General features: G+C 53.9%; 125 protein-coding genes, 1 tRNA gene, 3 rRNA genes and 1 pseudogene (2 of these 130 only partly in view). 96 read left to right on the top strand and 34 right to left on the bottom strand.

What is annotated here, in order from left to right:
- The 5 genes from pckA to BH714_RS13730 all read right to left on the bottom strand — a co-directional run.
- Positions 1–1,551: the 5' portion of a phosphoenolpyruvate carboxykinase (ATP) gene (gene pckA, locus BH714_RS13750; protein WP_014171961.1), read on the bottom strand. It extends 69 nt beyond the left edge of the window; the window shows 1,551 of its 1,620 coding nt (coding positions 1–1,551); it begins with the start codon at positions 1,549–1,551; its stop codon lies off the left edge, out of view.
- A gap of 353 nt (positions 1,552–1,904) precedes the next feature.
- Complete coding sequence (gene hslO / locus BH714_RS13745; protein ID WP_014171960.1) at positions 1,905–2,783, bottom strand: Hsp33 family molecular chaperone HslO; 879 nt, start codon at positions 2,781–2,783, stop codon at positions 1,905–1,907.
- Positions 2,784–2,807: 24 nt separating this feature from the next.
- Positions 2,808–3,209, bottom strand: coding sequence for a ribosome-associated heat shock protein Hsp15 (gene hslR, locus BH714_RS13740; RefSeq protein ID WP_040018205.1), 402 nt, complete (start codon positions 3,207–3,209; stop codon positions 2,808–2,810).
- Entirely contained in the window at positions 3,206–3,889 is a 684-nt protein-coding gene (gene yrfG, locus BH714_RS13735; RefSeq protein ID WP_025202858.1) for a GMP/IMP nucleotidase, read from the bottom strand. The genes hslR and yrfG overlap by 4 nt, the downstream gene beginning before the upstream one ends.
- Before the next feature lie 67 nt (positions 3,890–3,956).
- Positions 3,957–6,092 carry an intracellular growth attenuator family protein gene (locus BH714_RS13730; RefSeq protein WP_032679110.1) on the bottom strand — a complete coding sequence of 712 codons (2,136 nt, stop codon included), beginning with the start codon at positions 6,090–6,092 and terminating at the stop codon, positions 3,957–3,959.
- A gap of 326 nt (positions 6,093–6,418) precedes the next feature.
- Here BH714_RS13730 and nudE point away from each other — a divergent pair, with 326 nt between their 5' ends.
- Positions 6,419–6,979: an ADP compounds hydrolase NudE gene (gene nudE / locus BH714_RS13725; protein WP_014171956.1), complete on the top strand. Its 561-nt coding sequence runs from the start codon at positions 6,419–6,421 to the stop codon at positions 6,977–6,979.
- A gap of 72 nt (positions 6,980–7,051) precedes the next feature.
- On the opposite strand, the gene mrcA is transcribed toward nudE, so the two are convergent.
- Positions 7,052–9,604 carry a peptidoglycan glycosyltransferase/peptidoglycan DD-transpeptidase MrcA gene (gene mrcA / locus BH714_RS13720; RefSeq protein ID WP_040018204.1) on the bottom strand — a complete coding sequence of 851 codons (2,553 nt, stop codon included), beginning with the start codon at positions 9,602–9,604 and terminating at the stop codon, positions 7,052–7,054.
- Between the two features lie 119 nt (positions 9,605–9,723).
- Between mrcA and BH714_RS13715 the strand changes: the two genes are divergently transcribed.
- The 12 genes from BH714_RS13715 to trpS all read left to right on the top strand — a co-directional run bounded on the left by BH714_RS13715 (position 9,724) and on the right by trpS (position 19,707).
- A complete protein-coding gene (locus BH714_RS13715) occupies positions 9,724–10,500 on the top strand; it encodes a type IV pilus biogenesis protein PilM (protein ID WP_040018203.1) in 777 nt (258 codons plus the stop codon).
- Positions 10,497–10,991 (top strand): PilN domain-containing protein, encoded by a 495-nt coding sequence (locus tag BH714_RS13710; protein ID WP_040018202.1) that lies wholly within the window; start codon positions 10,497–10,499, stop codon positions 10,989–10,991. Before BH714_RS13715 ends, BH714_RS13710 begins: the two co-directional genes overlap by 4 nt.
- Before the next feature lie 3 nt (positions 10,992–10,994).
- Positions 10,995–11,456 (top strand): HofO family protein, encoded by a 462-nt coding sequence (locus tag BH714_RS13705; RefSeq protein ID WP_040018201.1) that lies wholly within the window; start codon positions 10,995–10,997, stop codon positions 11,454–11,456.
- Positions 11,446–11,850, top strand: coding sequence for a HofP DNA utilization family protein (locus tag BH714_RS13700; RefSeq protein WP_052445457.1), 405 nt, complete (start codon positions 11,446–11,448; stop codon positions 11,848–11,850). Before BH714_RS13705 ends, BH714_RS13700 begins: the two co-directional genes overlap by 11 nt.
- Complete coding sequence (gene hofQ / locus BH714_RS13695) at positions 11,762–13,000, top strand: DNA uptake porin HofQ (RefSeq protein ID WP_040018200.1); 1,239 nt, start codon at positions 11,762–11,764, stop codon at positions 12,998–13,000. Before BH714_RS13700 ends, hofQ begins: the two co-directional genes overlap by 89 nt.
- Before the next feature lie 286 nt (positions 13,001–13,286).
- A complete protein-coding gene (aroK, locus tag BH714_RS13690; RefSeq protein ID WP_003861630.1) occupies positions 13,287–13,808 on the top strand; it encodes a shikimate kinase AroK in 522 nt (173 codons plus the stop codon).
- A gap of 57 nt (positions 13,809–13,865) precedes the next feature.
- Positions 13,866–14,954 (top strand): 3-dehydroquinate synthase, encoded by a 1,089-nt coding sequence (aroB, locus tag BH714_RS13685; RefSeq protein WP_040018199.1) that lies wholly within the window; start codon positions 13,866–13,868, stop codon positions 14,952–14,954.
- A 92-nt stretch (positions 14,955–15,046) separates the two neighbouring features.
- Positions 15,047–16,357, top strand: coding sequence for a cell division protein DamX (gene damX, locus BH714_RS13680; RefSeq protein ID WP_040018198.1), 1,311 nt, complete (start codon positions 15,047–15,049; stop codon positions 16,355–16,357).
- A 67-nt stretch (positions 16,358–16,424) separates the two neighbouring features.
- The gene (gene dam / locus BH714_RS13675) at positions 16,425–17,237 is read left to right on the top strand and encodes an adenine-specific DNA-methyltransferase (protein WP_014171946.1); all 813 of its coding nucleotides are present in this window, start codon (positions 16,425–16,427) and stop codon (positions 17,235–17,237) included.
- 41 nt (positions 17,238–17,278) lie between these two features.
- A complete protein-coding gene (gene rpe, locus BH714_RS13670) occupies positions 17,279–17,956 on the top strand; it encodes a ribulose-phosphate 3-epimerase (RefSeq protein ID WP_014885523.1) in 678 nt (225 codons plus the stop codon).
- Positions 17,949–18,710, top strand: a complete 762-nt coding sequence (gph, locus tag BH714_RS13665) for a phosphoglycolate phosphatase (RefSeq protein ID WP_014171944.1) — start codon at positions 17,949–17,951, stop codon at positions 18,708–18,710. The genes rpe and gph overlap by 8 nt, the downstream gene beginning before the upstream one ends.
- Entirely contained in the window at positions 18,703–19,707 is a 1,005-nt protein-coding gene (gene trpS / locus BH714_RS13660; protein ID WP_014171943.1) for a tryptophan--tRNA ligase, read from the top strand. Before gph ends, trpS begins: the two co-directional genes overlap by 8 nt.
- Before the next feature lie 101 nt (positions 19,708–19,808).
- Here the strand turns inward: trpS and BH714_RS13655 are convergent, their stop codons facing one another.
- The 4 genes from BH714_RS13655 to nirB form a co-directional block, all read right to left on the bottom strand.
- Positions 19,809–19,979 carry a YhfL family protein gene (locus BH714_RS13655; protein WP_020884583.1) on the bottom strand — a complete coding sequence of 57 codons (171 nt, stop codon included), beginning with the start codon at positions 19,977–19,979 and terminating at the stop codon, positions 19,809–19,811.
- 145 nt (positions 19,980–20,124) lie between these two features.
- A complete protein-coding gene (gene cysG / locus BH714_RS13650; RefSeq protein WP_040018195.1) occupies positions 20,125–21,498 on the bottom strand; it encodes a siroheme synthase CysG in 1,374 nt (457 codons plus the stop codon).
- A 136-nt stretch (positions 21,499–21,634) separates the two neighbouring features.
- A complete protein-coding gene (nirD, locus tag BH714_RS13645) occupies positions 21,635–21,961 on the bottom strand; it encodes a nitrite reductase small subunit NirD (protein WP_020884585.1) in 327 nt (108 codons plus the stop codon).
- Positions 21,958–24,501, bottom strand: coding sequence for a nitrite reductase large subunit NirB (nirB, locus tag BH714_RS13640; protein WP_014171939.1), 2,544 nt, complete (start codon positions 24,499–24,501; stop codon positions 21,958–21,960). Before nirB ends, nirD begins: the two co-directional genes overlap by 4 nt.
- Positions 24,502–24,741: 240 nt before the next feature.
- Between nirB and BH714_RS13635 the strand changes: the two genes are divergently transcribed.
- Positions 24,742–26,058 carry a cytosine deaminase gene (locus tag BH714_RS13635; RefSeq protein WP_040018194.1) on the top strand — a complete coding sequence of 439 codons (1,317 nt, stop codon included), beginning with the start codon at positions 24,742–24,744 and terminating at the stop codon, positions 26,056–26,058.
- A 4-nt stretch (positions 26,059–26,062) separates the two neighbouring features.
- Here BH714_RS13635 and tsgA read toward each other — a convergent pair whose 3' ends face one another.
- Positions 26,063–27,247 carry an MFS transporter TsgA gene (gene tsgA / locus BH714_RS13630; protein WP_040018193.1) on the bottom strand — a complete coding sequence of 395 codons (1,185 nt, stop codon included), beginning with the start codon at positions 27,245–27,247 and terminating at the stop codon, positions 26,063–26,065.
- Positions 27,248–27,525: 278 nt separating this feature from the next.
- Here tsgA and ppiA point away from each other — a divergent pair, with 278 nt between their 5' ends.
- From ppiA to argD, 5 genes are all read left to right on the top strand, one after another.
- Complete coding sequence (gene ppiA, locus BH714_RS13625) at positions 27,526–28,098, top strand: peptidylprolyl isomerase A (RefSeq protein ID WP_014171936.1); 573 nt, start codon at positions 27,526–27,528, stop codon at positions 28,096–28,098.
- Positions 28,099–28,205: 107 nt separating this feature from the next.
- Positions 28,206–28,373, top strand: coding sequence for a YhfG family protein (locus BH714_RS13620; protein ID WP_014171935.1), 168 nt, complete (start codon positions 28,206–28,208; stop codon positions 28,371–28,373).
- Positions 28,363–28,965: a putative adenosine monophosphate-protein transferase Fic gene (locus BH714_RS13615; protein WP_025202869.1), complete on the top strand. Its 603-nt coding sequence runs from the start codon at positions 28,363–28,365 to the stop codon at positions 28,963–28,965. Before BH714_RS13620 ends, BH714_RS13615 begins: the two co-directional genes overlap by 11 nt.
- A 30-nt stretch (positions 28,966–28,995) precedes the next feature.
- Entirely contained in the window at positions 28,996–29,559 is a 564-nt protein-coding gene (gene pabA, locus BH714_RS13610) for an aminodeoxychorismate synthase component 2 (RefSeq protein WP_014171933.1), read from the top strand.
- An 86-nt stretch (positions 29,560–29,645) separates the two neighbouring features.
- Positions 29,646–30,866: a bifunctional acetylornithine/succinyldiaminopimelate transaminase gene (gene argD / locus BH714_RS13605; protein ID WP_176399553.1), complete on the top strand. Its 1,221-nt coding sequence runs from the start codon at positions 29,646–29,648 to the stop codon at positions 30,864–30,866.
- Here argD and BH714_RS13600 read toward each other — a convergent pair.
- Both BH714_RS13600 and crp read right to left on the bottom strand, forming a co-directional pair.
- A complete protein-coding gene (locus BH714_RS13600; protein ID WP_020884592.1) occupies positions 30,863–32,950 on the bottom strand; it encodes a YccS/YhfK family putative transporter in 2,088 nt (695 codons plus the stop codon). The two genes, argD and BH714_RS13600, sit on opposite strands and share 4 nt — an antisense overlap.
- Before the next feature lie 57 nt (positions 32,951–33,007).
- Positions 33,008–33,640 carry a cAMP-activated global transcriptional regulator CRP gene (gene crp / locus BH714_RS13595; protein ID WP_000242758.1) on the bottom strand — a complete coding sequence of 211 codons (633 nt, stop codon included), beginning with the start codon at positions 33,638–33,640 and terminating at the stop codon, positions 33,008–33,010.
- A 311-nt stretch (positions 33,641–33,951) separates the two neighbouring features.
- On the opposite strand from crp, the gene BH714_RS13590 reads away from it, so the two are divergent.
- Positions 33,952–34,356 (top strand): OsmC family protein, encoded by a 405-nt coding sequence (locus tag BH714_RS13590; protein WP_025202873.1) that lies wholly within the window; start codon positions 33,952–33,954, stop codon positions 34,354–34,356.
- Between the two features lie 66 nt (positions 34,357–34,422).
- Here BH714_RS13590 and BH714_RS13585 read toward each other — a convergent pair whose 3' ends face one another.
- From BH714_RS13585 to BH714_RS13575, 3 genes are read right to left on the bottom strand one after another with little or no spacing between them, the layout of a single operon-like run.
- Entirely contained in the window at positions 34,423–35,292 is an 870-nt protein-coding gene (locus tag BH714_RS13585) for a phosphoribulokinase (RefSeq protein ID WP_014171927.1), read from the bottom strand.
- A gap of 30 nt (positions 35,293–35,322) precedes the next feature.
- Positions 35,323–35,541, bottom strand: coding sequence for a YheU family protein (locus BH714_RS13580; RefSeq protein WP_003861664.1), 219 nt, complete (start codon positions 35,539–35,541; stop codon positions 35,323–35,325).
- Entirely contained in the window at positions 35,538–36,560 is a 1,023-nt protein-coding gene (locus tag BH714_RS13575) for a hydrolase (protein WP_014171925.1), read from the bottom strand. Before BH714_RS13575 ends, BH714_RS13580 begins: the two co-directional genes overlap by 4 nt.
- Before the next feature lie 228 nt (positions 36,561–36,788).
- On the opposite strand from BH714_RS13575, the gene mdcA reads away from it, so the two are divergent.
- The 8 genes from mdcA to mdcH all read left to right on the top strand — a co-directional run bounded on the left by mdcA (position 36,789) and on the right by mdcH (position 43,834).
- Positions 36,789–38,444: a malonate decarboxylase subunit alpha gene (gene mdcA, locus BH714_RS13565; RefSeq protein ID WP_014171924.1), complete on the top strand. Its 1,656-nt coding sequence runs from the start codon at positions 36,789–36,791 to the stop codon at positions 38,442–38,444.
- The gene (locus BH714_RS13560; RefSeq protein ID WP_020884594.1) at positions 38,444–39,301 is read left to right on the top strand and encodes a triphosphoribosyl-dephospho-CoA synthase; all 858 of its coding nucleotides are present in this window, start codon (positions 38,444–38,446) and stop codon (positions 39,299–39,301) included. The genes mdcA and BH714_RS13560 overlap by 1 nt, the downstream gene beginning before the upstream one ends.
- A 9-nt stretch (positions 39,302–39,310) precedes the next feature.
- Entirely contained in the window at positions 39,311–39,610 is a 300-nt protein-coding gene (gene mdcC / locus BH714_RS13555; protein WP_020884595.1) for a malonate decarboxylase acyl carrier protein, read from the top strand.
- Positions 39,603–40,436, top strand: a complete 834-nt coding sequence (locus tag BH714_RS13550; RefSeq protein WP_014171921.1) for a biotin-independent malonate decarboxylase subunit beta — start codon at positions 39,603–39,605, stop codon at positions 40,434–40,436. Before mdcC ends, BH714_RS13550 begins: the two co-directional genes overlap by 8 nt.
- Positions 40,436–41,236 (top strand): biotin-independent malonate decarboxylase subunit gamma, encoded by an 801-nt coding sequence (mdcE, locus tag BH714_RS13545; RefSeq protein WP_040019062.1) that lies wholly within the window; start codon positions 40,436–40,438, stop codon positions 41,234–41,236. The genes BH714_RS13550 and mdcE overlap by 1 nt, the downstream gene beginning before the upstream one ends.
- A 122-nt stretch (positions 41,237–41,358) precedes the next feature.
- Positions 41,359–42,318, top strand: a complete 960-nt coding sequence (locus BH714_RS13540; RefSeq protein WP_014171919.1) for an AEC family transporter — start codon at positions 41,359–41,361, stop codon at positions 42,316–42,318.
- A gap of 2 nt (positions 42,319–42,320) precedes the next feature.
- Positions 42,321–42,938 carry a malonate decarboxylase holo-ACP synthase gene (locus tag BH714_RS13535; protein WP_040018189.1) on the top strand — a complete coding sequence of 206 codons (618 nt, stop codon included), beginning with the start codon at positions 42,321–42,323 and terminating at the stop codon, positions 42,936–42,938.
- Positions 42,938–43,834 (top strand): malonate decarboxylase subunit epsilon, encoded by an 897-nt coding sequence (mdcH, locus tag BH714_RS13530; protein WP_040018188.1) that lies wholly within the window; start codon positions 42,938–42,940, stop codon positions 43,832–43,834. Before BH714_RS13535 ends, mdcH begins: the two co-directional genes overlap by 1 nt.
- Here the strand turns inward: mdcH and BH714_RS13525 are convergent.
- Positions 43,823–44,773 carry a LysR family transcriptional regulator gene (locus BH714_RS13525; RefSeq protein WP_032679092.1) on the bottom strand — a complete coding sequence of 317 codons (951 nt, stop codon included), beginning with the start codon at positions 44,771–44,773 and terminating at the stop codon, positions 43,823–43,825. The two genes, mdcH and BH714_RS13525, sit on opposite strands and share 12 nt — an antisense overlap.
- A gap of 15 nt (positions 44,774–44,788) precedes the next feature.
- Positions 44,789–46,693, bottom strand: a complete 1,905-nt coding sequence (locus BH714_RS13520; RefSeq protein ID WP_020884600.1) for an ABC transporter ATP-binding protein — start codon at positions 46,691–46,693, stop codon at positions 44,789–44,791.
- 138 nt (positions 46,694–46,831) lie between these two features.
- Between BH714_RS13520 and kefG the strand changes: the two genes are divergently transcribed.
- The 4 genes from kefG (at position 46,832) to slyD (ending at position 50,087) form a co-directional block, all read left to right on the top strand.
- A complete protein-coding gene (gene kefG / locus BH714_RS13515; RefSeq protein WP_020884601.1) occupies positions 46,832–47,383 on the top strand; it encodes a glutathione-regulated potassium-efflux system ancillary protein KefG in 552 nt (183 codons plus the stop codon).
- Complete coding sequence (kefB, locus tag BH714_RS13510; RefSeq protein ID WP_020884602.1) at positions 47,383–49,188, top strand: glutathione-regulated potassium-efflux system protein KefB; 1,806 nt, start codon at positions 47,383–47,385, stop codon at positions 49,186–49,188. Before kefG ends, kefB begins: the two co-directional genes overlap by 1 nt.
- 13 nt (positions 49,189–49,201) lie before the next feature.
- Positions 49,202–49,402, top strand: coding sequence for a YheV family putative zinc ribbon protein (locus BH714_RS13505; RefSeq protein WP_013099038.1), 201 nt, complete (start codon positions 49,202–49,204; stop codon positions 49,400–49,402).
- A gap of 94 nt (positions 49,403–49,496) precedes the next feature.
- Positions 49,497–50,087 carry a peptidylprolyl isomerase gene (gene slyD / locus BH714_RS13500; protein WP_014171912.1) on the top strand — a complete coding sequence of 197 codons (591 nt, stop codon included), beginning with the start codon at positions 49,497–49,499 and terminating at the stop codon, positions 50,085–50,087.
- Between the two features lie 54 nt (positions 50,088–50,141).
- Here slyD and BH714_RS13495 read toward each other — a convergent pair whose 3' ends face one another.
- Positions 50,142–50,360, bottom strand: a complete 219-nt coding sequence (locus BH714_RS13495; protein WP_020884603.1) for a protein SlyX — start codon at positions 50,358–50,360, stop codon at positions 50,142–50,144.
- 237 nt (positions 50,361–50,597) lie between these two features.
- Between BH714_RS13495 and fkpA the strand changes: the two genes are divergently transcribed.
- From fkpA to bfr, 11 genes are all read left to right on the top strand, one after another.
- Positions 50,598–51,419 (top strand): FKBP-type peptidyl-prolyl cis-trans isomerase, encoded by an 822-nt coding sequence (gene fkpA, locus BH714_RS13490; RefSeq protein WP_014171910.1) that lies wholly within the window; start codon positions 50,598–50,600, stop codon positions 51,417–51,419.
- Positions 51,420–51,585: 166 nt separating this feature from the next.
- Positions 51,586–52,308 carry a helix-turn-helix transcriptional regulator gene (locus BH714_RS13485; RefSeq protein ID WP_014171909.1) on the top strand — a complete coding sequence of 241 codons (723 nt, stop codon included), beginning with the start codon at positions 51,586–51,588 and terminating at the stop codon, positions 52,306–52,308.
- Positions 52,308–52,694 (top strand): sulfurtransferase complex subunit TusD, encoded by a 387-nt coding sequence (tusD, locus tag BH714_RS13480; RefSeq protein ID WP_014171908.1) that lies wholly within the window; start codon positions 52,308–52,310, stop codon positions 52,692–52,694. Before BH714_RS13485 ends, tusD begins: the two co-directional genes overlap by 1 nt.
- Complete coding sequence (tusC, locus tag BH714_RS13475; RefSeq protein WP_014171907.1) at positions 52,694–53,053, top strand: sulfurtransferase complex subunit TusC; 360 nt, start codon at positions 52,694–52,696, stop codon at positions 53,051–53,053. The genes tusD and tusC overlap by 1 nt, the downstream gene beginning before the upstream one ends.
- Positions 53,054–53,060: 7 nt before the next feature.
- A complete protein-coding gene (gene tusB, locus BH714_RS13470; protein ID WP_014171906.1) occupies positions 53,061–53,348 on the top strand; it encodes a sulfurtransferase complex subunit TusB in 288 nt (95 codons plus the stop codon).
- A 124-nt stretch (positions 53,349–53,472) separates the two neighbouring features.
- Positions 53,473–53,847 carry a 30S ribosomal protein S12 gene (gene rpsL, locus BH714_RS13465; protein WP_000246815.1) on the top strand — a complete coding sequence of 125 codons (375 nt, stop codon included), beginning with the start codon at positions 53,473–53,475 and terminating at the stop codon, positions 53,845–53,847.
- Positions 53,848–53,943: 96 nt separating this feature from the next.
- Positions 53,944–54,414, top strand: coding sequence for a 30S ribosomal protein S7 (gene rpsG, locus BH714_RS13460; protein ID WP_003861706.1), 471 nt, complete (start codon positions 53,944–53,946; stop codon positions 54,412–54,414).
- A gap of 96 nt (positions 54,415–54,510) precedes the next feature.
- A complete protein-coding gene (gene fusA / locus BH714_RS13455) occupies positions 54,511–56,625 on the top strand; it encodes an elongation factor G (RefSeq protein WP_014171904.1) in 2,115 nt (704 codons plus the stop codon).
- A gap of 69 nt (positions 56,626–56,694) precedes the next feature.
- Positions 56,695–57,879 (top strand): elongation factor Tu, encoded by a 1,185-nt coding sequence (gene tuf, locus BH714_RS13450; RefSeq protein ID WP_014171903.1) that lies wholly within the window; start codon positions 56,695–56,697, stop codon positions 57,877–57,879.
- 179 nt (positions 57,880–58,058) lie between these two features.
- Complete coding sequence (gene bfd, locus BH714_RS13445; RefSeq protein ID WP_008503493.1) at positions 58,059–58,253, top strand: bacterioferritin-associated ferredoxin; 195 nt, start codon at positions 58,059–58,061, stop codon at positions 58,251–58,253.
- 72 nt (positions 58,254–58,325) lie between these two features.
- Positions 58,326–58,802, top strand: a complete 477-nt coding sequence (bfr, locus tag BH714_RS13440; protein ID WP_014171902.1) for a bacterioferritin — start codon at positions 58,326–58,328, stop codon at positions 58,800–58,802.
- Here the strand turns inward: bfr and BH714_RS13435 are convergent.
- Positions 58,786–59,259, bottom strand: a complete 474-nt coding sequence (locus tag BH714_RS13435; RefSeq protein WP_025202881.1) for a prepilin peptidase — start codon at positions 59,257–59,259, stop codon at positions 58,786–58,788. The two genes, bfr and BH714_RS13435, sit on opposite strands and share 17 nt — an antisense overlap.
- A 379-nt stretch (positions 59,260–59,638) precedes the next feature.
- Between BH714_RS13435 and rpsJ the strand changes: the two genes are divergently transcribed.
- From rpsJ to BH714_RS13280, 31 genes and pseudogenes are all read left to right on the top strand, one after another.
- Positions 59,639–59,950, top strand: a complete 312-nt coding sequence (rpsJ, locus tag BH714_RS13430) for a 30S ribosomal protein S10 (RefSeq protein WP_001181005.1) — start codon at positions 59,639–59,641, stop codon at positions 59,948–59,950.
- 32 nt (positions 59,951–59,982) lie between these two features.
- Positions 59,983–60,612: a 50S ribosomal protein L3 gene (gene rplC, locus BH714_RS13425; RefSeq protein ID WP_006178923.1), complete on the top strand. Its 630-nt coding sequence runs from the start codon at positions 59,983–59,985 to the stop codon at positions 60,610–60,612.
- Between the two features lie 10 nt (positions 60,613–60,622).
- Positions 60,623–61,228: a 50S ribosomal protein L4 gene (gene rplD, locus BH714_RS13420; protein ID WP_000424395.1), complete on the top strand. Its 606-nt coding sequence runs from the start codon at positions 60,623–60,625 to the stop codon at positions 61,226–61,228.
- The gene (rplW, locus tag BH714_RS13415; RefSeq protein WP_000617546.1) at positions 61,225–61,527 is read left to right on the top strand and encodes a 50S ribosomal protein L23; all 303 of its coding nucleotides are present in this window, start codon (positions 61,225–61,227) and stop codon (positions 61,525–61,527) included. Before rplD ends, rplW begins: the two co-directional genes overlap by 4 nt.
- 17 nt (positions 61,528–61,544) lie before the next feature.
- Complete coding sequence (gene rplB / locus BH714_RS13410) at positions 61,545–62,366, top strand: 50S ribosomal protein L2 (protein ID WP_000301859.1); 822 nt, start codon at positions 61,545–61,547, stop codon at positions 62,364–62,366.
- A 16-nt stretch (positions 62,367–62,382) separates the two neighbouring features.
- On the top strand, positions 62,383–62,661 hold the full coding sequence (gene rpsS, locus BH714_RS13405; protein ID WP_001138117.1) for a 30S ribosomal protein S19: 279 nt from the start codon (positions 62,383–62,385) through the stop codon (positions 62,659–62,661).
- A gap of 14 nt (positions 62,662–62,675) precedes the next feature.
- Entirely contained in the window at positions 62,676–63,008 is a 333-nt protein-coding gene (gene rplV, locus BH714_RS13400; protein WP_002919773.1) for a 50S ribosomal protein L22, read from the top strand.
- A gap of 17 nt (positions 63,009–63,025) precedes the next feature.
- The gene (gene rpsC, locus BH714_RS13395) at positions 63,026–63,727 is read left to right on the top strand and encodes a 30S ribosomal protein S3 (RefSeq protein WP_000529945.1); all 702 of its coding nucleotides are present in this window, start codon (positions 63,026–63,028) and stop codon (positions 63,725–63,727) included.
- A 12-nt stretch (positions 63,728–63,739) separates the two neighbouring features.
- Complete coding sequence (rplP, locus tag BH714_RS13390) at positions 63,740–64,150, top strand: 50S ribosomal protein L16 (RefSeq protein ID WP_002919759.1); 411 nt, start codon at positions 63,740–63,742, stop codon at positions 64,148–64,150.
- Complete coding sequence (rpmC, locus tag BH714_RS13385) at positions 64,150–64,341, top strand: 50S ribosomal protein L29 (protein WP_003863282.1); 192 nt, start codon at positions 64,150–64,152, stop codon at positions 64,339–64,341. Before rplP ends, rpmC begins: the two co-directional genes overlap by 1 nt.
- A complete protein-coding gene (gene rpsQ / locus BH714_RS13380; RefSeq protein ID WP_008503489.1) occupies positions 64,341–64,595 on the top strand; it encodes a 30S ribosomal protein S17 in 255 nt (84 codons plus the stop codon). The genes rpmC and rpsQ overlap by 1 nt, the downstream gene beginning before the upstream one ends.
- 166 nt (positions 64,596–64,761) lie before the next feature.
- On the top strand, positions 64,762–65,133 hold the full coding sequence (gene rplN, locus BH714_RS13375) for a 50S ribosomal protein L14 (protein ID WP_002919748.1): 372 nt from the start codon (positions 64,762–64,764) through the stop codon (positions 65,131–65,133).
- Positions 65,134–65,143: 10 nt separating this feature from the next.
- Positions 65,144–65,458 (top strand): 50S ribosomal protein L24, encoded by a 315-nt coding sequence (gene rplX, locus BH714_RS13370; RefSeq protein WP_000729185.1) that lies wholly within the window; start codon positions 65,144–65,146, stop codon positions 65,456–65,458.
- Between the two features lie 14 nt (positions 65,459–65,472).
- Positions 65,473–66,012 carry a 50S ribosomal protein L5 gene (rplE, locus tag BH714_RS13365; protein ID WP_001096206.1) on the top strand — a complete coding sequence of 180 codons (540 nt, stop codon included), beginning with the start codon at positions 65,473–65,475 and terminating at the stop codon, positions 66,010–66,012.
- Positions 66,013–66,026: 14 nt separating this feature from the next.
- Positions 66,027–66,332 (top strand): 30S ribosomal protein S14, encoded by a 306-nt coding sequence (gene rpsN, locus BH714_RS13360; protein WP_003863291.1) that lies wholly within the window; start codon positions 66,027–66,029, stop codon positions 66,330–66,332.
- A 30-nt stretch (positions 66,333–66,362) separates the two neighbouring features.
- Positions 66,363–66,755, top strand: coding sequence for a 30S ribosomal protein S8 (rpsH, locus tag BH714_RS13355; protein WP_006178918.1), 393 nt, complete (start codon positions 66,363–66,365; stop codon positions 66,753–66,755).
- Between the two features lie 12 nt (positions 66,756–66,767).
- The gene (gene rplF / locus BH714_RS13350; RefSeq protein WP_003863296.1) at positions 66,768–67,301 is read left to right on the top strand and encodes a 50S ribosomal protein L6; all 534 of its coding nucleotides are present in this window, start codon (positions 66,768–66,770) and stop codon (positions 67,299–67,301) included.
- 9 nt (positions 67,302–67,310) lie between these two features.
- Entirely contained in the window at positions 67,311–67,664 is a 354-nt protein-coding gene (gene rplR, locus BH714_RS13345; RefSeq protein ID WP_013099023.1) for a 50S ribosomal protein L18, read from the top strand.
- A 14-nt stretch (positions 67,665–67,678) separates the two neighbouring features.
- Positions 67,679–68,179, top strand: a complete 501-nt coding sequence (gene rpsE, locus BH714_RS13340; RefSeq protein WP_003863299.1) for a 30S ribosomal protein S5 — start codon at positions 67,679–67,681, stop codon at positions 68,177–68,179.
- A gap of 6 nt (positions 68,180–68,185) precedes the next feature.
- A complete protein-coding gene (gene rpmD, locus BH714_RS13335; RefSeq protein ID WP_003863301.1) occupies positions 68,186–68,365 on the top strand; it encodes a 50S ribosomal protein L30 in 180 nt (59 codons plus the stop codon).
- Positions 68,366–68,368: 3 nt separating this feature from the next.
- Positions 68,369–68,803, top strand: coding sequence for a 50S ribosomal protein L15 (gene rplO / locus BH714_RS13330; RefSeq protein WP_003863304.1), 435 nt, complete (start codon positions 68,369–68,371; stop codon positions 68,801–68,803).
- Positions 68,804–68,810: 7 nt separating this feature from the next.
- A complete protein-coding gene (gene secY / locus BH714_RS13325) occupies positions 68,811–70,142 on the top strand; it encodes a preprotein translocase subunit SecY (RefSeq protein WP_014171896.1) in 1,332 nt (443 codons plus the stop codon).
- A 31-nt stretch (positions 70,143–70,173) separates the two neighbouring features.
- Positions 70,174–70,290 carry a 50S ribosomal protein L36 gene (rpmJ, locus tag BH714_RS13320; protein WP_000868187.1) on the top strand — a complete coding sequence of 39 codons (117 nt, stop codon included), beginning with the start codon at positions 70,174–70,176 and terminating at the stop codon, positions 70,288–70,290.
- Positions 70,291–70,436: 146 nt separating this feature from the next.
- A complete protein-coding gene (gene rpsM, locus BH714_RS13315; protein ID WP_003863308.1) occupies positions 70,437–70,793 on the top strand; it encodes a 30S ribosomal protein S13 in 357 nt (118 codons plus the stop codon).
- Between the two features lie 16 nt (positions 70,794–70,809).
- Positions 70,810–71,199, top strand: a complete 390-nt coding sequence (gene rpsK / locus BH714_RS13310; RefSeq protein ID WP_003863312.1) for a 30S ribosomal protein S11 — start codon at positions 70,810–70,812, stop codon at positions 71,197–71,199.
- A 32-nt stretch (positions 71,200–71,231) separates the two neighbouring features.
- The gene (rpsD, locus tag BH714_RS13305; protein WP_004868345.1) at positions 71,232–71,852 is read left to right on the top strand and encodes a 30S ribosomal protein S4; all 621 of its coding nucleotides are present in this window, start codon (positions 71,232–71,234) and stop codon (positions 71,850–71,852) included.
- 25 nt (positions 71,853–71,877) lie between these two features.
- Positions 71,878–72,867, top strand: coding sequence for a DNA-directed RNA polymerase subunit alpha (locus BH714_RS13300; protein WP_002919219.1), 990 nt, complete (start codon positions 71,878–71,880; stop codon positions 72,865–72,867).
- A 40-nt stretch (positions 72,868–72,907) separates the two neighbouring features.
- Positions 72,908–73,294 (top strand): 50S ribosomal protein L17, encoded by a 387-nt coding sequence (rplQ, locus tag BH714_RS13295; RefSeq protein WP_001216372.1) that lies wholly within the window; start codon positions 72,908–72,910, stop codon positions 73,292–73,294.
- A gap of 107 nt (positions 73,295–73,401) precedes the next feature.
- Positions 73,402–73,770: a DnaJ family domain-containing protein gene (locus BH714_RS13290; RefSeq protein ID WP_040018175.1), complete on the top strand. Its 369-nt coding sequence runs from the start codon at positions 73,402–73,404 to the stop codon at positions 73,768–73,770.
- 2 nt (positions 73,771–73,772) lie between these two features.
- Positions 73,773–74,195 carry a Zn(2+)-responsive transcriptional regulator gene (gene zntR / locus BH714_RS13285; RefSeq protein WP_014171894.1) on the top strand — a complete coding sequence of 141 codons (423 nt, stop codon included), beginning with the start codon at positions 73,773–73,775 and terminating at the stop codon, positions 74,193–74,195.
- Between the two features lie 57 nt (positions 74,196–74,252).
- Positions 74,253–74,578 (top strand): annotated as a pseudogene (locus BH714_RS13280) (alternative ribosome-rescue factor A).
- Here the strand turns inward: BH714_RS13280 and mscL are convergent.
- The 5 genes from mscL to def all read right to left on the bottom strand — a co-directional run bounded on the left by mscL (position 74,469) and on the right by def (position 79,249).
- Entirely contained in the window at positions 74,469–74,882 is a 414-nt protein-coding gene (mscL, locus tag BH714_RS13275) for a large-conductance mechanosensitive channel protein MscL (protein ID WP_014171892.1), read from the bottom strand. The pseudogene BH714_RS13280 and the gene mscL overlap by 110 nt on opposite strands.
- 146 nt (positions 74,883–75,028) lie before the next feature.
- Complete coding sequence (gene trkA, locus BH714_RS13270; protein WP_014171891.1) at positions 75,029–76,405, bottom strand: Trk system potassium transporter TrkA; 1,377 nt, start codon at positions 76,403–76,405, stop codon at positions 75,029–75,031.
- 22 nt (positions 76,406–76,427) lie between these two features.
- Complete coding sequence (gene rsmB, locus BH714_RS13265) at positions 76,428–77,714, bottom strand: 16S rRNA (cytosine(967)-C(5))-methyltransferase RsmB (protein ID WP_040018172.1); 1,287 nt, start codon at positions 77,712–77,714, stop codon at positions 76,428–76,430.
- A gap of 52 nt (positions 77,715–77,766) precedes the next feature.
- Positions 77,767–78,714 carry a methionyl-tRNA formyltransferase gene (gene fmt / locus BH714_RS13260; RefSeq protein ID WP_014171889.1) on the bottom strand — a complete coding sequence of 316 codons (948 nt, stop codon included), beginning with the start codon at positions 78,712–78,714 and terminating at the stop codon, positions 77,767–77,769.
- Between the two features lie 25 nt (positions 78,715–78,739).
- Positions 78,740–79,249 carry a peptide deformylase gene (gene def, locus BH714_RS13255; RefSeq protein WP_008503479.1) on the bottom strand — a complete coding sequence of 170 codons (510 nt, stop codon included), beginning with the start codon at positions 79,247–79,249 and terminating at the stop codon, positions 78,740–78,742.
- Between the two features lie 128 nt (positions 79,250–79,377).
- Between def and dprA the strand changes: the two genes are divergently transcribed.
- The 6 genes from dprA to BH714_RS13225 are packed head-to-tail and all read left to right on the top strand — an operon-like array spanning position 79,378 to position 83,161.
- The gene (gene dprA, locus BH714_RS13250) at positions 79,378–80,502 is read left to right on the top strand and encodes a DNA-protecting protein DprA (protein WP_040018168.1); all 1,125 of its coding nucleotides are present in this window, start codon (positions 79,378–79,380) and stop codon (positions 80,500–80,502) included.
- On the top strand, positions 80,474–80,947 hold the full coding sequence (gene smg, locus BH714_RS13245; RefSeq protein WP_014171887.1) for a DUF494 family protein Smg: 474 nt from the start codon (positions 80,474–80,476) through the stop codon (positions 80,945–80,947). Before dprA ends, smg begins: the two co-directional genes overlap by 29 nt.
- Positions 80,948–80,973: 26 nt before the next feature.
- Positions 80,974–81,531 (top strand): DNA topoisomerase family protein, encoded by a 558-nt coding sequence (locus tag BH714_RS13240; RefSeq protein WP_040018167.1) that lies wholly within the window; start codon positions 80,974–80,976, stop codon positions 81,529–81,531.
- A complete protein-coding gene (gene tsaC / locus BH714_RS13235; protein ID WP_020882978.1) occupies positions 81,521–82,093 on the top strand; it encodes an L-threonylcarbamoyladenylate synthase type 1 TsaC in 573 nt (190 codons plus the stop codon). The genes BH714_RS13240 and tsaC overlap by 11 nt, the downstream gene beginning before the upstream one ends.
- 4 nt (positions 82,094–82,097) lie before the next feature.
- Positions 82,098–82,916: a shikimate dehydrogenase gene (gene aroE / locus BH714_RS13230; RefSeq protein ID WP_025202893.1), complete on the top strand. Its 819-nt coding sequence runs from the start codon at positions 82,098–82,100 to the stop codon at positions 82,914–82,916.
- Positions 82,913–83,161, top strand: a complete 249-nt coding sequence (locus BH714_RS13225) for a DUF1488 family protein (protein ID WP_014171883.1) — start codon at positions 82,913–82,915, stop codon at positions 83,159–83,161. The genes aroE and BH714_RS13225 overlap by 4 nt, the downstream gene beginning before the upstream one ends.
- On the opposite strand, the gene BH714_RS13220 is transcribed toward BH714_RS13225, so the two are convergent.
- The gene (locus BH714_RS13220; protein ID WP_040018166.1) at positions 83,137–83,691 is read right to left on the bottom strand and encodes a gamma carbonic anhydrase family protein; all 555 of its coding nucleotides are present in this window, start codon (positions 83,689–83,691) and stop codon (positions 83,137–83,139) included. The two genes, BH714_RS13225 and BH714_RS13220, sit on opposite strands and share 25 nt — an antisense overlap.
- A gap of 472 nt (positions 83,692–84,163) precedes the next feature.
- Here BH714_RS13220 and BH714_RS13215 point away from each other — a divergent pair.
- The 5 genes from BH714_RS13215 to BH714_RS13195 all read left to right on the top strand — a co-directional run bounded on the left by BH714_RS13215 (position 84,164) and on the right by BH714_RS13195 (position 90,695).
- Positions 84,164–85,704 (top strand): 16S ribosomal RNA (locus BH714_RS13215).
- A gap of 85 nt (positions 85,705–85,789) precedes the next feature.
- Positions 85,790–85,865, top strand: a tRNA-Glu gene (locus BH714_RS13210).
- 192 nt (positions 85,866–86,057) lie between these two features.
- Positions 86,058–88,964: ribosomal RNA gene (locus BH714_RS13205) — 23S ribosomal RNA — on the top strand.
- 64 nt (positions 88,965–89,028) lie between these two features.
- Positions 89,029–89,144: ribosomal RNA gene (rrf, locus tag BH714_RS13200) — 5S ribosomal RNA — on the top strand.
- Together the 16S, 23S and 5S rRNA genes with 1 tRNA gene alongside form the textbook arrangement of a ribosomal RNA operon.
- A 255-nt stretch (positions 89,145–89,399) precedes the next feature.
- Complete coding sequence (locus tag BH714_RS13195; RefSeq protein ID WP_025203439.1) at positions 89,400–90,695, top strand: MFS transporter; 1,296 nt, start codon at positions 89,400–89,402, stop codon at positions 90,693–90,695.
- On the opposite strand, the gene BH714_RS13190 is transcribed toward BH714_RS13195, so the two are convergent.
- From BH714_RS13190 to trxC, 5 genes are all read right to left on the bottom strand, one after another.
- Positions 90,692–91,015: a YfiM family lipoprotein gene (locus BH714_RS13190; protein ID WP_014171230.1), complete on the bottom strand. Its 324-nt coding sequence runs from the start codon at positions 91,013–91,015 to the stop codon at positions 90,692–90,694. The genes BH714_RS13195 and BH714_RS13190 overlap by 4 nt on opposite strands.
- Positions 91,016–91,060: 45 nt before the next feature.
- Entirely contained in the window at positions 91,061–92,416 is a 1,356-nt protein-coding gene (gene pssA, locus BH714_RS13185) for a CDP-diacylglycerol--serine O-phosphatidyltransferase (protein ID WP_020882993.1), read from the bottom strand.
- A gap of 110 nt (positions 92,417–92,526) precedes the next feature.
- The gene (locus BH714_RS13180) at positions 92,527–95,190 is read right to left on the bottom strand and encodes a bifunctional acetate--CoA ligase family protein/GNAT family N-acetyltransferase (RefSeq protein WP_025203442.1); all 2,664 of its coding nucleotides are present in this window, start codon (positions 95,188–95,190) and stop codon (positions 92,527–92,529) included.
- 35 nt (positions 95,191–95,225) lie between these two features.
- Positions 95,226–95,924: a tRNA-uridine aminocarboxypropyltransferase gene (locus tag BH714_RS13175; RefSeq protein WP_040018165.1), complete on the bottom strand. Its 699-nt coding sequence runs from the start codon at positions 95,922–95,924 to the stop codon at positions 95,226–95,228.
- A 69-nt stretch (positions 95,925–95,993) separates the two neighbouring features.
- Positions 95,994–96,413 (bottom strand): thioredoxin TrxC, encoded by a 420-nt coding sequence (trxC, locus tag BH714_RS13170; RefSeq protein ID WP_014171226.1) that lies wholly within the window; start codon positions 96,411–96,413, stop codon positions 95,994–95,996.
- A gap of 204 nt (positions 96,414–96,617) precedes the next feature.
- Here trxC and BH714_RS13165 point away from each other — a divergent pair, with 204 nt between their 5' ends.
- Positions 96,618–97,703 (top strand): tRNA/rRNA methyltransferase, encoded by a 1,086-nt coding sequence (locus tag BH714_RS13165; RefSeq protein WP_032678704.1) that lies wholly within the window; start codon positions 96,618–96,620, stop codon positions 97,701–97,703.
- Between the two features lie 45 nt (positions 97,704–97,748).
- Here BH714_RS13165 and ung read toward each other — a convergent pair whose 3' ends face one another.
- Positions 97,749–98,438 (bottom strand): uracil-DNA glycosylase, encoded by a 690-nt coding sequence (gene ung / locus BH714_RS13160; RefSeq protein WP_025203444.1) that lies wholly within the window; start codon positions 98,436–98,438, stop codon positions 97,749–97,751.
- A gap of 314 nt (positions 98,439–98,752) precedes the next feature.
- Here ung and grcA point away from each other — a divergent pair, with 314 nt between their 5' ends.
- Complete coding sequence (gene grcA, locus BH714_RS13155; protein ID WP_013098327.1) at positions 98,753–99,136, top strand: autonomous glycyl radical cofactor GrcA; 384 nt, start codon at positions 98,753–98,755, stop codon at positions 99,134–99,136.
- Between the two features lie 53 nt (positions 99,137–99,189).
- Here grcA and srmB read toward each other — a convergent pair whose 3' ends face one another.
- On the bottom strand, positions 99,190–100,518 hold the full coding sequence (gene srmB / locus BH714_RS13150) for an ATP-dependent RNA helicase SrmB (RefSeq protein WP_020882998.1): 1,329 nt from the start codon (positions 100,516–100,518) through the stop codon (positions 99,190–99,192).
- Positions 100,519–100,650: 132 nt separating this feature from the next.
- On the opposite strand from srmB, the gene trmN reads away from it, so the two are divergent.
- A complete protein-coding gene (gene trmN / locus BH714_RS13145) occupies positions 100,651–101,388 on the top strand; it encodes a tRNA(1)(Val) (adenine(37)-N(6))-methyltransferase TrmN (protein WP_040018164.1) in 738 nt (245 codons plus the stop codon).
- Here the strand turns inward: trmN and nadB are convergent.
- Positions 101,373–102,992, bottom strand: a complete 1,620-nt coding sequence (gene nadB / locus BH714_RS13140; RefSeq protein ID WP_040018162.1) for an L-aspartate oxidase — start codon at positions 102,990–102,992, stop codon at positions 101,373–101,375. The genes trmN and nadB overlap by 16 nt on opposite strands.
- Before the next feature lie 424 nt (positions 102,993–103,416).
- Here nadB and rpoE point away from each other — a divergent pair, with 424 nt between their 5' ends.
- The 8 genes from rpoE to era all read left to right on the top strand — a co-directional run.
- Positions 103,417–103,992, top strand: a complete 576-nt coding sequence (rpoE, locus tag BH714_RS13135) for an RNA polymerase sigma factor RpoE (protein ID WP_006176728.1) — start codon at positions 103,417–103,419, stop codon at positions 103,990–103,992.
- A 31-nt stretch (positions 103,993–104,023) separates the two neighbouring features.
- Positions 104,024–104,674: an anti-sigma-E factor RseA gene (gene rseA, locus BH714_RS13130; protein ID WP_025203448.1), complete on the top strand. Its 651-nt coding sequence runs from the start codon at positions 104,024–104,026 to the stop codon at positions 104,672–104,674.
- The gene (gene rseB / locus BH714_RS13125; protein ID WP_014171218.1) at positions 104,674–105,627 is read left to right on the top strand and encodes a sigma-E factor regulatory protein RseB; all 954 of its coding nucleotides are present in this window, start codon (positions 104,674–104,676) and stop codon (positions 105,625–105,627) included. The genes rseA and rseB overlap by 1 nt, the downstream gene beginning before the upstream one ends.
- Complete coding sequence (rseC, locus tag BH714_RS13120) at positions 105,624–106,100, top strand: SoxR-reducing system protein RseC (RefSeq protein ID WP_014171217.1); 477 nt, start codon at positions 105,624–105,626, stop codon at positions 106,098–106,100. The genes rseB and rseC overlap by 4 nt, the downstream gene beginning before the upstream one ends.
- 185 nt (positions 106,101–106,285) lie before the next feature.
- Positions 106,286–108,085, top strand: coding sequence for a translation elongation factor 4 (gene lepA, locus BH714_RS13115; protein ID WP_014171216.1), 1,800 nt, complete (start codon positions 106,286–106,288; stop codon positions 108,083–108,085).
- Positions 108,086–108,100: 15 nt separating this feature from the next.
- The gene (lepB, locus tag BH714_RS13110; RefSeq protein ID WP_014171215.1) at positions 108,101–109,075 is read left to right on the top strand and encodes a signal peptidase I; all 975 of its coding nucleotides are present in this window, start codon (positions 108,101–108,103) and stop codon (positions 109,073–109,075) included.
- A 222-nt stretch (positions 109,076–109,297) separates the two neighbouring features.
- Positions 109,298–109,978, top strand: coding sequence for a ribonuclease III (gene rnc / locus BH714_RS13105; protein WP_003860711.1), 681 nt, complete (start codon positions 109,298–109,300; stop codon positions 109,976–109,978).
- Positions 109,975–110,103 carry the 5' end (the start) of a GTPase Era gene (gene era, locus BH714_RS13100; RefSeq protein WP_014171212.1) on the top strand. 777 nt of this gene lie beyond the right edge of the window, so only the first 129 of its 906 coding nucleotides appear in the window; its start codon is at positions 109,975–109,977; its stop codon lies off the right edge, out of view. The genes rnc and era overlap by 4 nt, the downstream gene beginning before the upstream one ends.

Below are 110,103 nucleotides of genomic sequence, written 5' to 3'. Positions count from 1 at the left end.
AATAAACAGTTTCGCCAGCGATTCTGCTTTCTCACGCCACTGCTCCGGTGAACCGTAGGTATTGCGTGGGTCGAGAATACGGGTCTCTACGCCCGGCAGCGCCGTCGGGATTGCCAGATCAAACATCGGCAGCGTGAAGGTTTCGGCGTTATCGAGTGAACCATCCAGAATGGCGTCGATAATGGCGCGGGTATCTTTGATGGAGATACGTTTGCCGGTGCCGTTCCAGCCGGTATTCACCAGGTACGCCTGTGCACCGGACGCCTGCATGCGTTTGACCAGCACTTCCGCGTACTGCGTCGGGTGCAGCGACAGGAACGCTGCGCCGAAGCAGGCGGAGAAGGTTGGCGTTGGCTCCGTCACGCCGCGCTCGGTACCGGCCAGTTTGGCGGTAAAACCAGACAGGAAGTGGTACTGCGTCTGGCTGGCGGTCAGGCGGGACACCGGAGGCAACACGCCGAACGCATCTGCCGTCAGGAAAATCACCTTCGTCGCGTGGCCCGCTTTTGACACCGGCTTCACGATGTTGTCGATGTGGTAGATAGGGTAAGACACGCGGGTGTTTTCGGTTTTCGAAGCATCGTCGAAGTCGATCGTTCCATCGGCACGTACGGTGACGTTTTCCAGCAGCGCATCGCGGCGGATGGCATGGAAGATATCTGGCTCCGCTTCTTCAGACAGGCGAATGGTCTTCGCGTAGCAGCCCCCTTCGAAGTTAAACACGCCGTCATCATCCCAGCCGTGCTCGTCATCGCCAATCAGACGACGTTTCGGATCGGTAGAAAGGGTGGTTTTACCGGTGCCGGACAGGCCGAAGAACACCGCCACATCCCCTTTTTCACCGACGTTTGCCGAACAGTGCATGGAGGCGATACCGCGCAGCGGCAGCAGGTAGTTCATCACCGAGAACATCCCTTTCTTCATTTCGCCGCCGTACCAGGTACCGCCGATCAGCTGAATACGCTCGGTCAGGTTGAAGGCGATGAAGTTCTCGGAGTTAAGACCCTGCTCTTTCCACTGTGGGTTCGTGCATTTCGCCCCGTTCATCACGATGAAGTCAGGGGTGAAATCCTGCAGCTCTTTGTCGTCAGGACGAATAAACATGTTTTTCACGAAATGCGCCTGCCAGGCCACTTCAGTGATAAACCGCACGGAAAGGCGGGTATCGGCGTTAGCGCCGCAGAAAGCATCAACGATAAACAGACGCTTGCCGGAAAGTTGATGGGTAACGAGCCCTTTCAGATGCTGCCAGGTTTCCGGAGAGAGCGGTTTGTTATCGTTCTTCCCTTTGCCTTTATCAGCCCACCACAGCGTGTCGCGGGTGGTCTCGTCTCGGACGATGTATTTATCTTTCGGCGAACGACCGGTAAAGATACCGGTATCGACGGCGATAGCACCAAGGTTAGTCAACACACCTCGCTCGTATCCTTCCAGTGCTGGATTGAGCTCTTCCTGATACAGCGTATCGTAATCGGGGTTGTAGACGATTTCCTGGACGTCGTGAATACCATAAGCCTTGAGATCTTGCGGGGTTAAACCAGTAACACGCATATCACTGCTCCTTAGCCAATATGTACTGTCTGAAATTGTAGGGTTTTTGTGAGGTTGTTAACCGCGACGGGGCTCATAGATTTACGCATCTGGACAAAACCCTTACTAACGGAAAACGCTGCGACTCCAGTCACAGGGCAGGCGGATTATCGCAGGAATCGCTTTTTGGTTGGGGAAAATGTTCCGAAAAGGTTAATGGCTGGTGATTTTATCGGAAGGAATGTGAATGTAATCGCATACACGTAAGAAAATTACGTAAGAGTTACAGTGTTAAAAACGATTCAGCCAGAGAGGGCTTTTTTGCACCTTACCCTCTCGCAAAAGGGAGAGGGCAAGGTGAGGGCAGGCTTTGCTTAGTGGACCTGAGGATCCGCCGGGGAGGCGTTGTTGCGGATCTCAGCAATATCCATCGAATTGAACACGTAGTGCGTACCGCAGTAGTCACAGTGCATATCGATTTCGCCGTCTTCCGCCATGATGCTGTCGATCTCTTCATCCGGCAGGGTCTTCAGCGCGCCAGCGCAGCGTTCACGTGAACAGGTGCACTTAAATTCCACCGACTGTGGGTCGTAAACCGTCACTTCTTCTTCGTGATAAAGACGCCACAGGACATCGGTCGCCGACAGGGTGAACAGCTCTTCTGCTTTGACGGTTTCCGTCAGAGTCGCGAGGTGCTCGAAGTCGTTGGTCTGCGCGTCCTGCGCAGGCAGAACCTGCAGCAGCATACCGCCAGCAGCAGGCTGACCGTCTACTTCACCGGTGCGGATGAACAGACGTGTCGGCAGCTGTTCAGAACGCATGAAGTAATCTTCCAGGCAGGCCGCCAGCGTATCGCCTTCGAGGCCAACCACGCCCTGATAGCGCTCACCTTCCTCCGGGGAGATGGTGATGACCAGATAGCCATTACCCACCAGCGTTTTCAGGTCCGCGTTTTCAGGAACATCGCCCTGTACGCGCGCCACGCCGCGCATCTGCTGCTGGTTATTTCCGTTAATGACCGCCAGGGTCATAGGGCCATCACCCTGCAACTGCACGGTGATATCCCCGGCAAATTTCAGGGTGGCAGTCAGCAGGCTGGTGGCAACCAGCAGTTCGCCCAACAGGGTTTTCACCGGCAGCGGGTAGTTGTGGTTTTCCAGAATCTGTTTCCAGGTTTCGGATACGGTGACCAGCTCGCCGCGCACGGCGAATTGTTCAAACAGGTAGCGGTGTAATTGGTCGTGTTGGGCCATAATAGTCTCTCGTGCAGGTGAGGGTTACTCGGTCTCACCGTGTTTAAATTTCATCAGATCGCGGCGCTCTTTTTTATCCGGACGCCGGTCCGGGTGGGGCATTGTCAGCGCATTCATTTTGCGCGCCAGCGCGGTCTTCTCGCGTTTTTCAATGCTCTCAGCCGTCTCTTCATACAGCAGTACGGCTTCGGTTGCGGGCCGTCGTTGTTCAGTAATGGCTTTAATCACAACGGTACGTTCATCGTTGCCCTGACGCAGCGTTAAGGTGGCATTCAGTTCGACCAGCTTGCTCGGTTTGCTGCGCTGGCCGTTGTAATGCACTTTACCGCCGTCGATCATGTCGCGGGCAAGGGCGCGCGTTTTATAAAAACGGGCTGCCCACAGCCATTTATCCAGTCTTACCCCTTCAGCGGGTTTTTCTTTCATGGCCTCTCCTTCACGGTCAGTGAGGGGATCATCTGGCGATAGTCGTTCAGCCCCGGATGGCGCAGATAGCTTTTTTCAGCCAGGCCAGAGTCAGGGTTGGTAACGCCCAGACAATAGCGAATGCCAAACCTGGCCGCGGAATCCAGAATAGGCTCGCTGTCATCAATAAACAGCGTGCGTTCCGGCTGCAAACCGGTCTCTTCCGCCACCGCATGCCACAACCGCTGATCCTCTTTCGGATAACCAAATGTGTGGGTGGAAAGTAATAAATCAAGGTGCGAAGCAAGACCCGTATGCTCCAGCTTCACGGCCAGATTGTGAGGATGGGCGTTGGTCAGCAAGATACGGCGCTTGCCGCTCGCTTTCAGCGCATCCAGAAAAGGCACGGTATCCTCACGCAGTACGGCGCGCGGGCCCTGGGCGGTGGTCATGGCACAAATATCCAAACCGAGGCGCTCGCTCCAGTAGTCAAGACAGTACCAGTTTAGCGTATGCTGCACCGCGCTATATTGCGAACGAATGAATTCCTGCGCTTCTGCCGGGGAGATCCCCTGCTGTTCACCATAGGTTTCCGGAACCAGCTTTTGCCAGAAATAGTTATCAAAGGCGAGATCGAGCAGCGTGCCGTCCATATCCAGCAGAACGGTATCAACCTCCTGCCAGGCGATATCAAGATGCATAAGGGGGAACTCCAGCCTGAAGAAACGTGCGCGACAGGGTAGCACATCTTGTCGCGCATCGACGTTATCAGATCAGGCTCTCAGACGAGGGGATCAGCTTAGGGTTAAGGCAATTTTCGTAATACTGCTGGATGTCGGCAAGCCTGGTGCGTGAGCGCTGATAGCGACGCAGCGCCATAAAACCGTTCCAGCAAATGCATACCAGCATCGCAATCATCAGCAGCGAGGTGCCGATGTAGCGCCACAGGCCTGCGCTGTCCGGCATGCGGTGCAGGCCGATGTGGCGCGTGCCGTTGGCATCGGTAAAGATACTCGTCACAATCCCTTCAGCGCTAAACGGCGTCTGCATCAGCATCTGCGCCAGGCGCTGGAACTGGCCCCACTGTTCCTGAGCCGGGTAGTCATAAAGTGCGACCTGCGGGTATGGCTGATCGACCAGGTCGCTCCCTTCATCACTGACGATCACAAAGCCGCCCGGTGCCGGGCTGTTCAGCGCCTGCGCCGCGCGGGTGGTTTCGCGCATCACGAAGGGTGCGGTTGACGTGGCGACCAGATTATCCAGCGACTCGGCGCTGACCGGACGCAGCAGCACGTTAACGCCATCCAGCCGGCCCGCTTCCGCGCGTTTCACCAGCGAATCCCAGTCTTTACTGTTACCCAGGTTCACAAGGGCGTTTTTGAGACGTACGCATTCGTCCTGAGCGGAACACAAATCCTGTGTTTTCAGAACGATGTCACCAAAGTCGTCCAGAAGCACCATCCCCGATTTCTGAATGGCCGAGCGCAGGGCAGGGCTCACGCGCGAGTCGTCATCGGGTTTCGGGTGCAGCTGGCGGTTGACCGTCTGGGTAAGCGACGTGGCTTTATTGACAACCTCAGATTCAGGCAGCGGCAGCGGCGGCGCATCATTCCAGATAATTTGTGAGCAATCGAACGGCATGAACGGCGAGCTCTGACGCGTATTCCATGCGCCAGGCGTATGAATGTTACACATGCCGGTGCCCTTCAGGCGCAGCGTATCACCGACCCGCACGCCAGCCTCGTCCAGTTGGTTGACGCTGGTTGCCTCAATGGTTTGCGCCCCTTTTATCCATGACAGGGTAAATTTAATGGGCATATCCAGCGGGACAAACAGCAGAAGCATGATAAAGACCAGCGCTGCCCCCCCGGCAATGACCGCACTGCGTAACCAGTGCTGAAGCGGGAAATTTTTTACTTCATCATGCAGGGATAAAAAGCGCCCCTGGCGCACCACATGGCGGTCAAGATAGATATCGATATCGGTTTTCTGCCCTAAATCCTGGGCAATCCACGGCTGCCAGTGGCGCGGGTAGATAAGATCGATAATACCGAGCGAGATATTATTGAGGTGCTCCTGGTCACTCTCACCGAACAGACCCCAGCGCTTAGGAGTACCGCGCAGGCAGTGGATCTCACGTAGCGAGGTTTTTGCCGGCGGGGCAAAGAGCCCCCACAGTCCGGCTGCCAGCAACAGCACCGCACCGCCAGCCAGCCAGGGGACAAACACATCCGGCGTCAGCAGGCAGATGAAAAAGAGCAGGAACGCGGCCACGATCAGAATCGCTTCGCGAATGCCGTCAGGGCGGCTCAGGGCGTACTCTTCATGCGTCTCCTGGCGAATGTTCAACAGCTCGATCTGCTCTGTCTCTTCGCCACGAATGGAGGCCTGCGTTGAGCTTGCGCGTTCCAGCGCAAAACGCGGGGCTTCCTGAAGATATTCATTCAACGTATGGCCGTTGAGCGAGATAACCAGCGGCAACGAATCGGTATGGATCAGCTCTACGCTGTTTTCGTCATTAATGTACTGCTCCCAGGACGGGGGCAGATGCACTTCAACCGAATCCAGGTAATAGCGCCATTTATTGGGATCGTCTGTGGTGATGCCATAGCGGGTGATGGAGCGCGTCACACTGAGCACTGTGTCACTTTGCGCATTTAACTTGAGCGCCACCGGCGCAGCAGTTGCCCCCGTCGGCCCAGGTGTTAACTGAGAACGGTTCAGTGTTTCGAGATAGTTTTCTACTGCATCGCGCTCTTCTTGCGTCAGTTTACGCGTCGTCGCACCGGCAAAGGCGTTTAAAAAGGGCAGCCGGTAACGACGCCTTACGCGACGCCTGTATACCCACCCTGCAACCAATGCGCCGGCCAGCATAGCAGCGAGAACAATCAAAATGGTGCTCATGCTTTCCCCATCTTACTTATCTTCTTACAGGTGTAGTCAGTAGCACCTTTAACATTGAATGAGAGTCTGTGGTTGGCTATCGGCAAGTATGGAGTCGAACTTGAGCATTCTGAAGCGCATCCCAGTGACCGATGATGATAGCAAAGCCTGTTATGGCGCGATATCAGCAAATTCCTGGAAACATTTCAACCTCTTGACATTTGTTTTGAATTGAGGATTGATTCCTGTTACGTTGCATAAATGTAAATACAGAACAATTGACATTGCCGAAACCGTGCGGCGTATCGCACAATAAAGCCAGTTCCCACTGCTAAGACCCCATCACGATGAGCAAACCACTACAAAAACCCACCATTCTGAATGTTGAAACAGTCGCAAAATCGCGCCTGTTTAATGTCGAAAGTGTGGATCTGGAGTTCAGCAACGGTGTGCGTCGCGTTTACGAACGTATGCGCCCTTCTTCGCGCGAAGCGGTGATGATTGTTCCTGTCGTCGACGACCATCTGATCTTAATCCGCGAGTATGCCGTGGGAACAGAATCTTACGAACTTGGGTTCTCGAAAGGGCTCATCGATCCGGGTGAAACGGTCTTTGAGGCGGCCAATCGCGAGCTGAAAGAAGAGGTCGGTTTTGGCGCGAACGAACTGACGTTCCTGAAAAAACTGAGCATGGCACCCTCCTATTTTTCCAGCAAAATGAACATTGTGGTTGCTGAGGATCTTTATCCAGAATCGCTGGAAGGGGACGAGCCGGAGCCACTGCCACAGGTTCGCTGGCCGCTGGCCCATATGATGGACCTGCTCGAAGACCCTGACTTTAACGAGGCCCGCAACGTGAGCGCGCTGTTCCTGGTACGCGAATGGCTGAAGGGGCAGGGGCGGTTATAGCGGCCTGATGTCCGCAACGTGTGAGAGAACAAAAAAAACGGCAACCTGAGGTTGCCGTTTTTACGTTGTCCGTTAGAACAACTCGTGCGTTTCGCCGTTATCAATGATTTCTGTACCCACCTCATGCACCGCCTGTGTGGTCGGCTGCGTGCCCTCGATGAAATACTCTGCACGGCTATTGCCGCCATTGGCGAGCTGCCCGGTGCTGCGGTCGATATTGACGGTAACCACGCCCGGTGGTGGCGTCAGCGGTTGCTCCGGAACGCCTTCCAGCACGGATTTCATATAGGCATCCCAGGCCGGTTGCGCACTCTTCGCGCCGCCTTCGTAGCCAGAAATCTGATCTTTAATCGCGCCTGAGGCCGTGGTGCGGCCTAAATCACGGCGATGATCGTCAAAACCGATCCAGACTGACGTCACCACGCCCGGGCCGTAACCGGAGAACCATGCATCTTTCGAGCTGTTTGTTGTCCCCGTTTTACCGCCGATATCATGGCGCTGTAAATCACGTCCTGCCCGCCAGCCGGTCCCTTGCCAGCCAGGTTCGCCGAAGATGTTGGTGTTCAGCGCGCTCTTTATCAGGAACGACAGCGGCGTGTTGATGACATGCGGTGCATACTCCTGCGCCCCGCTCTGCGCCACCAGCGACTGGTTAGCCTGTTCCAGCTGCGGCTGCGGCAACACAGGGTTCGTCTGCTCCTGAGACACGGCAACGTCTTCCATGTCCTTGTTTTCAATCACTTCAGATTTTGGCGTATTGCCGTAAATGACCGGAATATCGCAGTCAGGGCAGGCAATTTTCGGCTTCGCTTCAAACAGCACACCACCCTGGTCGTTCTCGATTTTACTGATGAAGTACGGGTCAATCAGGAAGCCGCCGTTAGCCATCACCGAGTACCCCCGCGCCACCTGAAGCGGCGTAAAGGACGCAGAGCCTAACGCCAGCGATTCGGTGCGCACGATGTTCTGAGCCGGGAAACCGAAGCGTTGCAGATATTCCGCGGCATAGTCGACACCCATCGCACGCATTGCGCGCACCATCACCACGTTTTTCGACTGCCCAAGACCCTGACGAAGACGAATAGGGCCTGAATATTCCGCCGGTGAGTTCTTCGGCTGCCAGTCAGAACCGGCACCAGCATCCCAGCGGGAGATAGGCACGTCGTTCAGGATACTGGCGAGGGTCAGACCCTTATCCATTGCTGCGGTGTAGAGGAACGGCTTGATGTTGGAGCCAACCTGACGCAACGCCTGGGTGGCGCGGTTAAATTTGCTCTGGTTGAAATCGAACCCACCGACCAGGGCCAGCACGGCACCGTTCTGCGGATTGATAGACACCAGGGCCGAGTTAACGTCTGGCACCTGCGCCAGCCACCAGCTGTCGCTCACCTTGCGTACCCAGATTTGCTGTCCGGTCTGGACGACATCCGTCACTTTACGCGGCGTCGGGCCTTGCAGGGTGTCTGAGCGGTACGGGCGAGCCCAACGGATCCCGTCCATACGCAGGGAGACAGACGTTCCATCCGCCAGCGTTGCCACCGCTTCCTGCGGATCGGCCTGAGTCACCACGGCGGGAAGGAGCGGGCCATAGGTGGGCAGCGCTTTCAGCGTACTGGTGATTTTTTTGCTGTCCCAGGCGCTTTCGCCGACTTTCCACAGCACATTCGACGGGCCGCGATAACCGTGGCGCATGTCGTAATCCATCACGTTGTTACGCACCGCTTCCTGAGCCGCCTGCTGAACGTTGCGGGTCACGGTGGTGTAAACGCGGTAGCCATCTTCGTAGGCTTTATCGCCGTAGCGGCTCACCATCTCCTGACGCACCATTTCGGTGAGATAAGGGGCAGAGAAGGCAATTTCCGGCGCATGGTAGTTGGCATCGATGACATCGTTGCGCGCCTGTTCGTACTCGCTCTGGCTGATATAGCCTTCGCTCAGCATACGTGACAGGACGACGTTACGACGCGCCGTAGCGCGTTCAAGCGAGTAGAGCGGGTTGAAGGTCGATGGTGCTTTAGGCAGACCGGCAATGGTCGCCATTTCGCTTAACGTCAGCTGCTCGACAGGTTTACCAAAGTACACCTGCGCGGCCGCACCAACACCGTAGGCGCGGTAGCCGAGGTAGATTTTATTGAGGTACAGCTCAAGGATCTCGTCTTTGCTCAACAACTGCTCAATACGGATCGCAAGGAACACCTCTTTGAGCTTACGGGTCAGGGTCTTTTCTGGGCTAAGGAAGAAGTTACGCGCCAGCTGCTGTGTAATGGTGCTTGCCCCCTGAGAGGCATGACCGGAGAACAGCGCAATACTTGCAGCACGGAAAATCCCCACCGGATCGACACCGTGGTGCTCGTAAAAACGGCTGTCCTCGGTAGCGATAAAGGCTTTGACCATCACGGGCGGAATTTGATTTAAGGTCAGCGGGATACGACGCTTTTCGCCGTACTGCGCCATTAACTCGCCATCGGCGCTGTAGACCTGCATCGGGATCTGGAGTCGCACATCGCGAAGCGTAGCGACATCAGGCAGCTGCGGCTCAATATATTTGTACAAACCATAAATCGAGCCTGCTCCCAGCAGAATGCAACAGACTGCAAGGATTAATAAATACTTTACGAACTTCACCGGAGATTTCCCATTTGGTTTCACTTGGGCAGTTTCTAAACAATCGCGCGGTAGTATAAAGGCAAGCCTGATTCATTGATATAGCCGTCACCTGACGGGCGATAAGGAGATCGTGAAGCATGGCTTTCAAAATATGGCAAACAGGCGTTCATATTCAACAGGATAGGGTGCAGATAGTGGCGCTGGCCCGGGAGCGGTCGGGCTGGCGTTTGTGCCGCTGGTGGGCTATCACTCTGGCCGACGGGATTATCCGGGATGGCAAAATTTGCCAGCCTGAACAACTGGTTGACGCCCTGCGCGACTGGCGGAAAACGTTGCCACACTCCCATCGGGTGTTTCTCTCATTTCCGGCGGCACGCACGCTGCAACGATCGCTCCCCCGTCCGGGCGTGGCGCTGCGCGACAGCGAACAGCTCTCCTGGCTGGGGGCGACGCTCGCGCGTGAACTGGAGATGGCTGCTGACACGCTCTGTTTTGATTATGCGCAGGATACGTTCAGCAATACATTCCATGTCACCGCTGCACAAAACAACGAGATTCACCCCCTGCTGACGCTGGCAAAGATGTTGCGTTTACGGCTCGTGACGATCACCCCGGATGCCAGTGCGCTGGCGAACCTTCTCCCTGCGGTAGCGCCGGCGCAGTGTGTCGCCTGGCGGGATGGGCATCAGTGGCTGTGGGCGATGCGCCATCAGTGGGGACGGCGTTTTACCACGGAAGCGGAAAACGTGGCCGATCTCGCGGCACTGCTGGCCCTCACGCCGCAGGACATTGCCCTCTTTGATAGCCAGCGAGACCCCTGGGACGCCCTGGTTCGTTGCCATGCTCCTCTGCCGGTATGCGGCGCTGATTATACCGTCGCGCTGGCGCTGGCCATGAGTGAGGTGCCGGAATGAGCATGACGAACTTTCTGCCGTGGCGGCGGCAGCGGCGCGTGCGCTGCCTGCGATTCTGGGGCGTACTGTTTGTCGCTACGTGGCTGCTGATACTGATGGGGGTTTTCAGCCTGCGGATGAATCCTCTCGTGATGACACGTGCGTTGCATATTCAACTGGCGGGCATGCAGTCCGTGCAGCAGGCGCTGGTGTCTCGTACAAGGTCAGGCACGGAGACGCCAACATCCGTGCCAGCGCCTCAACGACGCGACTGGCAGCCGGTGCTGGAGTCCTTTGCCGGGATGATGCCATCCCAGGTCTGGCTGACCGAACTGCGCTATCAGCCCCCTTCACTGATGTTAACCGGATATGCCGCAACACTCCCCGCGCTCTCTGCTCTGCGGGATGGGCTCGGAAAAATGGCGGGGTTTACCCCGGGGCCGACGGGGGAATTACAGCAGGACGACCAGGGGCGTTGGATGTTCACCTTTCATCTGCGAAGCGAGGGCTAATGCGTGGAAACCTTGTTCGAACGCTGGTGCGAAAGCAGCCCCCGATGGCGGGTGCTGTGCTGGTGTCTGAGCGTTCTCTTTCTGGGGAGTACGACGTGGGGCATGGTGCTTCGACCGGTAACAAAGCAGGTGGCTGAACTTCAGCGGCAGGTCAGCGAGGCCGCACAGGCTAATGTCTCGCTATGGCCCGCCGCCAGTCAGGTGCCGCGGCGTCACGCACCCCGTGAAGCCACGGTAATGACGCCTTTTTCGCCACTCGAGTTTCAGGGGGCGGGCACAAGACTGGTTCACTGGAAGCCGTTGCAAAACGGAGGGGAACTGACGCTGGATGCTGAATGGCAGGCCATCCCGACTGTTTTCAGCCGGCTGGCGCAGCGGGATGTTCAGGTTGCCGCCTTTGCTCTCTCTGCACAGGGTTCGGCATTACGCCTGCGGTTGGAGCTGGAGGAGCCGCATGCGAACTAGCGCGCGTTGCCTGCTGGTGTGTTGCGCCCTGTTAGTGACCGGGATGCGGGATCCTTTTCGCCCGCCGGATGACCCTTGTGCGGTAGGGCAACTGGCGCAGTGGCATTACCACGGGATGGTGGGCAGCACTCAGGACACTGGCATTTTACAGGACGGGCAAAAGCGCTGGCATCGCCTGACACCGCAACAGCGCCTCCCGGTGGGCTGGCGGGTAACGGCCCTCAATGAAAGGGAACTGGTCGTCGATGTGGGGGATGCATGTGAACCCAGACAATGGACATGGCAACGAGAAGGAACGAAAAAGAATGAACATAAGGATAACGCTGTGGCTGCTGGCGTTCAGTCATCCGCTGTGGGCCGCCGCACCAAAGCCGGTCACGCTGGTGGTGGATGAGGTACCGGTGGTGCAGGTGTTACAGGCGCTGGTCGCACAGGAGAACCGTAATCTGGTGGTATCGCCAGATATCAGCGGCACGCTGTCGCTCAATCTGACACGCGTCCCCTGGCGACAGGCGCTACAGACGGTCGTCAGCTGCGCCGGGCTTGTTCTGTATGAAGAAGGGGGCATTTTTTATGTTCACACCGCAGCCTGGCAGCGTGAACAGCTGGAACGCAAAGAGCAGGAGCGGACACGCCGACAGCTTGATGCGCCGTTGGTCTCGCACAGCATACCTTTTTCTTACGCTGACGCCGGGGAGCTGCAAAAAGCGGCGGAAAAATTGCTCAGCCCAAAGGGGAGTTTGTCTGTCGACAAGCGCACCAACCGTCTGCTGATACGGGATAACCAGGCGGTGCTTGATACGCTGCAGCACTGGGCGACGCAGATGGATATCCCTGTCGAGCAGGTGGAACTGGCGGCGCATATCGTGACCATCAATGAAAAAAGCCTGCGTGAGCTGGGGGTGAAGTGGAATCTCGCCGACGCAACGGAGGCGGGCAAGGTCGGGCAACTCACAACGCTTGGCAGCGATCTGTCCGTGGCAAACGCCACCACCCATGTGGGTTTTAATATCGGGCGGATTAACGGCAGGCTGCTGGATCTGGAGTTGTCGGCGCTGGAGCAAAAGCAGCAGGTCGATATCATCGCCAGCCCACGACTGCTGGCCTCGCATATGCAACCGGCCAGTATTAAGCAGGGCAGTGAGATCCCATATCAGGTATCCAGCGGTGACAGCGGGGCGACCTCCGTGGAATTCAAAGAGGCGGTGTTAGGCATGGAGGTGACGCCGGTGGTGCTGCCCGGCGGTCGCGTACGCCTGAAGCTGCACATCAGTGAAAATATGCCAGGACAGGTGCTACAGCAGGCCGATGGTGAAACGCTCGCCATCGATAAACAAGAAATTGAAACCCAGGTGGAAGTAAAAAGTGGAGAAACGCTGGCGCTGGGCGGAATTTTTTCGCAAAAGAATAAAACCGGAAGCGATCGCGTGCCTGGGCTGGGCAACATCCCGTGGCTTGGACAGCTTTTTCGCCATGACGGAAAGGACAATGAACGACGGGAGTTAGTGGTGTTTATTACACCACGACTGGTCGGTATTCGCTGAAGAGTCACGATCCTCCCAATGATTTTGCATTCAGATTGTTGCAGATGTTTGACGTGGGGCATGAATTAGCATACAAGGAGTACCGATTTGAGTTGGACTTACGTCTTATTGCCTTATGCGTCTGGTGCGGTGATTTAATCAGTTGCCAAACAAGCCGGAGTATTGAGATAATTTTTAGTCTGACTCTCGCTCTATTGCATATGAGGTTTCAGTTCATGTCCTGCTACGCCGGGTGTCTGCGAAGCGGGGATTACCATTAACGAATAGTCTTAGTAGTACCGATAAAATGGCAGAGAAACGCAATATCTTTCTGGTTGGGCCTATGGGTGCCGGCAAAAGCACTATTGGGCGTCAGTTAGCTCAACAACTCAATATGGAATTTTACGATTCTGATCAAGAGATTGAGAAACGAACCGGAGCTGATGTGGGCTGGGTTTTCGACGTAGAAGGCGAAGAAGGTTTCCGTGACCGAGAAGAAAAAGTGATCAACGAACTCACGGAAAAGCAGGGCATTGTTCTGGCAACAGGCGGTGGCTCTGTCAAATCTCGCGAAACCCGCAACCGTCTCTCCGCCCGTGGCGTAGTGGTCTATCTCGAGACGACCATCGAAAAACAGCTGGCACGTACGCAGCGCGATAAAAAGCGCCCGCTGCTGCAGGTTGAAACGCCACCACGCGAAGTTCTGGAAGCGTTGGCCGATGAACGCAATCCGCTGTACGAAGAGATTGCTGATGTGACCATTCGTACTGACGATCAGAGCGCTAAAGTGGTTGCAAACCAGATTATTCATATGCTGGAAAGCAACTGATTCTGGCTTTATATACAATCGCCTGCGGGTAAAAGCATTAAAGGTGGATGTCGCGTCATGGAGAGGATTACAGTTACTCTCGGGGAACGTAGTTACCCAATCACCATCGCGGCTGGTTTGTTTAACGACCCAGCTTCCTTTTTACCACTGAAAGCGGGTGATCAGGCGATGCTGGTCACCAATGAGACGCTGGCTCCGCTTTATCTCGACCGCGTTCGCCACCTGCTTGAACAGGCGGGCGTTAAAGTCGACAGTGTGATTCTGCCCGATGGCGAGCAGTATAAAAGCCTGGCGGTACTGGATACCGTCTTTACCGCATTGCTGCAAAAACCGCATGGTCGCGATACAACACTGCTTGCCCTGGGCGGCGGTGTTGTGGGCGATCTGACGGGCTTTGTGGCTGCAAGTTATCAACGTGGTGTGCGTTTTATTCAAATCCCTACCACGTTACTGTCTCAGGTCGACTCTTCTGTCGGCGGCAAAACGGCCGTTAACCATCCGCTCGGTAAAAATATGATTGGCGCGTTCTACCAGCCGGCATCGGTGGTGGTGGATCTCGACTGTCTGAAAACCCTACCGAAACGCGAGCTGGCTTCCGGTCTGGCTGAAGTGATCAAATACGGCATCATTCTGGATGGCGAGTTCTTTGACTGGCTGGAAGAGAATATGGACGCGTTGCTGCGCCTGGATGAGGCGACACTGGCTTACTGCATTCGTCGTTGTTGTGAGCTGAAAGCGGAAGTTGTCGCTGCAGACGAGCGTGAAACGGGCTTACGTGCTTTACTGAATCTTGGGCATACGTTTGGTCACGCGATTGAAGCCGAAATGGGTTACGGTAACTGGCTTCACGGTGAAGCAGTCGCTGCCGGAATGGTAATGGCTGCCCGCACTTCTGAACGTCTGGGGCAGTTTAAACCGGAAGAGACGGCACGCATCATCACGCTGCTTGGGCGTGCGGGCTTGCCGGTAACCGGGCCGAAAGAGATGTCGGCACAAGCGTATTTACCCCACATGATGCGCGATAAAAAAGTATTGGCAGGTGAGATGCGTCTTGTACTCCCGCTTGCAATAGGGAAGAGTGAAGTACGCGGCGGAGTGCCGCATGATGTGGTTCTTGGCGCTATTGCTGACTGTCAGCAGGCGTAACAACTAGAAAGGTCAGGCCACTGTTACAGGTGGTCGTTTAGCTTCAGGCGAAATGCAAAGTCGTTGGCATAAGCCTTTGAGTGGGGTGTTAAATGGATGAATTCAAACCAGAAGACGAGCTGAAACCCGATCCCAGCGATCGTCGTACTGGTCGTTCTCGTCAATCTTCAGAACGTGATAACGAGCCGCAGATCAACTTTGACGATGTTGATCTGGATGCAGACGATCGTCGCCCTTCGCGTAGCCGCAACGCGCGTGATGAGCGAGAAGAAGAGGGTTATGAGTCCGAAGAAGATTCAATGGACGAAGAGCCTGTAGAGCGTCGCCCACGTAAACGTAAAAAAGCCGCTGCGCAGAAACCCGCCTCCCGCCAGTACATCATGATGGGACTCGGCGTTCTGGTGCTCGTGCTGCTGATTGTCGGTATTGGTTCTGCGCTAAAAGCGCCTTCGACCCCTTCCGGTGAGCAAGCGGCATCCACTGAGAAGAGTATCAGCCTCTCTGGTAACGATGCGACCGATCAGGCGAATGGTGCGCAGCCAGCGCCGGGTACCACCTCCGCCGAGCAGACTGCCGGAAATACAACACAGCCGCAGGATGTTTCTCTGCCGCCAGTTTCTTCTACCCCCGCACAGGGTCAGGCACCTGCCACGCCGGAAGGCCGGCAGCGTGTAGAAGTTCAGGGCGACCTGAACAATGCCCTGACGCAGCCGCAAAATCAGGCGCAGGTGGACAATGCCGTGGTTAACTCTACGCTGCCAACTGAACCTGCGACCGTTGCACCGATCCGCGGTGGTAACGCTCAGCCGCAAACGGCTGCAACCGAAACCAAACCGCGCCAGACGCAACCTGCGACCCGTCCTGAACGTAAGCAGGCTGTGATTGAACCTAAGCGTGAAACCAAACCTCAGGCAGTCGTCAAAGCGCCTGAAGTGAAAGCGCCGGCTCAGACAAAACGTACTGAAACGGCCACGGTGAGCGAACCGGCAAAAGCACCGGTTACGCAGACTGCACCGAAAGCAACGGCGACCACCACGGCACCGGCTGCCACTTCGGCACCAGCTGCAACTGCACCTGCAGCGACGGCAACAACCAGCGCCGCAGCAGGCAAGACTGCAGGTAACGTCGGTTCGCTGAAGTCAGCCCCGTCCAGCAATTACACGCTGCAGCTGAGCAGTTCGTCTAACTATGACAACCTCAACGGTTGGGCGAAGAAAACAAATCTGAAAAACTATGTGGTTTATCAGACGACCCGTAATGGTCAGCCGTGGTACGTGCTGGTAAGTGGCGTTTATGCTTCAAAAGATGAAGCAAAACGTGCTGTTGCAACGCTGCCCGCCGACGTTCAGGCGAAAAACCCATGGGCTAAGCCAATTCATCAGGTTCAGGCTGATCTGAAGTAATGTTTAAAGCGCAGGATGCTGTCGGAGCTTTCTCCACAGCCGGAGAAGGTGTAATCAGTTAGTCAGCATGAAAAAAAATCGCGCTTTTCTGAAATGGGCAGGGGGGAAATACCCCCTGCTCGATGATATTAAAAAGCACCTGCCGAAAGGCGAGTGTCTTATCGAGCCCTTTGTGGGCGCTGGATCGGTATTCCTGAATACCGATTTTTCTCGTTATATCCTGGCGGATATCAACAGCGACCTCATCAGCCTCTACAACATCGTCAAGCTGCGGACCGACGAGTACGTGGAAGAGGCTCGGAAGCTGTTTACACCCGAGCACAATAATCCGGACGTTTACTACCAGTTCCGTACTGAATTTAATCAGAGTCAGGATCCGTTCCGTCGGGCGCTGTTGTTCCTCTATCTCAATCGACACGGCTACAACGGTCTGTGCCGGTATAATCTTCGTGGTGAGTTTAACGTGCCGTTTGGCCGTTATAAGCGTCCGTATTTCCCACAGGATGAGTTGTATCACTTTGCTAAAAAAGCGCAGAATGCCGAATTCCACTGCCTCTCCTATGAAGAGTGCATGGAGCTGGCAGGCGTAAACTCGGTGGTCTATTGCGACCCGCCTTACGCACCGCTGTCTGCGACGGCAAATTTCACCGCTTATCACACCAACAGCTTCAGTCCGGCCGAGCAGGCCCGTCTGGCGGAGATGGCGGAAAAGCTGGTCAGCAAAAGAATTCCGGTGTTAATTTCGAATCACGATACCCCTGATACGCGCGAATGGTACAAAGCCGCGAAGCATTTTCAGGTCAAAGTGCGGCGTAGCATAAGCAGCAACGGCGGCACACGTAAAAAGGTGGACGAACTCCTGGCTCTTTATCGCCCCTGAGCCGTTTTGCCCGCCGGTAAACACATTTCAAGGAGATGCGGATGAAACAGTTTTTGATTGCTCCCTCAATTCTGTCGGCCGATTTTGCCCGCCTGGGTGAAGACACTGCAAAAGCACTCGCGGCGGGCGCGGATGTCGTCCATTTCGACGTTATGGATAACCACTACGTTCCTAATCTGACCATTGGCCCGATGGTGCTTAAAGCGCTGCGTAACTACGGTATTACCGCGCCGATTGATGTCCATCTGATGGTGAAGCCTGTTGACCGTATCGTGCCTGATTTTGCCGCTGCGGGAGCCAGTATCATCACCTTCCACCCTGAAGCGTCTGAACATGTGGATCGCACGCTGCAACTCATCAAAGAGAATGGCTGTAAAGCAGGTCTGGTTTTCAACCCGGCTACGCCGCTGAGCTATCTCGACCATGTGATGGATAAGCTGGATGTCATTTTGCTGATGTCCGTTAACCCGGGCTTTGGCGGTCAGTCGTTTATCCCTCATACGCTGGATAAACTGCGTGAAGTGCGCCGTCGTATTGATGAGTCAGGTTACGACATTCGTCTGGAAGTCGACGGTGGTGTAAAAGTGAATAACATTGGTGAAATTGCGGCAGCGGGCGCGGATATGTTCGTTGCAGGTTCAGCGATTTTCGACCAACCGGATTACAAAAAAGTCATTGATGAAATGCGCCGTGAACTGGCGAAGGTAAGTCATGGATAAATTGCAGGCAACCCGGGGTATCGCATTTGACCTCGACGGCACGCTGGTCGACAGCGCGCCGGGCTTAACAAGCGCCGTAGACCAGGCGCTGTATGCTCTTGAACTGCCCGTTGCGGGCGAAGAGCGTGTCATCACGTGGATTGGCAATGGCGCCGATGTCCTGATGGAGCGCGCGTTGACATGGGCCCGCCAGGAGCGTGTGTCCCAGCGTTCTGCACAGGGTAAACCGAGCGTGGATCATGCGGATATCCCGCAGGAAGAACAGCTGCGTATCCTGCGTAAATTGTTCAATCGTTTCTATGAAGAGACGGTCGAAGAGGGCAGTTTCCTGTTCCCGGATGTCGCAGAAACGCTGAGTGCGCTTCATACCAACGGTATTCCGCTGGGGCTGGTGACAAACAAACCGACACCTTTTGTCGCCCCTCTGCTGGAAGCGCTGGATATCGCGAAGTATTTTTCCGTCATTGTTGGCGGTGATGATGTGCAGAACAAAAAGCCGCATCCGGAACCGCTACTGCTGGTGGCGGGAAAATTATCCTTAACGCCGGCGGAGCTGCTCTTTGTCGGTGATTCCCGCAATGATATTCTGGCTGCCAGAGCGGCGGGTTGTCCTTCAGTGGGATTAACCTATGGCTACAACTACGGTGAGGCCATCACGCTGAGTGAGCCGGACGTCGTGTTCGACCACTTCAAAGATTTGTTGCCCGCACTCGGGCTTTCGCACAGAGATAATCAGGAATTGAATAATGACTAAGCCCATCGTTTTTAGTGGCGCACAGCCGTCAGGTGAATTGACCATTGGTAACTACATGGGTGCGTTACGTCAGTGGGTCAGCATGCAGGACGATTACCATTGCATTTACTGCATTGTGGATCTGCATGCTATCACGGCACGTCAGGATCCTGAGAAGCTGCGTAAAGCCACCCTGGACACCCTGGCGCTGTATCTGGCCTGCGGAATTGATCCTGAGAAGAGCACCATTTTCGTTCAGTCTCACGTTCCAGAGCATGCGCAGCTGGGCTGGGCGCTGAACTGCTACACCTACTTCGGCGAACTGAGCCGCATGACGCAGTTCAAGGATAAATCCGCGCGCTACTCAGAAAACATCAATGCCGGTCTGTTTGATTACCCGGTACTGATGGCAGCAGACATTCTGCTGTACCAGACCAACCAGGTGCCGGTTGGCGAAGATCAGAAACAGCATCTGGAGCTGAGCCGCGATATCGCCCAGCGCTTTAACGCGCTGTACGGCGACGTGTTCAAAGTGCCTGAGCCGTTCATTCCAAAATCCGGCGCACGCGTAATGTCGCTGCTGGAGCCAACCAAGAAGATGTCCAAGTCTGACGATAACCGCAACAACGTTATCGGCCTGCTGGAAGACCCGAAATCGGTGGTTAAAAAGCTCAAGCGTGCGGTGACCGACTCCGATGAGCCACCTGTTGTGCGTTACGACGTGCAGAACAAAGCGGGCGTCTCCAACCTGCTGGATATCCTCTCCGGTGTGACGGGCCAGAGCATTCCTGAGCTGGAACAACACTTCGAAGGCAAGATGTATGGTCACCTGAAAGGGGAAGTGGCGGATGCCGTTTCCGGCATGCTGACCGAGCTGCAGGAGCGTTATCACCGCTACCGTAACGACGAAGCGTTCCTGCAGAAAGTGATGAAAGAGGGCGCGGAAAAAGCCAGTGCCCGCGCGTCTGAAACCCTTAAAGCGGTGTACCAGGCGATTGGGTTTGTGGGTAAACCGTAACCCTGTTTTGTCGGGTAAGCATGAGCGCTTCCCGACAAAAAACGCGCTGAGCCAGACAAAAAACCGGGACATTCCCGGTTTTTTTTACGCCTGAAAAACGCTTACTGCTGTGCGGCCGGGCCGCAGCCACCGATGATCTTCGAAATGGAAATTGCCGGGTGCAGCAGGTAATCATAGCTGCAATTATTTTTGGTATTTTGAACGTGACCGGTGCAGGCGGTCAGAGTCGATAACATGCCTACCAGAACGGCGGCTTTTGCCAGTTTAAACATACGCATTCCTTGTCTGAAAAAACGAAAATTGGATCTAACGTGAGGGAATAAATGGAAAAATTCCATTTCGCGGGCGGTATGTTATCGGGAGCGGTAAGAGGGGAGTAGTCCGCATAAGGACTACTCCGGGAAGGGGGAATATGCGTTAGTGATTCGAGAACCAGTTCAGTTTATCGCGCAGCTCCACTACGCGTCCGACAATAATCAGCGCCGGGCTTTCAACCTGCTGTGCCAGCTCACCTAACTGCGTCAGCACGCCGTTCACCACGCGCTGCTTAATGGACGTGCCGTTTTCTACCAGCGCGACGGACATATCCTCTTCCATGCCGTGCTCAAGCAGTTTGGCCTGAATGGTCGCGGCCTGGTTTAACCCCATATAGAACACCAGCGTCTGTTTTTCGGCGGCCAGGTTATGCCAGTCCAGCTCACTGCCGGTTTTCAGGTGTCCCGTCACCAGGCGTACGCTCTGGGCATAGTCACGGTGGGTCAGCGGAATGCCCGAGTAAGCTGAGCAGCCGGAAGCTGCCGTGATGCCCGGTACCACGGAAAACGGAATGCCCGCGTTGCACAACGTTTCCAGCTCTTCACCGCCGCGACCAAAGATAAACGGATCGCCACCCTTGAGGCGCACCACGCGTTTTCCTTTTTGCGCTTCGCGCAGCAGGATCTGGTTAATCTCCTCCTGCGGCACACAGTGGTACCCGGCACGTTTACCGACAAATACGCGGTCAGCATCGCGGCGGACCAGGTTCATTATCTCATCGGAGACCAGACGGTCATAAACCACAATATCCGCCTGCTGGATCTGCTGCAGCCCTTTCAGCGTCAGCAAACCGGCATCGCCCGGGCCGGCACCCACCAGCACCACTTCACCACGATGATCCAGCGGCTCGCAGAGCAACTGCGCCGTCGTCTCTTCCACCGCTTTATGATCCTGATTCGCCAGCGACTGGGCCAGCCTGTCATTCACAAAGAATTTTTCCCAGAAGCGACGGCGTTCGCCCACGGTCGCGAAGGTTTGCTTAACCCGGGAACGCAGCTGCCCGGCATAGTGGGCAATCTGACCAAGATGCTGCGGCAGGATGGCTTCCAGTTTTTCCCGCAGCAGGCGGGCCAGAACGGGAGAGCGGCCGCCGGACGATACCGCAATCATCAGCGGCGAACGGTCAATGATCGACGGCATGATAAAGCTGGCCTCCTTCGGGGCATCCACCACGTTACAGAAGATGCGGCGCGCTTCACAGGCGTCGCTGACGCGCTGATTCACTTCATCGTCATCCGTGGCGGCAATGGTCAGCCAGCAGGTATCAAGCAGGGATTCATTAAACCCCTCCTGCACCAGCGTGAGCATCCCTTCTTTTTCCCAGGCCTCAAACTGCGGGGCAAAAGCCAGGGCGTTAACGGTGAGTCGGGCTCCTGCTTCTAACAGCAAGCGCGCTTTGCGTTCAGCCACATCGCCGCCGCCTACAAGCAGACAGTCGCGATGGCGTAATTGACAGAAAATCGGCAGGTGGTCCACGACATTACCTCACAGCATTCAAGGAGGGGGTAAGAAATTGAGGTCAGGATAACAGCAGGAATCGTACAGAACATACGGTTTTTCCTGCCGTTACCCATAAGGGGTCATAAGCTTTTCATATTGAAAAGGCGAGAGATTAGCCTTTCAGCTGCACCTTACCGTCCTTCACGCGGACATCGTAGGGCTTCACGGAATAATGCTCATCTTCCATACAATACCCGTCGCGTAAACGAAAACGCTGTTTCTTCAACGGGCTGGCAACCCAGAGTTCACCCTGATGCTCTGCGATTAATCCCCGGGACAGGACGCTGGCCTCAAAGAACGGGTCGATATTGCTGATGGCAAAAACCTGTTCATCATGGCGAGGGCGGAATATCGCGACCTGCTCGTTACCCAGCAGGGCACAGACCCCGGTGGCAGGCAGAATGTCGTTAATGTTGCAGATGTTTACCCACTGGCTCATGCGTTTTCCTCCACCAGAGTCACCGGAATACGTTCATAAGGTGTCGCCGGACGATGTTGCTCGCGTTCTGCCACAACCTGCACATTCGGGTCGCGCTGGGTGCTGTTGATAAAGTGTCTGAAGCGAGTCTGCGCCGCCGGGGTGTTGACGGTTTCAGTCCACTCGCAGATCACCGCCTCGCGCAGGCGCGCCATTTCCGCTTCCAGATGGTCGTTCAGGCCCAGTTTGTCGTCAATGATGACCGATTTCAGGTACTCGATGCCGCCTTCCAGGTTATCGAGCCAGGACGCGGTACGGGTCAGCTTATCGGCGGTACGGATGTAGAACATCATAAAGCGGTCGAGATACTGAATCAGCGTATCGCGGTCGAGGTCTGCCGCCAGCAGGTCTGCATGGCGTGGTTTCATGCCGCCGTTACCACAGACGTACAGGTTCCAGCCTTTCTCGGTGGCGATGATACCCACATCTTTACCCTGCGCTTCCGCACATTCGCGGGTACAGCCGGAGACGCCAAACTTCATTTTGTGCGGTGTACGGATGCCTTTGTAGCGGTTCTCCAGCTCCACACCGAAGCCGACGCTGTCGCCTACGCCGTAGCGGCACCAGGTGCTGCCCACACAGGTTTTCGCCATACGCAGCGCTTTCGCGTAGGCGTGGCCGGTTTCGAATCCCGCGTCAATCAGCTGACGCCAGATTTCAGGCAGGTCATCTTTCTGCGCACCAAACAGGCCAATACGCTGAGAGCCGGTGATTTTGGTATACAGGTTAAATTCACGCGCGATACGGCCAACGGCGACCAGCCCTTCCGGGGTGATTTCGCCACCGGCGGAGCGTGGGATGACGGAGTAAGTCCCGTCTTTCTGAATGTTCGCCAGGAAGTTATCGTTGGTATCCTGCAGCGGCGTATGCTCTGGTTTGAGAACGTACTCGTTCCAGCAGGAGGCCAGCAGGGAACCCACGGTAGGTTTACACACTTCACAGCCATAACCCTGGCCGTGTTTCGCCAGCAGTTCGTCGAAGGATTTGATGCCTTCCACGCGGATCAGGTGGTACAGCTCCTGGCGAGAGTAAGCGAAATGCTCGCACAGGTTATTGTTGACTTCGATACCCTGTTTCGCCAGTTCTGCGTTCAGAACCTGTGTGACTAGCGGGATACACCCACCGCAGCCGGTACCGGCTTTGGTTTCTGCCTTCAGGGCCGCGACGGTATGGCAGCCTTTATTGATGGCCGAAATCAGCATGCCTTTGGTCACATCGAAGCAGGAGCAAATCTGCGCGCTGTCGGGCAGTTTATCCACGCCGATGGACGGCTTACCGCTGGACGCATGCGCCGGAAGGATCAGCGCGTCCGGGTTTTCCGGCAGTTCGATGGCGTTCAAGACCAACTGAAGCAGGTTACCGTAGTCGCTGGTATCGCCCACCAGCACCGCGCCGAGCAGGGTTTTGTTGTCCTGACTGACGATAAGACGTTTGTACACCTCTTTGCTTTCATCGAGGTAAACATAGCTGCGTGCGCCCGGCGTGCGGCCATGCGCATCGCCAATACCGCCTACGTCTACGCCCAGCAGTTTCAGCTTGGCGCTCAGGTCAGCCCCTTCGAAGGCGTTCTGGTTGCCGAGAATATGGTCAACGGCAACCTGCGCCATTTTGTAGCCAGGCGCGACCAGACCGTACACGCGGTTGTTCCAGCTGGCGCATTCGCCGATGGCGTAGATATCCGGGTCGGAGGTCTGGCAGGTGTCGTTAATCATGATCCCGCCGCGCTGAGCGACGGCCAGACCGCACTGGGTGGCCAGCTTGTCGCGTGGGCGAATACCGGTAGAGAAGACGATAAAGTCCACTTCCAGTTCGCTGCCATCGGCAAAGCGCATGGTTTTCCGCGCTTCGGTGCCTTCCTGCACAATCTCTTTGGTATTTTTGCTGGTGTGAACCTTCACGCCCATGCTTTCGATTTTACGGCGCAACTGGTCACCACCCATGTGGTCAAGCTGCTCTGCCATCAGCATGGGGGCAAATTCGATGACGTGGGTTTCAACACCGAGGTTTTTCAGCGCACCGGCGGCTTCCAGACCCAGCAGCCCCCCCCCGACCACGGCGCCACGTTTACTGCGGCGGGCACATGATTCGATCGCATTGAGATCTTCGATGGTACGATAAACGAAGCAATCCTGCGTTTCCGAGCCTTTGATCGGCGGGATCCACGGGTACGAGCCAGTCGCCATGATCAGCTTGTCGTAAAAAACCGTTCGTCCGGCGCTGGAGTGAATCACTTTTTCCTGACGGTTGATGGTGATAGCGCGTTCGCCCACCAGCACTTTCACGCCATGCTTCTCGTAGAAACCATCGCGCACCAGAGAGAGCTCTTCAGCGGTATGATGGGAGAAGTAGGAAGACAAGTGCACACGGTCGTACGCCTTGCGGGGTTCTTCACAGAACACGGTAATATCGAACTGGTTAGCATCGGCTTTATCGAGAAGATCCTCAATAAAGCGGTGGCCGACCATGCCGTTACCGATGATAGCGAGTCTGACTTTGCTCATTTTTGCCTCGATTTCTTTTCTATTACTGCCTACCTTAACGATTCAGCAGGGGCACTTATTGATGCAAATCAAATACGCCTTCGCCTACTCCTTAGGTGGTATATGACTGATTTGTCAGGATTTTTATAAGTTGTGGAAATCGCTGGCTTTTCGAGGTCGCCGATTTTGTGTACAAATTAAGGGGCGCGTTGTCAAAAATGCGTACTCCCAAATTTCAGCCGCGTTTTTCAGGGGAAAGGCATGTCTACAACACCGCTTGGGCTTATCCAGAATGTTCGCTTACCGGGTCGCGAAGGGCTGTGGCAAATCGCCATTGAGCAAGGCCGTTTTGGTGGCATTACGCCGATGGGCGATACCGAAGACGAAAACGTAAGAATCTTAAACGCGCGTGGCGGCCTTGCCATCCCCCCGTTTATTGAACCGCATATCCACCTTGATACCACCCAGACGGCAGGTGAGCCGAGCTGGAACCAGTCCGGTACGCTGTTTGAAGGCATTGAGCGCTGGGCGGAGCGTAAGGCACTGCTTAGCCATGAGGATGTAAAAGCGCGCGCCTGGAAGACGCTGAAAGGGCAAATTGCCAACGGTATTCAGTTTGTGCGCACCCACGTGGACGTCTCTGACCCGACGCTCACCGCCCTGAAGGCCATGCTGGAGGTGAAGCAGGAAGTTGCGCCGTGGATCACGCTGCAAATCGTGGCGTTCCCGCAGGAAGGCATCCTTTCTTACCCGGACGGCGCGGCGCTGCTTGAGGAGGCGTTGAAGCTGGGCGCCGATGTGGTCGGGGCAATCCCGCATTTTGAATTCACCCGCGAGTATGGCGTGCAATCGCTGCACATTGCCTTTGAACTGGCGAAGAAATATGACCGTCCGCTGGATATCCACTGCGATGAAATTGACGATGAGCAGTCCCGGTTTCTGGAAACGGTGGCCACTCTGGCTTATGAATCCGGGATGGGCCCGCGGGTCACGGCCAGCCATACCACGGCGATGCACTCCTATAACGGGGCATACACCTCGCGGCTTTTCCGCCTGCTGAAGATGTCAGGCATCAACTTTGTCGCCAATCCACTGGTGAATATCCATTTACAGGGACGCTTTGACGATTATCCCAAACGACGCGGGATTACCCGAGTGAAGGAGCTGCTGGAGGCGGGGATCAACGTCTGTTTCGGGCATGATGATGTCTTCGACCCGTGGTACCCGCTTGGCACCGGCAATATGCTGCAGGTACTGCATATGGGGCTGCATGTGTGTCAGATGATGGGGTATTCGCAAATCGACAACGGTTTGAACCTGATAACCCACAACAGCGCCCGAACCTTCGGCCTGACGGATTACGGAATCGAAACGGGAAATCTGGCTAACCTGATCGTGCTGCCTGCGGAGAGCGGGTTTGAAGCGGTGCGCTGCCAGGTGCCGGCGCGCTGGTCGATTCGGGAGGGGCGAGTGATTGCCACGACGCAGCTTGCGCAGACGTGGATCAAAATGGACGAGGTTGCGGAAGAGCACATCTTCACGAAAAACAGCCCCTTCGCTGAGCGCAAAGGGGCGTAGGGGATCAGTGCGACGCCGCTGCCGTATTATGCTGGCGGTGGCGGGTCACAAAGCCCAGAACCAGACACATCACAAATACCACCGCGTACAAACCGTTAGCGGTATGCAGCGCGGCCAGCGGGCCGCTGTGGGCGACGATCGGGCCGGTGACCACGAAGGTCAGCATGGTGCCGATGGTGCCGCAGGTCAGCACGAAGTTCACCAGTTTCGGTGACGCCACTTTGGTCTGCAGAGAGCCCAGCGTAATGATAGAGGTGTAAATCGCGCTGGAGAAGAAGCCTATGGTCAGGATGAACCACGGCATATGCTCCGGTGAACCGTTAATGAACAGGTACATCAGCACGGTTGCCATGCCTGCCAGCACTGTCAGAATGCGCTGCAGGTCGAAGAAGCGCAGGATGAAGCTAAACGCCCACATGCCGAACATGTAAGACATCCAGAAATCGCTCACCAGTTTACCCGCGTCGTTCAGACTCATGCCCAGGCCTTTGGCGTATTCCGGTACCCAGGAGATAAAGCCCAGCTGACCGAGGATGTAGCACAGTGCGGCAACGGAGAGGAACAGTACGCCGATACCCCATTTCTCTTTCGCGACCGGCTCGTCCGTGGATTGCGCTTTTTTGCCCAGAACCGGGAATTCACAGCCGAAGGTCAGAATAAAGATTGCCACGTAGACCAGACCGATACAGGCATAAACCCAGTACCACTCAATGCTGCGTGCCAGCAGAACGGCCGCTACCATCGGGAAAATCATCCCCGCCATGCTGAAGAAGGAGTCGGTAAACAGCAGACGTGCGCCACGCTGACGACCTTCATACATGTGGGTAATCAGGAACGTACCGATGGACATCGTGATACCGCTCACCAGACCCAGCACAAACATGGCGGCAGAGAACAGGGCGATGCTGTGGCTCACCATTAAACCCGCGACCGCGGCGACCATCAGCACGAAACCAAAACGCAGCTGCGTTTTCAGTGGAACAATTTCCATCAGCCAGGCATTCAGGAAAATGGAGATCAGGATCCCGGCGTTGAGGAAGGTAAAGGTGTTACTCATGCTGGAAACGGGCAGCTGGAAGTAGTCTGCGATATTACCCATCACCATCCCGGTGACGATCACCAACGCGCCGGTCAGGGCGTAGGAGAAGAAGCTGATCCATGTGAGCTTGATACGATTGCTGTTAGTCATGTCTGGCCTGTTCAGGAAAAGAAAAGCGCCCGAGGGGCGCTGAGAGCGGGCAGATTTTAGACATTAAAGTGATCCATTCATATCTTTTAAGAGAAATTCGATCGCTATTGCAGGTTTTTATGTGATTCAGATCACATTAATGGGCGTCATAACCAATCGTTTGCGTGGTTACAACTGTTTCAATTTCGTAAAATTAGGTAAAAGGCTGGTCTCCGTTCATACTGCTCTTTAGAATCAAGCCATTCGCTTTTTATACTGCGCTTTGTTAAGGAATTCTCATGCTCAAATCAACGCTGGCGGCTGTCGCAGCTGTGTTTGCTCTTTCTGCCGTTTCCCCTGCTGCGCTGGCAGCCAAAGGAGACCCTCACGTTCTGCTGACCACCTCCGCCGGGAATATTGAGCTGGAACTGAATAGCCAGAAAGCTCCGGTTTCTGTGAAAAACTTCCTCGACTACGTGAATAACGGTTTCTATAACGGCACCACTTTCCATCGTGTGATCCCGGGCTTTATGGTGCAGGGCGGTGGTTTTAACGAGCAAATGCAGCAAAAGCAGCCTAACGCACCGATTAAAAACGAAGCGGATAACGGCCTGCGCAACACCCGCGGTACCATCTCTATGGCGCGTACGGCAGATAAAGACAGCGCCACCAGCCAGTTCTTTATCAACGTGGCGGATAACGCCTTCCTCGACCACGGCCAGCGCGACTTCGGTTACGCGGTCTTCGGTAAAGTGGTGAAAGGGATGGATGTGGCTGACAAGATTTCTCAGGTGCAGTCCCATGACGTTGGCCCGTACCAGAATGTGCCGACAAAACCGGTTGTGATCCTCTCTGCAAAAGTTCTGCCGTAACCTTCTTTGACACGGGCGTTTCTCGCCCGTGTTTCGCTCCTCTCCCTGCGAAAGCGCGTTTTGCTGCTTATACTTGTGGCACACGGACATCTTCAGGGAGGCGTTAAGTGAAAAAACTCACCGATAAGCAAAAATCCCGTCTCTGGGAGCAGCAGCGAAACAGTAATTTCCAGGCCAGCCGCCGCCTTGAGGGGGTTGATAGCCCGCTCGTTACGCTAAACGCCCAGGATGCGCAAAGCCGTCTTGAAGAACTCAGGAGGCACTATGAGCGATAAAATCGGTGACGATCGTGACCCGTATCTCTACCCGGGTCTGAATGTGATGCGTAACCGTCTGAATATTCGCCAGGCTGACCGTCTTGCAAAGGCATCCTATGAGATCACCGCGCTGCGGGTGGCGACGCTAGGCTTAGGCCCGTCGGCGCCGGGGTTGCCGCATCTCTGTGCAATCCACCGCCACCTTTATCAGGATATTTTTGACTGGGCGGGCGATATCCGCGAAATCGATATTTATCAGGGCGACACCCGCTTCTGCCACTTCGCCTACATCGAGAAAGAGGGCAATGTCCTGATGCAGGATCTCGAGGAAGAGGGGTATCTCAACGGTCTGCAGAAAGAGGAGTTTGTGGCCCGCCTGAGTCACTACTACTGTGAGATTAACGTGCTCCATCCCTTCCGGATTGGCAACGGTATCGCTCAGCGGATCTTCTTCGAACAGCTCGCCATCCATGCAGGCTATCAGCTGAGCTGGAAAGATATCGACCCGGGCAAATGGGCGGCGGCCAACCAGAGCGGCGCAATGGGCGATTTAACGGCCCTGAACGCCATCTTTGCCAAAGTAGTGAGCGAAGCGCGGGAAACTGAGTAGAATAGGGCGGCACGTTTTTTTGGAGCCGCCATGATTCTGCTGATTGATAACTACGATTCCTTCACCTGGAACCTTTACCAGTATTTTTGTGAACTGGGTGCAGAGGTGGTGGTTCGCCGCAACGACGACATCAGCCTGGCCGAAATCGACGCGCTTGCCCCGCAGAAAATCGTTATCTCGCCGGGGCCCTGCACGCCGTCGGAATCGGGCATTTCGCTGGATGTCATTCATCATTACGCCGGTAAGCTGCCCATTCTTGGCGTCTGCCTGGGCCACCAGGCCATTGGGCAGGTGTTTGGTGCCACCATTGTGCGCGCCGCCAAAGTGATGCATGGCAAAACCGCGCCGGTGACCCATACCGGCACGGGCGTGTTTACGGGACTTAATAATCCGCTTACCGTGACGCGCTACCATTCGCTGGTCATTGACCCGTCAACGCTGCCGGAATGCTTTGAGGTTACCGCCTGGAGCGATACCCGGGAGATCATGGGGATCCGACATCGTGAATGGGACCTCGAAGGGGTGCAATTCCACCCGGAGAGTATCCTCAGCGAGCAGGGACACCAGCTGCTGGCAAATTTCCTCAATCGTTGAATAGTGGTTGCCTTGCTGTGATTTTTTATGCATATTTTGTGATTATATTTTCACAATCACTGTGACATAAAATGGATGGTCATGACATGGCAACTGAACAATCTGCAATTACCCGCGCGACATTCGATGAAGTCATTCTGCCGATTTATGCACCGGCTGAGTTTATCCCGGTAAAAGGGAAAGGCAGCCGAGTCTGGGATCAGCAGGGGAAAGAGTATGTTGATTTCGCCGGCGGGATTGCGGTGACGGCGCTGGGTCATTGCCATCCTGCGCTGGTGGAGGCGCTGAAAACCCAGGGGGAAACCCTGTGGCATACCAGCAACGTCTTTACCAACGAACCGGCGCTGCGTCTGGGCCGCAAGTTAATCAGCGCGACCTTCGCCGAACGCGTGCTGTTTATGAACTCCGGTACCGAAGCGAACGAAACCGCCTTCAAACTGGCGCGCTACTATGCCTCCACGCGCCACAGCCCGTACAAAACCAAAATCATTGCTTTCCACAACGCCTTCCACGGTCGCTCGCTGTTTACCGTTTCCGTCGGCGGACAGCCAAAGTATTCCGACGGTTTTGGACCAAAACCGGCCGATATTATCCATGTGCCGTTTAACGATCTGCATGCGGTAAAAGCGGTAATGGATGACCACACCTGCGCGGTGGTGGTGGAGCCGATCCAGGGAGAGGGCGGCGTAACGGCTGCCACGCCTGCGTTCCTGAAAGGGCTGCGCGACCTGTGCGATGAGCATCAGGCGCTGCTGGTATTTGATGAAGTGCAGTGCGGGATGGGCCGTACCGGCTCCCTGTTTGCCTACATGCATTACGGCGTGACGCCGGATATTCTGACCAGCGCCAAAGCGCTCGGCGGCGGCTTCCCGGTCAGTGCGGTATTAACGACGCAGGAGATTGCCTCCGCGTTCCACGTGGGTTCCCACGGTTCCACATACGGCGGTAACCCGCTGGCGAGTGCCGTCGCGGGTGCCGCGTTCGACATTATCAATACCCCTGAGGTTCTGAGCGGCGTCAACGCGAAGCGTGAGCTTTTCGTGACGCATTTGCAGCAGATTGATGACCAGTATGACGTCTTCAGCGAGATCCGCGGGATGGGGTTACTGATCGGCGCGGAGCTGAAGCCACAGTACAAAGGCCGCGCGCGCGATTTCCTGCACGCCGCCGCCCATGAAGGGGTGATGGTGCTCAATGCCGGACCGGACGTGATGCGCTTTGCGCCGTCGCTGGTGGTCGAAAATCAGGACATTGAAGACGGGTTAAACCGTTTTGCCGCGGCGGTCGCGAAGATCGTAAACGCTTAAGACTCCGTTCGCGTTAAGCGACGGGTTAACCATATCCCGTGGTGAGGGCGCTGACGCCATGCTACCGACGAAATGGTGTGCATGGTGTTCAGATGCCCGAGAACGCGCTGCAGATGCTGCTCCAGGGTGCTCATTGGCCCGTGGGTGAGCGTCTCTGGCGCCTCCAGAATGTTCGAATCCCCTGACTCGCCAGGCGCGTCATACTCGAGTCGCTGCTGACACCGCTGAAGGGCAATCTCACACGACTGCAGGTAGCGCTGCGCCAGATCGGGCGTCAGCATCGTATGTTCCCGCGCCAGCGTGGTCATGGCGTTGATATGCTCAACGATAAACTGGCTGTGCGTCACCCAGAGCTTCATGTCCGCCAGATAGTGCGAGTTAAAGCCGGGCTCCTGCATGGCCTGATTCAGCGAGTTAAACAGGGCGTTATGCGCCTGGTTGACCTTCATCCGCTGATACGCCAGCGGAGAGGGCTGCGGGTCGTCACTCAGGATCAGGCGAATGGCCTGCTGGTCGGCCTCCAGCGCATCATGGGCGTTCTGTCTGAGCAGCCCGCTTTGCCACTGAGGCCACAGCCAGACCATGCCGCCAAAGGCAATCAGGCAGCCGATCAGGGTATCGACCAGCCTGGCGATAATAAACTGCTCGCCGTTGAGCGTGAGCAACTGCAGGGTATACACCGCCGTTACCGTAAAGCCCACCATCGCCCAGCCGTAGTTTTTGCGGATGATCAGGTAGCTCACCATCGTGATCACCAGCATCCCTGCCAGCGTATAGCCTTCCGGCACGTGAAAGTGCAGCGTAACGCCCGCAATGATCAGCCCCGCCATCGTTCCGCCTGCCCGGTGCAGAATGCGCACCCGCGTCGCGCCATAGCCGTTCTGGGTGACAAACAGGATGGTCATTAAAATCCAGTACGGTTTGGGCAGATGTAGCGCCATGCCCATCAGGCTGGCAATGCTCAGCATCACGCTAATTCGCGCGGCGTTGCGCAGGGCAGATGATTTAAGGGAGAGGTAGCTTCTGAGCGCCGGCAGCAGCGGCAGGCGTTTTTGTTTGTCGGCCATCAGGTCGCGCGGATAAAGCGGACGCTGGGTTCGTAACACGCGGGCGATACGGCTGAAGTGCCAGGCAGCAAACTGACCCACCGGGTTGTCTTCATGCTGACGGGCAATCTTCTCCAGCGCGCCGAGCTGTTTGTCCATGTTAAAGCGCGTGGGGTAGCGGTGATACAGAATATCGTCAGCCAGCACCCGAAGGCGCGCGGAGACGGTTTGCGCGTTCCAGCGGATCACCGCTTCGGCATGGCTGCGCTCGACCAGTTTTTGCACCTCCTGCGGCTGGTGCAGGCTCACGGAGATATGCTCCTGTAAGTCCAGCCCCACCTGGAAGACGCGCAGCAGCCGCTTATATTCGTGGTTCTTATTGGCGGCGAGCATATGTAGCTGCTGATAACACTGGCTTATCAGGTCCACCACCTTTTGCTGACGCGTCAGCAGCGGCGGCAGTGATTTTTCTGGATCGGTATGCTGGGTGAGCAAGGTGTATTTGGCTTCACAGTAATCCGCCAGCTGCACGTAGAGCAGGCTCAGGGATTCCCGCAGGGGCTGTTCCCGCCACAGCCAGAACCAAAACCAGTTAAACAGCCCGTACCACAGCGTACCGAGGGCGTAGATCAGCAGCGGCTCCCACACCGGCATGTTACCCGCAAGGCTCAGCGTGAAGATGGCGGCAATCAGCGACGCGGGAAGCAAACGCGCGTGCAGTGAGCTGATTTCAGCGGTTACGCCCAGGGTCATCGCCAGGACGGTGAGGATCAGCGGCAGCGGGATATCGCGGGCCAGCAAAAGCTGCACGGCGAGGCTACAGCCCGCAAACAGCGAGCCGCCCACGATCAGCCGTTTGAAAAAGCGCTTATGCGGTGTATCCAGACCGGCAATGTTGCAGCAGGCGGGAACGAGAGAGAAGAGCAGACCTTGCTGAAGATGGCCCAGAATCAGGCCCACGGCCACAGGAAGGCACAACACCAGCGTTTGTCGCAGTGCGTAGTTAACTTCCGGGTGATAAATCAGCCTGCGCCACATGGGGAATAGAGACAAAAACGGCGTGACACCTTGCGATGGCACGCCGTTTGAGCGGAATTAACGCGTTCCGTAAACCACGATGGTTTTACCGTGTGCGGAGATCAGGTTCTGATCTTCCAGCATTTTCAGAATACGGCCCACTGTTTCACGGGAGCAACCGACAATCTGACCGATTTCCTGACGGGTAATTTTAATTTGCATGCCATCAGGGTGAGTCATCGCATCGGGTTGTTTCGCCAGATTCAGCAGGGTCTGAGCGATACGGCCGGTCACGTCCAGGAAGGCGAGGTTACCCACTTTCTCAGATGTCACCTGCAGACGGCGCGCCATCTGCGAAGAAAGACGCATCAGGATGTCAGGGTTAACCTGAATCAACTGACGGAATTTCTTGTAGGAAATTTCAGCCACTTCACATGCTGTCTTTGCACGAACCCAGGCGCTACGTTCCTGGCCTTCTTCAAACAGGCCCAGTTCACCGATGAAATCGCCCTGGTTCAGATAAGAAAGGATCATCTCTTTCCCTTCTTCATCTTTGATCAGCACTGCCACCGAGCCTTTGACGATGTAATACAACGTTTCCGCTTTTTCACCCTGGTGAATCAGCGTGCTCTTCGATGGGTACTTATGAATGTGGCAATGAGACAAGAACCATTCGAGAGTCGGGTCTGTTTGCGGTTTGCCAAGCACCATGCGCTGTTATCCTCTGTTATAAGCTGTCACCAGAGTCATAAGATGCATCCGGACTCTGGGGTTGCAATCGAATTCTTACCCATACCCTGGGAAGTCGGCTATCGTAACGTTTCGCAGCCAGTAAAGTTTGATGTCCTCTGCATACATGTGTAACGTCAATGTATTACTGTAGCATCCTGAGTGTTTTAGCATAGCTTTCGCCGCGTGTCTCCTGGTGTCTCGCTTCAGCATGACGCAGGTCGCCTTCCATTGCGAGAAATGTAACGCACGCGTAATCTGTCACCAAAAATGCAACGTTGGAGTGAGTGAATATGCAAGCGCGTGTGAAATGGGTTGAAGGTTTAACGTTCCTGGGCGAGTCCGCTTCAGGACACCAGATTTTGATGGATGGTAACTCCGGTGATAAAGCACCAAGCCCAATGGAAATGGTGCTGATGGCAGCAGGTGGATGCAGCGCAATTGATGTGGTGTCGATCCTGCAAAAAGGCCGTCACGATGTGACCGACTGCGAAGTAAAACTCACCTCAGAACGCCGCGAAGAGGCACCACGCCTGTTCACCCACATTAACCTGCATTTCATCGTCAGCGGGAAAGAACTGAAAGACGCGGCGGTCTCACGCGCGGTCGATCTTTCAGCGGAGAAATACTGCTCGGTCGCGTTAATGCTCGAGAAAGCGGTAAAAATTACGCATTCGTATGAAGTGATCGACGCCTGATATTGGGGGGCATCGTTCACCCCGATGCCCTCACCGAAGCCCTCTCCCACGCGGAGAGGGAAATCATCAGGCGATTTTCTTCCCTTCTATCAACCGCTGCACCAGCGGCATCATAATTAATTCCATTGCCAGCCCCATTTTTCCGCCCGGAACCACTAACGTATTCATGTGCGAAATAAATGAGCCCTGCAGCATCGCCAGCAGCCAGGGGTAATCAATGCCGTCGAGATTGCGGAAATGGATAACCACAAAGCTCTCATCCAGCGACGGGATACTTTTGGCGGCGAACGGGTTAGAGGTGTCCACTGTCGGTACGCGCTGGAAGTTGATATGCGTGCGGGAGAACTGCGGCGTCAGGTAAGTAATGTAGTCTTCCATGGAGCGCACGACGGAATCCATCACCGCCTCGCGTGAATGGCCGCGCTCGCTGATGTCACGCGTCAGCTTCTGGATCCACTCAAGGTTCACGATGGGCACCACGCCAACCAGCAGATCCACGTGACGCGCCACGTCATGCTGCGGCGTCACCACGCCACCGTGCAACCCTTCGTAAAACAGGACGTCGGTCGGTTCCGGCAGCGGTTGCCAGGGGGTAAAGGTGCCGGGCACCTGGTTCCAGGGAACGGCTTCATCGTAGGTGTGCAGATATTTGCGTGACTGCCCCTTGCCGCTCTGGCCGTACTCCTGAAAGGTTTGCTCCAGCAGGCCGAAGTCATTGGCCTCCGGGCCGAAGTAGCTGATGTGTTTACCCAGATCGCGCGCCTTGCGGATAGCCATATCCATCTCCGGGCGCGTGTAGCGGTGAAAGCTATCGCCTTCGACCTCCGCCGCGCGGAGATTCAGTTGGGCGAAAATCTTACGAAAAGCGAGGCTGGTCGTGGTGGTTCCCGCACCACTCGAACCCGTAACGGCAATAACCGGATGTCTGGCAGACATAGCAACTCCCTGACTGGAAAGGTTTAAAGATCAGCCATGAAACGCGTTGCGGGGCATGATATTGACCGTCTCATGCAGTTCAGACCATACCAGCACCACGTCGCCGCTTTTGAGTTGGCGCTTCACATCGTTGACCTTTTGCTCAAGCGAACGTTCATGTTCACCATAATCGGTACCTTCGCGCAAGACAAAGCTTTCAATCAGATTATCGAGCGTTTCGGGGGAGAGATCCTGCCACGGAATAATCATTTTGCACCGTCCAGATAAGGGGTAAGCCAGTCAGGAATACGCGACTCCAGCCACATTTTCGGGCGGCGCAACGTTCCACCGATGAACCCCACGTGACCACCATGCTCTGTCAGCTGATAGTGAACGTTGGCAGGCAGAAATTCCTGCGCGGGGATTGAGTGATGATCCATAAACGGGTCATCTTTGGCATGAATGATAAGCGTCGGTTGCGTGATCTTGCTGAGCAGCGGCATGGCGCTGCACTGACGGTAGTAGTCAATCGCATCGGCAAAACCGTGAATTTTGGCGGTGATCAGATCGTCGAATTCGCGGATGCGACGGACCTTTTTCAACTGACGCAGGCTCACCGGCAGCGTATCCGGATAGGCCTTCAACTTGCGCGCCGCGTTGGCTTTCAGCAGGTTGAGCAGGTAACGCTGATAGACCCGGGAAAAGCCTTTCTCCATATGGTAGCTGCACTGCTCCAGCATAAAGGGCGCGGAGACAATGACGGCCGCATCCAGCGGCACGGTGTCGCCCTCTTTTGCCAGCAGGCAGGCCAGCATATTGCCGCCCAGCGAGTAGCCCACGGCCGCTGTCGGGACGGTACCAAAGTTTTCCCGTAACCAGTGTAAAAACCAGGTGCCGTCTTCGGTTTCACCCGAGTGATAAATGCGCTTCTGGCGATTCGGTTCGCCGCTACAGCCGCGAAAGTGCATCACCACGCCGAGCCAGCCCCGCGCTTTGGCTGCCTGGATGAGCCCGTGTGCATAGGGGCTGTGCAGACTGCCTTCCAGACCGTGAAAGACCACCAGACGCGGCTTGTGGCGCGCCTGTTCTGGCTCTTCGCTCCATGCCAGGTCCAGAAAGTCACCGTCCGGTAAGTCCAGCCGTTGCCAGTGCGGCGTGAACTGAACCTTACGGCGGATGAGTCGCGGCAGCATGGTCTGCAGATGACAATTGGCCACGCCGCGCATGGGCACGAACTCGGTGCTGTCTTCGGCGATGATATCGAAGTCTGATGGGATGATTTGGCTCATAACGGCGATGCTAATTCTTGTCAGTTATTTTCTGTTCTTTCCGAATTGTACCCCGTTTAGCCTGGTTTTCCGAAACATGAACTGATCTCGATCACAAATATTTACCTTGATTATTACTCTCAGGCTAATGATTCCGCCCTGCGCTTAATTGATGACTTCCTCGCCACAGCGCACACTTTACTCAACGTTAAGCAAATCAGAATGATGTGCTGAATCAGGAGGTTAATAATGTTATCTGGGCAAACACCCACCCGGCAATGGAACACACGACGCACCGAGAAAGCGCGTCGTCTGGCCTCCGTACCGGTGCAGGGCAAGGTACTGCCAACCGGCGATCTTGTCGCCATGCTGGAAAAACTGATCGCGCCTGGCGACAAAGTCGTTCTGGAAGGTAATAACCAGAAGCAGGCCGATTTCCTTTCACGCTCGCTGGCTGAAGTGAACCCGCAAATCGTGCATGACCTGCACATGATTATGCCAAGCGTGGGCCGTAGCGAGCATCTGGATATCTTTGAGAAAGGTATCGCCCGCAAGCTGGACTTCTCCTTCTCCGGTACCCAGAGCCTGCGCATCTCGCAGCTGCTGGAAGATGGTCAGCTCGAAATTGGCGCTATCCATACCTACATAGAACTCTATTCACGTCTGTACGTGGATCTCTCGCCAAACGTGGCGCTGATTGCCGGCTTTAAAGCGGACCGAAAAGGTAATCTTTATACCGGCGCAAGCACCGAAGATACCCCCGCGCTGGTGGAAGCGGCCGCGTTCCATGACGGCATTGTCATCGCACAGGTGAATGAGCTGGTGGACGACGAATGCGACCTGCCGCGCGTTGATATTCCCGGCTCCTGGATTGACTTCGTGGTGGTGGCCGACAAACCGTTCTTTATCGAACCGCTGTTTACCCGCGACCCGCGTCTCATCAAACAGGAACATATCCTGATGGCGATGATGGCCATTAAGGGCATTTATGCGGAACATCAGGTGCAATCCCTGAACCACGGGATTGGTTTCAATACCGCGGCGATTGAACTGCTGCTGCCGACCTACGGTGAACAGCTCGGCCTGAAAGGCAAAATCTGTAAACACTGGACCCTTAACCCGCACCCAACCCTGATCCCGGCGATTGAAAGCGGCTGGGTGGAAAGCGTGCACTGCTTCGGCGGTGAGCTGGGGATGGAAGAGTACATTCGTGCACGTCCGGATATCTTCTTTACCGGTGCCGACGGCTCTATGCGTTCCAACCGCGCCTTCTGTCAGCTGGCAGGCCAGTACGCCGTTGATATGTTCATCGGCTCAACCCTGCAGGTTGACGGGTATGCCAACTCCTCAACCGTCACCCGTGGTCGTCTCTCTGGTTTCGGCGGTGCGCCAAACATGGGCCATGACCCGCATGGTCGTCGTCATGCCACCCCGGCCTGGCTGAACATGATCACCGAACCTGATCCGATGCAGCGCGGTAAAAAACTCGTCGTCCAGATGGTGGAAACCTTCCAGGCAGGCGTGAAACCGACCTTTGTGGAAAAACTCGATGCTGTTGACGTTGCGAAAGCGTCCGGGATGCCTCTGGCTCCGGTCATGATCTACGGCGACGACGTGACACATGTGCTGACGGAAGAGGGGATTGCTTACCTCTATCGCGCAGAAAGTCTTGAAGAGCGCCGGGCGATGGTTGCGGCCGTCGCGGGGATCACCGATATCGGTCTGGGCGTCGATGCCAAACGTGTGGCGCAGTTGCGCCAGAGCGGCAAAGTGGTTTACCCGGAAGATATGGGGATTCGCCGCACCGATGCCACCCGTTCTCTGCTGGCAGCAGGCAGCGTGTCAGACCTGGTTGAATGGTCTGGCGGTCTTTACAACCCACCTGCGAAATTCCGGAGCTGGTAATGAAACTTCTGCCCCAGATTCAGGTTGAAGGCGGTGCCGAATGGCTGGCGCGAACCGCCACGCAGTGTCTGATTGACGAAGCACAGTTAAGCCCGAAACCCGGTCTGGTGGACAGTCGGGGGAACGGCGCGCACCACGATCTGTCGCTCGCGTTGATGGAGCGTTCCGCGCGCAGCCTGACCCCCACGTTTCAGGCGCTGGCGCAACACAGCTGGCAGCGTCCGGCGGATATTGCGCTCAGGCAAACCATAGGGCGACTCGGCCGTGAAGGTGAGCAGCAGATGATGGCGGCTACCGACGGTGTAAATACCCACCGCGGCGCGATTTGGGCGCTGGGGCTGCTGGTCAGTGCCGTGGCGATGCTCGGTGGTGATGCCAGCGCGCAGGCGGTAGCGAATACCGCGGCACAGCTGGCGAAACTGCCCGATGACGCGGCGCCGAAAGTGTTCAGCAAAGGGCTACGCGCCACGCGCCGCTACCGGGTTCCGGGCGCACGTGAAGAGGCTCAGCAGGCATTTCCACACGTGATGCAGCGTGCTCTGCCGCAGCTTCGTCTGAGCCGTCTTAACGGCAGCAGCGAAACGTATGCAAGGCTCGATGCGCTGATGGCCATCATGACGTCGCTTACCGACACCTGCGTGCTGTCGCGCGCCGGGATGGCGGGGCTGGAGGCCATGCAGAACGGTGCGCGTGCGGTGCTGAGCGCCGGAGGATGCGCGACATCCGCAGGCCAGATGGCGCTGGCGAGGTTAGACCGCCACATGCTGGCACTCAATGCCTCACCGGGCGGAGCAGCCGACCTGCTTGCCGCCACGCTGTTTCTCGATCGCATCGAAACGCCTTATTCAAAGCATTAAGAGGATGTTATGGAAAAAATCACATTAACCATGCCAGCGAGCCGCGCGTTAAGCGGCAAAGCGCTCGCAGGGGTTGTTGGTTCCGGGGATATGGAGGTGCTGTTTGCCGCCGAACCGGGCCAGACGTTAACCATTGATATCACCACGTCCGTCGACAACAGCCGCGGTCGCTGGGAGGCGTTGTTCAACCGCCTGCACACCGTCAGCAGCCTGCCTGCAGGAAAACTGACGATCCACGACTTTGGCGCGACGCCGGGGGTGGCACGCATTCGTATCGAACAGGTTTTTGAAGGGGTGAGCCATGCGTGATGATCGGAGTTTTATTGAATTAAAAGCTCGCCAGCGTGCGCAGGCATTGCTGGACGACGGGAGCTATCGCGAACTGCTGGATCCTTTTGAAGGCATTATCTCCCCGTGGCTGGGGCCGCAGGGCATCGTTCCTCAGGCCGATGACGGCATGGTGGTCGCCAAAGGCACCCTCAACGGTCAGCCTGCGGTAGTGGTGGCGATCGAAGGTGCGTTCCAGGGCGGCAGTATGGGCGAAGTGTCCGGCGCCAAAATGGCGGCGGCGCTGGAGCTGGCGGCTGAAGATAACCGCAACGGGATCCCGACGCAGGCGGTACTGTGTCTCGAAACCGGCGGCGTGCGTCTGCAGGAAGCCAACCTGGGCCTGGCGGCCATTGCCGATATTCATGCGGCAATTGTTGACCTGCGCCGTTACACCCCGGTGGTCGGGATTGTGGCCGGGACCGTGGGCTGCTTCGGTGGGATGTCTATCGCTGCTGCACTGTGCAGTTACCTGATTGTCACCCGCGAAGCGCGTCTCGGTCTGAATGGTCCTCAGGTTATCGAGCAGGAAGCGGGAATTGAAGAGTATGACTCCCGCGACCGTCCGTTTATCTGGAGCATGACCGGTGGCGAAGTCCGCTATGAAAGCGGCCTGGTGGATGCGCTGGTTGGCGATGGCGTGAACGCGGTGAAAGCGGCGATGAACGACGCGATTGCCAAAGGCGTGCCTGCAAAACATCGCACCGATAACTATGACGATTACCTGAACCGTCTGACGAATTTCGACACCCGCAAACAGGCCGATGCCGAACAGATTAAAGCGCTCTTTGCCCGGGAGGTGAAATGATGACTAACTCAGTAAGCCGTGGCGAACTCTGGCTGCAAACGCTCGCGCCGAACGCCAGACGCCTGGAAGGGTTATGCCCGTCCGTACAGGCGGCCGATGGTGAACTTAACGGTGAAACGGTACGTTTTGTTGCCGTGGTACCGGATGCCAACAACCACTTCCCGCGCGCGGCGAAAGGGGAAGTCGGTCTGCTGGAAGGCTGGACGCTGGCGAAAGTGGTGAGCGAAACCGTTGCCGCCGATGCCAACAGCGCCGTGAAGCGCCCGATCGTGGCGGTGATTGACGTGCCAAGCCAGGCCTATGGCCGTCGTGAAGAGGCATTTGGTATTCACCAGGCGTTGGCCGGCGCGGCGGCGGCCTATGCTAACGCGCGTCTGGCCGGTCATCCGGTGATTGGGCTTATCGTTGGTAAAGCGATGTCCGGCGCGTTTCTGGCGCACGGGTACCAGGCAAACCGCCTGATTGCCTTTAACGATAAAGGCGTGCTGATCCATGCCATGGGTAAAGAGTCTGCGGCGCGTATTACGCTACGTACCGTGGATGCGCTGGAAAAACTGGCGGCAACGATCCCGCCAATGGCCTATGACATCAGCAACTACGCCACACTGGGGCTGCTTTCCAACCTGCTGGATATCACCAACCCGGATGCCCCTTCTGAAAACGATCTGACGCAGGTGAAAACCACGCTGCAACAGGCCATCCATGACGCTCGTCAGGACAACACCCTGAAAAACCGTCTCGGTGCTGACAATCGCCGCAGCTCTGCCCTCGTACGCGAACGCATGCGGGCAAGCTGGTAAGTAAAAAGAGACCTGCCAGATGCACTCCCCGCGGACGTAACCGTTACGTCCGCGCGGGAACCTGCATCCTGAAAATAATAATCATCGCGCCAGTGCTTAAACTTTTTTACTACAGGTGAATTATGACTTACGTAATTGTTCATGCTCTTGCACCGATTTTCGTCATCATGCTGCTGGGATTCTGGGCCGGTAAGGCAAAGATGGTCGATAACAAAAATGTCTCCCTGCTCAATATCTTCGTCATGGATTTTGCTTTGCCTGCCGCGCTGTTCAGCGCCACGGTGCAAACCCCGTGGACTGGCATCGTAGCCCAGTCACCGCTGATTCTGGTGCTGACCCTGGCGATGTGGATAACCTACGCGGCCATTTACTTCCTCGCGACCAGCGTCTTTAAAAAATCCCCACAGGATGCCGCCGTGCTTACGCTGACGGTTGCGCTGCCAAACTATGCCGCGCTTGGCTTGCCGATTCTGGGCAGCGTGCTGGGTGAGAGCTCTTCAACCTCACTGTCCGTGGCGGTCTCTATTGCCTGTGGTTCGGTACTGATGACGCCGTTCTGCCTGCTGATTCTGGAACGTGAAAAAGCGCGTGCCGAAGGCAATAACTCCGGTTCAACGCTCTCGATGCTGCCGGTGCTGATGTGGCGTTCGATTAAAAAACCGATTGTGATGGGTCCCCTGCTGGGTGTGATTTTGTCTGCTATAGGCATCAAAATGCCTGAACTTGTTCTGGCCGCCATTAAGCCACTGGGCCTTTCTGCAACGGCTGCCGCGCTGTTCCTGACCGGGGTGATCCTCTCTGCGCGTAAGCTGCAGATCAACACCATGGTGATTACCTCAACCGTAGCCAAGCTTCTGATCCAGCCTGCGATTGCCTGGGGTATCGTTCTGATCTTCGGTCTGCACGGCTCCGTGGCGATCACCGCTATCCTGATGATTGCGCTCTCAGCCGGTTTCTTCGGCGTGGTGTTCGGTAACCGCTTTGGCGTGCAGTCTCCGGATGCGGAAGCGGTGCTGCTGTTAAGCTCGGTACTGTGTATCCTGTCGCTGCCGCTGTTTATCTCGCTGACTTCAGGAATGTAATCATGACCACAACATTACGCCCTCACGACCTCATCTGGCTTAACGCGCGTGACGCGCTGGAAGGCATCACTGACGACTGGGTGGATGCGGTATGGCATACCGGTTTACCGGTGGTCGTGCGGCGTGATGTTGATAACGCTGGCCGTATTCCCGTTGGCGTACGCGGTTTACGCCGCGACCAGCGGGCGGCCGGTTGGGTGAAGCCAGACAACGTCGTGCGGGTGGTCTCACCCGAGGCGTTGAGCGTGACCGCCGATCTTCTGCGTTCACCGTTTGTGACTCAGCCACCGGTGCAGGTGGCGTTGCAACTTTCTCAGCAGTCATGGCCGTGGACGTGGGGAATTACGGGCAGCACGGGCTACGCCCTGGCGACCGGTATCCCGGTCATTCATGCCGACAGCGATCTCGATTTGCTGGTGCGAGCCCCTCAGCCTCTGTCGGCTGACGCTTTTCGTGTCTGGGCGTCACAGCTCAGCCGCGCGTTATGTCGGGCAGACACCCAGGTCGACACCCCTGAAGGCGGCTTTGCGCTGACGGAGTGGCTGCGCGACGGCAAAACGTTGCTGAAAACCCACCGTGGGCCACGTCTGGTGGCGGACCCGTGGCACAGGGAGGAGTGATGAAAATACTGTTTACCTTTCCAGGGCAGGGCACCCAGCATGCCGGTATGCTGCAAAACCTGCCTGGCACGACGCTGGAGCAGGCCCGCGAGGTATTGGGTGGCGAAGTCGATACGCTGGATACCGCGGCAGCGTTAACCCACACGCGAGCCGTTCAGCTTTCGTTGTTAATTGCCGGTGTTGCCTGGGCGCGTGAGCTTGAACAACGCGACGTGGCACCGGATATCGTCAGCGGTCTGTCTATTGGCGCGTATCCGGCCGCGGTCATTGCCGGTGCGCTGGAATTTGCCGACGCGCTGAAGCTGGTCGCGCTGCGTGGCGATCTCATGGAGCAAGCCTATCCGCACGGTTATGGCCTGACCGCGATAATGGGTCTGACCCTGCCTCAGGTTGAAGCGTTGCTGGAAGGCACCGGAACGTATATCGCCAATCTGAACGCGGAAACGCAGATTGTGATCGCCGGCACCGATGAGGGGATGGCGCAGGTGGCGAAACGCGCGCTGGCAAAAGGGGCTAATAAGGCGCATCGGCTGACCGTCAGCGTGCCTTCCCATTGCGAACTGCTGGCGGAGCCGGCGCACAAGCTGGTGGAGGCGTTCACATCCGTCACGCTCACACGCCCGCGCTGTGCTTACCTGAGCGGCAGTACAGGACGCGTGCTCTGGACGCCTGAGAAAATCGCGGACGATCTGGCGATGAATATGGCGCGCACGGTGCGCTGGCAGGAAGCGGTGATTTCTGCCAACGAGCGTGAAGCTCGGCTGGCGATTGAAATGCCACCTGGCGGAGTACTGACCTGCCTGACGCGTCAGGCGGCCTGGGAAGGGGAGTCGGTTTCGCTGGAGCGCAGTGGTGTAGACGTGGCGGTACACCTCGCTAAGCGGCTACAGCGGTAGGGTCTGCGCAGGGTCGGTGGCGATACTGCGGGCATACATTCGCCCTTCGGCTGCCAGTGCCCGCAGGCTGGGGTCTTGCTCGCGGTTGCGGGCAAACACAATGGCAATCAACTGCTGCATCTGATACGGCTGGGCCAGCTTCAGTAGCTGTACTGAGTTCTCATACACTTTCTTCATTCTGCCTGGCATGAGCGTAAAGCCCACGCCCGCCTGCACCAGACTCAGCATCGAGAAAATGTCATTTACGCGGGTGACGATTTCCGGTTCGAAACCGGCAATATGAAACGCCTCCTGAAACCCGGCGTAGGTGGCAAACCCTTCCGACAGCGCGACAAACTTCTGCTCTTTGTAATCACGTAAGTCGGCAGGCCCGCTGGTGTTCAGCGTGGCAGAGGCCGGTGCGGCAAGAAAAATGTCGTCATGGAACAGGGGGAGCACTTCCAGACTGTTGCGGTCGATATCGCTTTCGGAAATAGAGATGAGGATGGCGTCGAGCAAACCGTCGTCCAGCATACGCAACAGGGTCTCGTTAGAGCCCATCGTCAGGTCCATCTCCAGGTCCGGACGGCGCAGTTTCATCCCCATAATCAGGCGTGGCACGGTTTCCAGCGTCAGCGAGTAGAGCGTGCCGACGCGCAGTCGTCCCTGGCCAACACCGGCCGTTTTGCGCGCTTCTTCCAGCCCGCGCGCCATTACCTGCATCACTTCCTGACAATATTCCAGCAGCGTCCAGGCTGAAGGCAGCGCAATGAGATTGCGACCTTTGTGCGTAAAGAGCGGGCAGCGCACATTTTCTTCGAGAGTATGCAGCGCGCGGTGCACGCTAACGCCGCTCAGGCCAAGCGCTTCGGCGGTACGGGCGATATTGCCCTTCTCCATAAAGGTCATGAAGATGCTGAGTTTACGAAATGTAATGTCGCTCGTGATATCGAAACTCATAACCCTCCCGGGGATTTAGTCGGCCTGCAGCATGGCTTCCAGCTGTTCCTGGGCGTCCAGCCACGCCATCTCGCACGCTTCGAGGCTGGATTTCGTCTTCGCCTGAGTCTGCAGGCAGTCGGTCAGTTCCGCCTTACGGCTCTGGTCATACAGACCGCTGTCACCCAGCTTCTCTTCAACGGTAGCCAGCAGAGCGTTAAGTTTCTCCATCTCCTTTTCGAGACGGGCAATCTCTTTACGCAGCGGCTGGGTCTGAGTACGCAGTTCCGCTTCACGGCGCTTCTGGTCTTTACGCGCCTGGGCGCTGTTGGCGTTATCTTTCGACGAGTCGTCCGGCTGGTTTTCCTGCTTCTGCACGTCCGTCAGCCACTGCTGGTAGTCTTCCAGATCGCCATCGAACGGCTCGACTTTGCCATCGTGCACTAAATAGAGATCGTCCGTTGTGGAGCGGATCAGGTGACGATCGTGCGAGACGACAACCAGCGCGCCTTCAAACTCAATTAACGCTTCGGTCAGCGCCTGACGCATGTCGAGATCGAGGTGGTTTGTAGGTTCATCGAGCAGCAGCAGGTTCGGGCGTTGCCAGACGATAAGCGCCAGTACCAGACGCGCTTTCTCGCCGCCGGAGAAACGTTCGGTGTTTTCGGTGACTTTATCGCCCTGGAAGCCAAAGCCGCCAAGGTAATCGCGCAGCTTCTGCTCCATCTCCTGCGGCGCCAGTCGCGCGAGGTGCTGGATGGGCGATTCATCCGCGCGTAAGAATTCCAGCTGATGCTGGGCGAAGTAGCCAAGCTTAATGCCTTTTGCCAGGCCGATCTCGCCGCTGACCGGGTTAAGCTCGCCCGCCAGCAGTTTAATCAGCGTCGATTTACCGGCGCCGTTACGCCCCAGCAGACCAATACGTGAACCCGGCACCAGGTTGAGCTTGATGGAGTCGAGAATAATGCGATCGCCGTAGCCAGCGCTCACCTTTTCCATCTTCAGCAGTGGGTTCGGCAGGCTCTCGGGCTCGCGAAAACTGAAGTGGAACGGGTTATCGACGTGCGCCGGGGCGATCATCTCCATGCGTTCCAGCATCTTGATGCGGCTCTGGGCCTGCTTGGCTTTAGACGCTTTTGCCTTGAAGCGGTCAACAAAGCTTTGCAGATGCGCCACGCGCTGCTGCTGGCTTTCGTACATCGCCTGCTGTTGAGCAAGGCGCGTCGCGCGCTGGCGCTCGAATGAGCTGTAGTTGCCGGTGTATTCAAACAGGCTTTGCTGTTCGATATGAATGATTTTATCCACCACCGGGTCGAGGAAGTCGCGGTCGTGGGAGATCAGAATCAGAGTGCCCTGATAGCTCTTGAGCCACTTCTCCAGCCAAATAACCGCATCGAGATCGAGGTGGTTAGTGGGTTCATCAAGCAGCAGCAGGTCGGAACGGCAAATCAGTGCCTGCGCCAGGTTAAGGCGCATACGCCAGCCGCCGGAGAAGTCGCTGACGGGGCGTTCAAGCTGTTCGTTGCTGAAACCCAGACCGTGCAGCAGGCTGGAGGCGCGGGAGCGAATTGTCCATGCGTCGATGGCGTCCAGCTTACCGTGGACGGTGGCGATAGCATGACCGTCATTACGCTCGTTGGCGGCGTTCAGTTCAGCTTCCAGCTTACGGTATTCACGATCGCCGTCGATAACATAGTCGAGAGCGGGTTCGCTCAGGGCAGGCGTCTCCTGATTTACCCAGGCAAGCTGCCAGTTGCCCGGATAGGTAAAGTTACCGCCGTCAGCGCTAATCTCGTTTTTCAGCAGCGCAAGCAGGGTCGATTTTCCGCAGCCGTTTTTGCCGACCAGACCCACTTTTTGACCGGGATTGATGGTGGCGGAGGCGTTATCCAGCAGGACGCGCACGCCGCGGCGAATTTGTAACGAGGAGAAAACAATCATAGAAGCGCCGTATGTTCCGACTATGTTAATTTGTCATTATGATAATGTAAGGTGTGGGCCATTTTCCGCACCGGGCCGCCATGGTAGCCCAAAACAACGACGATACACAAAAACAGAAACAGAACCGGGAGGGGAGTGATGTCTCAGACAGCGAAAGTGCTGCTGCTGTATGCCCATCCGGAATCTCAGGACTCGGTGGCAAACCGGGTTCTGCTTAAGCCGGCTACTCAGCTCAGCAATGTGACGGTGCACGATCTCTACGCGCACTATCCTGATTTCTTTATTGATATTCCTTACGAGCAGGAACTGCTGCGTCAGCATGACGTGATTGTGTTCCAGCATCCGCTTTATACCTATAGCTGTCCGGCACTGCTGAAAGAGTGGCTGGACCGTGTGCTGAGCCGGGGGTTCTCCAGCGGGGTGGGGGGCAACCAGCTGGCGGGAAAGTACTGGCGCAGTGTCATTACGACCGGTGAGCCAGAGAGCGCTTACCGCCACGACGGTCTTAACCGTTATCCCATGAGTGATATCCTGCGGCCGTTTGAGCTGACGGCTGCGATGTGCCGCATGCACTGGATGAGCCCGATTATTGTCTACTGGGCGCGTCGCCAGAAGCCTGAAGCGCTGGCGAGCCACGCCAGAGCGTATGGCGATTGGCTTGCATCACCGATATCGGCGGGAGGTCGCTAATGGAAGGATCGAATTTACTCCTGGCCGGCGTGCTGTTTTTATTTGCCGCAGTGGTGGCGGTTCCGCTGGCCGCCCGGCTGGGCATTGGCGCGGTGCTGGGCTACCTGCTGGCCGGGATCGCCATTGGCCCCTGGGGGCTGGGATTCATCAGCGATGTGGATGAAATTCTCCACTTCTCTGAACTGGGCGTGGTGTTCCTGATGTTCATCATTGGCCTCGAACTGAATCCGTCAAAACTGTGGCAGCTCCGGCGATCGATATTTGGCGTGGGGGCGGCGCAGGTCTTGTTCAGTGCTGCGATTCTGGCCGGGCTGTTAATGCTGACCAACTTCTCGTGGCAGGCGGCAGTGATCGGCGGAATAGGTCTTGCGATGTCGTCGACAGCAATGGCGCTGCAGTTAATGCGTGACAAAGGGATGAACCGCAACGAGGCAGGACAGCTGGGCTTTTCGGTACTGCTATTTCAGGACCTGGCCGTGATCCCGGCGCTGGCACTGGTGCCGTTACTGGCAGGCTCTGGTGACGATCATTTTGACTGGGTCAAAATCTCCATGAAGGTGCTGGCCTTCGCCGGCATGCTGATTGGCGGACGTTTCCTGCTGCGGCCGGTGTTTCGTTTTATTGCCGCCTCTGGCGTGCGCGAGGTGTTTACTGCCGCGACGCTGCTGCTGGTGCTGGGCTCGGCATTGTTTATGGACGCGCTGGGGCTGTCGATGGCGCTCGGTACGTTTATCGCCGGGGTGCTCCTTGCCGAAAGCGAATATCGTCATGAACTGGAAACGGCTATCGATCCGTTTAAAGGGCTGCTGTTAGGGTTGTTCTTTATTTCGGTGGGAATGGCGCTCAACCTGGGCGTGCTCTATACCCATTTGCTGTGGGTGGTGATGAGTGTTGTTGTGCTGGTGGCGGTAAAAACGCTGGTGCTGTACGTCATGGCACGGATATACGGGCTGCGCAGTTCCGAGCGCATGCAGTTTGCCAGCGTCTTAAGTCAGGGCGGAGAGTTCGCGTTCGTGCTGTTCTCCACTGCCTCCTCCCAGAAGCTGTTTAAAGACGATCAGATGGCGCTGCTGCTGGTGACGGTCACGCTGTCGATGATGACCACCCCGCTGCTCATCAGGCTGGTGGATAAGCTGCTCTCACGGCGCTTAAATCCGACAGAGGATGAAGATGAGATGCCGTGGGTGGAGGATGATAAGCCGCAGGTGATTGTGGTGGGCTTTGGCCGCTTTGGGCAGGTGATTGGACGTCTGCTGATGGCAAACAAAATGCGCATCACGGTGCTGGAGCGCGATATCAGCGCGGTGAACCTGATGCGTAAATACGGCTACAAGGTTTACTACGGCGACGCGACCCAGCTCGAACTGTTGCGTTCAGCGGGAGCAGAAGCGGCAGAATCCATCGTGATTACCTGCAACGATCCGGAAGATACGATGAAGCTGGTTGAACTGTGCCAGCAGCATTTCCCGCATCTGCATATTCTGGCGCGTGCGCGTGGACGTGTTGAAGCGCACGAACTGCTGCAGGCAGGTGTGAAACACTTCTCCCGTGAGACATTTTCCAGTGCGCTGGAGTTGGGGCGTAAAGCGCTGATTTCGCTGGGCATGCATCCCCATCAGGCTCAGCGGGCCCAGATGCATTTTCGCCGGCTGGACATGCGAATGCTGCGCGAATTAATGCCGGTACACTCTGATACGGCGCAGATCTCCCGCGTGCGGGAAGCGCGTCGCGAGCTGGAAGAGATTTTCCAGCGAGAGATGCAACAGGAACGACGCCAGCTCGATGGCTGGGATGAATTTGAATAAAGGGTAACGAAAGATGGCTGTACGTAAACGCTTTATTGCGGGCGCAAAATGCCCGAGCTGCCAGGCGCAAGATACGCTGGCGATGTGGCGGGAAAATAATATTGATGTCGTAGAGTGTGTTAAGTGCGGTCATCAGATGCGCGAGGCGGATAAAGAAGCCCGCGATCATGTTCGCAAAGAAGAGCAAGTTATCGGGATTTTTCATCCGGACTAGCGATATGCCCTGAGTTTTTTTAAGCTAAAGGGTACACGGGTGCAGATTTCCGCTACAATCTGCGCCAGCAATTTTCCCTTGCTCAGGAGATATCATGAAAGTAGCAAAAGACCTGGTGGTCAGCCTGGCCTATCAGGTACGTACAGAAGACGGTGTGTTGGTTGATGAGTCTCCGGTGAGTGCGCCGCTTGACTACCTGCATGGTCACGGTTCCCTGATTTCCGGCCTGGAAAATGCGCTGGAAGGTCACGACGTTGGCGACAAATTCGACGTTGCTGTTGGCGCGAACGACGCTTACGGTCAGTACGACGACAACCTGGTGCAGCGCGTTCCTAAAGACGTGTTCATGGGCGTTGACGAACTGCAGGTTGGCATGCGCTTCCTGGCTGAAACTGACCAGGGTCCGGTTCCTGTTGAAATCACTGAAGTGGAAGACGACCACGTTGTGGTTGACGGCAACCACATGCTGGCTGGCCAGAACCTGAAATTCAACGTAGAAGTTGTTGCGATCCGTGAAGCGACCGAAGAAGAGCTGGCTCATGGCCACGTTCATGGTGCGCACGGTCACGACCATGACCACGATCACGGCCACGACGGCTGCTGTGGTGGTCACGGCCACGATCACGACCATGGTCACGACCACGGTAAAGGTGGTTGCGGTAACGGCGGCTGCGGTTGCCACTAATTCCGTTATGCGGAAAATAAAAAAGCGGGATAATAATCCCGCTTTTTTTACGCCTCAATAATGAGGTGGTGGCGTCTCTTCTGACTGAGAGGCAATATGTGACGGCTGTGTGGCCTTCAGTTTGTCCGTCAGCAGGCGCATGAGATCCCGCAGTTTCGCCATTTCCAGTTCATGTGCGGTCACGGTCTGGTTTAGCTCTTCGATGGTGATGTCCTGAAAAGCCAGGCGGCTTTCCAGCTCAGCCATTCTCGCTTCTAACATTGTGTCCTTCATCATTCACCTCGTTGTATCTCATTAACCACAATCGGCCAGCGGCGGCGAAGTTTAACTGAGTTTATCCTTAAGTTCAGTATCTATCCCCTTGGCAAGAAACTTATTTAAACAAAAATAATCTGAAAAGTGGCGAGAATCGGGAGAGTCTGTCTGTAGATTTCTTCCGCAACGTTTTATAGTACGTAACTCATTTACGTTTAACGCTGGGGTGAGAGTCCCCAGGCCCTGGAGATATGGATGAAATCACTGTTTAAAGTAACGCTGCTGGCGACGACGATGGCTGTTGCGCTGAACGCGCCGCTGTCCTTCGCTGCTGATACTGCTGCGAAGCCTGCTGCAACTGCAGACAGCAAAGCGGCGTTCAAAAATGACGACCAGAAATCCGCCTACGCACTTGGCGCATCTCTGGGTCGTTACATGGAAAACTCTCTGAAAGAACAAGAGAAACTGGGCATTAAACTGGACAAAGCTCAGCTGATCGCGGGCGTTCAGGACGCATTTGCAGATAAGAGCAAACTGTCTGACCAGGAAATTGAACAGACTCTGCAGGCGTTCGAAGCACGTGTGAAAGGTGCCGCTCAGACTAAGATGGAAGCGGATGCAAAAGACAACGAAGCGAAAGGCAAAGCCTACCGCGATACCTTTGCTAAAGAGAAGGGCGTGAAAACCTCCTCTACGGGTCTGGTGTATAAAGTTGAGAAAGAAGGTACCGGTGATGCGCCTAAAGACAGCGATACTGTCGTGGTTAACTACAAAGGTACGCTGATCGACGGTAAAGAGTTCGATAACTCTTACACCCGTGGTGAGCCTCTCTCCTTCCGTCTGGATGGTGTGATCCCAGGCTGGACTGAAGGTCTGAAAAACATCAAGAAAGGTGGCAAGATCAAACTGGTTATTCCACCGGATCTGGCATATGGCAAAACCGGCGTTCCAGGTATCCCTGCTAACTCTACCCTGGTCTTTGACGTAGAGCTGCTGGACATCAAGCCAGCGCCGAAAGCTGATGCGAAACCAGAAGCGCAGGCAGAACAGAAAGCTGCGACAGACGCGAAGAAGTAATGGAATGAAAACCGCCGCCTTTAAGGCGGCGGTTTTTTTTATTGTGGGGCAGATATAATTAACACTGGAAAGCGTTATGCACGCTGTATTAATTTAGTTGTCCGTGTAGATAATGAGCCTGCCCTGAAAACCTAACGACAGGCTCCTGAAAAGGAGTGTTTTTTTCATGTCCAGGTCGCTTTTAACCAACGAAACCAGTGAACTTGATTTACTGGATCAACGTCCTTTCGACCAGACCGACTTCGATATTCTGAAATCCTACGAGGCGGTAGTGGACGGGTTAGCGATGCTCATTGGGTCCCACTGCGAAATCGTATTGCACTCCCTGCAAGATCTTAAGTGTTCCGCCATCCGCATTGCTAATGGTGAGCATACTGGCCGTAAAATTGGTTCGCCAATCACCGACCTTGCATTGCGTATGCTGCATGACATGACCGGCGCGGACAGCAGCGTCTCCAAATGTTATTTCACCCGCGCCAAAAGCGGCGTACTGATGAAATCAGAAACCATCGCGATTCGTAATCGCGAGCATCGCGTGATCGGTCTGTTGTGCATCAACATGAACCTTGATGTGCCGTTCTCGCAAATCATGAGCACTTTCATACCGCCTGAAACGCCGGACGTTGGCTCCTCAGTTAACTTTGCCTCCTCGGTTGAAGATCTGGTGACGCAGACGCTTGAGTTCACTATCGAAGAGGTGAATGCCGATCGCAACGTATCAAACAACGCCAAGAATCGTCAGATCGTGCTGAATCTCTATGAGAAAGGGATTTTTGACATCAAAGACGCCATTAACCAGGTGGCCGATCGCCTGAACATTTCCAAGCATACGGTCTACCTCTACATCCGCCAGTTCAAAAGCGGTGATTTCCAGGGGCAAGACAAGTAATGCGTTTTTCGCTGATGGTGACAGGCCCGGCGTATGGTACTCAGCAGGCCAGCAGCGCGCTGCAGTTTGCGCATGCGTTACTGGCTGCCGGACATGAGCTGGTGAGCGTCTTCTTTTATCGGGAAGGGGTGTATAACGCCAACCAGTTTACCTCACCGGCCAGCGATGAATTTGATCTGGTGCGCGCCTGGCAGACGCTGAACGAGACAAGGGGGGTTGCGCTGCATATCTGCGTGGCGGCAGCCCTGCGTCGCGGCGTGACCGATGCCACCGAAGCTGAACGTCTTGGCTTGCCAGGGGCCAACCTGCAGCCGGGGTTTTCGTTGAGCGGTCTGGGCGCACTGGCACAGGCTGCGTTAACCTGCGACAGAGTGGTGCAATTCTGATGAAACGCGTGGCGTTTGTTTTTTCATCTGCTCCGCACGGTAGTGCGTCCGGCAGAGAAGGGCTGGATGCGTTGCTCGCAACATCAGCGCTGACCGAAGACATCGGTGTCTTCTTTTTAGGGGATGGCGTGTTCCAGCTTCTGGCGGGCCAGCAGCCGCAGGCTATTCTGGCGCGGGATTACATCGCGACCTTTAAAGTGCTGCCGCTTTACGACATTGAAACCTTTTTTGTCTGCGCTGATTCTCTGGCTGCGCGCGGTCTGAGCGATAAGACGTCTTTCGTGCTGGATGTAACACTCCTCCCGGCCGACGCGCTGCGCGACCAACTTTCCCATTACGACACTGTTCTGAATTTCTGAGGCTGACATGCTCCATACCCTGAGCCGTTCACCGTGGCATTGTGATATCGACGCATTACTGAGCATGCTGCGCGAAGGTGATGACCTGCTGCTGATTCAGGATGGCGTACTGGCTGCGCTTGAAGGGAGTCGTTTCGTTGAAATTCTCAGCAATGCCCCCATATCCGTCTCTGCGCTGAAAGACGATCTTGAGGCGCGAGGTCTTTCTGGTCAAATTTCAGCCAAAATTGACGTGGTTGGCTATACTGATTTCGTCAATCTTACTGTGACGCACGCCAGTCAAATGAACTGGTGATCCGAGATCGCTGTATATTTCTTGACACCTTTTCGACGTAGCCCTAAAATTTCGCGTCCTCATATTGTATGAGGTCGTTTTATTACGTGTTTACGAAGCAAAAGCTAAAACCAGGAGCTATTTAATGGCAACAGTTAACCAGCTGGTACGCAAACCACGTGCGCGCAAAGTTGCAAAAAGCAACGTGCCTGCACTGGAAGCCTGCCCGCAGAAACGTGGCGTATGTACTCGTGTATATACCACCACTCCTAAAAAACCAAACTCCGCACTGCGTAAAGTATGCCGTGTGCGTTTGACTAACGGTTTCGAAGTGACTTCCTACATCGGTGGTGAAGGTCACAACCTGCAGGAGCACTCCGTGATCCTGATCCGTGGCGGTCGTGTTAAAGACCTTCCGGGTGTTCGTTACCACACCGTTCGTGGTGCGCTGGACTGCTCAGGTGTTAAAGACCGTAAGCAGGCTCGCTCCAAGTACGGCGTGAAGCGTCCTAAGGCTTAATGGTTCTCCGTTAAGTAAGGCCAAACTGATTTATCTTAATGTCAAACTAAACTCGTAGAGTTTTGGACAATCCTGAATTAACAACGGAGTATTCCCATGCCACGTCGTCGCGTCATTGGTCAGCGTAAAATTCTTCCAGATCCGAAATTCGGATCAGAACTGCTGGCAAAATTTGTAAATATCCTGATGGTAGATGGTAAAAAATCTACTGCAGAAGCAATCGTATACAGCGCGCTGGAGACCCTGGCTCAGCGCTCTGGTAAAAATGAACTGGAAGCTTTCGAAGTCGCTCTCGACAACGTGCGCCCGACTGTAGAAGTTAAGTCTCGCCGCGTTGGTGGTTCTACTTATCAGGTTCCAGTTGAAGTTCGTCCGGTTCGTCGTAATGCTCTGGCAATGCGTTGGATCGTTGAAGCTGCTCGTAAACGCGGTGATAAATCCATGGCTCTGCGTCTGGCGAACGAACTTTCTGATGCTGCAGAAAACAAAGGTACTGCAGTTAAGAAACGTGAAGACGTTCACCGTATGGCAGAAGCCAACAAGGCGTTCGCACACTACCGTTGGTAATCCCTTCGGAGTATTAGTCACCAGGCGGGCGCTTCAGCGAAGCTGCCCGTCCTGGGTTACTTAACTGAACGCCTAAAGAAACAAACGAGGAATCAAATGGCTCGTACAACACCCATCGCACGTTACCGTAACATTGGTATCAGTGCGCACATCGACGCCGGTAAGACCACTACTACCGAACGTATTCTGTTCTACACCGGTGTAAACCATAAAATCGGTGAAGTTCATGACGGCGCAGCCACCATGGACTGGATGGAACAGGAGCAGGAGCGTGGTATTACTATCACCTCCGCAGCGACTACTGCATTCTGGTCAGGTATGGCTAAGCAGTACGAACCGCATCGCGTTAACATCATCGACACCCCAGGGCACGTTGACTTCACCATCGAAGTAGAACGTTCCATGCGTGTTCTTGACGGCGCGGTAATGGTTTATTGCGCAGTTGGTGGTGTTCAGCCACAGTCTGAGACCGTATGGCGTCAGGCGAACAAATATAAAGTTCCACGCATCGCGTTCGTTAACAAAATGGACCGTATGGGTGCTAACTTCCTGAAAGTTGTTGGTCAGATCAAATCCCGTCTGGGCGCGAACCCTGTTCCGCTGCAGCTGGCAATTGGTGCTGAAGAAGGCTTCACCGGCGTTATCGACCTGGTGAAAATGAAAGCCATCAACTGGAACGATGCAGACCAGGGCGTTACCTTCGAATACGAAGATATCCCAGCTGAGATGCAGGACCTGGCTGACGAATGGCACCAGAACCTGATCGAATCCGCTGCTGAAGCTTCTGAAGAGCTGATGGAGAAATACCTGGGTGGTGAAGAACTGACTGAAGAAGAGATCAAAAAAGCTCTGCGTCAGCGTGTTCTGAACAACGAAATCATCCTGGTAACCTGTGGTTCTGCATTCAAGAACAAAGGTGTTCAGGCGATGCTGGATGCGGTAATTGATTACCTGCCATCCCCGGTTGACGTTCCTGCGATCAACGGCATCCTGGACGACGGTAAAGATACTCCGGCTGAACGTCACGCAAGCGACGAAGAGCCGTTCTCTGCACTGGCGTTCAAAATTGCTACCGACCCATTCGTGGGTAACCTGACCTTCTTCCGCGTTTACTCTGGTGTGGTTAACTCCGGTGACACCATCCTGAACTCCGTGAAAACGGCGCGTGAACGTTTTGGCCGTATCGTACAGATGCACGCTAACAAACGTGAAGAGATCAAAGAAGTTCGTGCGGGCGACATCGCTGCAGCAATCGGTCTGAAAGACGTGACTACTGGTGACACCCTGTGTGACCCGGATCACCCGATCATTCTGGAGCGTATGGAATTCCCTGAGCCGGTAATCTCCATCGCGGTTGAACCAAAAACCAAAGCTGACCAGGAAAAAATGGGTCTGGCTCTGGGCCGTCTGGCGAAAGAAGACCCATCATTCCGCGTATGGACTGATGAAGAATCTAACCAGACCATCATCGCTGGTATGGGTGAACTGCACCTGGACATCATCGTTGACCGTATGAAGCGTGAATTCAACGTTGAAGCGAACGTGGGTAAACCTCAGGTTGCTTACCGCGAAGCGATTCGTGCGAAAGTTACCGATGTTGAAGGTAAACACGCTAAGCAGTCTGGTGGTCGCGGTCAGTACGGTCACGTTGTGATCGACATGTACCCACTGGAGCCGGGCTCTAACCCTAAAGGTTACGAGTTCATCAACGACATCAAAGGTGGTGTAATTCCTGGCGAATACATCCCAGCCGTTGATAAAGGTATCCAGGAGCAGCTGAAAGCGGGCCCTCTGGCTGGCTATCCGGTTGTTGACATGGGTGTCCGTCTGCACTTCGGTTCTTACCACGACGTTGACTCCTCTGAACTGGCGTTTAAACTGGCTGCGTCTATTGCCTTTAAAGAAGGCTTTAAGAAAGCAAAACCAGTTCTGCTTGAGCCAATCATGAAGGTTGAAGTAGAGACTCCTGAAGAGAACACCGGTGACGTTATCGGTGACTTGAGCCGTCGTCGCGGTATGCTGCGCGGTCAGGAATCCGAAGTAACTGGCGTTAAGATCCATGCTGAAGTTCCGCTGTCTGAAATGTTCGGATATGCAACTCAGCTGCGTTCTCTGACCAAAGGTCGTGCATCATACACCATGGAATTCCTGAAGTATGATGATGCGCCTAACAACGTTGCTCAGGCCGTTATCGAAGCCCGTGGTAAGTAATCCACAGGATTAAAACCTAAGTCCCGTGCTCTCTCCGAAGGGGAGAGCACTATAGTAAGGAATATAGCCGTGTCTAAAGAAAAATTTGAACGTACAAAACCGCACGTCAACGTTGGTACTATCGGCCACGTTGACCATGGTAAAACTACCCTGACCGCTGCAATCACTACCGTACTGGCTAAAACCTACGGCGGTGCTGCTCGTGCATTCGACCAGATCGATAACGCACCAGAAGAAAAAGCGCGTGGTATCACCATCAACACTTCTCACGTTGAATATGACACCCCGACTCGCCACTACGCACACGTAGACTGCCCAGGCCACGCCGACTATGTTAAAAACATGATCACCGGTGCTGCGCAGATGGACGGCGCGATCCTGGTTGTTGCTGCGACTGACGGCCCTATGCCTCAGACCCGTGAGCACATCCTGCTGGGTCGTCAGGTAGGCGTTCCTTACATCATCGTGTTCCTGAACAAATGTGACATGGTTGATGACGAAGAGCTGCTGGAACTGGTAGAGATGGAAGTTCGTGAACTGCTGTCTCAGTACGATTTCCCAGGCGACGACACTCCAATCGTTCGTGGTTCCGCGCTGAAAGCGCTGGAAGGCGAAGCAGAGTGGGAAGAGAAAATCATCGAACTGGCTGGCTTCCTGGATTCTTACATCCCAGAACCAGAGCGTGCGATTGACAAGCCGTTCCTGCTGCCAATCGAAGACGTATTCTCCATCTCCGGTCGTGGTACCGTTGTTACCGGTCGTGTTGAGCGCGGTATCATCAAAGTTGGCGAAGAAGTTGAAATCGTTGGTATCAAAGAGACTGCTAAGTCTACCTGTACTGGCGTTGAAATGTTCCGCAAACTGCTGGACGAAGGCCGTGCTGGTGAGAACGTAGGTGTTCTGCTGCGTGGTATCAAACGTGAAGAAATCGAACGTGGTCAGGTACTGGCTAAGCCAGGCTCAATCAAGCCACACACCAAGTTCGAATCTGAAGTGTATATCCTGTCCAAAGACGAAGGCGGCCGTCATACTCCGTTCTTCAAAGGCTACCGTCCACAGTTCTACTTCCGTACAACTGACGTGACCGGTACCATCGAACTGCCAGAAGGCGTTGAGATGGTAATGCCAGGCGACAACATCAAGATGGTTGTGACTCTGATCCACCCAATCGCGATGGACGACGGTCTGCGTTTCGCAATCCGTGAAGGCGGCCGTACCGTTGGCGCGGGCGTTGTTGCTAAAGTTCTGGGCTAATTACTTATCCCTGAATTAAAAAAGGACGCTTCGGCGTCCTTTTTTGTTTTCTGCCGTTGTGTGTCTGTCACAAATTTTCGCATTTTTCGTCCTCTCCCGCCCCGTATACGGGTGTTTGTGCTATTGTAATCATAACCATTCTCACTTACACTTTGCGCATATTTTGAACGGGAGTCTTTATGTACGTTTGTTTATGTAATGGTGTAAGCGACAAAAAAATACGTCAGGCCGTTCGCCAGTTTCAGCCACAGTCCTTCCAGCAGCTTCGCAAATTTGTTCCAGTGGGAAATCAATGCGGTAAATGTGTACGTGCTGCACGTGAGATCATGCAGGACGAATTGATGCAGATCCCGGAATACAAAGAGATTGCGTAAGCGCCCATCTTTTTTTTGACATCCCTGTAGCCCGATCTACGCTTCAATGAGTGGAAGCGGAGGGACTATATAATGAAAGGTGATGTTAAAATCATAAGTTATCTCAATAAATTATTGGGAAATGAGCTTGTCGCGATCAATCAGTATTTTCTCCATGCGAGAATGTTCAAAAACTGGGGCCTGATGCGCCTCAACGATGTTGAATACCATGAATCCATCGATGAGATGAAACATGCCGATAAATACATCGAGCGTATTTTATTCCTTGAAGGCATTCCTAACCTGCAGGATCTCGGCAAACTCGGCATCGGTGAAGATGTTGAAGAGATGCTTCGGTCCGACCTCAGGCTCGAGCTTGAAGGCGCAAAAGATCTCCGCGAAGCCATTGCCTATGCGGACAGTGTTCATGACTACGTCAGCCGCGATATGATGATCCAGATTCTGGCCGATGAAGAAGGGCATATCGACTGGCTTGAAACTGAGTTGGATCTCATCAGTAAAATTGGTTTGCAGAATTATCTTCAATCCCAGATTAAAGTGGCTGACTAAACAGCGTCTGCCAGCCAACGCTTAAACCCGCTGCCGCCAGAAATGGCCCAAAAGGCAGTGGGTTTTTTAATGCCTGTTTATCAGGAGCCGGTAAAGCGAGAATGAGCTGATAAAGAAGCGCCACCAATGCGGCGGTTAACACCAGTGCGGGCAATATGTGCCAACCGTGCCACGCCCCCAGTGCCGAAAGATATTTCACATCGCCATAGCCCATCCCTTCACGTCCAGTCAGAAGCCGGTAGCCCCAGTAGATAATCGCAAAGCTCACATACCCTGCCATCGCGCCAGTCACTGCGTTCGAAAGAAAGTCAGGATGAAGGCAACGCTGGAAGAGCAGGCCGGTCCATAAGAGGGGACAGAGGTATTTATCCGGGAGAAGGCCGGCACGAATATCTTCACGTACCAGTAAACCGGAGAGTGTGAAGTAAACGAGCAGAAAGGGGAGGGGAGTCAGCATACGCAAAGCCTCAAAGATGTTTGGTGCATACTCTTCTCATGATGCAAGGCCAGCAACGTCCGAACACAGGAATTGCGTGAGGGGTTCATAAGAAGAGATGAAAGCAGACAGGTTGCTGCAAATAATGGAATGCCCTACGCATCGCATGTCTTTGGCGCTTAATTTCTAAACGGCACTTGCGTCTTGCTCAGATTTACGTATAATGCGCGGGCTTGTCGTAGTTGACGGCGGGTTCAATCTGAACCGGAGTAGCTAATTTTGTTACTCAACAATGCTCCCAATCGGGGAGCTACGTAAGAACGGTTACACTCTCCCATCAATCGTAATGGGTTTGAGGAGTAATCATTTTCGTTTATAAAATAATTGGAGCTCTGGTCTCATGCAGAACCAAAGAATCCGTATCCGCCTTAAAGCGTTTGATCATCGTCTGATCGATCAATCAACCGCGGAAATCGTCGAGACTGCTAAGCGCACTGGTGCGCAAGTCCGTGGTCCGATCCCGCTGCCGACCCGCAAAGAGCGCTTTACCGTTCTGATCTCTCCGCACGTTAACAAAGATGCGCGTGATCAGTACGAAATCCGCACTCACAAGCGTCTGGTTGACATCGTTGAGCCAACTGAGAAAACCGTTGATGCTCTGATGCGTCTGGATCTGGCTGCCGGTGTAGACGTGCAGATCAGCCTGGGTTAATCAGGTCATCGAGCGATTGAGAGGTTGAAACAATGATTGGTTTAGTCGGTAAAAAAGTGGGAATGACCCGCATCTTCACTGAAGATGGCGTTTCTATCCCAGTAACCGTAATCGAAGTTGAAGCAAACCGCGTTACTCAGGTTAAAGATCTGGCTAACGATGGCTACCGCGCTGTTCAGGTTACCACCGGTGCTAAAAAAGCTAACCGTGTAACCAAACCAGAAGCGGGTCACTTCGCTAAAGCTGGCGTTGAAGCTGGCCGTGGTCTGTGGGAATTCCGTCTTGCTGAAGGCGAAGAGTTCACCGTAGGTCAAGACATTAGCGTTGAGCTGTTTGCTGACGTTAAAAAAGTTGACGTAACCGGTACCTCTAAAGGTAAAGGTTTTGCTGGTACCGTTAAGCGCTGGAACTTCCGTACCCAGGACGCTACTCACGGTAACTCCTTGTCTCACCGCGTTCCGGGTTCTATCGGTCAGAACCAGACTCCGGGCAAAGTGTTCAAAGGCAAGAAAATGGCAGGTCAGCTGGGTAACGAACGTGTAACCGTTCAGAGCCTGGACGTAGTACGTGTTGACGCTGAGCGCAACCTGCTGCTGGTTAAGGGTGCTGTTCCGGGTGCTACCGGTAGCGACCTGATCGTTAAACCAGCTGTGAAGGCGTAAGGGGATAGCAATGGAATTAGTATTGAAAGACGCGCAGAGCGCGCTGACTGTTTCCGAAACTACCTTCGGTCGTGATTTCAACGAAGCGCTGGTTCACCAGGTTGTTGTTGCTTATGCAGCTGGTGCTCGTCAGGGTACTCGTGCTCAGAAGACTCGTGCTGAAGTAACTGGTTCTGGCAAAAAGCCATGGCGCCAGAAAGGTACCGGCCGTGCGCGTTCAGGTTCTATCAAGAGCCCGATCTGGCGTTCAGGTGGCGTGACCTTCGCTGCGCGTCCACAGGACCACAGTCAAAAAGTTAACAAAAAGATGTACCGCGGCGCGCTGAAAAGCATTCTGTCCGAACTGGTACGTCAGGATCGTCTGATCGTTGTCGAGAAGTTCTCTGTAGAAGCGCCTAAAACTAAGCTGCTGGCACAGAAACTGAAAGACATGGCTCTGGAAGATGTGCTGATCATCACCGGTGAGCTGGACGAGAACCTGTTCCTGGCCGCACGTAACCTGCACAAGGTTGACGTACGCGATGCGACTGGTATCGACCCGGTTAGCCTGATCGCCTTCGACAAAGTCGTAATGACTGCTGATGCTGTTAAGCAAGTTGAGGAGATGCTGGCATGATTCGTGAAGAACGTCTGCTGAAGGTGCTTCGCGCACCGCACGTTTCTGAAAAAGCGTCTACTGCGATGGAAAAAACAAACACCATCGTTCTCAAAGTTGCTAAAGACGCGACCAAAGCAGAGATCAAAGCTGCTGTGCAGAAACTGTTTGAAGTCGAAGTCGAAGTCGTTAACACCCTGGTTGTTAAAGGGAAAGTTAAACGTCACGGACAGCGTATCGGTCGTCGTAGCGACTGGAAAAAAGCTTACGTCACCCTTAAAGAAGGCCAGAACCTGGACTTCGTTGGCGGCGCTGAGTAAGTCGGAGGAGTAATACAATGGCAGTTGTTAAATGTAAACCGACATCTCCGGGTCGTCGCCACGTAGTTAAAGTGGTTAACCCTGAGCTGCACAAGGGCAAACCTTTTGCTCCGTTGCTGGAAAAAAACAGCAAATCCGGTGGTCGTAACAACAATGGCCGTATCACCACTCGTCACATCGGTGGTGGCCACAAGCAGGCTTATCGTATTGTTGACTTCAAACGCAACAAAGACGGTATCCCAGCAGTTGTTGAACGTCTTGAGTACGATCCGAACCGTTCCGCGAACATCGCGCTGGTTCTGTACAAAGACGGTGAACGCCGTTACATCCTGGCCCCTAAAGGCCTGAAAGCTGGCGACCAGATTCAGTCTGGCGTTGATGCTGCAATCAAAGCAGGCAACACCCTGCCGATGCGCAATATCCCGGTTGGTTCTACCGTTCATAACGTAGAAATGAAACCAGGTAAAGGCGGTCAGCTGGCGCGTTCCGCGGGTACTTACGTTCAGATCGTTGCTCGTGACGGTGCTTATGTCACCCTGCGTCTGCGTTCTGGTGAAATGCGTAAAGTCGAAGCAGATTGCCGCGCTACTCTGGGCGAAGTTGGCAATGCTGAGCATATGCTGCGCGTTCTGGGTAAAGCTGGTGCTGCACGCTGGCGTGGTGTTCGTCCTACCGTTCGCGGTACTGCGATGAACCCAGTAGACCACCCACATGGTGGTGGTGAAGGTCGTAACTTTGGTAAGCACCCGGTAACTCCGTGGGGCGTTCAGACCAAAGGTAAGAAGACCCGCAGCAACAAGCGTACTGATAAATTTATCGTACGTCGCCGTAGCAAATAATTTTAGAGGATAAGCCATGCCACGTTCTCTCAAGAAAGGTCCTTTTATTGACCTGCACTTGCTGAAGAAGGTAGAGAAAGCGGTGGAAAGCGGAGACAAGAAGCCCCTGCGCACTTGGTCCCGTCGTTCAACGATCTTTCCTAACATGATCGGTTTGACCATCGCTGTCCATAATGGTCGTCAGCACGTTCCAGTCTTTGTTACCGACGAAATGGTTGGTCACAAACTGGGTGAATTCGCACCGACTCGTACTTATCGCGGCCACGCTGCTGATAAAAAAGCGAAGAAGAAATAAGGTAGGAGGAAGAGATGGAAACTTTAGCTCAACATCGCCATGCTCGTTCTTCTGCTCAGAAGGTTCGCCTTGTTGCTGACCTGATTCGCGGTAAGAAAGTGTCGCAGGCCCTGGACATCCTGACCTATACCAACAAGAAAGCTGCGGTATTGGTCAAGAAAGTACTGGAATCTGCCATTGCTAACGCTGAACACAACGATGGCGCTGACATCGACGATCTGAAAGTCGCGAAAATTTTCGTAGATGAAGGCCCAAGCATGAAGCGCATTATGCCGCGTGCGAAAGGTCGTGCAGATCGCATCCTGAAGCGCACCAGCCACATTACTGTGGTTGTGTCCGATCGCTGAGACTCTGGAGACTAGCAATGGGTCAGAAAGTACATCCTAATGGTATTCGCCTGGGTATTGTAAAACCATGGAACTCTACCTGGTTTGCGAACACCAAAGAATTCGCTGACAACCTGGACAGCGATTTTAAAGTACGTCAGTACCTGACTAAGGAACTGGCTAAAGCGTCTGTATCTCGTATCGTTATCGAGCGTCCAGCTAAGAGCATTCGTGTAACCATTCACACTGCTCGTCCTGGCATCGTTATCGGTAAGAAAGGCGAAGACGTAGAAAAACTGCGCAAGGTCGTAGCGGATATCGCTGGCGTTCCTGCACAGATCAATATCGCTGAAGTTCGTAAGCCTGAACTGGACGCTAAATTGGTTGCTGACAGCATCACTTCACAGCTGGAACGTCGTGTTATGTTCCGTCGTGCTATGAAGCGTGCTGTACAGAACGCAATGCGTCTGGGCGCTAAGGGTATCAAAGTTGAAGTTAGCGGCCGTCTGGGCGGCGCGGAAATCGCACGTACCGAATGGTACCGCGAAGGTCGCGTACCGCTGCACACTCTGCGTGCTGACATCGACTACAACACCTCTGAAGCGCACACCACTTACGGTGTAATCGGCGTTAAGGTATGGATCTTCAAAGGTGAGATCCTGGGTGGTATGGCTGCTGTTGAACAACCGGAAAAACCGGCTGCTCAACCTAAAAAGCAGCAGCGTAAAGGCCGTAAATAAGGAGCGTCGCTGATGTTACAACCAAAGCGTACAAAATTCCGTAAAGTGCACAAAGGCCGCAACCGTGGTCTGGCGCAGGGTACGGATGTTAGCTTCGGCACTTTCGGTCTGAAAGCTGTTGGCCGTGGTCGTCTGACTGCACGTCAGATCGAAGCAGCACGTCGTGCAATGACCCGTGCAGTTAAGCGTCAAGGTAAGATCTGGATCCGTGTATTCCCGGACAAACCGATCACCGAGAAGCCGCTGGAAGTTCGTATGGGTAAAGGTAAAGGTAACGTGGAGTACTGGGTTGCCTTGATCCAACCGGGCAAAGTCCTTTATGAAATGGACGGCGTTCCGGAAGAGCTGGCCCGTGAAGCCTTCGGCCTGGCAGCAGCGAAACTGCCTATCAAAACCACCTTTGTAACTAAGACGGTGATGTAATGAAAGCAAAAGAGCTGCGTGAAAAAAGCGTTGAAGAGCTGAACGCTGAGCTGCTGAACCTGCTGCGTGAGCAGTTCAACCTGCGTATGCAGGCTGCAAGTGGCCAGCTGCAACAGACTCACCTGCTGAAGCAAGTGCGTCGCAATGTTGCGCGCGTTAAGACTTTACTGACTCAGAAGGCGGGTGCGTAATGACCGATAAAATCCGTACTCTGCAAGGTCGTGTTGTTAGCGACAAAATGGAGAAATCCATCGTTGTAGCTATCGAACGTATTGTGAAACACCCGATCTACGGTAAATTCATCAAACGTACGACCAAACTGCACGTACATGACGAGAACAACGAATGTGGTATCGGCGACAAGGTTGAAATCCGTGAATGCCGTCCACTGTCCAAGACTAAGTCCTGGACGCTGGTTCGCGTTGTAGAGAAAGCGGTTCTGTAATAGAGTACGCATTCTCAATACGAATAAACGGCTCAGCGATGAGCCGTTTATTTTTTCTACCCATATTGTAGAAGCGGTGTTATAATGCCGCGCCCTCGATATGGGGCTTTTTAACGGCTCTGATTTTAGAGTCTCAGGTAGTAGTTGACATTAGCGGAGCACTAAAATGATCCAAGAACAGACTATGCTGAACGTCGCCGACAACTCCGGTGCACGTCGCGTAATGTGTATCAAGGTTCTGGGTGGCTCGCACCGTCGCTACGCAGGCGTAGGCGACATCATCAAGATCACCATCAAAGAAGCAATTCCACGTGGTAAGGTCAAAAAAGGTGATGTGCTGAAAGCGGTAGTGGTGCGCACCAAGAAGGGTGTTCGTCGCCCTGACGGTTCTGTCATTCGCTTCGATGGTAATGCATGCGTTATTTTGAACAATAACAGTGAGCAGCCAATCGGCACGCGTATCTTTGGGCCGGTAACTCGTGAACTTCGTACTGAAAAGTTCATGAAAATTATCTCTCTGGCACCAGAAGTACTCTAAGGAGCGAATCATGGCAGCGAAAATCCGTCGTGATGACGAAGTTATCGTGTTAACCGGTAAAGATAAAGGTAAACGCGGTAAAGTAAAAAATGTCCTGTCTTCCGGCAAGGTCATTGTTGAAGGTATCAACCTGGTTAAGAAACATCAGAAGCCGGTTCCGGCCCTGAACCAACCAGGCGGCATCGTTGAAAAAGAAGCTGCTATTCAGGTTTCTAACGTTGCAATCTTCAATGCGGCAACCGGCAAGGCTGACCGTGTAGGCTTTAGATTCGAAGACGGGAAAAAAGTCCGTTTCTTCAAGTCTAACAGCGAAACTATCAAGTAATTTGGAGTAGTACGATGGCGAAACTGCATGATTACTACAAAGACGAAGTAGTTAACAAACTCATGACTGAGTTTAACTACAATTCTGTCATGCAAGTCCCTCGGGTCGAGAAGATCACCCTGAACATGGGTGTTGGTGAAGCGATCGCTGACAAGAAACTGCTGGATAACGCAGCAGCTGACCTGACAGCAATCTCCGGTCAAAAACCGCTGATCACCAAAGCACGCAAATCTGTTGCAGGCTTCAAAATCCGTCAGGGCTATCCGATCGGCTGTAAAGTAACTCTGCGTGGCGAACGCATGTGGGAGTTCTTTGAGCGCCTGATCACTATTGCTGTACCACGTATCCGTGACTTCCGTGGCTTGTCCGCTAAGTCTTTCGACGGTCGTGGTAACTACAGCATGGGTGTCCGTGAGCAGATCATCTTCCCAGAGATCGACTACGATAAAGTCGACCGCGTGCGTGGTTTGGATATTACCATTACCACTACTGCGAAATCTGATGAAGAAGGCCGTGCTCTGCTGGCTGCCTTTGACTTCCCGTTCCGCAAGTAAGGTAGGGTTACTGAATGGCTAAGCAATCAATGAAAGCACGCGAAGTAAAACGCGTAGCTTTAGCTGATAAATTCTTCGCTAAACGCGCTGAACTGAAAGCGATCATTTCTGATGTGAACGCTTCCGACGAAGATCGTTGGAATGCGGTTCTCAAGCTGCAGTCTCTGCCGCGTGATTCCAGCCCGTCTCGTCAGCGTAACCGCTGTCGTCAAACAGGTCGTCCACATGGTTATGTGGGCAAGTTTGGGTTGAGCCGTATCAAACTGCGTGAAGCCGCCATGCGCGGTGAAGTACCAGGCTTGAAAAAGGCTAGCTGGTAATTACCAATTGAATCACGGGAGTAAAGACAGATGAGCATGCAAGATCCGATCGCGGATATGCTGACCCGTATCCGTAACGGTCAGGCCGCGAACAAAGTTGCGGTCACCATGCCTTCCGCCAAGCTGAAAGTGGCAATTGCCAACGTGCTGAAGGAAGAAGGTTTTATCGAAGATTTTAAAGTTGAAGGCGACACCAAGCCGGAACTGGAACTTACTCTCAAGTATTTCCAGGGTAAAGCTGTTGTAGAAAGCATTCAGCGTGTCAGCCGCCCAGGTCTGCGCATCTATAAGAAAAAAGATGAGCTGCCTAAAGTTATGGCTGGTCTTGGTATCGCAGTTGTTTCTACCTCTAAAGGTGTTATGACTGATCGTGCAGCGCGCCAGGCTGGTCTTGGTGGCGAAATTATCTGCTACGTAGCCTAATCGGAGGAAAGAATGTCTCGTGTTGCTAAAGCACCGGTCGTTATTCCTGCCGGCGTTGATGTAAAAATCGACGGTCAGGTTATTACGATCAAAGGTAAAAACGGCGAGCTGACTCGTACCCTCAACAAAGCTGTTGAAGTTAAACATGCAGATAATGCTCTGACCTTCGGTCCACGTGATGGTTTCGTGGATGGATGGGCTCAGGCTGGTACCGCGCGTGCCCTGCTGAACTCAATGGTTGTTGGTGTTACCGAAGGCTTCACTAAAAAGCTTCAACTGGTTGGTGTAGGTTATCGTGCAGCTATCAAAGGGAATGCAGTAGGCCTGTCTCTGGGCTTCTCACACCCTGTTGAGCATCCGCTGCCGGCCGGTATCACTGCAGAATGTCCGACCCAGACTGAAATCGTGCTGAAAGGCGCTGATAAACAGCTGATCGGTCAGGTTGCAGCAGATCTGCGCGCCTACCGTCGTCCTGAGCCTTATAAAGGCAAGGGTGTTCGTTACGCCGACGAAGTCGTGCGTACCAAAGAGGCTAAGAAGAAGTAAGGTAACACTATGGATAAGAAATCTGCTCGTATCCGTCGTGCGACCCGCGCACGCCGCAAGCTCAAAGAGCTGGGTGCAACTCGCCTGGTGGTACATCGTACCCCGCGTCATATTTACGCACAGGTCATTGCACCAAACGGTTCTGAAGTTCTGGTAGCTGCTTCTACTGTAGAAAAAGCTATTGCAGAGCAATTGAAGTACACCGGTAACAAAGACGCCGCTGCAGCTGTAGGTAAAGCTGTTGCAGAACGCGCTCTGGAAAAAGGCATCAGCAATGTTTCCTTTGACCGTTCCGGGTTCCAATATCATGGTCGTGTCCAGGCACTGGCAGATGCTGCCCGTGAAGCTGGCCTTCAGTTCTAAGGTAGAGGTGTAAGATGGCTCACATCGAAAAACAGGCTGGCGAACTGCAGGAAAAGCTGATCGCGGTTAACCGCGTATCTAAAACCGTTAAAGGTGGTCGTATTTTCTCCTTCACAGCTCTGACTGTAGTTGGCGATGGTAACGGTCGCGTTGGTTTTGGTTACGGTAAAGCGCGTGAAGTTCCAGCAGCGATCCAGAAAGCGATGGAAAAAGCCCGTCGCAATATGATTAACGTCGCGCTGAACAACGGTACCCTGCAGCACCCAGTTAAAGGTGTTCACACGGGTTCTCGTGTATTCATGCAGCCAGCTTCAGAAGGTACCGGTATCATCGCCGGTGGTGCAATGCGCGCCGTTCTGGAAGTTGCTGGGGTTCATAACGTTCTGGCTAAAGCATACGGTTCCACCAACCCGATTAACGTGGTTCGTGCAACTATTGATGGCCTGGAAAATATGAATTCTCCAGAAATGGTCGCTGCCAAGCGTGGTAAATCCGTTGAAGAAATTCTGGGGTAATTGACCATGGCAAAGACTATTAAAATCACTCAAACCCGCAGTGCAATCGGTCGTCTGCCGAAACACAAGGCAACGCTGCTTGGCCTGGGTCTGCGTCGTATTGGTCATACCGTTGAGCGTGAGGATACTCCCGCTGTTCGTGGTATGGTCAACGCGGTTTACTTCATGGTTAAAGTTGAGGAGTAAGAGATGCGTTTAAATACTCTGTCTCCGGCCGAAGGCTCTAAAAAGGCGGGTAAACGCCTGGGTCGTGGTATCGGTTCTGGCCTCGGCAAAACCGGTGGTCGTGGTCACAAAGGTCAGAACTCTCGTTCTGGCGGTGGCGTACGTCGCGGTTTCGAGGGTGGCCAGATGCCACTGTACCGTCGTCTGCCGAAGTTCGGCTTCACTTCTCGCAAAGCAGCGATTACAGCGGAAATCCGTCTGTCTGACCTGGCGAAAGTTGAAGGCGGCGTTGTAGACCTGAACACGCTGAAAGCGGCAAACATTATCGGTATCCAGATCGAGTTCGCGAAAGTGATCCTGGCTGGTGAAGTTTCTACTCCGGTAACTGTTCGTGGCCTGCGTGTTACTAAAGGTGCTCGTGCTGCTATCGAAGCCGCTGGCGGTAAAATTGAGGAATAAGTAGCAGATGGCTAAGCAACCGGGATTAGATTTTCAAAGTGCCAAAGGTGGATTTGGCGAGCTGAAACGCAGACTGCTGTTTGTTATCGGCGCGCTGATTGTGTTCCGTGTTGGCTCTTTTATTCCGATCCCTGGTATCGATGCCGCTGTACTTGCCAAACTGCTTGAGCAACAGCGAGGCACCATCATTGAAATGTTTAACATGTTCTCTGGTGGTGCTCTCAGCCGTGCTTCTATCTTCGCTCTGGGTATCATGCCGTATATTTCGGCATCGATTATTATCCAGCTGCTGACGGTCGTTCATCCGGCCCTGGCAGAACTGAAGAAAGAAGGGGAGTCTGGACGTCGTAAGATAAGCCAGTACACCCGTTACGGCACTCTGGTGCTGGCAATATTCCAGTCGATCGGTATTGCTACCGGTCTGCCGAATATGCCTGGTATGCAGGGCCTGGTATTAAACCCAGGCTTTGCATTCTATTTCACCGCTGTTGTAAGTCTGGTCACAGGAACAATGTTCCTGATGTGGCTCGGCGAACAGATTACTGAGCGTGGTATCGGTAACGGTATCTCAATCATTATCTTCGCTGGTATTGTTGCGGGGCTCCCGCCAGCCATTGCCCACACTATCGAGCAAGCGCGTCAAGGCGACCTGCACTTCCTCCTGTTGCTGTTGGTTGCAGTATTAGTATTTGCAGTGACGTTCTTTGTTGTCTTCGTTGAACGTGGTCAACGCCGCATTGTGGTGAACTACGCTAAGCGTCAACAAGGTCGTCGTGTCTATGCTGCACAGAGCACACATTTACCGCTGAAAGTGAACATGGCGGGGGTTATCCCGGCTATCTTCGCTTCCAGTATTATTCTGTTCCCGGCAACCATCGCGTCATGGTTCGGGGGCGGTACTGGTTGGAACTGGCTGACAACAATTTCGCTGTATTTGCAGCCTGGGCAACCACTTTATGTGTTACTCTATGCGTCTGCGATCATCTTCTTCTGTTTCTTCTACACGGCGTTGGTTTTCAACCCGCGTGAAACAGCAGATAACCTGAAGAAGTCCGGTGCATTTGTACCAGGAATTCGTCCGGGAGAGCAAACGGCGAAGTATATCGATAAAGTAATGACTCGCCTGACTTTGGTTGGTGCGCTTTATATTACTTTTATCTGCCTGATCCCGGAGTTCATGCGTGATGCAATGAAGGTACCGTTCTACTTCGGTGGGACCTCACTGCTTATCGTTGTTGTCGTGATTATGGACTTTATGGCTCAAGTGCAAACTCTGATGATGTCCAGTCAGTATGAGTCTGCATTGAAGAAGGCGAACCTGAAAGGCTACGGCCGCTAAATGGTCGCCTGAGAAGTTACGGAGAGTAAAAATGAAAGTTCGTGCTTCCGTCAAGAAATTATGCCGTAACTGCAAAATCGTTAAGCGTGATGGTGTCATCCGTGTGATTTGCAGTGCCGAGCCGAAGCATAAACAGCGCCAAGGCTGATTATTTCGCATATTTTTCTTGCAAAGTTGGGTTGAGCTGGCTAGATTAGCCAGCCAATCTTTTGTATGTCTGTACGTTTCCATTTGAGTATCCTGAAAACGGGCTTTTCAGCATGGTGCGTACATATTAAATAGTAGGAGTGCATAGTGGCCCGTATAGCAGGCATTAACATTCCTGATCAGAAACATGCTGTGATCGCATTAACTTCGATCTATGGCGTCGGCAAGACCCGTTCCAAAGCCATTCTGGCTGCAGCGGGTATCGCTGAAGATGTTAAGATCAGTGAGCTGTCTGAAGAACAAATCGACACGCTGCGTGACGAAGTTGCCAAATTTGTCGTTGAAGGTGATCTGCGCCGTGAAATCAGCATGAGCATCAAGCGCCTGATGGATCTTGGTTGCTATCGCGGTTTGCGTCATCGTCGTGGTCTGCCAGTGCGCGGTCAGCGTACTAAGACCAACGCACGTACCCGTAAGGGTCCGCGCAAACCGATCAAGAAATAATCGGGGTGATTGAATAATGGCAAAGGCACCAGTTCGTGCACGTAAACGTGTAAGAAAACAAGTCTCTGACGGCGTGGCTCATATCCATGCTTCTTTCAACAACACCATCGTTACTATTACTGATCGTCAGGGTAACGCTTTGGGTTGGGCAACAGCCGGTGGTTCCGGTTTCCGTGGTTCTCGCAAATCCACTCCGTTTGCAGCTCAGGTTGCAGCAGAGCGTTGCGCAGAAGCCGTAAAAGAATACGGCATCAAGAATCTGGAAGTTATGGTTAAAGGTCCGGGTCCGGGTCGTGAATCTACTGTTCGCGCTCTGAACGCCGCTGGTTTCCGCATCACGAATATTACTGATGTGACTCCGATCCCTCATAACGGTTGTCGTCCGCCGAAAAAACGTCGCGTATAACGCTCGTTTTTTAGGTTAGTTGGAGATAGAAAATGGCAAGATATTTGGGTCCTAAGCTCAAGCTGAGCCGTCGTGAGGGCACCGACTTATTCCTTAAGTCTGGCGTTCGCGCGATCGATACCAAGTGTAAAATTGAACAAGCTCCTGGCCAGCACGGTGCGCGTAAACCGCGTCTGTCTGACTATGGTGTGCAGTTGCGTGAAAAGCAAAAAGTTCGCCGTATGTACGGTGTGCTGGAGCGTCAGTTCCGTAACTACTATAAAGAAGCAGCACGTCTGAAAGGCAACACAGGTGAAAACCTGCTGGCTCTGCTGGAAGGTCGTCTGGACAACGTTGTTTACCGTATGGGCTTCGGCGCGACTCGTGCTGAATCACGCCAGTTGGTTAGCCATAAAGCAATCATGGTAAACGGTCGTGTTGTTAACATCGCTTCTTATCAGGTTAAAGCGAATGACGTTGTTAGCATTCGTGAGAAAGCGAAAAAGCAATCTCGCGTGAAAGCCGCTCTGGAGCTGGCTGAGCAGCGTGAAAAGCCAACCTGGCTGGAAGTTGATGCTGGCAAGATGGAAGGTACGTTCAAGCGTCAGCCAGAACGTTCTGATCTGTCTGCGGACATTAACGAACACCTGATCGTCGAGCTTTACTCCAAGTAAAGCTTAGTACCAAAGAGAGGACACAATGCAGGGTTCTGTGACAGAGTTTCTAAAACCGCGCCTGGTAGATATCGAGCAAGTGAGTTCGACGCACGCCAAGGTGACCCTTGAGCCTTTAGAGCGTGGCTTTGGCCATACTCTGGGTAACGCACTGCGCCGTATTCTGCTCTCATCGATGCCGGGTTGCGCGGTGACCGAGGTTGAGATTGATGGTGTACTTCATGAGTACAGCACCAAAGAAGGCGTTCAGGAAGATATCCTTGAAATCCTGCTCAACCTGAAAGGGCTGGCGGTGAGAGTTCAGGGTAAAGATGAAGTTATTCTTACTCTGAATAAATCTGGCATTGGCCCTGTGACTGCAGCCGACATCACCCACGACGGTGATGTTGAAATCGTCAAGCCGCAGCACGTGATCTGCCACCTGACCGATGAGAACGCAGCGATTAGCATGCGTATCAAAGTTCAGCGCGGTCGTGGTTATGTGCCGGCTTCTGCCCGAATTCATTCGGAAGAAGATGAGCGCCCAATCGGCCGTCTGCTGGTCGACGCATGCTACAGCCCTGTAGAGCGTATTGCCTACAATGTTGAAGCAGCGCGTGTAGAACAGCGTACCGACCTGGACAAGCTGGTCATCGAAATGGAAACCAACGGCACAATCGATCCTGAAGAGGCGATTCGTCGTGCGGCAACCATCCTGGCAGAACAACTGGAAGCTTTCGTTGACTTACGTGATGTTCGTCAGCCGGAAGTGAAAGAAGAGAAACCAGAATTCGATCCGATCCTGCTGCGCCCTGTTGACGATCTCGAATTGACTGTCCGCTCTGCTAACTGCCTCAAGGCAGAAGCTATCCACTATATCGGTGATCTGGTACAGCGTACCGAGGTTGAGTTGCTGAAAACGCCGAACCTGGGTAAAAAATCTCTTACCGAGATTAAAGACGTGCTGGCTTCACGTGGTCTGTCTCTGGGCATGCGCCTGGAAAACTGGCCACCAGCAAGCATTGCTGACGAGTAACCGGATCACAGGTTAAGGTTTTACTGAGAAGGATAAGGTCATGCGCCATCGTAAGAGTGGTCGTCAACTGAACCGCAACAGCAGCCATCGCCAGGCTATGTTCCGCAACATGGCAGGTTCACTGGTTCGTCATGAAATCATCAAGACGACCCTGCCTAAAGCGAAAGAGCTGCGTCGCGTAGTTGAGCCGCTGATTACTCTTGCCAAGACTGACAGCGTTGCAAATCGTCGTCTGGCATTCGCCCGTACTCGTGATAACGAGATCGTGGCAAAACTGTTTAACGAACTGGGTCCGCGTTTCGCGAGCCGTGCCGGTGGTTACACTCGTATTCTGAAGTGTGGCTTCCGTGCAGGCGACAACGCTCCGATGGCTTACATCGAGCTGGTTGATCGTTCAGAATCTAAAGCAGAAGCTGCTGCAGAGTAATCTGTAGTAACGTAAAAAAACCCGCTTCGGCGGGTTTTTTTATATCCGCTGAATCCCCACTTCTCTACAATATCTGTATCTTTTCTGTTCATCTTCTGGAGTTATTCATGTGGTTGCTCGACCAGTGGGCAGAACGCCATATCAGCGATGCTCAGCGAAAAGGCGAATTTGATAACCTTGCGGGACGCGGTGAGCCGTTAGTGCTTGATGATGATTCGCATGTTGCCCCTGAATTACGGGCCGGATATCGCTTACTCAAAAATGCCGGTTGTTTACCACCGGAACTGGAGCAGCGTAAAGAGGCCATGCAACTGGCTGACCTGCTGAAAGGGATTCGCAAGGATGATCCCAGCCACCGTGAAATTAGCAGTCGACTGGCTCTCATCGAACTCAAAATGCGTCAGGCCGGAATGAGCACAGACTTTTTGCACGGTGAGTACAGTGACAGGCTAATGCAGAAAATAAATGAGGAATAACCATGTACCGTATCGGTGAACTTGCCAGGCTTGCTAACGTAACGCCGGACACTATCCGCTATTACGAAAAGCAGCAGATGATTGATCACGAGGTTCGTACTGAAGGTGGATTTCGACTCTATACCGATCATGACCTGCAGCGCTTACGGTTTATCCGCTACGCTCGCCAGCTCGGTTTCACGCTGGACTCGATCCGCGAGTTACTTTCGATCCGCATCGATCCTGAACACCATACTTGCCAGGAGTCGAAGAGCATCGTACAGGCAAGGCTTGATGAAGTTGAAGCGCGTATACAGGAACTGCAGACCATGCAGCGTTCTCTGCAACGGTTGAATGACGCCTGCTGCGGTACAGCTCATAGCAGTATTTATTGTTCAATTCTTGAAGCCCTTGAACAGGGGGCCAGTGGAACCCAGGGCTGTTGATTTTTACTTCATCCGGGACTAGACTCCCGTCGACATACACCATGCTCAGGAGAAATTATGAGCCGCTATCAGCATACGAAAGGGCAAATTCAGGACAATGCCATTGAGGCACTGCTCCACGACCCGCTTTTCAGGCAGCGTATTGAGACGAATAAAAAAGGAAAAGGGAGTTATTTACGAAAAGGGAAACATGCAAAACGGGGTAACTGGGAGGCCAGTGGCAAGCAAGCGAATCGCTTTTTTACCACTGGCCTTCCTTTTTTCAACGCCTGATTAAGAGCGGTTATTTTGCTCTTTCAACAGATCGCGAATTTCAGTCAATAACACTTCTTCTTTTGTCGGAGCAGGCGGCGCAGCCGGTTCTTCAGCCTTTTTACGGTTAAGCTTATTGATAAGCTTGATAGCCATAAAAATGGCGAACGCCACGATCACGAAATCAAATATGTTCTGAATGAAAACGCCATAATGCATAACAACGGCAGGGACATCCCCCTGTGCATCCCGAAGCGTCACGGCAAACTGTTTAAAATCAATGCCCCCGATTAACAGCCCGAGGGGAGGCATAATAATGTCGGCTACCAGTGATGAAACGATCTTACCGAACGCTGCACCGATAATGACACCCACTGCCAGATCCACCACATTCCCGCGCATCGCAAATTCGCGAAATTCTTTAACTAAACTCATTTTCTTCTCCTTGAGCCAACTGACGATTATAAGTTTAACAAATGATTAGTTAATTTCCATTGGGGATAATTAATCGTTATGAAAAATAAAAGGCATGGGAATAAGAGGGTTAATAATCAGGTGCTCTTTTATAAGCACCTGAGTGATTACAGGAAGAATGGACTTGGCTGGAATAAACGTTCGACGTCGGTAATAAACTTTTTATCGGTAAGGAACATAATGACGTGGTCGCCTTGCTCGATACGTAAATTATCATTCGCAATCATCACGTCGTTTCCACGCACCACGGCACCAATAATTGTTCCCGGTGGCAGTTTAATTTCATCGATAGCGCGGCCCACAACGCGTGATGTGGTTTCATCACCATGAGCAACGGCCTCAATGGCTTCAGCCACACCGCGGCGAAGGGAAGATACGCCAACAATATCCGCCTTACGAACATGGCTCAGCAGGGCTGAAATGGTTGCTTGCTGCGGTGATATCGCGATATCAATAACGCTTCCCTGCACGAGGTCAACGTAGGCGCGGCGTTGAATAAGCACCATGACCTTTTTTGCCCCCATACGTTTGGCGAGCATGGCGGACATAATGTTCGCCTCGTCGTCGTTAGTGACAGCAATAAACAGATCAACTTGATCAATATGCTCTTCTGCCAGCAGCTCTTGATCAGAGGCATCGCCATAAAACACGATGGTGTTTTGCAGCTTTTCAGCCAGCTCAGCCGCGCGCTGTTGATCGCGCTCGATCAACTTCACGCTGTAGTCTTTTTCCAGCCGGTGCGCCAGTCCCGCGCCGATATTACCACCGCCAACGAGCATAATGCGTTTATACGGTTTTTCGAGACGCTGCAGTTCGCTCATTACCGCGCGAATATGCTGAGATGCCGCGATGAAGAAGACTTCATCACCTGCCTCGACTATGGTTGAACCCTGTGGGCGAATTGGCCTGTCATGGCGGAAAATGGCTGCAACGCGGGTATCAATATGCGGCATATGCTCACGCATGGTGGAGAGCGCATTACCGATCAATGGGCCGCCGTAATAGGCCTTAACGACCGCCAGGCTCACTTTACCTTCGGCGAAGTTCACCACCTGCAGCGCACCAGGATATTCGATCAGGCGGTAGATATTGTCGATAACCAGCTGTTCTGGAGCGATAAGATGGTCGATAGGGACCGCTTCGGAATTAAACAGCTTCTCTGCATCCCGGACATAGTCCGGGGAGCGGATGCGCGCGATCCGGTTCGGCGTGTTGAACAGCGAATAGGCCACCTGACATGCCACCATGTTGGTTTCGTCAGAACTGGTCACCGCAACCAGCATGTCAGCATCGTCGGCGCCCGCTTCACGCAGGACACGCGGGTGCGAGCCATGACCTTGCACGACGCGAAGGTCAAATTTGTCCTGTAAAACACGCAGCCGATCGCCATTGGTATCGACAATCGTGATGTCATTATTTTCGCCAACAAGGTTTTCAGCCAGCGTCCCACCAACCTGTCCGGCACCCAGAATGATTATCTTCATATCTCGTGACCTGTTCTCAACATCACTCTTTGATTAGCTTAGCGTAAAAGAAGCCATCACCTTCTTCAGCGGCCGGCAGATTCTGCAGGCCTGGGCATTCAGGCGTGCCCGTGTCGTGTAGCACTGCATCCGGGGTACGTTTAAGGAAGGCTGCAATCTGCTGACTGTTTTCTTCCGGAAGGACCGAACAGGTCGCATAGACCAGCGTGCCTCCTGGCTTCAGGTGTGGCCAAATGGCATCAAGAATGTCGGATTGCAGTTGGGTCAGTTCCTTGATATCGCGATCGCGACGCAACCACTTGATATCCGGGTGGCGACGAATAACGCCGGTTGCCGAGCAGGGAGCATCCAGCAAGATGCGATCGAATTGCGTTTCACCACACCATTCTGCGGGTTTGCGGCCATCGCCTTGCTTAACCTGCGCTTTCATTCTCAGGCGCTTAAGGTTGTCATAGACGCGTGAAAGACGCTGCTCATCGACATCCACGGCCATGACGTTTGCCTGAGGAGCCACTTCCAGAATATGCGTCGTCTTACCGCCTGGCGCGGCGCAGAGATCGAGGATGTGCTCGCCGTTTTTAGGTTCCAGCCAGGCCATGCAGCCCTGCGCGGAAGCATCTTGTACGGTCACCCAGCCTTCATCAAAACCAGGTAAAGCATGTACCGGAGCAGGAGAGGCTAAACGCACAGCGTCAGGATATGCTTCATGTGTGAAGCCGCTCATTCCAGCCTCTTCCAGTAAAGCCAGCCAGGCGTCGCGCGTATGGTGATTACGGTTGACGCGTAACCACATCGGCGGACGCTGATTATTCGCGTCGGCAATTGCCTGCCACTGCTCTGGCCAGGCTTTTTTAAGGCGATTCAGGAGCCAGTCAGGATGCAGATAACGTGCTTCACTTTGCCCGAACTCAGCCAGAAGCTCTTCCTGCTGTCGCTGGAACTGGCGCAAAACGCCATTAATCAACCCTTTCAGCATAGGACGTTTAATCACAACGGCACCTTCCACTGTCTCAGCCAGTGCGGCATGAGGCGGGATACGCGTGTGAAGAAGCTGATAGAAGCCAACCATAATCAAATAATGCACGGTGCGCTGCTTGCCGGTCATTGGACGTGACATCAGCTTATTAACCAGCCACTCGAGCTGAGAAAGCGTGCGCAGGACGCCAAAACAGAGCTCCTGAAGCAGGGCTTTGTCTTTGTCGGACACTTTTTGCTGCAAAGCTGGCAGGATATTGCTCAATGACTGGCCCTGCTCGACAACCTGCTCAACGGCCTGAGCCGCCATACTGCGTAAATTTTGTTTTTTCATAACCGTAAAAATAAAAATGCCCGGAAACACCGGGCGCTAAAATTAAATGAGGTCAGGCAAGGCGATTGCCCGGGATAAACCATTCGCGACGAGAATTTAACAAATCCTGTGCGCTCATCGCCTTCTTACCCGCAGGTTGTAGCGATTCCAGATTCAGGATCCCTTGTGCGGTAGCTACCTGAATACCGTTCTTGCTGGCGTCGATAATCGTACCGGGCTCAGCCGTTGTGTGACCGTCAATAAGGGAGGCTTTCCAGACTTTCACCGGCTGCTCGTCGATAACCATCCAGCTCATCGGCCATGGATTAAAGGCGCGAATGCAGCGTTCAAGTTGAGCCGCTGACAGAGACCAGTCAATCCGGGCTTCTTCTTTACTCAGTTTTTCAGCGTAAGTGACCAGCGCTTCATCCTGAACTTCAGGTTTCGCCGTATTATTCGCAATCTGCTGGAGGGTTTCAATCAGCCCTTGCGGGCCAAGCTCTGCCAGCTTGTCATACAGGGTGGCACTGGTATCCTCGGCCGTAATGGGGCAGGCCAGTTTATAAAGCATGTCACCGGTGTCTAAACCTACATCCATCTTCATGATTGTGACGCCCGTTTCAGCATCACCCGCCCATAAAGAGCGCTGAATAGGTGCTGCCCCACGCCAGCGTGGAAGCAGAGAACCATGCACGTTAATGCAACCCAGGCGAGGCATATCAAGCACAGCTTTTGGCAGAATTAAACCGTAAGCCACCACCACCATTACATCGGCATTCAGGTCAGCGACAAGCTGCTGGTTTTCCTGAGGGCGCAAGGATGCTGGCTGGAAAACAGGTAACCCATGCTCTTCTGCCAGCACCTTAACAGGACCTGGCATCAGTTTTTTACCACGGCCAGCCGGGCGATCCGGTTGGGTAAACACGCCAACAACCTGGTGGCCAGAAGATAACAGCGCGTCAAGATGACGCGCTGCAAAATCAGGGGTTCCCGCGAAGATAATACGTAGTGATTTAGACACGATGATCCTTGTATCCGGGGGGACGTTATGCGCGAGAACGCAAACGATCCAGTTTCTCTACTTTCTGACGAATTCGTTGCTGCTTCAGCGGCGAGAGATAATCGATAAACAGTTTACCGACCAGATGATCCATCTCATGCTGAATACAGATCGCCAGCAGGTCGTCAGCTTCCAGTTCGAACGGATTGCCGTCACGATCCAGGGCGCGAATTTTCACTTTTTCGGCGCGCGGCACTAAAGCACGCTGTTCCGGAATAGACAGACAACCTTCCTCAATACCTGTTTCGCCACTCTTCTCGAGCAGCTCAGGATTGATTAACACCAGGCGGCCATCGCGATTTTCAGATACGTCGATCACGATAATACGCTTGTGAATGTCGACCTGAGTGGCCGCAAGACCAATACCTTCTTCGGCGTACATGGTATCGAACATATCATCAACGATACGCTGAATTTCTGCATTCACTTCTTTTACCGGTTCAGCGACGATGCGAAGGCGCTCGTCCGGAATATGTAACACTTGCAAAACTGCCATAAATTTCCAGAGTCGTGTTCAGGAGTTGATAAGAATATTATCTCCTATTCTAGACAAAACCCCCATCGATTGACAGCATCAGTGACCAATCGCAATGATTGCGGAGGCCGCTTATGGCAGGGGAAAGGATGACGTCGACTGAGTTATGGCTACGGTTAATACACACCGGTTCTCTTTATGGCGATGTGATGCTGGAAGCGGCAGCACGATTGCACAACCAGACAACCATTGATGGTCCTGTTGTCAGAGACGCCGGTCTGTCTGTCAAACAGGCTGCACGGTTCTTTGCGCTCAGAGAACGTGAGCTGGAAAGTAGCCTGCTCTGGCTTGAGCAGCCGGGTAACTATCTGATCACGGCGGATCATCCCCTTTATCCCCCCTTACTCCGGACGATCCCGGATTATCCAGGCGCAGTCTTTGTTAAAGGCAACCCTAATGTACTGAATGCAGTTCAACTGGCGGTTGTTGGCAGCCGCGCGCCGTCATGGTACGGCGAGCGATGGGGAAAAATTCTCTGTGAACAGCTTTCTCAAAGTGGTTTAACGATCACCAGCGGGCTGGCCTGCGGAATTGACGGTGTCGCCCACAACGCTGCGCTATCGGCAAAAGGGCGTAGCGTCGCGGTGCTGGGTAACGGTCTCTTTAGTATTTATCCTCGTCGGCATCAGGCGCTGGCTGCGCGGCTTATCGATTCTGGTGGCGCGATAGTGTCTGAGTTTCCGCTGTCAGCGCAGCCCCGGCCGGGACACTTCCCCCGGCGTAATCGAATTATCAGCGGGCTAAGTCAGGGGGTGTTCGTGGTTGAAGCAGCGGTACGCAGCGGTTCGCTTGTGACCGCACGGTGCGCGCTTGAGCAGGGGCGAGACGTGTTTGCCTTACCCGGCCCAATTGGTAACCCGGGATGCGAAGGGCCGCACTGGCTGATAAAGCAGGGTGCAACACCGGTAACGGAAGTCAGGGACATTCTTGAAAATTTGCAATATGGATTGCAATGGCTGCAGGAAGATCCCGAAAAGCGACATTATTCATCAGATCAGGGAAAGGTGGCATTGCCATTTCCCAAGCTCCTGGCTAACGTAGGAGATGAGGTAACACCTGTTGACGTTGTCGCTGAACGTGCCGGCCAACCTGTGCCAGTTACGGTAGCACAGCTACTCGAACTGGAGTTAGCAGGATGGATCGCAGCTGTACCCGGCGGCTATGTCCGATTAAGGAGGGCAAGCCATGTTCGACGTACTGATGTATTTGTTTGAGACTTACATCCATAACGAAGCAGAAATGCGAGTGGATCAGGACAAATTGACACAGGATCTTACCGATGCGGGGTTTGAGCGGGAAGATATCTATAATGCGTTGATGTGGCTGGAAAAACTGGCTGATTATCAGGAAGGCCTCGCTGAACCGATGCAGTTAGCTTCTGACCCATTGTCTGTGCGCATCTACACAGCTGAAGAGTGTGAAAGGCTGGACGCGAGCTGCCGGGGGTTCATTTTATTCCTTGAGCAGATTCAGGTGCTAAACCTCGAAACGAGAGAGATGGTGATAGAGCGCGTTATGGCGCTGGATACGGCAGACTTCGAACTGGAAGACCTCAAGTGGGTCATCCTGATGGTTCTGTTTAATATTCCAGGCTGTGAAAATGCCTATCAGCAAATGGAAGAATTACTCTTTGAAGTGAATGAAGGTATGCTGCATTAATTCAATGTGCAGCACCAAGAGTTGTTATGGCCAAATCAGCACTATTCACGGTGCATAAAAATGAGCCCTGCCCGCAGTGCGGGGCTGAACTTGTTATTCGGTCCGGGAAACACGGCCCGTTTCTCGGTTGTTCCCACTATCCGGAATGTGATTATGTCCGTCCCCTGAAAAGCCAGGCGGATGGACATATCGTCAAAATTCTGGAGGGACAGCTTTGCCCTCTTTGCGGCGGCGAGTTAGCGCTACGTCAGGGCCGTTTCGGCATGTTTATTGGCTGTAGCCACTATCCTGAATGTGAACATACAGAACAAATTGATAAACCTGATGAAACGGCTATTGCCTGTCCTCAATGCCAGCGTGGACAGCTCGTGCAGCGCCGTTCTCGTTTTGGTAAGACCTTTCATTCCTGCGATCGCTATCCTGAATGTCAGTTTGTTATCAATTTCAAACCGGTAGCGGGTGTCTGCTCTCATTGCAATTATCCGCTACTTATAGAGAAAAAAGCGGCGCAAGGTTTGAAACGCTTCTGCGCCAGTAAACAATGTGGAAAGCCGGTTCCGGCGGATCAAAACAGTGAAGAATAACCTGCCATCAGGCTCCATTGCTCATGCGGTGGATGTCCTGAAAAATGAAGAAGTCATCGCCTATCCAACTGAAGCTGTTTTTGGGGTCGGTTGCGATCCTGACAGCGAAACGGCCGTTGGCCGACTGCTCACACTTAAACAGAGGCCAGTCGAAAAAGGGCTTATTTTAATCGCTGCTAACTATGAGCAGCTTAAGCCTTATATCGATGATTCCATGCTAACGCCGGAGCAGCGGGAGACTATTTTCTCAGCATGGCCCGGCCCCGTGACCTTTGTTTTCCCGGCGAAGCCGACAACGCCGCGCTGGTTGACCGGGCGCTTTGATTCCCTCGCCGTGCGCGTAACGGACCATCCGCTGGTGGTCGAGCTTTGCCTGGCCTTTGGGAAACCACTGGTCTCAACCAGCGCGAATCTGACCGGGCAGCCACCTTGCCGCACAACCGACGAAGTACGGGCGCAGTTTGGGAATGATTTCCCGGTTGCCGTCGGTGAGACGGGAGGGCGCCTCAATCCGTCTGAAATCCGCGACGCCTTGACCGGCGAACGTTTTCGCCAGGGGTAATCCAATGGAAACCTATGCTGTTTTTGGTAATCCGATAGCACACAGCAAGTCACCGTTAATCCATCAACTGTTTGCCGAGCAACTGCAAATAAATCATCCCTATGGCCGCGTGCTGGCACCCGTTGATGCATTTATTCCTGCGCTGGAGGGTTTCTTCAACGCGGGTGGCAAAGGTGCGAATGTAACGGTACCGTTTAAAGAGGAAGCCTTCGAACGTGCGGATGAACTCACCGAGCGTGCTTCCCTTGCGGGTGCAGTGAATACCTTAAAACGGCTTGAGGATGGACGCCTGCTGGGAGATAACACTGACGGAATTGGGTTACTGAGCGATCTGGAAAGGCTCTCGTTTATTAAACCTGGTTTCAGGGTTCTGCTGATTGGTGCGGGCGGAGCGTCGCGGGGAGTATTGCTGCCTCTGCTGTCACTGGATTGCGCGGTGACCATTACAAACAGGACCTTCTCGCGGGCAGAAGCGCTGGCTGCGTTGTTCGCACATACCGGCAGCGTGAGCGCGGTCGCCCTGGATGAACTTGCCGATCGTGAGTTTGATCTGATCATCAACGCCACCTCCAGCGGTATCGGTGGTGACGTGCCGGCGATCCCTGCTTCGCTGGTAAGTGCCCATATTTACTTCTACGACATGTTCTATCAGAAAGGGAAGACACCTTTTTTGAACTGGTGTGAACAGCACGGCGGAAAACACGTAGCCGATGGGCTGGGAATGCTGGTGGGACAGGCAGCACACGCGGTGCTGCTCTGGCACGGTGTATTGCCTTTGGTCGAACCGGTCATTGAAAAGCTGAAAAGGGAGCTCACGGCGTGAATCAGGCAATTCATTTTCCGGACAGGGAAAGCTGGGACGAGAGTAAACAGGCGGTCTGTTTCCCGGTGCTGGTGCATGGAATGCAACTTACCTGTGCCATTCGTGGGGAAACGCTGTTGCGTCGCTTTGGTGGTTCAGACCCGTTAGAGGTGTTTTGTGAAAATCGCTGGGATCTTGAAGAGGAAGCCAGCGATTTAATCCGCGATCAGCAGGAAGACGATCAGGGTTGGGTCTGGGTATCCTGACTCAGATAGTCATTCTTCCATTTAACGTAGTTATTCGCCGAATATTTTAATCCTTCGATCTCTGCCTCCTTCAGGGGGCGGATCTGTTTTACCGGGCTTCCCAAATAGAGATAGCCGCTCTCCAGTCTTTTGTTCTGGGGAACAAGGCTGCCTGCGCCAATCATCACGTCATCTTCTACAATGACGCCATCCAGCAAAATCGACCCCATGCCAACAAGAACCCGATTACCAATAGTGCAGCCGTGAAGCATCACTTTATGGCCGACGGTGACATCTTCTCCAATGATGAGTGGATTGCCCTGGGGGTTATAGGAGGATTTGTGGGTTACGTGCAGAACGCTACCGTCCTGAATATTGGTGCGTGCACCAATGGTCACATGGTTTACATCCCCCCGGATGGCGACGAGCGGCCAGATACTGACGTCATCGGCCATTCGAACATCGCCGATGACCACGCTGCTGGCATCGATCATCACGCGATCGCCTTTTTGGGGGAAAAGATCTTTATAAGGACGTAATACTGCGGACATATCTACCTCGAACGATGAGCACTATATAGAAGACTTGATCATATTATTGGATCGAGGCAAGGCAAAAAGCGTCAATATTTAAGCATATTGGGTGGGATTTCAGCGAAAAGCGCGGAAAATCGACAGTTGGAAAAAAAGATCCAAAAAGTACTTGTGCTAAAAATTGGGATCCCTATAATGCGCCTCCATCGACACGGCGGATGTGAATCACTTCACAGTTAACCCGGTCGGTTGAAGAGAAAAAATCCTGAACTTCAGGGTTGACTCTGAAAGAGGAAAGCGTAATATACGCCACCTCGCGACGGTGAGCTGTAAGCCGCGTCGCAACTGCTCTTTAACAATTTATCAGACAATCTGTGTGGGCACTCAAAGTGACATGGATTCTTAACGTCCTCGGACGAAAAATGAATACCAAGTCTCTGAGTGAACATACGTAATTCATTACGAAGTTTAATTCACGAGCATCAAACTTAAATTGAAGAGTTTGATCATGGCTCAGATTGAACGCTGGCGGCAGGCCTAACACATGCAAGTCGAACGGTAGCACAGAGAGCTTGCTCTCGGGTGACGAGTGGCGGACGGGTGAGTAATGTCTGGGAAACTGCCTGATGGAGGGGGATAACTACTGGAAACGGTAGCTAATACCGCATAACGTCGCAAGACCAAAGAGGGGGACCTTCGGGCCTCTTGCCATCAGATGTGCCCAGATGGGATTAGCTAGTAGGTGGGGTAACGGCTCACCTAGGGCGACGATCCCTAGCTGGTCTGAGAGGATGACCAGCCACACTGGAACTGAGACACGGTCCAGACTCCTACGGGAGGCAGCAGTGGGGAATATTGCACAATGGGCGCAAGCCTGATGCAGCCATGCCGCGTGTATGAAGAAGGCCTTCGGGTTGTAAAGTACTTTCAGCGGGGAGGAAGGTGTTGTGGTTAATAACCGCAGCAATTGACGTTACCCGCAGAAGAAGCACCGGCTAACTCCGTGCCAGCAGCCGCGGTAATACGGAGGGTGCAAGCGTTAATCGGAATTACTGGGCGTAAAGCGCACGCAGGCGGTCTGTCAAGTCGGATGTGAAATCCCCGGGCTCAACCTGGGAACTGCATTCGAAACTGGCAGGCTAGAGTCTTGTAGAGGGGGGTAGAATTCCAGGTGTAGCGGTGAAATGCGTAGAGATCTGGAGGAATACCGGTGGCGAAGGCGGCCCCCTGGACAAAGACTGACGCTCAGGTGCGAAAGCGTGGGGAGCAAACAGGATTAGATACCCTGGTAGTCCACGCCGTAAACGATGTCGACTTGGAGGTTGTGCCCTTGAGGCGTGGCTTCCGGAGCTAACGCGTTAAGTCGACCGCCTGGGGAGTACGGCCGCAAGGTTAAAACTCAAATGAATTGACGGGGGCCCGCACAAGCGGTGGAGCATGTGGTTTAATTCGATGCAACGCGAAGAACCTTACCTACTCTTGACATCCAGAGAACTTAGCAGAGATGCTTTGGTGCCTTCGGGAACTCTGAGACAGGTGCTGCATGGCTGTCGTCAGCTCGTGTTGTGAAATGTTGGGTTAAGTCCCGCAACGAGCGCAACCCTTATCCTTTGTTGCCAGCGGTCCGGCCGGGAACTCAAAGGAGACTGCCAGTGATAAACTGGAGGAAGGTGGGGATGACGTCAAGTCATCATGGCCCTTACGAGTAGGGCTACACACGTGCTACAATGGCGCATACAAAGAGAAGCGAACTCGCGAGAGCAAGCGGACCTCATAAAGTGCGTCGTAGTCCGGATTGGAGTCTGCAACTCGACTCCATGAAGTCGGAATCGCTAGTAATCGTAGATCAGAATGCTACGGTGAATACGTTCCCGGGCCTTGTACACACCGCCCGTCACACCATGGGAGTGGGTTGCAAAAGAAGTAGGTAGCTTAACCTTCGGGAGGGCGCTTACCACTTTGTGATTCATGACTGGGGTGAAGTCGTAACAAGGTAACCGTAGGGGAACCTGCGGTTGGATCACCTCCTTACCTTAAAGAACCTGCCTTTGTAGTGTCCACACAGATTGTCTGATGAAAAGTAAATAGCAAGGCGTCTTGCGATTGAGACTTCAGTGTCCCCTTCGTCTAGAGGCCCAGGACACCGCCCTTTCACGGCGGTAACAGGGGTTCGAATCCCCTAGGGGACGCCACTTGCTGGTTCGTGAGTGAAAGTCACCTGCCGACATATCTCAAAACTCATCTTCGGGTGACGTTTGAGATATTTGCTCTTTAAAAATCTGGATCAAGCTGAAAATTGAAACGACACACATGTTATGTGTGTTCGAGTCTCTCAAATTTTCGCAAACCGGTGATGAATCGAAAGAAACATCTTCGGGTTGTGAGGTTAAGCGACTAAGCGTACACGGTGGATGCCCTGGCAGTCAGAGGCGATGAAGGACGTGCTAATCTGCGAAAAGCGCCGGCGAGGTGATATGAACCTTTGACCCGGCGATGTCCGAATGGGGAAACCCAGTGTGTTCCGACACACTATCGTTAACTGAATACATAGGTTAACGAGGCGAACCGGGGGAACTGAAACATCTAAGTACCCCGAGGAAAAGAAATCAACCGAGATTCCCCCAGTAGCGGCGAGCGAACGGGGAGCAGCCCAGAGTCTGAATCAGCTTGTGTGTTAGTGGAAGCGTCTGGAAAGTCGCACGGTACAGGGTGAAAGTCCCGTACACGAAAGCACACAGGCTGTGAACTCGAAGAGTAGGGCGGGACACGTGGTATCCTGTCTGAATATGGGGGGACCATCCTCCAAGGCTAAATACTCCTGACTGACCGATAGTGAACCAGTACCGTGAGGGAAAGGCGAAAAGAACCCCGGCGAGGGGAGTGAAAAAGAACCTGAAACCGTGTACGTACAAGCAGTGGGAGCCTCTTTTATGGGGTGACTGCGTACCTTTTGTATAATGGGTCAGCGACTTATATTCTGTAGCAAGGTTAACCGTATAGGGGAGCCGAAGGGAAACCGAGTCTTAACTGGGCGTTAAGTTGCAGGGTATAGACCCGAAACCCGGTGATCTAGCCATGGGCAGGTTGAAGGTTGGGTAACACTAACTGGAGGACCGAACCGACTAATGTTGAAAAATTAGCGGATGACTTGTGGCTGGGGGTGAAAGGCCAATCAAACCGGGAGATAGCTGGTTCTCCCCGAAAGCTATTTAGGTAGCGCCTCGTGAACTCATCTTCGGGGGTAGAGCACTGTTTCGGCTAGGGGGCCATCCCGGCTTACCAACCCGATGCAAACTACGAATACCGAAGAATGTTATCACGGGAGACACACGGCGGGTGCTAACGTCCGTCGTGAAGAGGGAAACAACCCAGACCGCCAGCTAAGGTCCCAAAGTCATGGTTAAGTGGGAAACGATGTGGGAAGGCACAGACAGCCAGGATGTTGGCTTAGAAGCAGCCATCATTTAAAGAAAGCGTAATAGCTCACTGGTCGAGTCGGCCTGCGCGGAAGATGTAACGGGGCTAAACCATGCACCGAAGCTGCGGCAGCGACGCTTATGCGTTGTTGGGTAGGGGAGCGTTCTGTAAGCCGTTGAAGGTGTCCTGTGAGGGGTGCTGGAGGTATCAGAAGTGCGAATGCTGACATAAGTAACGATAAAGCGGGTGAAAAGCCCGCTCGCCGGAAGACCAAGGGTTCCTGTCCAACGTTAATCGGGGCAGGGTGAGTCGACCCCTAAGGCGAGGCCGAAAGGCGTAGTCGATGGGAAACAGGTTAATATTCCTGTACTTGGTGTTACTGCGAAGGGGGGACGGAGAAGGCTATGTTAGCCGGGCGACGGTTGTCCCGGTTTAAGCATGTAGGCGGAGGTTCCAGGTAAATCCGGTTCCTTGTTAACGCTGAGGTGTGATGACGAGGCACTACGGTGCTGAAGTAACAAATGCCCTGCTTCCAGGAAAAGCCTCTAAGCATCAGGTAACATCAAATCGTACCCCAAACCGACACAGGTGGTCAGGTAGAGAATACCAAGGCGCTTGAGAGAACTCGGGTGAAGGAACTAGGCAAAATGGTGCCGTAACTTCGGGAGAAGGCACGCTGATATGTAGGTGAAGCCCCTGCGGGTGGAGCTGAAATCAGTCGAAGATACCAGCTGGCTGCAACTGTTTATTAAAAACACAGCACTGTGCAAACACGAAAGTGGACGTATACGGTGTGACGCCTGCCCGGTGCCGGAAGGTTAATTGATGGGGTTAGCGGCAACGCGAAGCTCTTGATCGAAGCCCCGGTAAACGGCGGCCGTAACTATAACGGTCCTAAGGTAGCGAAATTCCTTGTCGGGTAAGTTCCGACCTGCACGAATGGCGTAATGATGGCCAGGCTGTCTCCACCCGAGACTCAGTGAAATTGAACTCGCTGTGAAGATGCAGTGTACCCGCGGCAAGACGGAAAGACCCCGTGAACCTTTACTATAGCTTGACACTGAACACTGGTCCTTGATGTGTAGGATAGGTGGGAGGCTTTGAAGCGTGGACGCCAGTCTGCGTGGAGCCAACCTTGAAATACCACCCTTTAATGGCTGGTGTTCTAACGTAGACCCGTGATCCGGGTTGCGGACAGTGTCTGGTGGGTAGTTTGACTGGGGCGGTCTCCTCCCAAAGAGTAACGGAGGAGCACGAAGGTTAGCTAATCCTGGTCGGACATCAGGAGGTTAGTGCAATGGCATAAGCTAGCTTGACTGCGAGAGTGACGGCTCGAGCAGGTGCGAAAGCAGGTCATAGTGATCCGGTGGTTCTGAATGGAAGGGCCATCGCTCAACGGATAAAAGGTACTCCGGGGATAACAGGCTGATACCGCCCAAGAGTTCATATCGACGGCGGTGTTTGGCACCTCGATGTCGGCTCATCACATCCTGGGGCTGAAGTAGGTCCCAAGGGTATGGCTGTTCGCCATTTAAAGTGGTACGCGAGCTGGGTTTAGAACGTCGTGAGACAGTTCGGTCCCTATCTGCCGTGGGCGCTGGAGAATTGAGGGGGGCTGCTCCTAGTACGAGAGGACCGGAGTGGACGCATCACTGGTGTTCGGGTTGTCATGCCAATGGCACTGCCCGGTAGCTAAATGCGGAAGAGATAAGTGCTGAAAGCATCTAAGCACGAAACTTGCCCCGAGATGAGTTCTCCCTGAGACTTTAAGTCTCCTGAAGGAACGTTGAAGACTACGACGTTGATAGGTCGGGTGTGTAAGCGCAGCGATGCGTTGAGCTAACCGATACTAATGAACCGTGAGGCTTAACCTTACAACGCCGAAGATGTTTTGGCGATGAGAGACGATTTTCAGCTGATACAGATTAACAGAATTTGCCTGGCGGCTTTAGCGCGGTGGTCCCACCTGACCCCATGCCGAACTCAGAAGTGAAACGCCGTAGCGCCGATGGTAGTGTGGGGTCTCCCCATGTGAGAGTAGGGAACTGCCAGGCATCAATTAAAAGAACCCCGTACCGTATGGTGCGGGGTTTTTTGCTTTGGTTCTTTCCCGCCACCGGAGACGGCGTCAGACTGCACACCGCCACACCAGCCAACGACCCTTAGTCTTTATCCTATAACTTACCTTGCTAACAGAAAATGTGATCTTACTCTCAATGTTATTTATAACAAAATAATAACATTTGCTTTACAAGATCGTGAGTTCTCAGGACTCAGCATGCCGTTTTTATGGCAGGAGCATAATCACAATGACAGAAAGCATAACATCGAACGGGACGCTGGCTGCCAGTGATTCCCGTAGAAGGGTATGGGCAATCGTCAGTGCCTCTTCAGGGAACCTGGTGGAATGGTTCGACTTTTACGTCTACTCATTCTGTTCACTTTACTTCGCACATATCTTCTTCCCGTCCGGCAACACCACCACACAGCTTCTGCAAACGGCGGGCGTATTTGCTGCGGGCTTCTTAATGCGCCCCATTGGTGGATGGTTGTTTGGACGGATTGCAGACCGTCGAGGACGTAAGGCATCCATGCTGATTTCGGTCTGCATGATGTGTTTTGGCTCGCTGGTGATCGCCTGTCTTCCCGGTTATGACGCTATCGGGACATGGGCGCCGGCTCTTTTGCTACTGGCTCGTCTGTTCCAGGGGCTTTCTGTTGGAGGAGAATACGGTACCAGCGCCACTTACATGAGTGAAATTGCCCTTGAGGGCCGGAAAGGGTTTTACGCCTCTTTCCAGTACGTCACGCTTATTGGTGGCCAGCTTCTGGCCATTCTGGTGGTGGTTATTCTGCAGCAGGTCCTTACCGACAGCCAGCTTCATGAGTGGGGATGGCGAATTCCTTTCGCGATGGGCGCTGTACTGGCGGTCGTCGCACTCTGGTTGCGTCGTCAATTGGATGAAACCTCGCAAAAAGAGGTCCGGGCGCTGAAGGAGGCGGGGTCGTTTAAAGGGCTGTGGCGTAACCGCAAAGCTTTCCTGATGGTTCTCGGGTTCACCGCGGGCGGTTCTCTCAGCTTTTACACCTTCACCACCTACATGCAAAAATATCTGGTGAACACCACGGGCATGCACGCCAACGTCGCCAGCGCTATCATGACCGCCGCGTTGTTCGTCTTTATGCTGATTCAGCCACTTATTGGCGCGCTCTCCGATAAAATAGGGCGTCGCACATCAATGCTGATCTTTGGCGGCATGTCCGCGTTATGTACTGTTCCCATTTTAACTGCGCTTCAGCACGTTTCCTCACCGTATGCCGCCTTTGGTCTGGTCATGCTGGCGATGGTCATTGTCAGTTTTTACACATCGATCAGTGGGATCCTGAAGGCTGAGATGTTCCCGGCACAGGTACGCGCTTTGGGGGTAGGGCTTTCTTATGCGGTCGCCAATGCGCTGTTCGGTGGCTCTGCGGAGTACGTCGCGCTGTCGCTTAAATCATGGGGAACGGAAACAACCTTCTTCTGGTACGTGACGGTGATGGGGGCACTGGCCTTTATTGTCTCCCTGATGCTGCATCGAAAGGGTAAAGGTATTCGTCTCTAATAGCGAGCCATCTGCCACACGGCATAGCCGGTCGTGGCACCGGCTACGTCCCAGGCAAAGTCTTTCCAGCTCCAGCCGCTCCCCGCGGGGCGGCTATCCCACAGTTCTTTTGAAGCCCCAAGGCTTACAGAGAACATCAGGCCGATTGCCGCACTACGATCCCGACTGTACCCCTGATGTTGTGCATACTCATTACCGGCAGCGGACAACATCGCGGAGGCGAGAAAGTGTTGCGCTTTATCCTGCCCGGACCAGCTATCGTTAGCCATATGGCTACAGCCACTGAGAAAGAGAGCACTCAGCAAGAGAAGAATACGCATTAGCGGACTCCAAAAAAAAGCCCTGTCGCTGACAGGGCCTGGACATCACAGAATACGGCTGATAAGTCTGTCAATACGGATTCGACGCAGGCGACGAATAAGCTTGCGGACTTTCACCGGGTAATCGGCAATGCTCTGCAGTTCACGGTAATGCTGAACCACAGTGGTATGCGTGCGAATAAGCTCGAGCTCACGTTCACGACTGGTCGCTAACTCATGTTTCGGGTCATGGATCAGGATGGCATTTTCGAGATCCAGACGCCAGGCGCGAGGGTTGAGGTTATTGCCCGTAAGCAGCATCCATTCATCGTCGACCCACATCCCTTTCAGATGATAACTGTTGTCTTCATCTTTCCACAGACGCACGACCAGCTGGTCAGTGTTAACGTAATACTGTAAACGGCTCAGGAAACGGCGCAGGTTAATCTCATAGAGATAAGGGAGGGCACCGATAATCTTGAACGGTTGATCTTCAGGAATAAAGAAGTCGTTAGCCGTTTTGTCACCGACGATAATTTCAACTTTTTTACCATCACGCAGCAGCTGAATGATATTACGCACCAGCACGGCGGGAAGGTTGAAGTAAGGGGTGCAGATGATGAGTTTCTGCTCCGCACACGGCATCAGGTGGAAAATCGTTTTGTTCAGCAGGCTTGATTTGCCTAACCCCACCAGCGGTGTAACGGACAGCTCTTCGTTATTGGCATCGCCCTGGAAATGGTAGACCGCATCACGCAGTTCCTGGCGGAACGCGCGGATATCATTTTTAATTTCCGGGCTTTTAGGACGGTGTGGATCGTCAAGACGATTTACGCCGCGACCCTGCACTAAGTTCTTATCAACCCAGTTAAACATGATATCCGCCATCTGCGGATTACGAACCAGATGGTAACGGTCATATCGATATTTATCGAGCTGATGGAGGTAAACATCATTCAGGCTCGCGCCGCTGTACAGCACGCTGTCATCAATGATGAACCCTTTGAAATGGAGGACGCCGAGCGCTTCTCGGGTATTTACAGGTACGCCGTAAACGGGCACATCGACGCCAGGATTTTCCTGCGCCGTGCGGCAATACCAGTCAGCATTGGTGTTTGAAGCAGCAGCGCCTATACGGCCACGCTGAGCGCGGTGCCAGTCGACCAGCACGCGAACATCCAGTTCCGGACGTTGACGCTTGGCTTCATAGAGCGCATTTAAGATCGCTCGCCCACCTTCATCTTGTTCAAGATACAGGGCCACAATGCAAATGCGACGCGTAGCGCCGGCAATCTTTTCCAGAAGCGTCTCCCGAAAATGGGCGGGAGCGTAAAAGAACTCTACATCATCAACTGACTGAGAAATCTTCGGTAGTTGAGCAAGGTGTTGTTGATGTTTATTACGCTTAAATTTTGACAACATCACAGTGCGTTTCTTCTCTGTTCATTGAAGGGTTGTCTGTACCATGCAAACAACATAAGCGGACAATGATACCACCAGTCCCGTCCAAAGTGGGTAACATTTCCAGTAGCTTACTCGGCTTTATCCGCTGATATCAGGCTCAGGGATAAGGCCACAATACCTTCGTCCAGCTGAATATCAACGTCAAATCCAAGTTTTCGCGCCAGGGTCACCATACCGCGATTGTTAGGCATAGTAATGCCATTGAGGCGTAACAATCCGTGATCTCGCGTATAACTGATGAGTTTTTCCAGCAGCCGTCGCCCCAGACCCAACCCTTTCAGATCGGAGCGCACCAGCACAGCAAACTCCGCATCAACATTATCCGGGTCGGAAATAGCACGCGTAACGCCGAGGATCTCATCGCCCTTATCGGAACGACGGACGGCGACAAATGCCATTTCTCGATCGTAGTCGATCTGGGTCATATTGGCTAAATCATCGTGGGTAAATTCGTTGATTTCGCTAAAATAGCGATAGTAAAGATCCTCTTTCGTTACCTGAGAGATGAACGTGCGCAGCTGCGGTTCATCTTCCGGCAGGATAGGGCGGAACAACGCGCGCTCTCCGTTTTTCATCTCCACCCACTCCTCCAGTTGCAGAGGATACGGGCGGATCGCAAGGCGGCTCTCTCTGTCACCCTCGAAAGGCGCGATATCCAGCGTGACGTCCAGGGCCGTAAACTCACTGCCGGAGGCGAGCAGCGGGTGGATGTCCAGCCGCTGGATCTCCGCGCAATCAACAATCAGATTAGACACCTGCACCAGGAACTGACTCAACCCGGCAATATCAAGAGGGCGCAGCGCGCTTCGGCCCCGGATTTTTTTGCTTTTGATGGCCTGAATGATCAGATAACGCGCCAGGTTCATGTTCAGTGGTGGCAAAGCCACGACCGCCTGCTCCTCAGGACGCCACTCGACGCCGCCTTCCCCCAGCATGATAAGCGGGCCAAAGACAGGATCGTATTCAACCACCACGCGCAACTCCTGAGCGCCAGCGCGATTAGCCATGCTTTGCACCAGCAGTCCGTGGATCCGCGCCTGAGGCCAGGCCATTTTGACCCGGTCGAATATGGCATCAGCGGCTTGCTGTACCTCGGTCGCAGTCCGCAGGTATAACATCACCCCCTGGACATCAGACTTATGCGGGATATCCGGTGAGCGAAGCTTGAGGGCAACGGGATAGCCAATTTGTTCGGCAATATGCACGGCTTCGGCGCTGTCGCCGGCAATCCAGGTGGGCAGGGTTTGCATCCCGTAACTGCCCAGAATCGGCTGCACTTCGTGCGTATCAAGCGAGGTGGCTCCCTCTTCGATAGCCTGCTGTAAAAGCCGGTGAACATCGGCGGTGTTCGCCGTCAGGTTACCCGGTAAAGCCGGGGTTTCACGGAGCTGCTTCTGGTTGCGGCGATACTCCACCATATGCATAAACGCCGTAATCGTGCCTTCCGGAGTGCGGTAGGTGGGCAGACCGGCTTCACTGAACAGGCGTCGTGCCTCCTGGGAAGAGAACTCACCGCACCAGTTGGTCAGCAGGGTGACATATTTACCACGAGGATGGTTCCGGACGGCGTCAATCAGTGCGCGCGCGCTTTCACTCCCGGGAGCGACCGCGCTGGGCGAGTGAATAATCATCAGCGCATCGAAATCCTGGCTATCCAGTAAAAGGGAGATCGCCCTGATATAGTGATCGCTACTGGCGTCATCGCGCAAATCGAGGGGATTGCCTGGGCTAACGCTTGCCGGCAGCGCCTCTTTCAGGCGTTGAAGCGTCTCCTCACCCAGGGTGGCCAGCTTGCCATTGCGCAGCCACAGTTCATCCAGTGCAAGTGCGGCAGGAGCCGCGCCATTACTGACAATCATTAACTTCTCACCGCGTAATGGACGCATATGGCTTAACGTCTCGACGGCGGAAAAAAGCTCGTGTGTATCCTGAACCCGCAGCAAACCCGCGCGTTGAATCGCAGCATCCCAGGCGGGATCCATGCCGGAATGCGACTGCAGCAGACGCTGGGCGGCGGGGCTACGCCCGCTTTTAATCACCAGAATCGGCTTGTTACGGGACGCGCTACGGGAAGCCGACACAAAACGACGGGCGTCGCTCAGGTGCTCAAGATAAAGAAGAATAGCGCTGGTTTTGCTGTCGCGAGCCAGAAAATCGAGCAGTTCATCAACGTCGATGTCCAGGCTGTCACCCAGAGCAATGAAGTAGGAAAACCCCATCTCACGCTGTTGCGCCCAGTCGAGGATCGTGTTCGATACCGCAGCCGATTGCGAAATAAAAGCGAGTTTGCCTTTGCGGATAGGGACCGGGGAGAAGCTGGCATTCAGCCCCTGCCACGGGGCGAGCAGGCCCAGACTGTTTGGCCCAAGAATGCGCATCTGGTAGCGACTGGCGCATGCCAGAAGCTCCGGCTGCTGTTCGGGCGGAGACGAGAGAATAATGCAGGTTTTACATCCTTTCCTGCCGAGCGACTCCAGCAGGGCTGGATTACGTTTCGCATTTGTACACAGGATGGCAAGGTCCGGTATGAAAGGCAGGCTCTGCACGTCCGGCCATGCCAGCACCCCCTGAACAGCCTTATAGGCAGGCGTCACGGGCATGACGGGGCCATTAAATCCGCCGGCCAGCAGGTTACGCATCATCAGATAGCCTGCGCGATCCGGTTTCATTGATGCGCCGATAACGGCAATGGATTTAGGACGAAGTAGCGCTTCTAACCCTCGCTGGCTCATGCAGGCCTCCTGTGAATGCAAGCGACCTGATGATTTTAAACGTTTTCTGTCTCAGTTGCTGTGACGCTGCCCTTATGAACGGTTTTTCCTGCCAGGTAACGTTCACGAAAGCAGGAGAAATGGCTCCCCAGCGCACCTGCCGCGACGGTATCTCCCGCTAAATCCAGAAGGGAAATCGCCACTTCAGCGGTACAGTATTGCCCGTCAGCATGCGCTTCTCGCAGGCGGTAGGCCGAGACGCGTGAAAGGTCGACCGAAATCACCGGCAATGAATCGAGATAAGGACTTTTGCGGAACATTTTTCGCGCTTCGGTCCAGGTTCCGTCCAGCATAATAAACAGCGGCGGTTTACCTGATGGCGGTGCCGAAAGCACCTGGCGATCTTCGCCAGCATACGAGGCCGGAAATACGACCATTGGCTGATAGTCCGGGTTTGCCACTAAGTCGAGCAGGGCTTTAGGCGGTTCCGTGCGTGACCACTGAAATGCCGCGGTATCCGGCAGAATGTCGGCAATAAGGCGTCCGGTATTGCTGGGTTTCATTGGTTCGGTATCGAACATGACCAGGCAAAAACGACTCTTCGCGGTGCTCGGCGCAAGGGTCTCGCACAGACAAACTTTTAGCGGCAGCAGACAACGTTGACAGCGGCGAATACGATTGCCGCGGGCAAGAAAAGGGCGAGTCGCGCGGGCCAGGCGTGCGGCGCGCAGTTGAAGAACAGCGTTATCAGTCATGGGCGAAGTGGAGGAAAAACCCTATTTTCGCAGAGGAAGGAACGGGGCACAAGATGCGCCCCGTTAATGTTACAGCGATTCGTTTAACCAGCTATCAAACGGTGCTTTAGGAACGGCACCGTTAAGCATGTCGATCACTTCACCATTTTTGAAAATCATGATGGTTGGGATGCTGCGAATGCGAAAGCGTGCGCTCAGCTCACGTTCTGCTTCGGTATTGACCTTAACAAAACGCATTTTGCCGCTGCGTTCTTCGGCAACATCCTCGAAGACAGGCGCGAAGCTACGGCACGGACCACACCACGGTGCCCAAAAATCGACAACCACCGGAAGATCGTCCTTGAGGAGTTTGTCCAGCGTAGCACCCGTAGCGTTGATAACATCGCCATCAAACAGTTCATGGCCACAACGCCCGCATTTCGCGCCATCTTCAATCCGATCGTCCGGAATGCGATTAAGAGCCTGACAGTTGGCACATACGGTATTCATAACTAACCTCTGATAGAGCCGTGGGACAGCGGCAGAATGCCGATAATGTTTCTAATATGTTACATATTATCATTCAGCCTGTTTGAAACGACAATGCGTTTTATTCAATGAGAACAATAGTCACAGGCTTTTGTACGAATTTATGGCTATGAGCTTGCACATCGGGTAATCTGCGCGCTTCGCGCAGCGCTGGTGGAGAAAAGCATGAACGACGAAATGAAAAACAAAAGCGGCAAGGTCAAAGTGATGTATGTCCGCAGTGATGATGACTCTGATAAACGCACCCAAAATCCGCGTACCGGAAAAGGTGGCGGGCGTCCGGCGTCTTCTCGTGCAGACGGTGGCCGTCGCCCCGCCCGCGATGACAGAAATAACCGCGGTGATGACCGCAAACGTGATGACCGCAAGCGTGACGATCGCAAACGCGATGATTTCTCGCGCGAGGGTTCATCCCCCTGGCGTACCGTTTCTCGTGCCCCTGGTGAAGAGGCGCCTGAAAAAGCCGATCACGGTGGTATCAGCGGGAAAAGCTTTATTGACCCGGAAGTGCTGCGCCGTCAGCGTGCAGAAGAGACCCGAGTCTATGGCGAGAATGCCTGCCAGGCGCTGTTCCAGAGCCGTCCTGAGTGCATCGTTCGCGCATGGTTTATCCAGAGCGTAACCCCGCGCTTTAAAGAAGCGCTGCGCTGGATGGCGGCAAACCGTAAAGCCTACCATGTGGTGGATGACGCTGAGCTGACGAAAGCATCAGGCACTGAACACCACGGTGGCGTGTGCTTCCTGATCAAAAAACGTAACGGGACTACCGTACAGCAGTGGGTTAGCCAGGCGGAAGCCGATGACTGCGTGCTGGCACTTGAAGATGTGGGCAACCCGCATAATCTGGGTGCAATGATGCGTAGCTGCGCGCACTTTGGCGTGAAAGGCGTGCTGTTACAGGATGCCGCGCTGCTGGAATCGGGTGCCGCGATCCGTACCGCAGAGGGCGGGGCAGAGCATGTTCAGCCGATCACCGGCGACAGCGTTCTGGATGCTATTGAGCAGTTCCGTAATGCGGGATATGCCATCGTCACAACCTCCAGCCATGCCGCTACGCCGCTGTTTAAAGCCACATTGCCGCGTAAAATGGTGCTGGTGCTGGGTCAGGAGCGTGATGGCCTGTCGGATGCTGCGCTTTCCAGCGCGGATCTGAGCGTCTCTATCGACGGTACAGGCAATGTTGAAAGTCTGAACGTTTCCGTTGCGACTGGCGTACTGCTGGCGGAATGGTGGCGCCAGAATAAAGCATAAGACTGTGCGTCGGATGTGCCCGCTAAAACGGGCACATCCGATGCGTTACTCACTCTCAGCCGGTAACACTGGCATCCAGTCAATTGGCGTTTCGCCACGTTTTTCCAGCCACTCGTTCGCCAGAACAAAATGATTACAACCAAAGAAACCACGATGCGCTGACAGCGGTGACGGATGCGGTGCCTTCAGGACATGATGACGCTGCCTGTCGATAATCGCCCCTTTCTTCTGCGCGTGGGAACCCCACAGTAAAAACACCACCCCTTCACGATGCTCGTTGATAAGGCTGATGACTTTATCGGTAAAGGTTTCCCAGCCCAGGCTGGCGTGAGAATGTGCCTGACCGGCACGTACGGTGAGTACCGTATTCAGTAACAGCACGCCCTGGCGCGCCCAGCTTTCCAGATAACCATGCGTGGGCCGGGTAAACCCGGGCACGGTCTTTTCGAGTTCTTTGTACATGTTCAGAAGCGAAGGGGGAATAGCAACCCCAGGACGTACAGAGAAAGCAAGCCCGTGAGCCTGTCCCGGTCCGTGGTAAGGATCCTGGCCGAGGATAACAACTTTCACATCGCTGAGTTCGGTATAGCGAAACGCGTTGAAAACATCTTTTTGTGGCGGATAAATCGTCTGGCCAGACTGCCGCTCTGCCGCAACGGTGCTGAGGGTGTTAATAAAATAGGGCTGCTGTTTCTCTTCTGCCAGCACATCGTGCCAGGTCAACGGTGTCGTCATCTCGCTCTCCTGCGAATCACATTCTGCGCCTAGCTTAACCGCTAAAACCCTGGGTGCAAAATCCCAGGCATAAAATCACCGTAAGTCACTCAATTTATTTTGAATAGATGCGAAAGGAGTTGAGCTGGCAAAGCAATGAAATTGATCTGGAACAATAAAATCAAACCACACTCTTTGTGTGGTTGGTGTTTTTGTTGATTTAAATCAATAAATGACCGGGGTGCGAGTGATATATATACACACAAGAAACAATGGTTTTACCAATTGGCCGCGCGAGGCCGACACCAGTTAATGTAGCCTAAGGGAGGCAACACATGATTACAGGTATCCAGATTACTAAAGCTGCAAATGACGACCTGCTCAACTCTTTCTGGCTGCTGGACAGCGAGAAAAATGAAGCGCGCTGTGTAGTAGCGAAAGCGGGTTTTGCTGAAGATGAAATCGTTCCGGTGAACAAACTGGGCGAAATCGAATACCGTGAAATCCCAATGGAAGTAAAACCGGAAGTGCGCGTTGAAGGTGGTCAGCACCTGAACGTGAACGTGCTGCGTCGTGAAACGCTGGAAGATGCGGTTAAGCACCCGGAAAAATACCCACAGCTGACCATTCGTGTATCAGGTTATGCAGTACGTTTTAACTCTCTGACCCCGGAACAGCAGCGCGACGTTATTGCGCGTACCTTTACTGAAAGCCTGTAAGGTTTCAGTCTCGGGGGTGGAATAAAAAAGCCGGGGTTTTCCCCGGCTTTTTTTTACTCTTCAGTTTTCGTCTCTGGTGCGGCAGAGCTTGGTTTACGGCGTTTACCAATATTCTTGGTATCGCGGTGGCGCTGCTTCACGCGCGGCTTCTCTTTTTCTTTCTCTTTTTTCTCAGCACGTTTTGCGAGCGCTTTTTTAGACGGTTTGCCCGTCATTTTTTCACTCGGTGCACGTGTGGTCGGGCGAAGCTCATCAATAACGCGTGCTTTCAGTGGCTCATCAACGTAGCGGCCAATTTTCTGCAGCAGCAGGTAGTCATGCGCTTCGACCAGAGAGATCGCGATACCTTTGCGTCCGGCACGGCCGGTACGGCCAATGCGGTGCAGATAGGTGTCGCCGCTGCGTGGCATATCGAAGTTAATGACGTGACTGACGTCCGGAATGTCGATCCCGCGTGCAGCAACGTCTGTTGCGACCAGCACGTTCACGCGACCATCAGTCAGACGTTTAATCCCTTCGGTACGCTTAACCTGCGCCATCTCGCCTTCGAGATAGCAGTTATTGATTCCGGCATTACGCAGCATTTCAGCCAGTTCATGCACACGCTCGCGCTTACGCACAAAGACGATGGTACGGGTGGCATCGTCCTGCTTCAGCAGGTGCTTAAGTAACTCAACCTTGTGTTCAAGATTATCTGCACGGTAATACCACTGGTGGATCTTCTTGCGCTCGCGCGTGGACGGCGTCGCGGAAACTTCCACCGGATCTTCCAGCAGGCGCTCTGCGAAGTCTTTGATCGCATCCCCTTCAAGGGTGGCAGAGAACAGCATCGTCTGGTTACGCCAGCGTGTCTCACCCGCGATATGTTCGATATCCTGCGCGAAGCCCATGTCCAGCATGCGGTCAGCTTCATCCAGAATCAGTGTTTCTACCGCGCGGCAGTCGAAGTTCTCTTCTTTAATGTACTGCAGCAGGCGACCGGTCGTCGCAACGACGATGTCCTGGTTTTCGCTGAACACTTCGGCGTGGTTCATATACGCAACGCCGCCAGTGATCGTGGCGATATCCAGATGGGTATTGGCCGCCAGCTCGCGGGCGTGATCGGCAACCTGCATCGCCAGCTCGCGCGTCGGCGTCAGGATCAAAATACGCGGCGGGCCTGATTTTTTACGTGGAAAATCGAGCAGATGCTGCAACACAGGCAGCAAGTAAGCTGCTGTCTTCCCCGTGCCGGTTGGCGCAGAACCGAGCACATCGCGGCCCTCAAGCGCAGGCGGAATGGCCGCTGCCTGAATGGCGGTCGGGCGTGTAAAGCCTTTGCTCTCAAGTGCATTGAGCAGGCTTTCATCGAGTTCAAGTTCGGAAAAAGTCGTTACAGTCATGTTCTACCTCTGTGTGGGGCGCTGATTATAGACGTTACGGCTGTAATCTTCATCTGTTTGTATGGATATCGCTTTGCGGCCACTTCGCTTTCCCCTATGCTACTCCAGTTTCACTTAGAAGGTTGCCCTGACATGTCTCAACTCAAAGCGCAGTTGCGCCGCGATGGTTTTACGTTTAAACAATTTTTTGTCGCTCACGATCGCTGTGCCATGAAAGTCGGTACAGACGGTATTTTACTGGGTGCCTGGGCACCTGTCGCAGGTGTAAAGCGTATTCTGGATATTGGGACGGGCAGCGGGCTGTTGGCGCTGATGCTGGCGCAACGTACCGAAGCGCATGTCACCATAGATGCGGTGGAGCTGGATGCGCAGGCGGCAGAGCAGGCGAGTGAAAATGCGGCTGAATCTCGGTGGGCCGCCCGGATTAACGTTGAATGTGCAGATGTGCTCGACTGGACGCCGGAGCAAACCGCGCGTTACGACCTGATTGTCAGCAATCCTCCCTACTACGCGCCCGGAGTTGAGTGCGGAACGCCTGAGCGTGAACAGGCCCGTTATACCGGCTCCCTCGACCATAAGGCGCTGCTGATCAGTGCCGCAGAGCTTATTTCAGAAGAGGGGTTTTTCTGCGTGGTTCTGCCAGAAAGCACCGGCAATGCGTTTATTGGCATAGCGCAAGAGATTGGCTGGAAATTACGTTTACGCACCGATATTGCAGATACCGAAGGGCGATTGCCGCACCGTGTGCTGCTGGCGCTCTCACCTAAAGAAGGTGAATGCTTTAACGACCGAATGGTGATCCGTGGGCCAGACCAGCGTTATTCCGAAGATTACACCGCTCTGACCCAGGCGTTTTATCTGTTTATGTGAACCTGCGGGGAGAGGATCGACGGGCCGGACTCGGCCAGCTGATCGGGGTAGTCGAGGGTATAGTGCAAACCGCGGCTCTCTTTACGCATCATCGCGCAGCGAACAATCAATTCGGCAACCTGAACCAGATTGCGCAGCTCCAGCAGATTATTGGATACGCGGAAATTGGCATAATAGTCATCGATTTCCTGCTGCAGCATCGTGATACGGCGTAATGCGCGTTCAAGACGTTTCGTGGTCCGCACAATCCCGACGTAGTCCCACATAAACAGCCGCAGTTCGTGCCAGTTATGCTGAATAACGACCAGCTCATCCGGGTTCTCCACGCGGCTTTCATCCCAGGCAGGCAGATTTTCTGTCTGACGGGCGTAAGGCATGCGCTTCGTGATATCTTCCGCGGCAGACCAGCCGTAAACCAGACACTCCAGCAGTGAGTTCGACGCCATCCGGTTCGCGCCATGAAGCCCGGTATAACTTACTTCACCGATAGCATACAGGCCATCCACATCGGTGCGACCATGATCATCAACCATTACGCCCCCGCAGGTATAGTGGGCGGCAGGCACGATGGGCACCGAATCGCGGGTTAAATCAATCCCCAGACCCAGCAGCTTTTCGTAGATCATCGGGAAATGCTGGCGGATAAACTCTGCCGGCTTATGGCTGATGTCCAGATACATGCAGTCTACGCCAAGACGCTTCATTTCATGGTCGATGGCGCGGGCAACGATATCGCGCGGTGCCAGCTCGCCCCTGGGGTCAAAGTCCGGCATAAAGCGGGAGCCGTCAGGACGTTTCAGGTATGCGCCTTCACCGCGCAGGGCTTCCGTCAGCAGGAAATTACGCGCCTGAGGATGGAACAGGGCGGTCGGGTGAAACTGGTTGAATTCAAGGTTTGCCACGCGACAACCGGCGCGCCAGGCCATGGCGATGCCGTCTCCGGAGGCAATATCGGGGTTGGTGGTATACTGATACACTTTGGATGCACCGCCAGTCGCCAGCACCACGGCTTTCGCCTGACAGGTCTCAACCTTCTCTTTATTGCGATTCCAGACCCAGGCACCCACGACACGACGCGTACCAGGCAGGCCAATCTTGTCGGAAATAATCAGGTCAACGGCATTGCTGCGCTCAAGGACCCGAATGTTAGGATGGCTGAGGGCTTTACTGGCCAGCGTGGTTTCGACTTCTTTACCGGTAGCGTCTGCGGCATGCAGGATACGGCGGTGGCTATGCCCGCCTTCGCGGGTGAGGTGGTAGCTTTCTTCACCGTTTGGCTGTACCTGCGTATCAAATAATACGCCCTGATCGATCAACCACTGCACGCAATGACGGGCATTACTGGCCACAAACTCTGCGGCATGTGCATCCACGATCCCGGCCCCGGCAATCAGCGTATCGTCGACATGCGACGCAATGCTGTCTGTCTCATCAAACACGGCGGCAATACCGCCCTGGGCATAAAACGTAGAACCTTCACTTATCGGCCCTTTGCTCAGAACGATAACGCTCTGATGTTCGGCCAGACGCAGTGCCAGGGAGAGACCGGCAGCGCCGCTACCGATGATCAGTACATCACAATGCAGTTCAGGTGTTGTGTTCATGATTTTTGTTTAATTTACTAAACAGTGTTTGGTCAGAATAGCATCCGAATGCGAGATATCGCACGTTTTTTTTGATGTGAGTTGTAACCGCTAAACTCGAGGCGGAGGATTAAAACCACGTAAAAGAAAGAAAATATTTTGCGAAGCAGATCGTTAGCGTCAGATTTTGTGGTGAAATAAAGACTGGGTTGCGTTACTCTTCTGGCGGGAAAAGAGATGTTTCTTGTCATAAAGTGGTGCGTATCGTGAACAGACTTATAATGAGAGAAAATGAACAGTCTGCGGCGCGATGAACAAAAACAAAGGCGTTACGGAACTTATTGAAGATCAGACACTCTAATTCGGTGCTTGCTCAAAGTGCGGTTTTTTAAGAGTGGCGTTTCGATAACGCGTGGAATTTAGGTTTGGGGAGACATTACCTCGGATGAGCGAGCAGTTAACGGACCAGGTCCTGGTTGAACGGGTCCAGAAGGGAGATCAGAAAGCCTTTAACTTACTGGTGGTGCGCTACCAGCATAAGGTGGCGAGCCTGGTTTCCCGCTATGTACCGTCAGGCGATGTGCCTGATGTAGTACAAGAGTCTTTTATTAAGGCCTATCGCGCGCTGGATTCATTCCGGGGAGATAGTGCTTTTTATACCTGGCTGTACCGTATTGCGGTCAATACGGCAAAGAATTATTTGGTCGCTCAGGGCCGCCGTCCGCCTTCAAGTGATGTGGACGCAATCGACGCCGAAAACTTCGAAAGTGGCGGTGCGCTGAAAGAAATTTCGAACCCTGAGAACTTAATGTTGTCAGAAGAACTGAGACAAATCGTTTTTCGCACGATCGAGTCGCTCCCGGAAGATTTACGCATGGCAATTACGTTACGGGAGTTGGATGGTCTGAGCTATGAAGAGATAGCCGCCATCATGGATTGTCCGGTCGGCACGGTACGTTCACGTATTTTCCGTGCGCGAGAAGCAATTGATAATAAAGTTCAACCGCTTATCAGGCGTTGACGATAGCGGGATACTGGAAAAGGTATTAGGCATGCAGAAAGAAAAACTTTCCGCTTTAATGGATGGTGAAACGCTGGATAGTGAACTGCTCAACGAGCTGTCTCATTCTCCCGAAATGCAAGAGACCTGGGAGAGTTACCATCTCATCCGTGACACCCTTCGCGGTGACACCGGCGAGGTTCTCCATTTCGATATCTCAGCTCGCGTGATGGCGGCCATTGAAAATGAGCCTGTCCGTCAGACCACTCCGCTGATTCCTGAAGCTCAACCTGCGCCTCACCAGTGGCAGAAAATGCCGTTCTGGCACAAGGTGCGTCCGTGGGCCAGCCAGCTCACCCAAATGGGTGTGGCTGCATGCGTATCGCTTGCAGTTATCGTTGGCGTCCAGCACTATAATACTCAGTCTGAAACTAATCAGCAGCCAGAAGCGCCAGTGTTCAACACACTGCCGATGATGGGCAAAGCCAGCCCGGTAAGTTTGGGTGTTCCGGCTGATGCATCCGCCAGCGGCGGCCAGCAACAGCAGGTTCAGGAGCAACGCCGTCGCATTAATGCGATGTTGCAGGATTACGAGTTGCAGCGTCGTCTGCACTCTGAACAGCTTCAGTTTGAGCAGGCACAAACCCAGCAAGCGGCTGTGCAGGTGCCCGGAAACCAAACTTTAGGAACGCAATCGCAGTAATGAAGCAACTTTGGTTCGCCATGTCTCTGATGGCGGGTAGCCTGTTCTTCTCTGCCAACGCCTCGGCTGATGTTTCATCCGGGGCGTTGTTGCAGCAAATGAATCTGGCCAGCCAGTCACTCAATTACGAGTTGGCATTTATCAGTATCAATAAGCAGGGCGTCGAGTCGTTACGATACCGCCATGCCCGTCTTGATAACCAGCCGCTCGCCCAGCTTTTACAGATGGATGGCCCGCGTCGGGAAGTTGTCCAGCGTGGTAACGAAATCAGTTATTTCGAACCCGGTCTGGAGCCTTTCACACTGAATGGCGATTATATCGTCGATTCTCTGCCATCGCTTATCTACACCGACTTCAAACGTCTTGCGCCTTACTATGATTTCATTTCGGTAGGGCGTACGCGCATTGCGGACAGACTGTGTGAGGTGATCCGCGTTGTTGCCCGTGACGGAACGCGCTACAGCTATATCGTCTGGATTGACGCCGAAACCAAGCTGCCAATGCGTGTAGACCTGCTTGACCGTGATGGTGAAACGCTGGAACAGTTCCGCGTTATCTCCTTTAGCGTGAACAATCAGGTGGGTAATAGCATGCAGAATCTGGCGAAAGCCAGCCTGCCACCGTTGCTTTCGGTACCGGCGGGTGATTCCGTCAACTTCAACTGGGTTCCTTCCTGGATCCCGCAAGGGTTTAGCGAAGTCTCCAGCAGCCGTCGACAACTGCCAACCATTGAAACACCGGTTGAATCGCGTCTTTATTCCGATGGTTTGTTCAGTTTCTCGGTGAACATTAACCGCGCATCGGCAAACAGTTCTGAACAAATGCTTCGTACCGGACGCAGGACGGTCAGCACCACGGTTCGCGATAACGCAGAGATCACCATTGTGGGTGAATTACCGCCACAAACGGCGAAGCGTATTTCCGACAGCATTAAATTCAGGGCTGCACAATGATTAAAGAGTGGGCTACGGTCGTATCGTGGCAGAATGGCATTGCGCTGGTGAGCTGTGATGTTAAGGCCTCATGCAATAGCTGTGCTTCCAGAGCCGGTTGCGGTAGCCGCGTGCTGAACAAGCTCGGGCCGCAAACCTCGCATACCATTTCCGTGCCAAGCGATCGGCCGCTGATGGTGGGGCAAAAGGTGGAGCTGGGAATTGCAGAAGGTAGCCTGCTCACGTCCGCCATGCTGGTTTATCTCTCTCCGCTGGTGGGGCTGTTTGTTATGGGCGGCGTATTCCAGATGCTGTTTGGTACCGATGTGGCCGCCATGTGTGGTGCGGCATTGGGCGGTGTAGGGGGATTCTGGCTGGCCAAAGCTCTCTCCCCGAAGCTTGCCGCACGCGAAGAATGGCAGCCTGTTATTCTCAGCGTAGGGCTAGCACCCGACCAGCTTCGTGTTGAGACGCTCTCTTCTGAGGCCCGGTGATCCATCGGGCTTTGTCCTTTTTTACGTCCTAAAACAGAAAACGCCATTTCTTCACGCTATACCTGGCGCTAAGTACATTTCCAGGTAACGGGGATGTAGTGTAGAATGCGGCGTTTTCGCACTGAAAAACGTCAGGCTAAGAACAGCGGCCTCCAGGAATTCGTAAGGCATAATTATTTAACTATATGAAGAACATACGTAACTTTTCGATCATTGCTCACATTGACCACGGTAAGTCGACGCTGTCTGACCGTATTATCCAGATTTGCGGTGGCCTGTCTGATCGTGAAATGGAAGCCCAGGTTCTGGACTCCATGGACCTGGAACGCGAACGCGGTATCACCATCAAAGCGCAGAGCGTTACGCTTGATTACAAAGCGGCTGATGGCGAAATCTACCAGCTGAACTTTATCGACACCCCAGGCCACGTTGACTTCTCCTATGAAGTTTCACGCTCGCTGGCGGCCTGTGAAGGCGCGCTGCTGGTTGTGGATGCCGGGCAGGGCGTTGAAGCCCAGACCCTGGCAAACTGCTACACCGCGATGGAAATGGATCTCGAGGTTGTGCCGGTTCTGAACAAAATTGACCTGCCAGCTGCCGATCCTGAGCGCGTAGCGGAAGAGATTGAAGATATTGTCGGCATCGACGCGACCGATGCGGTGCGCTGCTCCGCTAAAACGGGCGTGGGCGTGACCGACGTGCTGGAACGCCTGGTGCGTGATATCCCGGCACCAGAAGGTGACCCGGATGCCCCGCTGCAGGCGCTGATCATCGACTCCTGGTTTGATAACTACCTGGGCGTTGTCTCGCTGGTGCGTATTAAAAACGGCACCATGCGTAAAGGCGACAAAATCAAGGTAATGAGTACTGGCCAGGTTTACAACGCAGACCGTCTGGGTATCTTCACGCCAAAACAGGTTGACCGTACCGAGCTGAAATGTGGCGAAGTAGGCTGGCTTGTCTGCGCCATTAAAGACATCCTCGGCGCGCCAGTGGGCGATACCCTGACCGGAGCACGTAACCCGGCAGACAAAGCGCTGCCAGGCTTTAAAAAGGTTAAACCGCAGGTTTACGCGGGTCTGTTCCCGGTCAGCTCTGACGACTATGAAAACTTCCGTGATGCGCTCGGCAAGCTGAGCCTCAACGATGCTTCCCTGTTCTATGAACCAGAAAGCTCCACGGCGCTGGGCTTCGGCTTCCGCTGCGGCTTCCTTGGTCTGCTGCACATGGAGATCATCCAGGAGCGTCTGGAGCGTGAATACGATCTGGATCTGATCACCACGGCACCGACCGTTGTGTACGAAGTGCAGACCACCAACAAAGAGATCGTCTACGTCGATAGCCCGTCCAAGCTGCCACCGCTGAACAATATCGAAGAACTGCGCGAGCCCATTGCAGAGTGTCATATGCTGCTGCCGCAGGAGTTCCTGGGTAACGTTATTACGCTGTGTATTGAGAAGCGTGGCGTACAGACCAACATGGTTTACCACGGTAATCAAGTTGCGCTGACGTACGAAATCCCTATGGCGGAAGTGGTCCTCGACTTCTTTGATCGTCTGAAGTCTACCTCTCGTGGCTATGCATCACTGGATTACAACTTCAAACGCTTCCAGGCGTCTAACATGGTGCGTGTGGACGTGCTGATCAACGGCGAGCGTGTGGATGCGCTGGCACTCATCACTCACAACGACAATGCGCCATACCGTGGCCGTGAGCTGGTTGAGAAGATGAAAGAGCTGATCCCGCGTCAGCAGTTTGATATCGCGATTCAGGCCGCCATCGGTAACCACATTATTGCCCGTTCTACTGTGAAACAGCTGCGTAAAAACGTTCTGGCGAAATGCTACGGCGGTGACGTCAGCCGTAAGAAAAAGCTGCTGCAGAAACAGAAAGAAGGTAAGAAGCGTATGAAGCAGGTCGGTAACGTCGAACTGCCGCAGGAAGCATTCCTTGCCATCCTTCATGTTGGTAAAGACGGCAAATAACCCTAAGGAGTTGGCATGGCGAACATGTTTGCCCTGATTCTGGTCATTGCTACCCTGGTGACAGGTTTGTTGTGGTGTCTGGATAAGTTTATTTTCGCTCCAAAACGCCATGAACGTCAGGCTGCCGCACAGGCAGCCACTGGCGATGGGCTGGACGCGAAAACCCTGAAGAAAGTCGGCCCGAAACCGGGCTGGCTGGAAACCGGGGCATCGGTATTTCCGGTGCTGGCGATTGTGCTGGTTGTCCGCTCGTTTATTTACGAGCCGTTCCAGATCCCGTCTGGTTCAATGATGCCAACGCTGCTGATTGGCGATTTTATTCTGGTTGAGAAGTTTGCCTACGGGATTAAAGATCCGATCTACCAGAAAACGCTGATCGAAACCGGTCATCCAAAACGTGGCGACATCGTGGTGTTTAAATACCCGGAAGATCCGCGTCTGGATTACATCAAGCGTGCAGTGGGTCTGCCGGGTGATAAAGTCACCTACGATCCGGTGGCGAAAGAAGTTACCGTTCAGCCTGGCTGCAGCTCCGGTACCGCGTGTGAAAACGCGCTGCCAATCACTTACTCAAACGTTGAGCCAAGTGATTTTGTGCAGACCTTTGCTCGCCGTAACGGCGGTGAAGCGACCAGCGGTTTCTTCCAGGTGCCCAAAGGCGAGACCAAAGAGGACGGTATTCGCCTGGTTGAACGTAAAGAGACGCTGGGTGATGTGACCCACCGTATCCTCACCGTGCCAATCGCGCAGGATCAAGTGGGGATGTACTACCGGCAGCCAGGCCAACAGCTGGCCAGCTGGATCGTACCACCGGGACACTACTTCATGATGGGTGATAACCGCGATAATTCCGCGGACAGCCGTTACTGGGGCTTTGTGCCGGAAGCGAATCTGGTAGGTAAAGCGACCGCTATCTGGATGAGTTTTGAGAAGCAGGAAGGCGAATGGCCGACCGGCGTTCGCCTGAATCGTATCGGCGGGATCCATTAATTCTCATTAAATGAACGCGTAGCCGCGTTGATTAGCGGCTACGCGAATTATTTCAGCGATAAATCTCTTTGGACTAACGACATCCCCTGTCGTTGTGTATAGAATATTCCCCCGAAGTTTAAGGTTGGCCCTGCAAGGGTGCCACGGCACACGAAACCGCGTTGGTCTTCTCAGGTCGGTTTCGTGTGCTGCATTTTTGACGCATTCATTTACTGGTATCGCATGAACCCCATCGTAATTAATCGGCTTCAACGGAAGCTGGGCTACACTTTTCATCATCAGGAGTTGTTGCAACAGGCATTAACCCACCGCAGTGCCAGCAGCAAGCATAATGAGCGCCTCGAGTTCCTGGGTGACTCTATTTTAAGTTTCGTGATCGCGAATGCGCTTTATCACCGTTTCCCACGTGTGGACGAAGGTGATATGAGCCGCATGCGCGCGACGCTGGTTCGGGGTAATACCCTGGCGGAAATCGCTCGTGAATTTGAACTGGGCGAATGTCTGCGACTTGGGCCGGGTGAACTGAAAAGCGGCGGCTTCCGTCGTGAATCTATTCTTGCCGACACGGTCGAAGCATTAATTGGTGGTGTGTTCCTGGACAGCGATATTCAGACCGTAGAAAAGCTGATCCTTAACTGGTATCAAACCCGTCTGGACGAAATCAGTCCGGGCGATAAACAAAAAGATCCGAAAACGCGTCTGCAGGAATATTTGCAGGGTCGCCACCTCCCGCTGCCATCCTATCTGGTGGTGCAGGTGCGGGGCGAAGCGCACGATCAGGAATTTACCATCCATTGCCAGGTCAGTGGCCTGAGTGAACCGGTGGTCGGCACAGGTTCTAGCCGTCGTAAGGCTGAACAGGCTGCCGCCGAACAGGCGTTAAAAATGCTGGAGCTGGAATGAGCGAAGAAAAAACGTATTGCGGGTTTATTGCCATCGTCGGACGTCCGAACGTTGGCAAATCTACCCTGTTGAATAATCTGCTTGGGCAGAAAATTTCCATTACTTCCCGTAAGGCGCAGACCACG

The organism is Enterobacter ludwigii (assembly GCF_001750725.1).
GTDB classification, from domain to species: domain Bacteria; phylum Pseudomonadota; class Gammaproteobacteria; order Enterobacterales; family Enterobacteriaceae; genus Enterobacter; species Enterobacter ludwigii.
This window is presented reverse-complemented; position numbering and strand designations above follow the sequence as displayed.

What these genes read in the sequence shown, in the direction of transcription:
- tusC (WP_014171907.1), top strand. Translation starts at nt 52,694, where the DNA reads ATGAAACGCGTGGCGTTTGTTTTTTCATCTGCTCCGCACGGTAGTGCG.
- nudE (WP_014171956.1), top strand. Translation starts at nt 6,419, where the DNA reads ATGAGCAAACCACTACAAAAACCCACCATTCTGAATGTTGAAACAGTC.
- lepB (WP_014171215.1), top strand. Translation starts at nt 108,101, where the DNA reads ATGGCGAACATGTTTGCCCTGATTCTGGTCATTGCTACCCTGGTGACA.
- rplQ (WP_001216372.1), top strand. Translation starts at nt 72,908, where the DNA reads ATGCGCCATCGTAAGAGTGGTCGTCAACTGAACCGCAACAGCAGCCAT.
- BH714_RS13220 (WP_040018166.1), bottom strand. Translation starts at nt 83,691, where the DNA reads ATGTCCGCAGTATTACGTCCTTATAAAGATCTTTTCCCCCAAAAAGGC.
- ung (WP_025203444.1), bottom strand. Translation starts at nt 98,438, where the DNA reads ATGACGACACCGTTGACCTGGCACGATGTGCTGGCAGAAGAGAAACAG.
- rpe (WP_014885523.1), top strand. Translation starts at nt 17,279, where the DNA reads ATGAAACAGTTTTTGATTGCTCCCTCAATTCTGTCGGCCGATTTTGCC.
- BH714_RS13525 (WP_032679092.1), bottom strand. Translation starts at nt 44,773, where the DNA reads ATGAGTTTCGATATCACGAGCGACATTACATTTCGTAAACTCAGCATC.
- crp (WP_000242758.1), bottom strand. Translation starts at nt 33,640, where the DNA reads ATGGTGCTTGGCAAACCGCAAACAGACCCGACTCTCGAATGGTTCTTG.
- rsmB (WP_040018172.1), bottom strand. Translation starts at nt 77,714, where the DNA reads ATGAAAAAACAAAATTTACGCAGTATGGCGGCTCAGGCCGTTGAGCAG.
- rnc (WP_003860711.1), top strand. Translation starts at nt 109,298, where the DNA reads ATGAACCCCATCGTAATTAATCGGCTTCAACGGAAGCTGGGCTACACT.
- rpsH (WP_006178918.1), top strand. Translation starts at nt 66,363, where the DNA reads ATGAGCATGCAAGATCCGATCGCGGATATGCTGACCCGTATCCGTAAC.
- rpmC (WP_003863282.1), top strand. Translation starts at nt 64,150, where the DNA reads ATGAAAGCAAAAGAGCTGCGTGAAAAAAGCGTTGAAGAGCTGAACGCT.
- rplD (WP_000424395.1), top strand. Translation starts at nt 60,623, where the DNA reads ATGGAATTAGTATTGAAAGACGCGCAGAGCGCGCTGACTGTTTCCGAA.
- BH714_RS13600 (WP_020884592.1), bottom strand. Translation starts at nt 32,950, where the DNA reads ATGTGGCGCAGGCTGATTTATCACCCGGAAGTTAACTACGCACTGCGA.
- trxC (WP_014171226.1), bottom strand. Translation starts at nt 96,413, where the DNA reads ATGAATACCGTATGTGCCAACTGTCAGGCTCTTAATCGCATTCCGGAC.
- dprA (WP_040018168.1), top strand. Translation starts at nt 79,378, where the DNA reads ATGACGTCGACTGAGTTATGGCTACGGTTAATACACACCGGTTCTCTT.
- rpmD (WP_003863301.1), top strand. Translation starts at nt 68,186, where the DNA reads ATGGCAAAGACTATTAAAATCACTCAAACCCGCAGTGCAATCGGTCGT.
- rseB (WP_014171218.1), top strand. Translation starts at nt 104,674, where the DNA reads ATGAAGCAACTTTGGTTCGCCATGTCTCTGATGGCGGGTAGCCTGTTC.
- BH714_RS13195 (WP_025203439.1), top strand. Translation starts at nt 89,400, where the DNA reads ATGACAGAAAGCATAACATCGAACGGGACGCTGGCTGCCAGTGATTCC.
- lepA (WP_014171216.1), top strand. Translation starts at nt 106,286, where the DNA reads ATGAAGAACATACGTAACTTTTCGATCATTGCTCACATTGACCACGGT.
- BH714_RS13715 (WP_040018203.1), top strand. Translation starts at nt 9,724, where the DNA reads ATGGCTTTCAAAATATGGCAAACAGGCGTTCATATTCAACAGGATAGG.
- hslO (WP_014171960.1), bottom strand. Translation starts at nt 2,783, where the DNA reads ATGGCCCAACACGACCAATTACACCGCTACCTGTTTGAACAATTCGCC.
- rplX (WP_000729185.1), top strand. Translation starts at nt 65,144, where the DNA reads ATGGCAGCGAAAATCCGTCGTGATGACGAAGTTATCGTGTTAACCGGT.
- fkpA (WP_014171910.1), top strand. Translation starts at nt 50,598, where the DNA reads ATGAAATCACTGTTTAAAGTAACGCTGCTGGCGACGACGATGGCTGTT.
- mdcH (WP_040018188.1), top strand. Translation starts at nt 42,938, where the DNA reads ATGAAAATACTGTTTACCTTTCCAGGGCAGGGCACCCAGCATGCCGGT.
- rplC (WP_006178923.1), top strand. Translation starts at nt 59,983, where the DNA reads ATGATTGGTTTAGTCGGTAAAAAAGTGGGAATGACCCGCATCTTCACT.
- rpsK (WP_003863312.1), top strand. Translation starts at nt 70,810, where the DNA reads ATGGCAAAGGCACCAGTTCGTGCACGTAAACGTGTAAGAAAACAAGTC.
- gph (WP_014171944.1), top strand. Translation starts at nt 17,949, where the DNA reads ATGGATAAATTGCAGGCAACCCGGGGTATCGCATTTGACCTCGACGGC.
- BH714_RS13710 (WP_040018202.1), top strand. Translation starts at nt 10,497, where the DNA reads ATGAGCATGACGAACTTTCTGCCGTGGCGGCGGCAGCGGCGCGTGCGC.
- BH714_RS13635 (WP_040018194.1), top strand. Translation starts at nt 24,742, where the DNA reads ATGTCTACAACACCGCTTGGGCTTATCCAGAATGTTCGCTTACCGGGT.
- rpmJ (WP_000868187.1), top strand. Translation starts at nt 70,174, where the DNA reads ATGAAAGTTCGTGCTTCCGTCAAGAAATTATGCCGTAACTGCAAAATC.
- rpsS (WP_001138117.1), top strand. Translation starts at nt 62,383, where the DNA reads ATGCCACGTTCTCTCAAGAAAGGTCCTTTTATTGACCTGCACTTGCTG.
- BH714_RS13175 (WP_040018165.1), bottom strand. Translation starts at nt 95,924, where the DNA reads ATGACTGATAACGCTGTTCTTCAACTGCGCGCCGCACGCCTGGCCCGC.
- mdcE (WP_040019062.1), top strand. Translation starts at nt 40,436, where the DNA reads ATGACTAACTCAGTAAGCCGTGGCGAACTCTGGCTGCAAACGCTCGCG.
- hofQ (WP_040018200.1), top strand. Translation starts at nt 11,762, where the DNA reads ATGAACATAAGGATAACGCTGTGGCTGCTGGCGTTCAGTCATCCGCTG.
- BH714_RS13560 (WP_020884594.1), top strand. Translation starts at nt 38,444, where the DNA reads ATGAAACTTCTGCCCCAGATTCAGGTTGAAGGCGGTGCCGAATGGCTG.
- pssA (WP_020882993.1), bottom strand. Translation starts at nt 92,416, where the DNA reads ATGTTGTCAAAATTTAAGCGTAATAAACATCAACAACACCTTGCTCAA.
- kefB (WP_020884602.1), top strand. Translation starts at nt 47,383, where the DNA reads ATGGAAGGATCGAATTTACTCCTGGCCGGCGTGCTGTTTTTATTTGCC.
- rplN (WP_002919748.1), top strand. Translation starts at nt 64,762, where the DNA reads ATGATCCAAGAACAGACTATGCTGAACGTCGCCGACAACTCCGGTGCA.
- BH714_RS13655 (WP_020884583.1), bottom strand. Translation starts at nt 19,979, where the DNA reads ATGTTTAAACTGGCAAAAGCCGCCGTTCTGGTAGGCATGTTATCGACT.
- srmB (WP_020882998.1), bottom strand. Translation starts at nt 100,518, where the DNA reads ATGACTGTAACGACTTTTTCCGAACTTGAACTCGATGAAAGCCTGCTC.
- secY (WP_014171896.1), top strand. Translation starts at nt 68,811, where the DNA reads ATGGCTAAGCAACCGGGATTAGATTTTCAAAGTGCCAAAGGTGGATTT.
- bfr (WP_014171902.1), top strand. Translation starts at nt 58,326, where the DNA reads ATGAAAGGTGATGTTAAAATCATAAGTTATCTCAATAAATTATTGGGA.
- BH714_RS13535 (WP_040018189.1), top strand. Translation starts at nt 42,321, where the DNA reads ATGACCACAACATTACGCCCTCACGACCTCATCTGGCTTAACGCGCGT.
- mdcA (WP_014171924.1), top strand. Translation starts at nt 36,789, where the DNA reads ATGTTATCTGGGCAAACACCCACCCGGCAATGGAACACACGACGCACC.
- BH714_RS13520 (WP_020884600.1), bottom strand. Translation starts at nt 46,693, where the DNA reads ATGATTGTTTTCTCCTCGTTACAAATTCGCCGCGGCGTGCGCGTCCTG.
- BH714_RS13435 (WP_025202881.1), bottom strand. Translation starts at nt 59,259, where the DNA reads ATGCTGACTCCCCTCCCCTTTCTGCTCGTTTACTTCACACTCTCCGGT.
- trmN (WP_040018164.1), top strand. Translation starts at nt 100,651, where the DNA reads ATGTCTCAACTCAAAGCGCAGTTGCGCCGCGATGGTTTTACGTTTAAA.
- BH714_RS13615 (WP_025202869.1), top strand. Translation starts at nt 28,363, where the DNA reads ATGAGCGATAAAATCGGTGACGATCGTGACCCGTATCTCTACCCGGGT.
- rpsJ (WP_001181005.1), top strand. Translation starts at nt 59,639, where the DNA reads ATGCAGAACCAAAGAATCCGTATCCGCCTTAAAGCGTTTGATCATCGT.
- BH714_RS13580 (WP_003861664.1), bottom strand. Translation starts at nt 35,541, where the DNA reads ATGATTATTCCGTGGCAGGATCTCTCCCCCGAAACGCTCGATAATCTG.
- BH714_RS13165 (WP_032678704.1), top strand. Translation starts at nt 96,618, where the DNA reads ATGAACGACGAAATGAAAAACAAAAGCGGCAAGGTCAAAGTGATGTAT.
- BH714_RS13585 (WP_014171927.1), bottom strand. Translation starts at nt 35,292, where the DNA reads ATGTCTGCCAGACATCCGGTTATTGCCGTTACGGGTTCGAGTGGTGCG.
- rplV (WP_002919773.1), top strand. Translation starts at nt 62,676, where the DNA reads ATGGAAACTTTAGCTCAACATCGCCATGCTCGTTCTTCTGCTCAGAAG.
- rplR (WP_013099023.1), top strand. Translation starts at nt 67,311, where the DNA reads ATGGATAAGAAATCTGCTCGTATCCGTCGTGCGACCCGCGCACGCCGC.
- rpoE (WP_006176728.1), top strand. Translation starts at nt 103,417, where the DNA reads ATGAGCGAGCAGTTAACGGACCAGGTCCTGGTTGAACGGGTCCAGAAG.
- zntR (WP_014171894.1), top strand. Translation starts at nt 73,773, where the DNA reads ATGTACCGTATCGGTGAACTTGCCAGGCTTGCTAACGTAACGCCGGAC.
- BH714_RS13190 (WP_014171230.1), bottom strand. Translation starts at nt 91,015, where the DNA reads ATGCGTATTCTTCTCTTGCTGAGTGCTCTCTTTCTCAGTGGCTGTAGC.
- kefG (WP_020884601.1), top strand. Translation starts at nt 46,832, where the DNA reads ATGTCTCAGACAGCGAAAGTGCTGCTGCTGTATGCCCATCCGGAATCT.
- mscL (WP_014171892.1), bottom strand. Translation starts at nt 74,882, where the DNA reads ATGAGTTTAGTTAAAGAATTTCGCGAATTTGCGATGCGCGGGAATGTG.
- aroK (WP_003861630.1), top strand. Translation starts at nt 13,287, where the DNA reads ATGGCAGAGAAACGCAATATCTTTCTGGTTGGGCCTATGGGTGCCGGC.
- BH714_RS13730 (WP_032679110.1), bottom strand. Translation starts at nt 6,092, where the DNA reads ATGAGCACCATTTTGATTGTTCTCGCTGCTATGCTGGCCGGCGCATTG.
- rseA (WP_025203448.1), top strand. Translation starts at nt 104,024, where the DNA reads ATGCAGAAAGAAAAACTTTCCGCTTTAATGGATGGTGAAACGCTGGAT.
- BH714_RS13700 (WP_052445457.1), top strand. Translation starts at nt 11,446, where the DNA reads ATGCGAACTAGCGCGCGTTGCCTGCTGGTGTGTTGCGCCCTGTTAGTG.
- ppiA (WP_014171936.1), top strand. Translation starts at nt 27,526, where the DNA reads ATGCTCAAATCAACGCTGGCGGCTGTCGCAGCTGTGTTTGCTCTTTCT.
- rpsC (WP_000529945.1), top strand. Translation starts at nt 63,026, where the DNA reads ATGGGTCAGAAAGTACATCCTAATGGTATTCGCCTGGGTATTGTAAAA.
- BH714_RS13180 (WP_025203442.1), bottom strand. Translation starts at nt 95,190, where the DNA reads ATGAGCCAGCGAGGGTTAGAAGCGCTACTTCGTCCTAAATCCATTGCC.
- rplE (WP_001096206.1), top strand. Translation starts at nt 65,473, where the DNA reads ATGGCGAAACTGCATGATTACTACAAAGACGAAGTAGTTAACAAACTC.
- rplB (WP_000301859.1), top strand. Translation starts at nt 61,545, where the DNA reads ATGGCAGTTGTTAAATGTAAACCGACATCTCCGGGTCGTCGCCACGTA.
- nirB (WP_014171939.1), bottom strand. Translation starts at nt 24,501, where the DNA reads ATGAGCAAAGTCAGACTCGCTATCATCGGTAACGGCATGGTCGGCCAC.
- argD (WP_176399553.1), top strand. Translation starts at nt 29,646, where the DNA reads ATGGCAACTGAACAATCTGCAATTACCCGCGCGACATTCGATGAAGTC.
- damX (WP_040018198.1), top strand. Translation starts at nt 15,047, where the DNA reads ATGGATGAATTCAAACCAGAAGACGAGCTGAAACCCGATCCCAGCGAT.
- rseC (WP_014171217.1), top strand. Translation starts at nt 105,624, where the DNA reads ATGATTAAAGAGTGGGCTACGGTCGTATCGTGGCAGAATGGCATTGCG.
- rpsN (WP_003863291.1), top strand. Translation starts at nt 66,027, where the DNA reads ATGGCTAAGCAATCAATGAAAGCACGCGAAGTAAAACGCGTAGCTTTA.
- BH714_RS13240 (WP_040018167.1), top strand. Translation starts at nt 80,974, where the DNA reads ATGGCCAAATCAGCACTATTCACGGTGCATAAAAATGAGCCCTGCCCG.
- BH714_RS13495 (WP_020884603.1), bottom strand. Translation starts at nt 50,360, where the DNA reads ATGAAGGACACAATGTTAGAAGCGAGAATGGCTGAGCTGGAAAGCCGC.
- nadB (WP_040018162.1), bottom strand. Translation starts at nt 102,992, where the DNA reads ATGAACACAACACCTGAACTGCATTGTGATGTACTGATCATCGGTAGC.
- BH714_RS13540 (WP_014171919.1), top strand. Translation starts at nt 41,359, where the DNA reads ATGACTTACGTAATTGTTCATGCTCTTGCACCGATTTTCGTCATCATG.
- BH714_RS13485 (WP_014171909.1), top strand. Translation starts at nt 51,586, where the DNA reads ATGTCCAGGTCGCTTTTAACCAACGAAACCAGTGAACTTGATTTACTG.
- tusD (WP_014171908.1), top strand. Translation starts at nt 52,308, where the DNA reads ATGCGTTTTTCGCTGATGGTGACAGGCCCGGCGTATGGTACTCAGCAG.
- rpsL (WP_000246815.1), top strand. Translation starts at nt 53,473, where the DNA reads ATGGCAACAGTTAACCAGCTGGTACGCAAACCACGTGCGCGCAAAGTT.
- rpsD (WP_004868345.1), top strand. Translation starts at nt 71,232, where the DNA reads ATGGCAAGATATTTGGGTCCTAAGCTCAAGCTGAGCCGTCGTGAGGGC.
- BH714_RS13575 (WP_014171925.1), bottom strand. Translation starts at nt 36,560, where the DNA reads ATGAGCCAAATCATCCCATCAGACTTCGATATCATCGCCGAAGACAGC.
- aroE (WP_025202893.1), top strand. Translation starts at nt 82,098, where the DNA reads ATGGAAACCTATGCTGTTTTTGGTAATCCGATAGCACACAGCAAGTCA.
- BH714_RS13550 (WP_014171921.1), top strand. Translation starts at nt 39,603, where the DNA reads ATGCGTGATGATCGGAGTTTTATTGAATTAAAAGCTCGCCAGCGTGCG.
- nirD (WP_020884585.1), bottom strand. Translation starts at nt 21,961, where the DNA reads ATGAGCCAGTGGGTAAACATCTGCAACATTAACGACATTCTGCCTGCC.
- rpsQ (WP_008503489.1), top strand. Translation starts at nt 64,341, where the DNA reads ATGACCGATAAAATCCGTACTCTGCAAGGTCGTGTTGTTAGCGACAAA.
- trkA (WP_014171891.1), bottom strand. Translation starts at nt 76,405, where the DNA reads ATGAAGATAATCATTCTGGGTGCCGGACAGGTTGGTGGGACGCTGGCT.
- trpS (WP_014171943.1), top strand. Translation starts at nt 18,703, where the DNA reads ATGACTAAGCCCATCGTTTTTAGTGGCGCACAGCCGTCAGGTGAATTG.
- tusB (WP_014171906.1), top strand. Translation starts at nt 53,061, where the DNA reads ATGCTCCATACCCTGAGCCGTTCACCGTGGCATTGTGATATCGACGCA.
- tsgA (WP_040018193.1), bottom strand. Translation starts at nt 27,247, where the DNA reads ATGACTAACAGCAATCGTATCAAGCTCACATGGATCAGCTTCTTCTCC.
- rplW (WP_000617546.1), top strand. Translation starts at nt 61,225, where the DNA reads ATGATTCGTGAAGAACGTCTGCTGAAGGTGCTTCGCGCACCGCACGTT.
- BH714_RS13290 (WP_040018175.1), top strand. Translation starts at nt 73,402, where the DNA reads ATGTGGTTGCTCGACCAGTGGGCAGAACGCCATATCAGCGATGCTCAG.
- def (WP_008503479.1), bottom strand. Translation starts at nt 79,249, where the DNA reads ATGGCAGTTTTGCAAGTGTTACATATTCCGGACGAGCGCCTTCGCATC.
- BH714_RS13590 (WP_025202873.1), top strand. Translation starts at nt 33,952, where the DNA reads ATGCAAGCGCGTGTGAAATGGGTTGAAGGTTTAACGTTCCTGGGCGAG.
- rpsG (WP_003861706.1), top strand. Translation starts at nt 53,944, where the DNA reads ATGCCACGTCGTCGCGTCATTGGTCAGCGTAAAATTCTTCCAGATCCG.
- rplF (WP_003863296.1), top strand. Translation starts at nt 66,768, where the DNA reads ATGTCTCGTGTTGCTAAAGCACCGGTCGTTATTCCTGCCGGCGTTGAT.
- BH714_RS13300 (WP_002919219.1), top strand. Translation starts at nt 71,878, where the DNA reads ATGCAGGGTTCTGTGACAGAGTTTCTAAAACCGCGCCTGGTAGATATC.
- slyD (WP_014171912.1), top strand. Translation starts at nt 49,497, where the DNA reads ATGAAAGTAGCAAAAGACCTGGTGGTCAGCCTGGCCTATCAGGTACGT.
- pabA (WP_014171933.1), top strand. Translation starts at nt 28,996, where the DNA reads ATGATTCTGCTGATTGATAACTACGATTCCTTCACCTGGAACCTTTAC.
- rpsE (WP_003863299.1), top strand. Translation starts at nt 67,679, where the DNA reads ATGGCTCACATCGAAAAACAGGCTGGCGAACTGCAGGAAAAGCTGATC.
- mdcC (WP_020884595.1), top strand. Translation starts at nt 39,311, where the DNA reads ATGGAAAAAATCACATTAACCATGCCAGCGAGCCGCGCGTTAAGCGGC.
- fusA (WP_014171904.1), top strand. Translation starts at nt 54,511, where the DNA reads ATGGCTCGTACAACACCCATCGCACGTTACCGTAACATTGGTATCAGT.
- rplO (WP_003863304.1), top strand. Translation starts at nt 68,369, where the DNA reads ATGCGTTTAAATACTCTGTCTCCGGCCGAAGGCTCTAAAAAGGCGGGT.
- dam (WP_014171946.1), top strand. Translation starts at nt 16,425, where the DNA reads ATGAAAAAAAATCGCGCTTTTCTGAAATGGGCAGGGGGGAAATACCCC.
- BH714_RS13505 (WP_013099038.1), top strand. Translation starts at nt 49,202, where the DNA reads ATGGCTGTACGTAAACGCTTTATTGCGGGCGCAAAATGCCCGAGCTGC.
- grcA (WP_013098327.1), top strand. Translation starts at nt 98,753, where the DNA reads ATGATTACAGGTATCCAGATTACTAAAGCTGCAAATGACGACCTGCTC.
- bfd (WP_008503493.1), top strand. Translation starts at nt 58,059, where the DNA reads ATGTACGTTTGTTTATGTAATGGTGTAAGCGACAAAAAAATACGTCAG.
- rplP (WP_002919759.1), top strand. Translation starts at nt 63,740, where the DNA reads ATGTTACAACCAAAGCGTACAAAATTCCGTAAAGTGCACAAAGGCCGC.
- aroB (WP_040018199.1), top strand. Translation starts at nt 13,866, where the DNA reads ATGGAGAGGATTACAGTTACTCTCGGGGAACGTAGTTACCCAATCACC.
- hslR (WP_040018205.1), bottom strand. Translation starts at nt 3,209, where the DNA reads ATGAAAGAAAAACCCGCTGAAGGGGTAAGACTGGATAAATGGCTGTGG.
- yrfG (WP_025202858.1), bottom strand. Translation starts at nt 3,889, where the DNA reads ATGCATCTTGATATCGCCTGGCAGGAGGTTGATACCGTTCTGCTGGAT.
- smg (WP_014171887.1), top strand. Translation starts at nt 80,474, where the DNA reads ATGTTCGACGTACTGATGTATTTGTTTGAGACTTACATCCATAACGAA.